Annotated in this window: 109 protein-coding genes, 1 pseudogene and 1 riboswitch (2 of these 111 cut by a window edge); of the genes and pseudogenes, 46 read left to right on the top strand and 64 right to left on the bottom strand. The window is 72.2% G+C overall.

Annotated elements, in window-relative coordinates; translation table 11 throughout:
- Both ACIRG6_RS08395 and ACIRG6_RS08390 read right to left on the bottom strand, forming a co-directional pair.
- Positions 1 to 289, bottom strand: partial view of a hypothetical protein gene (locus tag ACIRG6_RS08395; protein WP_403321603.1) — the beginning only. Its footprint begins 1151 nt before the window's first position; the window shows 289 of its 1440 coding nt (coding positions 1-289); its start codon is at positions 287 to 289; the stop codon falls past the left edge of the window.
- 114 nt (positions 290 to 403) lie between these two features.
- Positions 404 to 793, bottom strand: coding sequence for a VOC family protein (locus ACIRG6_RS08390; protein ID WP_318216948.1), 390 nt, complete (start codon positions 791 to 793; stop codon positions 404 to 406).
- Between the two features lie 154 nt (positions 794 to 947).
- On the opposite strand from ACIRG6_RS08390, the gene ACIRG6_RS08385 reads away from it, so the two are divergent.
- Positions 948 to 1835, top strand: coding sequence for a LysR family transcriptional regulator (locus ACIRG6_RS08385; RefSeq protein WP_364679184.1), 888 nt, complete (start codon positions 948 to 950; stop codon positions 1833 to 1835).
- 15 nt (positions 1836 to 1850) lie between these two features.
- On the opposite strand, the gene ACIRG6_RS08380 is transcribed toward ACIRG6_RS08385, so the two are convergent.
- The 5 genes from ACIRG6_RS08380 to ACIRG6_RS08360 form a co-directional block, all read right to left on the bottom strand.
- Entirely contained in the window at positions 1851 to 2408 is a 558-nt protein-coding gene (locus ACIRG6_RS08380; RefSeq protein ID WP_364679181.1) for a YciI family protein, read from the bottom strand.
- 71 nt (positions 2409 to 2479) lie between these two features.
- Entirely contained in the window at positions 2480 to 3442 is a 963-nt protein-coding gene (locus ACIRG6_RS08375; protein ID WP_364820431.1) for a C45 family peptidase, read from the bottom strand.
- A gap of 72 nt (positions 3443 to 3514) precedes the next feature.
- A complete protein-coding gene (locus ACIRG6_RS08370; RefSeq protein ID WP_364679176.1) occupies positions 3515 to 3952 on the bottom strand; it encodes a hypothetical protein in 438 nt (145 codons plus the stop codon).
- 156 nt (positions 3953 to 4108) lie between these two features.
- Positions 4109 to 5329 (bottom strand): amidohydrolase, encoded by a 1221-nt coding sequence (locus tag ACIRG6_RS08365; protein ID WP_364679173.1) that lies wholly within the window; start codon positions 5327 to 5329, stop codon positions 4109 to 4111.
- Positions 5326 to 6747, bottom strand: a complete 1422-nt coding sequence (locus ACIRG6_RS08360; RefSeq protein WP_364679170.1) for an MFS transporter — start codon at positions 6745 to 6747, stop codon at positions 5326 to 5328. Before ACIRG6_RS08360 ends, ACIRG6_RS08365 begins: the two co-directional genes overlap by 4 nt.
- Before the next feature lie 107 nt (positions 6748 to 6854).
- Between ACIRG6_RS08360 and ACIRG6_RS08355 the strand changes: the two genes are divergently transcribed.
- Entirely contained in the window at positions 6855 to 7877 is a 1023-nt protein-coding gene (locus ACIRG6_RS08355) for an Lrp/AsnC family transcriptional regulator (protein WP_403321597.1), read from the top strand.
- Between the two features lie 107 nt (positions 7878 to 7984).
- Here ACIRG6_RS08355 and ACIRG6_RS08350 read toward each other — a convergent pair whose 3' ends face one another.
- Both ACIRG6_RS08350 and ACIRG6_RS08345 read right to left on the bottom strand, forming a co-directional pair.
- Positions 7985 to 8404, bottom strand: coding sequence for an SRPBCC family protein (locus ACIRG6_RS08350; RefSeq protein WP_364679164.1), 420 nt, complete (start codon positions 8402 to 8404; stop codon positions 7985 to 7987).
- A gap of 59 nt (positions 8405 to 8463) precedes the next feature.
- Positions 8464 to 9474: an aldo/keto reductase gene (locus tag ACIRG6_RS08345; protein ID WP_364679161.1), complete on the bottom strand. Its 1011-nt coding sequence runs from the start codon at positions 9472 to 9474 to the stop codon at positions 8464 to 8466.
- Between the two features lie 261 nt (positions 9475 to 9735).
- On the opposite strand from ACIRG6_RS08345, the gene ACIRG6_RS08340 reads away from it, so the two are divergent.
- A complete protein-coding gene (locus ACIRG6_RS08340) occupies positions 9736 to 10836 on the top strand; it encodes an NAD(+)/NADH kinase (RefSeq protein WP_364679159.1) in 1101 nt (366 codons plus the stop codon).
- 57 nt (positions 10837 to 10893) lie between these two features.
- Here the strand turns inward: ACIRG6_RS08340 and ACIRG6_RS08335 are convergent, their stop codons facing one another.
- Positions 10894 to 11361 (bottom strand): MarR family winged helix-turn-helix transcriptional regulator, encoded by a 468-nt coding sequence (locus ACIRG6_RS08335; RefSeq protein ID WP_189229421.1) that lies wholly within the window; start codon positions 11359 to 11361, stop codon positions 10894 to 10896.
- Between the two features lie 186 nt (positions 11362 to 11547).
- On the opposite strand from ACIRG6_RS08335, the gene ACIRG6_RS08330 reads away from it, so the two are divergent.
- A complete protein-coding gene (locus tag ACIRG6_RS08330) occupies positions 11548 to 12645 on the top strand; it encodes an NAD(P)/FAD-dependent oxidoreductase (RefSeq protein WP_364679155.1) in 1098 nt (365 codons plus the stop codon).
- 301 nt (positions 12646 to 12946) lie between these two features.
- On the opposite strand, the gene ACIRG6_RS08325 is transcribed toward ACIRG6_RS08330, so the two are convergent.
- The 3 genes from ACIRG6_RS08325 to ACIRG6_RS08315 form a co-directional block, all read right to left on the bottom strand.
- Complete coding sequence (locus ACIRG6_RS08325; RefSeq protein WP_364679153.1) at positions 12947 to 13774, bottom strand: aldo/keto reductase; 828 nt, start codon at positions 13772 to 13774, stop codon at positions 12947 to 12949.
- A gap of 100 nt (positions 13775 to 13874) precedes the next feature.
- The gene (locus ACIRG6_RS08320) at positions 13875 to 14303 is read right to left on the bottom strand and encodes a GlcG/HbpS family heme-binding protein (protein WP_350716478.1); all 429 of its coding nucleotides are present in this window, start codon (positions 14301 to 14303) and stop codon (positions 13875 to 13877) included.
- Between the two features lie 41 nt (positions 14304 to 14344).
- On the bottom strand, positions 14345 to 15556 hold the full coding sequence (locus tag ACIRG6_RS08315) for an MFS transporter (protein ID WP_364679150.1): 1212 nt from the start codon (positions 15554 to 15556) through the stop codon (positions 14345 to 14347).
- Between the two features lie 257 nt (positions 15557 to 15813).
- Here ACIRG6_RS08315 and ACIRG6_RS08310 point away from each other — a divergent pair, with 257 nt between their 5' ends.
- Both ACIRG6_RS08310 and ACIRG6_RS08305 read left to right on the top strand, forming a co-directional pair.
- Positions 15814 to 17682 carry an ABC transporter ATP-binding protein gene (locus tag ACIRG6_RS08310; protein WP_364679479.1) on the top strand — a complete coding sequence of 623 codons (1869 nt, stop codon included), beginning with the start codon at positions 15814 to 15816 and terminating at the stop codon, positions 17680 to 17682.
- 202 nt (positions 17683 to 17884) lie between these two features.
- Positions 17885 to 18205, top strand: a complete 321-nt coding sequence (locus tag ACIRG6_RS08305) for a GYD domain-containing protein (protein WP_318216933.1) — start codon at positions 17885 to 17887, stop codon at positions 18203 to 18205.
- Positions 18206 to 18340: 135 nt separating this feature from the next.
- On the opposite strand, the gene ACIRG6_RS08300 is transcribed toward ACIRG6_RS08305, so the two are convergent.
- Positions 18341 to 18478, bottom strand: coding sequence for a hypothetical protein (locus tag ACIRG6_RS08300; protein WP_189229427.1), 138 nt, complete (start codon positions 18476 to 18478; stop codon positions 18341 to 18343).
- 579 nt (positions 18479 to 19057) lie between these two features.
- On the opposite strand from ACIRG6_RS08300, the gene ACIRG6_RS08295 reads away from it, so the two are divergent.
- From ACIRG6_RS08295 to ACIRG6_RS08285, 3 genes are all read left to right on the top strand, one after another.
- Entirely contained in the window at positions 19058 to 19849 is a 792-nt protein-coding gene (locus tag ACIRG6_RS08295; protein ID WP_364679147.1) for a GNAT family N-acetyltransferase, read from the top strand.
- Positions 19846 to 20070, top strand: a complete 225-nt coding sequence (infA, locus tag ACIRG6_RS08290; RefSeq protein ID WP_364679144.1) for a translation initiation factor IF-1 — start codon at positions 19846 to 19848, stop codon at positions 20068 to 20070. Before ACIRG6_RS08295 ends, infA begins: the two co-directional genes overlap by 4 nt.
- Before the next feature lie 68 nt (positions 20071 to 20138).
- Positions 20139 to 20348, top strand: coding sequence for a hypothetical protein (locus ACIRG6_RS08285; protein WP_189229432.1), 210 nt, complete (start codon positions 20139 to 20141; stop codon positions 20346 to 20348).
- Positions 20349 to 20448: 100 nt separating this feature from the next.
- Here the strand turns inward: ACIRG6_RS08285 and ACIRG6_RS08280 are convergent, their stop codons facing one another.
- A complete protein-coding gene (locus tag ACIRG6_RS08280) occupies positions 20449 to 21105 on the bottom strand; it encodes a TetR family transcriptional regulator (RefSeq protein WP_364820419.1) in 657 nt (218 codons plus the stop codon).
- Between the two features lie 162 nt (positions 21106 to 21267).
- Here ACIRG6_RS08280 and ACIRG6_RS08275 point away from each other — a divergent pair, with 162 nt between their 5' ends.
- Together ACIRG6_RS08275 and ACIRG6_RS08270 are read left to right on the top strand one after the other, a co-directional pair.
- Positions 21268 to 22053, top strand: coding sequence for an SDR family NAD(P)-dependent oxidoreductase (locus ACIRG6_RS08275; RefSeq protein ID WP_364820417.1), 786 nt, complete (start codon positions 21268 to 21270; stop codon positions 22051 to 22053).
- Between the two features lie 124 nt (positions 22054 to 22177).
- Positions 22178 to 22636, top strand: coding sequence for a VOC family protein (locus ACIRG6_RS08270; RefSeq protein ID WP_403321588.1), 459 nt, complete (start codon positions 22178 to 22180; stop codon positions 22634 to 22636).
- Positions 22637 to 22692: 56 nt separating this feature from the next.
- Here the strand turns inward: ACIRG6_RS08270 and ACIRG6_RS08265 are convergent, their stop codons facing one another.
- From ACIRG6_RS08265 to ACIRG6_RS08250, 4 genes are all read right to left on the bottom strand, one after another.
- Entirely contained in the window at positions 22693 to 24957 is a 2265-nt protein-coding gene (locus tag ACIRG6_RS08265) for a S9 family peptidase (RefSeq protein WP_403321585.1), read from the bottom strand.
- Positions 24954 to 26735: an N-acetylglutaminylglutamine amidotransferase gene (locus ACIRG6_RS08260; RefSeq protein ID WP_403321582.1), complete on the bottom strand. Its 1782-nt coding sequence runs from the start codon at positions 26733 to 26735 to the stop codon at positions 24954 to 24956. The genes ACIRG6_RS08265 and ACIRG6_RS08260 overlap by 4 nt, the downstream gene beginning before the upstream one ends.
- A 153-nt stretch (positions 26736 to 26888) precedes the next feature.
- Positions 26889 to 28079, bottom strand: a complete 1191-nt coding sequence (locus ACIRG6_RS08255; RefSeq protein ID WP_364678322.1) for a carboxylate-amine ligase — start codon at positions 28077 to 28079, stop codon at positions 26889 to 26891.
- Between the two features lie 205 nt (positions 28080 to 28284).
- Entirely contained in the window at positions 28285 to 28941 is a 657-nt protein-coding gene (locus ACIRG6_RS08250; protein ID WP_364821698.1) for a type III effector protein, read from the bottom strand.
- A gap of 127 nt (positions 28942 to 29068) precedes the next feature.
- On the opposite strand from ACIRG6_RS08250, the gene ACIRG6_RS08245 reads away from it, so the two are divergent.
- From ACIRG6_RS08245 to ACIRG6_RS08235, 3 genes are all read left to right on the top strand, one after another.
- Positions 29069 to 29506 (top strand): Hsp20/alpha crystallin family protein, encoded by a 438-nt coding sequence (locus ACIRG6_RS08245; RefSeq protein WP_350716456.1) that lies wholly within the window; start codon positions 29069 to 29071, stop codon positions 29504 to 29506.
- A 102-nt stretch (positions 29507 to 29608) separates the two neighbouring features.
- Positions 29609 to 30037 carry a DUF2267 domain-containing protein gene (locus ACIRG6_RS08240; RefSeq protein ID WP_318216922.1) on the top strand — a complete coding sequence of 143 codons (429 nt, stop codon included), beginning with the start codon at positions 29609 to 29611 and terminating at the stop codon, positions 30035 to 30037.
- 72 nt (positions 30038 to 30109) lie between these two features.
- Positions 30110 to 30550 (top strand): DUF2267 domain-containing protein, encoded by a 441-nt coding sequence (locus tag ACIRG6_RS08235; protein WP_318216921.1) that lies wholly within the window; start codon positions 30110 to 30112, stop codon positions 30548 to 30550.
- A gap of 401 nt (positions 30551 to 30951) precedes the next feature.
- Here the strand turns inward: ACIRG6_RS08235 and cynR are convergent, their stop codons facing one another.
- The 4 genes from cynR to ACIRG6_RS08215 form a co-directional block, all read right to left on the bottom strand.
- On the bottom strand, positions 30952 to 31890 hold the full coding sequence (cynR, locus tag ACIRG6_RS08230) for a transcriptional regulator CynR (protein ID WP_364678313.1): 939 nt from the start codon (positions 31888 to 31890) through the stop codon (positions 30952 to 30954).
- Positions 31891 to 32012: 122 nt separating this feature from the next.
- Positions 32013 to 32513: a nucleoside deaminase gene (locus ACIRG6_RS08225; RefSeq protein ID WP_403321577.1), complete on the bottom strand. Its 501-nt coding sequence runs from the start codon at positions 32511 to 32513 to the stop codon at positions 32013 to 32015.
- 124 nt (positions 32514 to 32637) lie between these two features.
- A complete protein-coding gene (cynS, locus tag ACIRG6_RS08220; RefSeq protein ID WP_364678309.1) occupies positions 32638 to 33108 on the bottom strand; it encodes a cyanase in 471 nt (156 codons plus the stop codon).
- 88 nt (positions 33109 to 33196) lie between these two features.
- A complete protein-coding gene (locus tag ACIRG6_RS08215) occupies positions 33197 to 33790 on the bottom strand; it encodes a carbonic anhydrase (protein ID WP_364678306.1) in 594 nt (197 codons plus the stop codon).
- 198 nt (positions 33791 to 33988) lie between these two features.
- Between ACIRG6_RS08215 and ACIRG6_RS08210 the strand changes: the two genes are divergently transcribed.
- The 4 genes from ACIRG6_RS08210 to ACIRG6_RS08195 all read left to right on the top strand — a co-directional run bounded on the left by ACIRG6_RS08210 (position 33989) and on the right by ACIRG6_RS08195 (position 38910).
- The gene (locus ACIRG6_RS08210; protein WP_403321574.1) at positions 33989 to 35779 is read left to right on the top strand and encodes an SMI1/KNR4 family protein; all 1791 of its coding nucleotides are present in this window, start codon (positions 33989 to 33991) and stop codon (positions 35777 to 35779) included.
- A 128-nt stretch (positions 35780 to 35907) separates the two neighbouring features.
- Positions 35908 to 36630, top strand: a complete 723-nt coding sequence (locus ACIRG6_RS08205; protein WP_365022586.1) for a VOC family protein — start codon at positions 35908 to 35910, stop codon at positions 36628 to 36630.
- 203 nt (positions 36631 to 36833) lie between these two features.
- A complete protein-coding gene (locus ACIRG6_RS08200; RefSeq protein WP_364821691.1) occupies positions 36834 to 38255 on the top strand; it encodes a purine-cytosine permease family protein in 1422 nt (473 codons plus the stop codon).
- A 106-nt stretch (positions 38256 to 38361) separates the two neighbouring features.
- Entirely contained in the window at positions 38362 to 38910 is a 549-nt protein-coding gene (locus ACIRG6_RS08195) for a MarR family winged helix-turn-helix transcriptional regulator (RefSeq protein WP_350716436.1), read from the top strand.
- Positions 38911 to 38965: 55 nt separating this feature from the next.
- On the opposite strand, the gene ACIRG6_RS08190 is transcribed toward ACIRG6_RS08195, so the two are convergent.
- The 11 genes from ACIRG6_RS08190 to ACIRG6_RS08140 are packed head-to-tail and all read right to left on the bottom strand — an operon-like array spanning position 38966 to position 48974.
- Positions 38966 to 39976: an aromatic ring-hydroxylating oxygenase subunit alpha gene (locus ACIRG6_RS08190; RefSeq protein ID WP_239766845.1), complete on the bottom strand. Its 1011-nt coding sequence runs from the start codon at positions 39974 to 39976 to the stop codon at positions 38966 to 38968.
- Position 39977: 1 nt separating this feature from the next.
- The gene (locus ACIRG6_RS08185; RefSeq protein WP_365022592.1) at positions 39978 to 40205 is read right to left on the bottom strand and encodes a recombinase-like helix-turn-helix domain-containing protein; all 228 of its coding nucleotides are present in this window, start codon (positions 40203 to 40205) and stop codon (positions 39978 to 39980) included.
- A gap of 32 nt (positions 40206 to 40237) precedes the next feature.
- Positions 40238 to 41185 (bottom strand): PDR/VanB family oxidoreductase, encoded by a 948-nt coding sequence (locus ACIRG6_RS08180; RefSeq protein ID WP_365022593.1) that lies wholly within the window; start codon positions 41183 to 41185, stop codon positions 40238 to 40240.
- 12 nt (positions 41186 to 41197) lie between these two features.
- The gene (locus tag ACIRG6_RS08175) at positions 41198 to 42823 is read right to left on the bottom strand and encodes a thiamine pyrophosphate-binding protein (RefSeq protein WP_403321569.1); all 1626 of its coding nucleotides are present in this window, start codon (positions 42821 to 42823) and stop codon (positions 41198 to 41200) included.
- A gap of 9 nt (positions 42824 to 42832) precedes the next feature.
- On the bottom strand, positions 42833 to 43618 hold the full coding sequence (locus ACIRG6_RS08170) for an SDR family oxidoreductase (RefSeq protein WP_364678285.1): 786 nt from the start codon (positions 43616 to 43618) through the stop codon (positions 42833 to 42835).
- A 16-nt stretch (positions 43619 to 43634) separates the two neighbouring features.
- A complete protein-coding gene (locus ACIRG6_RS08165; protein WP_403321566.1) occupies positions 43635 to 44378 on the bottom strand; it encodes an SDR family oxidoreductase in 744 nt (247 codons plus the stop codon).
- Positions 44371 to 44892 (bottom strand): cupin domain-containing protein, encoded by a 522-nt coding sequence (locus ACIRG6_RS08160; protein WP_364678279.1) that lies wholly within the window; start codon positions 44890 to 44892, stop codon positions 44371 to 44373. Before ACIRG6_RS08160 ends, ACIRG6_RS08165 begins: the two co-directional genes overlap by 8 nt.
- 2 nt (positions 44893 to 44894) lie before the next feature.
- Positions 44895 to 45701: an alpha/beta fold hydrolase gene (locus tag ACIRG6_RS08155; protein ID WP_364678276.1), complete on the bottom strand. Its 807-nt coding sequence runs from the start codon at positions 45699 to 45701 to the stop codon at positions 44895 to 44897.
- Positions 45698 to 46507, bottom strand: a complete 810-nt coding sequence (locus ACIRG6_RS08150) for an aspartate dehydrogenase domain-containing protein (RefSeq protein WP_364678274.1) — start codon at positions 46505 to 46507, stop codon at positions 45698 to 45700. The genes ACIRG6_RS08155 and ACIRG6_RS08150 overlap by 4 nt, the downstream gene beginning before the upstream one ends.
- On the bottom strand, positions 46504 to 47469 hold the full coding sequence (locus tag ACIRG6_RS08145) for a VOC family protein (RefSeq protein WP_350716416.1): 966 nt from the start codon (positions 47467 to 47469) through the stop codon (positions 46504 to 46506). Before ACIRG6_RS08145 ends, ACIRG6_RS08150 begins: the two co-directional genes overlap by 4 nt.
- 17 nt (positions 47470 to 47486) lie before the next feature.
- Positions 47487 to 48974 (bottom strand): aldehyde dehydrogenase, encoded by a 1488-nt coding sequence (locus tag ACIRG6_RS08140; RefSeq protein WP_403321562.1) that lies wholly within the window; start codon positions 48972 to 48974, stop codon positions 47487 to 47489.
- 287 nt (positions 48975 to 49261) lie between these two features.
- Here ACIRG6_RS08140 and ACIRG6_RS08135 point away from each other — a divergent pair, with 287 nt between their 5' ends.
- Positions 49262 to 50650, top strand: a complete 1389-nt coding sequence (locus tag ACIRG6_RS08135; protein ID WP_318216902.1) for an MFS transporter — start codon at positions 49262 to 49264, stop codon at positions 50648 to 50650.
- A gap of 15 nt (positions 50651 to 50665) precedes the next feature.
- On the opposite strand, the gene ACIRG6_RS08130 is transcribed toward ACIRG6_RS08135, so the two are convergent.
- Positions 50666 to 51091 carry a VOC family protein gene (locus ACIRG6_RS08130; RefSeq protein ID WP_239766817.1) on the bottom strand — a complete coding sequence of 142 codons (426 nt, stop codon included), beginning with the start codon at positions 51089 to 51091 and terminating at the stop codon, positions 50666 to 50668.
- A gap of 102 nt (positions 51092 to 51193) precedes the next feature.
- Complete coding sequence (locus ACIRG6_RS08125) at positions 51194 to 52162, bottom strand: RICIN domain-containing protein (RefSeq protein WP_403321558.1); 969 nt, start codon at positions 52160 to 52162, stop codon at positions 51194 to 51196.
- A 290-nt stretch (positions 52163 to 52452) separates the two neighbouring features.
- On the opposite strand from ACIRG6_RS08125, the gene ACIRG6_RS08120 reads away from it, so the two are divergent.
- From ACIRG6_RS08120 to ACIRG6_RS08105, 4 genes are all read left to right on the top strand, one after another.
- A complete protein-coding gene (locus ACIRG6_RS08120) occupies positions 52453 to 54066 on the top strand; it encodes a serine/threonine-protein kinase (protein WP_403321555.1) in 1614 nt (537 codons plus the stop codon).
- A 304-nt stretch (positions 54067 to 54370) separates the two neighbouring features.
- Positions 54371 to 55045 (top strand): hypothetical protein, encoded by a 675-nt coding sequence (locus ACIRG6_RS08115; protein WP_403321554.1) that lies wholly within the window; start codon positions 54371 to 54373, stop codon positions 55043 to 55045.
- Between the two features lie 267 nt (positions 55046 to 55312).
- Positions 55313 to 55705, top strand: a complete 393-nt coding sequence (locus tag ACIRG6_RS08110) for a DUF485 domain-containing protein (protein WP_364678259.1) — start codon at positions 55313 to 55315, stop codon at positions 55703 to 55705.
- The gene (locus ACIRG6_RS08105; protein ID WP_364821660.1) at positions 55702 to 57330 is read left to right on the top strand and encodes a sodium/solute symporter; all 1629 of its coding nucleotides are present in this window, start codon (positions 55702 to 55704) and stop codon (positions 57328 to 57330) included. Before ACIRG6_RS08110 ends, ACIRG6_RS08105 begins: the two co-directional genes overlap by 4 nt.
- A 216-nt stretch (positions 57331 to 57546) precedes the next feature.
- On the opposite strand, the gene ACIRG6_RS08100 is transcribed toward ACIRG6_RS08105, so the two are convergent.
- From ACIRG6_RS08100 to ACIRG6_RS08085, 4 genes are all read right to left on the bottom strand, one after another.
- Positions 57547 to 58626, bottom strand: coding sequence for a sensor histidine kinase (locus ACIRG6_RS08100; RefSeq protein WP_350716392.1), 1080 nt, complete (start codon positions 58624 to 58626; stop codon positions 57547 to 57549).
- On the bottom strand, positions 58619 to 59314 hold the full coding sequence (locus tag ACIRG6_RS08095; protein WP_364821657.1) for a response regulator transcription factor: 696 nt from the start codon (positions 59312 to 59314) through the stop codon (positions 58619 to 58621). Before ACIRG6_RS08095 ends, ACIRG6_RS08100 begins: the two co-directional genes overlap by 8 nt.
- A gap of 79 nt (positions 59315 to 59393) precedes the next feature.
- On the bottom strand, positions 59394 to 60098 hold the full coding sequence (locus ACIRG6_RS08090) for a VanZ family protein (RefSeq protein WP_364821654.1): 705 nt from the start codon (positions 60096 to 60098) through the stop codon (positions 59394 to 59396).
- A gap of 117 nt (positions 60099 to 60215) precedes the next feature.
- Entirely contained in the window at positions 60216 to 62660 is a 2445-nt protein-coding gene (locus ACIRG6_RS08085; RefSeq protein WP_403321550.1) for a polysaccharide lyase 8 family protein, read from the bottom strand.
- A 162-nt stretch (positions 62661 to 62822) separates the two neighbouring features.
- Between ACIRG6_RS08085 and ACIRG6_RS08080 the strand changes: the two genes are divergently transcribed.
- Complete coding sequence (locus tag ACIRG6_RS08080) at positions 62823 to 63947, top strand: substrate-binding domain-containing protein (RefSeq protein WP_364678249.1); 1125 nt, start codon at positions 62823 to 62825, stop codon at positions 63945 to 63947.
- A 126-nt stretch (positions 63948 to 64073) separates the two neighbouring features.
- Here ACIRG6_RS08080 and ACIRG6_RS37720 read toward each other — a convergent pair.
- From ACIRG6_RS37720 to ACIRG6_RS08025, 11 genes and pseudogenes are all read right to left on the bottom strand, one after another.
- A pseudogene (locus ACIRG6_RS37720) lies at positions 64074 to 64274 on the bottom strand (DUF7691 family protein); the annotation flags it as partial.
- Between the two features lie 25 nt (positions 64275 to 64299).
- Complete coding sequence (nadE, locus tag ACIRG6_RS08070) at positions 64300 to 65130, bottom strand: ammonia-dependent NAD(+) synthetase (RefSeq protein ID WP_350716387.1); 831 nt, start codon at positions 65128 to 65130, stop codon at positions 64300 to 64302.
- A gap of 87 nt (positions 65131 to 65217) precedes the next feature.
- Entirely contained in the window at positions 65218 to 66528 is a 1311-nt protein-coding gene (locus ACIRG6_RS08065; RefSeq protein WP_403321547.1) for an MFS transporter, read from the bottom strand.
- A 202-nt stretch (positions 66529 to 66730) separates the two neighbouring features.
- Positions 66731 to 67330, bottom strand: coding sequence for an HD domain-containing protein (locus ACIRG6_RS08060; protein WP_364821648.1), 600 nt, complete (start codon positions 67328 to 67330; stop codon positions 66731 to 66733).
- A gap of 58 nt (positions 67331 to 67388) precedes the next feature.
- Positions 67389 to 68027, bottom strand: coding sequence for an HD domain-containing protein (locus ACIRG6_RS08055; protein WP_318216870.1), 639 nt, complete (start codon positions 68025 to 68027; stop codon positions 67389 to 67391).
- Between the two features lie 137 nt (positions 68028 to 68164).
- A complete protein-coding gene (locus tag ACIRG6_RS08050; protein WP_403321545.1) occupies positions 68165 to 69154 on the bottom strand; it encodes a GlxA family transcriptional regulator in 990 nt (329 codons plus the stop codon).
- Positions 69155 to 69352: 198 nt separating this feature from the next.
- Complete coding sequence (locus tag ACIRG6_RS08045; RefSeq protein WP_403321544.1) at positions 69353 to 70201, bottom strand: NAD(P)H-binding protein; 849 nt, start codon at positions 70199 to 70201, stop codon at positions 69353 to 69355.
- A gap of 98 nt (positions 70202 to 70299) precedes the next feature.
- On the bottom strand, positions 70300 to 71301 hold the full coding sequence (locus tag ACIRG6_RS08040) for a GNAT family N-acetyltransferase (RefSeq protein WP_403321542.1): 1002 nt from the start codon (positions 71299 to 71301) through the stop codon (positions 70300 to 70302).
- Positions 71298 to 72551 (bottom strand): MFS transporter, encoded by a 1254-nt coding sequence (locus ACIRG6_RS08035; protein WP_364678225.1) that lies wholly within the window; start codon positions 72549 to 72551, stop codon positions 71298 to 71300. Before ACIRG6_RS08035 ends, ACIRG6_RS08040 begins: the two co-directional genes overlap by 4 nt.
- A complete protein-coding gene (locus ACIRG6_RS08030) occupies positions 72548 to 73798 on the bottom strand; it encodes an ATP-grasp domain-containing protein (RefSeq protein ID WP_365023691.1) in 1251 nt (416 codons plus the stop codon). The genes ACIRG6_RS08035 and ACIRG6_RS08030 overlap by 4 nt, the downstream gene beginning before the upstream one ends.
- Positions 73799 to 73802: 4 nt before the next feature.
- Positions 73803 to 75056 (bottom strand): ATP-grasp domain-containing protein, encoded by a 1254-nt coding sequence (locus ACIRG6_RS08025; protein WP_403321539.1) that lies wholly within the window; start codon positions 75054 to 75056, stop codon positions 73803 to 73805.
- A 216-nt stretch (positions 75057 to 75272) separates the two neighbouring features.
- On the opposite strand from ACIRG6_RS08025, the gene ACIRG6_RS08020 reads away from it, so the two are divergent.
- From ACIRG6_RS08020 to ACIRG6_RS08005, 4 genes are all read left to right on the top strand, one after another.
- Positions 75273 to 76712 carry a coproporphyrinogen-III oxidase family protein gene (locus ACIRG6_RS08020; RefSeq protein ID WP_403321537.1) on the top strand — a complete coding sequence of 480 codons (1440 nt, stop codon included), beginning with the start codon at positions 75273 to 75275 and terminating at the stop codon, positions 76710 to 76712.
- The gene (locus ACIRG6_RS08015) at positions 76709 to 77764 is read left to right on the top strand and encodes a DUF1152 domain-containing protein (RefSeq protein WP_403321535.1); all 1056 of its coding nucleotides are present in this window, start codon (positions 76709 to 76711) and stop codon (positions 77762 to 77764) included. Before ACIRG6_RS08020 ends, ACIRG6_RS08015 begins: the two co-directional genes overlap by 4 nt.
- Before the next feature lie 187 nt (positions 77765 to 77951).
- Positions 77952 to 80228, top strand: a complete 2277-nt coding sequence (locus tag ACIRG6_RS08010; protein WP_403321532.1) for a FlgD immunoglobulin-like domain containing protein — start codon at positions 77952 to 77954, stop codon at positions 80226 to 80228.
- Complete coding sequence (locus ACIRG6_RS08005) at positions 80150 to 80812, top strand: alpha/beta hydrolase fold domain-containing protein (RefSeq protein WP_365023696.1); 663 nt, start codon at positions 80150 to 80152, stop codon at positions 80810 to 80812. Before ACIRG6_RS08010 ends, ACIRG6_RS08005 begins: the two co-directional genes overlap by 79 nt.
- On the opposite strand, the gene ACIRG6_RS08000 is transcribed toward ACIRG6_RS08005, so the two are convergent.
- Together ACIRG6_RS08000 and sigJ are read right to left on the bottom strand one after the other, a co-directional pair.
- Complete coding sequence (locus tag ACIRG6_RS08000) at positions 80697 to 81611, bottom strand: YceI family protein (protein ID WP_350716359.1); 915 nt, start codon at positions 81609 to 81611, stop codon at positions 80697 to 80699. The genes ACIRG6_RS08005 and ACIRG6_RS08000 overlap by 116 nt on opposite strands.
- Positions 81612 to 82056: 445 nt before the next feature.
- Complete coding sequence (gene sigJ, locus ACIRG6_RS07995; RefSeq protein WP_403321529.1) at positions 82057 to 82998, bottom strand: RNA polymerase sigma factor SigJ; 942 nt, start codon at positions 82996 to 82998, stop codon at positions 82057 to 82059.
- A gap of 222 nt (positions 82999 to 83220) precedes the next feature.
- On the opposite strand from sigJ, the gene ACIRG6_RS07990 reads away from it, so the two are divergent.
- Both ACIRG6_RS07990 and ACIRG6_RS07985 read left to right on the top strand, forming a co-directional pair.
- Positions 83221 to 83769 (top strand): YceI family protein, encoded by a 549-nt coding sequence (locus ACIRG6_RS07990; protein WP_364678203.1) that lies wholly within the window; start codon positions 83221 to 83223, stop codon positions 83767 to 83769.
- Between the two features lie 2 nt (positions 83770 to 83771).
- Positions 83772 to 84209: an MFS transporter gene (locus tag ACIRG6_RS07985; protein WP_403321526.1), complete on the top strand. Its 438-nt coding sequence runs from the start codon at positions 83772 to 83774 to the stop codon at positions 84207 to 84209.
- A gap of 490 nt (positions 84210 to 84699) precedes the next feature.
- Here ACIRG6_RS07985 and ACIRG6_RS07980 read toward each other — a convergent pair whose 3' ends face one another.
- A complete protein-coding gene (locus ACIRG6_RS07980; protein ID WP_403321523.1) occupies positions 84700 to 85881 on the bottom strand; it encodes an epoxide hydrolase family protein in 1182 nt (393 codons plus the stop codon).
- A gap of 103 nt (positions 85882 to 85984) precedes the next feature.
- Between ACIRG6_RS07980 and ACIRG6_RS07975 the strand changes: the two genes are divergently transcribed.
- Positions 85985 to 86554, top strand: a complete 570-nt coding sequence (locus tag ACIRG6_RS07975; protein WP_403321521.1) for a CGNR zinc finger domain-containing protein — start codon at positions 85985 to 85987, stop codon at positions 86552 to 86554.
- Between the two features lie 112 nt (positions 86555 to 86666).
- Here the strand turns inward: ACIRG6_RS07975 and ACIRG6_RS07970 are convergent, their stop codons facing one another.
- Genes ACIRG6_RS07970 through ACIRG6_RS07950 form a run of 5 tightly spaced genes read right to left on the bottom strand, consistent with a single transcriptional unit; the run spans position 86667 to position 91078 of the window.
- Entirely contained in the window at positions 86667 to 87239 is a 573-nt protein-coding gene (locus ACIRG6_RS07970; protein WP_365023705.1) for a hypothetical protein, read from the bottom strand.
- Positions 87236 to 88576: a DUF58 domain-containing protein gene (locus ACIRG6_RS07965; RefSeq protein ID WP_403321518.1), complete on the bottom strand. Its 1341-nt coding sequence runs from the start codon at positions 88574 to 88576 to the stop codon at positions 87236 to 87238. The genes ACIRG6_RS07970 and ACIRG6_RS07965 overlap by 4 nt, the downstream gene beginning before the upstream one ends.
- On the bottom strand, positions 88573 to 89571 hold the full coding sequence (locus ACIRG6_RS07960; RefSeq protein ID WP_364821615.1) for an AAA family ATPase: 999 nt from the start codon (positions 89569 to 89571) through the stop codon (positions 88573 to 88575). Before ACIRG6_RS07960 ends, ACIRG6_RS07965 begins: the two co-directional genes overlap by 4 nt.
- A complete protein-coding gene (locus ACIRG6_RS07955; RefSeq protein WP_364678185.1) occupies positions 89568 to 90143 on the bottom strand; it encodes a hypothetical protein in 576 nt (191 codons plus the stop codon). The genes ACIRG6_RS07960 and ACIRG6_RS07955 overlap by 4 nt, the downstream gene beginning before the upstream one ends.
- Complete coding sequence (locus tag ACIRG6_RS07950) at positions 90140 to 91078, bottom strand: DUF4129 domain-containing protein (RefSeq protein WP_403321515.1); 939 nt, start codon at positions 91076 to 91078, stop codon at positions 90140 to 90142. Before ACIRG6_RS07950 ends, ACIRG6_RS07955 begins: the two co-directional genes overlap by 4 nt.
- Positions 91079 to 91293: 215 nt before the next feature.
- On the opposite strand from ACIRG6_RS07950, the gene ACIRG6_RS07945 reads away from it, so the two are divergent.
- From ACIRG6_RS07945 to ACIRG6_RS07930, 4 genes are all read left to right on the top strand, one after another.
- Positions 91294 to 91491, top strand: a complete 198-nt coding sequence (locus ACIRG6_RS07945; protein WP_403321513.1) for a hypothetical protein — start codon at positions 91294 to 91296, stop codon at positions 91489 to 91491.
- 204 nt (positions 91492 to 91695) lie between these two features.
- A complete protein-coding gene (locus tag ACIRG6_RS07940; RefSeq protein WP_364678177.1) occupies positions 91696 to 92271 on the top strand; it encodes a dihydrofolate reductase family protein in 576 nt (191 codons plus the stop codon).
- A gap of 82 nt (positions 92272 to 92353) precedes the next feature.
- Positions 92354 to 93190 (top strand): DUF2182 domain-containing protein, encoded by an 837-nt coding sequence (locus tag ACIRG6_RS07935; protein WP_364678175.1) that lies wholly within the window; start codon positions 92354 to 92356, stop codon positions 93188 to 93190.
- Between the two features lie 113 nt (positions 93191 to 93303).
- Entirely contained in the window at positions 93304 to 93960 is a 657-nt protein-coding gene (locus ACIRG6_RS07930; RefSeq protein ID WP_364678172.1) for a DUF1326 domain-containing protein, read from the top strand.
- Between the two features lie 45 nt (positions 93961 to 94005).
- Here ACIRG6_RS07930 and ACIRG6_RS07925 read toward each other — a convergent pair whose 3' ends face one another.
- A complete protein-coding gene (locus ACIRG6_RS07925) occupies positions 94006 to 94632 on the bottom strand; it encodes a TetR/AcrR family transcriptional regulator (protein ID WP_364678169.1) in 627 nt (208 codons plus the stop codon).
- 141 nt (positions 94633 to 94773) lie between these two features.
- Here ACIRG6_RS07925 and ACIRG6_RS07920 point away from each other — a divergent pair, with 141 nt between their 5' ends.
- Positions 94774 to 96225, top strand: coding sequence for an amidase (locus ACIRG6_RS07920; protein WP_364821607.1), 1452 nt, complete (start codon positions 94774 to 94776; stop codon positions 96223 to 96225).
- Positions 96226 to 96280: 55 nt separating this feature from the next.
- Here ACIRG6_RS07920 and ACIRG6_RS07915 read toward each other — a convergent pair whose 3' ends face one another.
- Positions 96281 to 97498 carry an MFS transporter gene (locus tag ACIRG6_RS07915; protein ID WP_364678164.1) on the bottom strand — a complete coding sequence of 406 codons (1218 nt, stop codon included), beginning with the start codon at positions 97496 to 97498 and terminating at the stop codon, positions 96281 to 96283.
- 68 nt (positions 97499 to 97566) lie between these two features.
- Here ACIRG6_RS07915 and ACIRG6_RS07910 point away from each other — a divergent pair, with 68 nt between their 5' ends.
- The 5 genes from ACIRG6_RS07910 (at position 97567) to ACIRG6_RS07890 (ending at position 102495) form a co-directional block, all read left to right on the top strand.
- Positions 97567 to 98598, top strand: coding sequence for an ArsR/SmtB family transcription factor (locus ACIRG6_RS07910; RefSeq protein WP_364678161.1), 1032 nt, complete (start codon positions 97567 to 97569; stop codon positions 98596 to 98598).
- Between the two features lie 415 nt (positions 98599 to 99013).
- Positions 99014 to 99189: riboswitch (cobalamin riboswitch) on the top strand.
- Positions 99190 to 99244: 55 nt separating this feature from the next.
- Positions 99245 to 100297, top strand: coding sequence for an ABC transporter substrate-binding protein (locus tag ACIRG6_RS07905; RefSeq protein ID WP_364678158.1), 1053 nt, complete (start codon positions 99245 to 99247; stop codon positions 100295 to 100297).
- Positions 100294 to 101307, top strand: a complete 1014-nt coding sequence (locus tag ACIRG6_RS07900; protein WP_403321508.1) for a FecCD family ABC transporter permease — start codon at positions 100294 to 100296, stop codon at positions 101305 to 101307. The genes ACIRG6_RS07905 and ACIRG6_RS07900 overlap by 4 nt, the downstream gene beginning before the upstream one ends.
- Positions 101304 to 102125, top strand: coding sequence for an ABC transporter ATP-binding protein (locus ACIRG6_RS07895; protein ID WP_403321505.1), 822 nt, complete (start codon positions 101304 to 101306; stop codon positions 102123 to 102125). The genes ACIRG6_RS07900 and ACIRG6_RS07895 overlap by 4 nt, the downstream gene beginning before the upstream one ends.
- A complete protein-coding gene (locus ACIRG6_RS07890; RefSeq protein WP_364678149.1) occupies positions 102106 to 102495 on the top strand; it encodes a (2Fe-2S) ferredoxin domain-containing protein in 390 nt (129 codons plus the stop codon). Before ACIRG6_RS07895 ends, ACIRG6_RS07890 begins: the two co-directional genes overlap by 20 nt.
- Positions 102496 to 102525: 30 nt before the next feature.
- On the opposite strand, the gene ACIRG6_RS07885 is transcribed toward ACIRG6_RS07890, so the two are convergent.
- Positions 102526 to 103587: a LacI family DNA-binding transcriptional regulator gene (locus tag ACIRG6_RS07885; protein ID WP_364821599.1), complete on the bottom strand. Its 1062-nt coding sequence runs from the start codon at positions 103585 to 103587 to the stop codon at positions 102526 to 102528.
- 244 nt (positions 103588 to 103831) lie between these two features.
- On the opposite strand from ACIRG6_RS07885, the gene ACIRG6_RS07880 reads away from it, so the two are divergent.
- Positions 103832 to 104398, top strand: a complete 567-nt coding sequence (locus ACIRG6_RS07880) for a hypothetical protein (protein WP_364678144.1) — start codon at positions 103832 to 103834, stop codon at positions 104396 to 104398.
- A gap of 282 nt (positions 104399 to 104680) precedes the next feature.
- Here the strand turns inward: ACIRG6_RS07880 and ACIRG6_RS07875 are convergent, their stop codons facing one another.
- On the bottom strand, positions 104681 to 105133 hold the full coding sequence (locus ACIRG6_RS07875) for a winged helix-turn-helix transcriptional regulator (protein WP_318216834.1): 453 nt from the start codon (positions 105131 to 105133) through the stop codon (positions 104681 to 104683).
- A 94-nt stretch (positions 105134 to 105227) separates the two neighbouring features.
- On the opposite strand from ACIRG6_RS07875, the gene ACIRG6_RS07870 reads away from it, so the two are divergent.
- Positions 105228 to 106502 (top strand): MFS transporter, encoded by a 1275-nt coding sequence (locus ACIRG6_RS07870; protein WP_403321501.1) that lies wholly within the window; start codon positions 105228 to 105230, stop codon positions 106500 to 106502.
- Positions 106503 to 106558: 56 nt separating this feature from the next.
- Here ACIRG6_RS07870 and ACIRG6_RS07865 read toward each other — a convergent pair whose 3' ends face one another.
- Entirely contained in the window at positions 106559 to 107503 is a 945-nt protein-coding gene (locus tag ACIRG6_RS07865) for an NADP-dependent oxidoreductase (RefSeq protein ID WP_403321499.1), read from the bottom strand.
- Positions 107504 to 107582: 79 nt separating this feature from the next.
- On the opposite strand from ACIRG6_RS07865, the gene ACIRG6_RS07860 reads away from it, so the two are divergent.
- From ACIRG6_RS07860 to metX, 3 genes are all read left to right on the top strand, one after another.
- Positions 107583 to 107981 carry a winged helix-turn-helix transcriptional regulator gene (locus tag ACIRG6_RS07860; RefSeq protein ID WP_239766688.1) on the top strand — a complete coding sequence of 133 codons (399 nt, stop codon included), beginning with the start codon at positions 107583 to 107585 and terminating at the stop codon, positions 107979 to 107981.
- A gap of 393 nt (positions 107982 to 108374) precedes the next feature.
- Entirely contained in the window at positions 108375 to 109736 is a 1362-nt protein-coding gene (locus ACIRG6_RS07855) for a bifunctional o-acetylhomoserine/o-acetylserine sulfhydrylase (RefSeq protein ID WP_364678134.1), read from the top strand.
- Positions 109733 to 110404 carry the 5' portion of a homoserine O-acetyltransferase MetX gene (metX, locus tag ACIRG6_RS07850; protein ID WP_364678347.1) on the top strand. The gene runs 474 nt beyond the window's last position, so the window shows 672 of its 1146 coding nt (coding positions 1-672); its start codon is at positions 109733 to 109735; its stop codon lies beyond the right edge, outside the window. The genes ACIRG6_RS07855 and metX overlap by 4 nt, the downstream gene beginning before the upstream one ends.

Below are 110404 nucleotides of genomic sequence, written 5' to 3'. Positions count from 1 at the left end.
GCAGCCGCCCGTCGGGGGCGATCCGGGGCATGTGCCAGCGCAGCAGATCCGGCGCCAGCCGGCGCAGGTCGGCCCGGAGGCGATGGGCGAGGTCGGTGCCGTGGCGGTCGCGCACGGCGCGCAGATCGAGGTCGACGTCGATCCGGGCGGCGGCACAGGCCCCCGCCCAGTCACCGACCGCACGCCGTGCGGTCGCGGTCTCGATCATGGACGGTGGCACGGCGTACTCGCGCACGCGGTGCCACATCAACAGGTGGGCCGGAACACCGTTCGCGGGGTGATGTGCCATCAGCACTCACCCGAGGCGAACGATTCCCCCAATCCGTACGAGGAGAAGTTCATCATCGCGGGCATGCTAACCACGTCGGTGATGATCTGTCACCCGGCTTTCGCCCTGGGGGTCTCAGGCGTTCTGCGGGTACCAGCGCAGTTCCACGGTGTTGCCGTCGGGGTCCTCCACGTAGAGCGAGACGGCGGTGCCCCGGGCACCGAAGCGCTCGCCGGGGCCGTCCAGCACGGTGAACACGCCCGAATCGACGACCTGCTGCCAGTCGAGGGGCTCGACCACCAGACAGATGTGGTCGACGTTGGAGCCCCGCTCGCCGTCGGCGGGTGCCTCGACGAGGTCGATGATCGTGGTGGGGCTCACCCGCACGGACGGGAAGGGCACCTTGCCGTCCCGCCACTCCTCGACCCGTACGGGATCCAGGCCCAGAGGGCCGGTGTAGAAGGCGAGCGAACGCTCGACGTCGGCGACGTTGAGGACGAGGTGGTCGAAGGCGATCACGCGCATGGGTGTCTCCACAGGTGAAGGCGCCCGGGGCGCCGAGGGGGCTAGGAGGGGCCGGTGTCAGTGTCGTCCGGCCCGGGTTCCAGCATGGCCGAGCGGGCATCCAGCGGTCCAACGCATGTTTGTCATCCGATCCATCGTGCTTCACGATCCACGCATGGATCTCCAGCAGATGCGCTACGTCCTCGCGGTCGCGGAGACCGCCAGCTTCACCCGGGCCGCCGAACGGTGTCACATCGTCCAGTCCGCGCTCAGCCACCAAGTCGCCCGGCTGGAGAAGGAACTGGGCGCCCGGCTGTTCGAGCGGACCAGCCGACGGGTGCGGCTGACCGCCGCCGGAGAGGCGTTCCTGCCGGCCGCACGCCAGGCCCTGGAAGCGGCGGAACGGGCCCGGGCGGAGGTGGCGGCGGCCACCGGCGAGATACGGGGCAGGCTCACCGTCGGGTCGATCCCGACGGTCGCCGCCGTCGATCTCCCGGCAGTGCTCCGCGACTACCGCCGGCGCTTTCCCCAGGTGAGGATCAGTCTCCGCGCGGGCTCCAGCGAGCGCCTCGTCGAGCAGGTGCGTGACGGCACACTCGACGCGGCCTTCCTCGGCGTACAGCCGGGATTCCGGCTGGAGGGCGTCCACGACGAGGAACTCGCCCATGGCCGGCATGTCGCCGTGGTCGCCCCGGACCACCCGCTGGCCGCGGAGGACGAGGTGGACCTTCAGCTCCTCGCCGGTGAGGTGTTCGTGGACTTCGCCGAGGGCAGTGCCGCCCGTGCCCAGTCGGACCAGGCGTTCGCGGCCGCCGGCCTGCGCCGCGAGGTCACCTTCGAGGTGTCCGGAGTCGAGCTGATGGTCCGGATGGTCCGCCACGGACTGGGCATCGCCCTGCTGCCCGCGGCGTTCACCACCGAACTGCACGGGCTGCGCTGCGTAGCCATCGCCGACGGGCCGGTACGGGTGGAACGCCTGGTCTGGAGACGCGTCACCCCGTCCCCCGCGGCCTCCGCCTTCCTCTCCCTGCTCGGCGTGGGCGCCGCCAGTCCGCCGTCGTAGAAGGCCGGCCGGCCCTCACGGCTGCGCAGGGCGCCCGCCGAACTGCCAGTTGTGCACCTCGACGCCGGCGTACCGGTCCGGGGTCAGGACGGCGCGAGCCGTCTCCGGGTCCGGTGCCCGGACCAGCACCGCCGTGCCCAGCCAGGTGACGCCGTCGTCGGACAGCAGCGGCCCGTAGGCGATCAACTCGTCCCGGCCGGGCGGCACCTCCAGGTCGGCGGCCCGCCCCGCGCCGAGACCGAGCACCAGGTACCGGTTGCCGCCGGTCCGGCCGCCGGGGAAGTCCCACATGGTGCGCCCCAGCGTGTTGCGCCACCGTCGCAGCAGTACGTCCCGGTAGGCGCCGGCCTGGTAGTTCGGCTCGTCGAAGGCGAACGCGCGGGCAGCGGCGGGGTCGGGCAGGTCGACGATGTGCAGGCTTCCCGTAGGTGTGTCACCGTCGTCGGCGAGGGTCGGACCCCGCGCGATCATCTCCTTCGCGTACCGGTCCATGTAGGACCAGTGTTCTTCGCTCAACGCGTCGCGCAGTGCCGCGGAACCGGGACGGTCGCGGTGGTAGCAGAGGAACTCCATGCCCCAAGGATCTCTGCGAGGAGGTGGCCAGGTCGAGCGGGTTTCGCTGCGGTGGCCCCTCGGCGGCCGTGTCAGGGGCCGTCGTTCCCGTTCGGCAGACCCAGGGCGACGGTGCGGGATCCCGGAGTGAAGCCGGCCAGGGAGAGCTCCCAGTCCTCCTCACCGGGCCAGTGGTACGTCACGCGGCCCTCGGCAGGGCGGTAGTGGGCCGTGTACACCGTGCCCAGCCACTCCTCGTACGCGTACTGGTACAGCGGCGGTCGCAGCATCGCGGCGACGTCGACTCCCGCCGCCCGCACGGCGGCCAGCCGTTCCTGGGTCCGGCTGAATCGCTCCTGCTCGTCCGGAACCGGCAGGTGCTGATGGTTGGCGGCGCAGTTGTCCGGCGTCCCGGTGAGCGGAATGTCGGGTCCCACATGGACCGTCGCCGTGCGGTCCGGGTCGACGAGGGTGACGTTCTGCGGGATCGCGACGGGTATGACGCGCAGCCGCTCCACCGCCTCGCCGACGGTACGGCACGTCTCCAACAGGTAGCGCAGCACGATCGGAAGGGCGAATCCGGGCCCGTGGACGAACCGGCCGCCGAAGGTGAGCGACACCGCGAGACCGGCGTCGTTCATGCCGTCCAGCAGCCCCCACCCTGCTTCCTGCATGCCGACCACCGGCCGCAGGAAGTCGGAGGAGACGATGGTGCCTTCGCAGGCGTCGGGGGCGAAGTCGTAGTTCCTGAGCAGAGTGCCTTCGGCCCCGATCTGGGTGCAGCCGGAGAAGAACGGCCGCACCGCCGCCAGGGTGAGAAACGTCCTGGCCGGAGCCCAGTCGAGCTGGCCGGCGAGCCGGTCCAGTGCCGGGACCAGTTCGGGCATGTGCGTCTCGAACAGCCGCTGGGCCCGGGCGGCACCCTCCGGGGTACGGCCCTCCTCGGTCAGCCAGTCCTCGGCGGCGGCCAGGGCCGGCCGGACGTGCCCGGCCCATGTCCCGTCACTTCCGTCACCGATCTCGACGGCGTGGAACGTCTTCACGTAGTGGGTCATGACGTCGGACTCAAGCCCTTATAGCGCCGTCATGTCAACAAACGCAGGCGGCCGATGGTCGGCGGTACGCGGTCAGGACGGCGCGTCCGACTGCCGGTCGGCCGCCGACGCGTCGGCGCCCCGGCGGCAGGCCGCATCGTGCAGATCGCCGAGCGAGGTCCACCAACGCTCGCAGCAGTCGTGGACGGCGGAGCGGTGGGACGCCGCGGACCGGGTGCACTCCGGCCCGTGCGCGAGCGTGCCCGAAGACCGCCAGAACGCGCAGCACGGTGCCGGGGCGGCGAGTGGTCCCGCCGGGCGAGGCCGGGCGAGCCGCTCGGCCCGCTGTGCCCGGGTGACCCGCCGCTGGTACTCCGCACGGGCATCGGCGGCGCAGCAGGCGAAGACGGCCACGCCGAACAGGCCCGGCAGCGACAGCAAGGGATGGTACGTGGCCGCGTAACCGGCGCACCCGAGAAGCAGGACGGCGACTGCGCTGCACGCGCGGGCGGTGTGCAGGGTCGGCGGCACGAGGACTCCCACTGGTCGGCGACGTTGAAGGCTCGGGATCCCGTATGCCCCGTCGTCACCGCCGTACGTGTCCGGGCTGCCGCACCACAGGACGGGCGCGGGAACCGCGGTCGCGGCTCCCGCGCCGTGCGGCCCGCTGTCAGCCGGGCACCCGGGTCACCCCACCTCCGCCGCCGCCCGGCGACGGGCCACTCCGTCGAGGAAGCGGCCCCGCTGTACGGGGTCGGTGGCCAGATCCACCCCGGCGCGGGCCAGGGCGGCCGCCCCGTCCAGAACGGCGCGGTCGGCACCCGGACCGGTCCCGTAGCGGGTGAAGTCCTCGGTGTGCTGGAGGGCGCCCCCGGTGTCGTATCCGATGCACGGGTGGATCGACGGCACGACGTGGGACACGTTGCCCATGTCGGTGGAGGCCATCGGCTCACCCTGGCGGGCCACCGGATTCCGTCCGAGCGTCCGGGCCGCTTCCTCGTAGGTCGAGGTCAGGAACGGGTCCTGCCGCAGATCGGCGAAGTCGTGACCGTGCGGGACGAGTTCCAGCTCCGCTCCGGTGGCCAGCGCGCCCGCTTCGAGGCAGGCCCGCACCCGGCGCCGGGCGTCCGCGAGATCCCCGGTCGTGCGGGCCCGTATCTCGTAACGCGCACGGGCGAGCTCCGGGATGACGTTGACGGTGTGCCCCGCCTCCAGGACCACGTCGTGGACCAGCGTCCCCGGCGGCAACTGCTGACGCAGCAGGCCGACCGCCGTGTGGGCCAGCGTGACGGCGTCGAGGGCGTTCACACCCTGCCAGGGCGCGACGGCGGCGTGGGCCGGTGCCCCGCGATAGGTCACGTCCCACGCGCCGACGGCGTAGGACGAGGCACCGACCGAGTCCTCCGGTGCGGCGTGCACCATCATCGCCGCGGCGGCGTCGTCGAACACCCCCGCCTCCAGCAGCGTCACCTTCCCGCCGACGTCCTCCTCGGCCGGCGTGCCCACCAGTTTCACCGTGACGCCGATGCTGTCGGCGACCGCTGCCAGACCGAGGGCGGCTCCCACGGCCGCGGCACCGTTGACGTTGTGCCCGCAGGCGTGCCCGATGCCCGGCAGCGCGTCGTACTCGGCGCACAGGCACACCACGAGGTCGCCGGTGCCGTAGGTGGCGACGAGGGCGGTCGGCAGCCCGGCCACTCCCCGCGCCACCCGGAAACCGGCGTCCGTGAGGAGGTCCGCGATCTTGGCGGCCGACCGGTGCTCCCGCAGCGCCGTCTCCGGCTCCGCGTGCAGGCTGTGGCTCAGTCCCACCAGGGCCTCGCCCCAGGAGCGGACGGCGTCCGTGGCGGCGGCGCGGGCATGCTCGCGCGCGGGCGTCCGCGGCTGTTCCGGTCGGGTGTGCGTCATGCCGCCTCCTCCTTGTGCGCGAGGCGCGGTGCGCGTGGAACGGCGGAGGCGGCGGGCCCGCCGCGGAACAGCAGGCCGAGCAGTGCCCCGCCCAGGGCGACGGCCGCGCACGTCCCCCAGGACCAGAGGTAGCCCGCCCCCGCGACACCGCCGCCGGACGCGGGATGCCCGGCGAACAGCGCCGCGATGAGCGCCGCCCCGATCGCCGCTCCCAGGGAGAGCGCCAGTTCGTTGATGCCGACGGACAGGGCCGTCTCCGACTCGTCGACCACCTCGACCGACAGGGTGCGTGTGACGGCCTCGAACATCCCCGTCGCCACGCCCACCAGCAGCGCCCCCACGAGGTACTGCGGCAGGGAACCGTGGAACAGCATCAGGCAGACGAAGCCCGCCGCGCCGACTCCGCCCCCGGCGACGAGGGTCGCCCGGTCGCCGACGAGCCGGGCCAGCCGAGGCGACGCCGTGGACCCGCCGAAGCCCGCGACGACCATTGCCAGGGACACCAGCGAGATGGCCCGCGACCCCAGCCCCATCCCGTAGCCCCCGTCGTCCGGCTCCGAGCCCAGGAAGACCGCGTTCGCGCCGAGGAAGCCGATGGCGCCGAACGCGGCGCAGAAGGTATGGGCGCTGACCACGGCCAGCCGCGGGTTGCGCAGCAGGGACAGGTTGACCAGCGGATGGTCCGCCGTATGTTCGACGCGGATCCACACGACGAGGAGGACCACGGCGGCGGCCCCGGTCAGCAGCGAGGACGCCGAGGCCCATCCCCAGGTGCCGCCCTCCGTCAGTAGCAGGACGAGGGCGCCCAGACCGAGGGTCAGCAGCACCGCGGCCGGGGTGTTGAACCGGCCGGCGCGCGGAGCGGTGCCGGCGGGCAGGACGAACGCCGCGACCAGGGCCATGACCGCGAACGGCACGGCGGTCCACAGGCCCGCCGGCGCGTGCTCCTCGCTCAGCGAGCCGGCGACGAATCCACCGGTGCCGATGGACAGCAGCAGTGCGCCGACGAGCACCGACATGCCGGAGCGGCCGTGCTCCGGGGCCCGGGAGCGGAGGATTCCGGCCAGCAGGGGAAAGAAGCCGACGACGGCGCTCTGCAGCGTCATGCCGAGCGCGAGCGTGGCGGTCGTCGGCCTCAGGGCGATCAGCAGAGATCCCGTGGCCACCATGGCGACGGCGATCCGCAGCAGCCGCCGGTGGCCCCGGATGTCGCCCCAGCGCGACAGCAGCGGGGTCAGCACCGCGAACGCGAGCTGCGACAGCAGATAGAGGTTGCTCTGCCCCACGCCGCCCAGCCCGACGTGGCGGCCCACCACGGGCAGCAGAGGCGTCAGATAGCCCTGGACGACGCCGCTGCAGACCACGATGACCGTCATGGTCGCGAGCAGGCCCCGGTTGCGACCGATGGCACCCGGCACTGTGTCACCCTCTTTCCTTGGCTGGAACACGACATGGTGACTACAGTGCGAGCGCTGGAGGAATCGGCCGCCGACTCGGCGGAAAGCGTGCGGGAGGCCCGGCCGGGATGAAGGAATCGGGCACAGCCACCGAACTGGACCTCGCACTCGTGCACGCGCTCCAGATCCGCCCCCGTGCCACATGGGCCGATCTCGCCCCCTCGCTGGGCGTCGCGGCGGTGACGCTGGCCCGCCGCTGGGAACGGCTCACCGAGCGGGGGCTCGCCTGGCTGTCCGCCGTCCCCGGGCCGGCCTTCTCCCACACCCGGTGCACGGCGTTCGTCCTCGTCGGCTGCCGGCCTGCCGCACGGGAGCGGCTGGCCGACCGGATCGCCGAGCTGAGCGAGGCGGTGACCGTCGAACTCACCACGCCCGGCGGCGCCGACCTGCTGCTGGACGTGCTGGCCCCGGACCTGGCCGCCCTGCACCGCTTCGTGGACGAGCGGCTGGCCCGGCTGCCCGGGGTGACCGGGGTGGAGTGCCTGTTCGCCACGTCGCTGTACACGGAGGGCAGCAGGTGGCGGCTGGGCTCCCTGGACTCGGCCCAGCTCTCCGAGCTCGGCCGGCCGGTGACGGCGGACCGGGGCACCGCACCGTCCGTCGCCGCGCTCGACGACATCGACCGTGAGCTGCTCGGTCTGCTGGCCCTCGACGGGCGAGTGGCACTGGTGGAGCTGGCCCACAGCGCGGGGACGAGCGCCGCGACCGTCCGGCGGCGGCTGGGCCGGCTCACGCGCTCGGGGGTGGTCGCGTTCCGCTGCGACGTGGCTCCGCCCCTCGTGGGGCTGCCCGTCCCGGTGACCTTCCGCTGCCGGGCACCGGCCAAGGACGTCAACGCCCTGCACCGCACGCTGGCCACCCTCCCCGGATGCCGGCTCGTCGCCGCCGTCACCGGAACCGCCAACGTCCTGGCCACCTACTGGCTGCCGGACATCGGAGCCGTCCAGCACCGCGAGACGGTGATGTGCGAACGCCTCCCGTCCCTGGAGATCACCGATCGGGTCATCGGCGTCCGTACCGTCAAACGCATGGGGCACCTGCTGGACGCCGACGGCTGCCGCACGGGAACACGGGCGATCCAGGTCTGGTAGCGCGGTGATCCCCCCGGGGCCGGCCCGGTCGGAGGACGTCCGCAGCCCGGATGCGCGGGGTGCGTATCCGGGCTGTGCGGTGGGGAGCCGAGGGGACGGCCCCGGTGTCAGGCCGCGAGCGTCCTGTGCAGGGCGTCGAGGCCGTCGCGGTAGATGCCGGTGAAAAGGTCGACGACCTCTTCCTCGGTGACGCCCTCGGGGGTGAAGCGTCCGGACCACTGGACCTCGGCGATGTCGTCACGGCCGGGGACCGTGTGGACGCGGATGGTGGAGACGTACCCGGCGACGGGGAACGGCGCCTGGAGGATGGCGTAGCTGTAGTGGCGCTCGGTGTCGTTGAAGGCCACGAGCCGCTCGACGATCACCTCGCCGTCCGGGTTCGTCAGCCGGCGGACCCGGCCGCCCTCGAGCGGGGTGCTGTCGGGGATGTAGGGAAGCCAGTCGGGCAGGGCGTCGAAGCCGCCGATGAGGCTCCAGACCGTGTCGGGCGAGGCGGGCACGGTGCGGCTGACGGAGGTGGAGGCCATGGTGTTTCTCCCGGATGCTGGTGCTGGGGTGGAGCTTTCGGGGTGGGAGGCCGGCGGGGTCAGGCGCCGTCGGGGAGCGGGGCGGCCGGGCTGACCAGACCGGCGGCGCGCAGGTCGGTCCAGAACGCGGCCGGGACGGTCTCGTCGAGGGCGGCGAGGTCCTCGGCGATCCGGCTGGGCCTGGTGGCGCCGGGGACGACCGCCGCCGTGACCGGGTGGGCGAGGGAGAACTGGAGGGCGGCGGCCTTGATGGAGATGCCGTGCTTCTGGGTCAGGGCCTTGAGGCGGGAGACCTTCTGGACGATCTCCGGCGGAGCCTGCTGGTACTCGAAGTGGGCGCCGCCGGCGAGGATGCCGGAGCTGTAGGGGCCGCCGACGACCATGTCGACGTTCTGCCCCTGGGCCAGGGGCAGCAGGCGCTGGAGGGCGTGCTCATGGTCGAGGAGGGTGTACCGGCCGGCGAGCAGGAAGCCGTCGGGCTGCGGCTCGTCGAGGGCGAGGGTCAGTTCGATGGGCTCGGTCTTGTTCACGCCCAGGCCCCAGGCCTTGATGACGCCCTCGTCGCGAAGGCGGGACAGGACGCGGAAGGCTCCGGTGCGGGCCTCCTCGAACTTCTGGATCCACGCGTCGCCGTGGAAGTCCTGTGCGATGTCGTGGACCCAGACGATGTCGAGGCGGTCGACACCGAGGCGCTCGAGGCTGCCCTCGATGGAACGCTCGGTGGCGTCGGCGGTCCACTCGTGGAGGATCCTGTTCGGGTTCCCGTGCTCGAACAGACCGCCCTTCTCCCCGAAGTCGGGGACGTCGGACTCGTGCTCGTCGAGGATGACCCGGCCGACCTTGGTGGACAGGACGTAGGAGTCGCGGGGTTCGGTGGAGAGGACCCGGCCGAGACGTTCCTCGGCGAGGCCGGCGCCGTAGAAGGGGGCGGTGTCGTAGTAGCGGATGCCCTGGTTCCAGGCGGCCTCGACGGTGGCGCGCGCCTCGTCGTCGGGGATCGCGCGGAACATGTTGCCGAGCGGGGCGGTGCCGAAGCCGAGACGGCCGGGAAGGATTCCCTTGAGGGACATGCTGGTGCCTTTTCGATCGGGTTGGCGGCTCCGCTCGCGGACCGCGGCAGTGGATGCGCGGCGGCGTCCCGTCGGAGCCGGGCCTACGGCGCGGTTGAATGCAATGCAAGAGCGCCTTACAGGTGAAGACAATAATTGCAGACGCTGGGTAATGCAAGTGACTGCCGCACGGAGCCCGGTTCGGCGGGCCCGGTCGCCAGGGTGCCGACCGGGGCGCATCCTGGAGGAACCACCTGGCCCCTCGCCCGGGAGGAAAGCACCATGGCGGTCGAGCGTGCCGGTCTTGTCGTCCACAAGGGACGCCCCGAAGCCGTGGAAGCCTCGCGTTCGGTACGGGCCTGGTGCGACGACCACCACGTCCCGTGCGCCGAGATCGACGTGTGGGACGCCGCGGAAGAGCGGCGCAGCGCCCGCGAGGAGATGGAGGCGGCCGGGAACCCGGACCTGATCGTCACCCTGGGCGGTGACGGGACGTTTCTGCGCGGGGCCCGCCTGGCCGCGCCCAACGATTCCCTGCTGCTGGGCATCGACTTCGGCCACGTCGGCTTCCTCACCGAGGTGCCCGCACACGACGTGCTCCAGGCTCTGGACGCCGTCCGCGAATCCCGCGTCACCGTCGAAGCGCGCATGCTGCTCACCATGCGCGCCTCCAGGCCGCTCTCGCTTCCCCGGGAACTCGGTCCGCTGGTGCGGTACGGCCGCAGACCGTCCCTGCCCCCACCGCAGGTGCGTCCCGGATGCGAGGCCGGCGGAGGGTGGGGGGTGGCGCTCGATGTGCTCGGGCTGAACGAGGTCGTCGTGGAGAAGTTCGCCCGGGACGGCCGGGTCGCCGCCGCGGTCTACTTCGCGGGGAGGCTGCTCGCCTGCTACGCCGGCGACGCGTTGCTGGTGGCGACCCCGACGGGCTCGACCGCCTACAGCTTCGCCGCGAGCGGACCCGTGGTCTCGCCCCGCGCGGAAGCCCTGGTCTTCACGCCCGTCGCGGCGCACATGGTCTTCAACCGGTCGGTCCTCGCCGCGCCGGACGAGCCGATCGCCATGCGTCTCCTGCCGCACTCCGGGAGCGCGGCGGTCAGCGTGGACGGCCAGCTCCGCGGCGTACTGGACCCCGGTGACTGGATCGGCGTCTATGCCGCGCCGAGTCCGCTGCGGGCGGTGCGCCTGGGGCCGACCGACTTCTACGGTCGCCTGCGCGAGCGGCTGCGGCTGACCGACGCGCCCGCCACGGCGTCCGACGCCGGTGTGCCCTCGGCCTGGCCGCTGACGGCTCCGCCGCCGCACGACCTGGACCACCTGAACCTGCCGACACTCTCTGAGGGCAGACGTCTGCCCGCCGTCCGGCGCGCCGACGGCGGTGTCTGACCCGCGGTGGTGCGGCGGCGAGGGGGTCGGGCCGGAAGGTGAAGAGCGCGGTCGGGCCTACCGCCGTCCCGCCGGAACGTCCACCGCTTCCACGGCCTCGACCAGCGAGGTCAGCTCGGGGTTCTTGGCGGCTTCGTCGAGCGCTTCCCGCAGGGCGGTGTCGTTGGTCGGCCGGGCTTCTTCCAGGAGTTTCAGGCCGGCTTCGGTGACGTCGGTGTAGATGCCGCGGCGGTCGGTCGGGCACAGGTACCGCGAGAGCAGGTGCCGGTCCTCGAGGCGGGTGACCAGGCGGGTGGTGGCACTCTGGCTGAGGACGACCGCGTCGGCGACCTGCTTCATCTGCAGGTGCCCGCCGTCGCCGTCGTGCTGGCGGCTGAGCACGTCGAGCAGCGAGTACTCCCGCACGCTCAGATCGTGCTTGGACTGCAGGGCGCGCTCGATGTGTGCCTCGATCTTGCCGTGCAGGAGGGAGAGGGCACCCCATCCGCTGGCGAGAGCGGTGAGCGCGGGGTCTGTGGCGGTCATGGGAGCCAGGTCTCCTTCCGAGGTTGGCTGCGCATACAGCATAGGCCATCAAATGAAATATTAGCAAGGGTCAATATAGCGCTCATGCAAGTATCTGCCCCCACTGCGCTGCTTCGCCGGGGGCGGTACCGCCATGATGGTCGGCGGCGGGTGACGGCACGGCAGTCGATCCAGAGGGAGCGGAAGATGCGAGCAGTCGTCGTCGGATGCGGTATCGCCGGTGCGGCGGCCGGCTATGAGCTGGCGCGCGAGGGCGTGGACGTGGTCCTGGTGGACTCGCGGGCACCCGGACGCGCCACATCGGCCGGAGCGGGCATCATCTGCCCGTGGTCGTCCCGGGCCGACGACGAGGAGTGGTACCGGATCGCGGTCGCCGGAGCCGAGCACTATCGCGATCTGCTGGCGGCGCTGGCCGCCGACGGGGAGACCGGCCTCGGCTATCGGCAGGTCGGTGCGCTGCGTCTGGTCGAGGAGGCCGAATCCACCGAGACCTTCCGCCGCGTGGCCGAGCGCGCCGCGCAGTCCCCGTCGGCGGGCGAGGTGGAGCTGGTCGGCGCTCGCCGGGCCCGTGACCTCTTCCCGCCCCTCGCTCACGACGACCCGGCGATCCACATACCGGGAGCGGCGCGCCTGGACGGCCGCTCGGTCCGCGACGCGATGATCCGCGCCGCCGTCCGGCACGGCGCACGGCTGACGGAAGGATCGGCCACGATCGTCGCCGACGGTGCGGTGCGCGGAGTGCGGGTTGCGGACGAGTTCGTCGAGGCGGACGCCGTGGTCGCGGCGGCCGGTGCCTGGTCGCCGCGCCTGCTCGAACCCCTCGGCGTCCGGGTGCGCATCGCACCCCAGCGCGGCCAGATCGTGCATCTGCGGCTGCCGGGAGCGCGGACCGCGGACTGGCCCGTGGTGCTGCCCGGGTCGCACCACTACCTTCTCGCCTTCGACGACTCACGGCTCGTGGTCGGGGCGACGCGCGAGGACGGCGCCGGGTTCGACCACCGGGTGACCGCGGCCGGGCTGGCGGAGGTGCTCGGGGAAGCGCTGTCGGTGGCTCCCGGACTGGCGGACGCCACCCACCTGGAGACCCGCGTCGGGTTCCGCCCCGTGGGCCCCGACATCCGGCCGGTGCTCGGCGCGGTGCCCCAGATCGAGGGGTTGGTCGTGGTCAACGGCCTCGGAGCGTCGGGGCTCACGATCGGTCCCTACGCGGGCTCGATCGCGGCCCGTCTGGTCCGTCGGGCGGACGCGGGGATCGACCTCTCGCCGTACGACCCGCTGCGCTGAACCCGCCTCGCCGGCCGCGGCCACGTCTCAGGCGGCGGCCGCACAGGTCCCGGCCGGTGCGCCGGGGGAGGGGAAGTGGGGCAGCACGGTCTCGGCGAGCTCGTGGGGTTCACGAGCCGGTCCAGGGCGGTAGGGGCGGGGGACACGGCCGGGGTCATCGTTTTCGGGGTGATGCCGGGCACGGGCGACGCGCACACGCCTGGCAACGCGGCTCGCGCGGGCGGGACCTGCCGTCCGCACCCGCGCGAGCCGGAGCAACCCGGAGGGGGCGCCGCGGAGGCGCGCCGCCCGCCCGGGCCGGTCAGTTGAGCTCGTCCGGGTGCGGGCCCGTGCGCAGGTCGCGGTCGAGTCCGGCGATCGCGGTCATCTCGTCGTCGGTGAGGGTGAAGTCGAAGACGTCGAGGTTCTCGCGGATGCGGGCGGGCGTCACCGACTTGGGGATGACGACGTTGCCGAGCTGGAGGTGCCAGCGCAGGACGACCTGCGCGGCCGACTTGCCGTGCCGGGCCGCGATCGTGGTGATCGCCTCGTCCTTGAGGACGGCGCCCTGTGCCAGCGGGCTCCATGCCTCGGTCACGATGCCGAGCCGGGCGTGCGCGGCGCGCAGCTCCCTCTGCTGGAGGCCGGGGTGCAGTTCGACCTGGTTGACCGCCGGGACCAGGTCGGAGCCGGCGATGAGGCGCTCGAGGTGCGCGGGCTGGAAGTTGGACACGCCCGCGGCGCGGATCCGGCCGTCGGCGACGAGCTTCTCGATGGCCTTCCAGGACTCGCGGTACAGGTCACGGGCGGGCGTCGGCCAGTGGATCAGGTACAGGTCGACGTGGTCCAGGCCCAGCTTGTCCAGGCTCGTGTCGAAGGCCTTCAGCGTGGCGTCGTATCCCTGGTCGGCGTTCCACAGCTTCGTGGTGACGAACAGGTCGTCGCGGGCGATCCCGGAGTCCGCGAGGGCGCGCCCGACGCCGGCCTCGTTGCCGTAGATCGCGGCGGTGTCGATGCTGCGGTAGCCGGCCTCCAGGGCGGCGCTCACCGCGGCCGTGGTCTCCGCGTCGGGGACCTGGAAGACACCGAAGCCGAGTTGGGGGATCTCGACGCCGTTGTTGAGGGTGACCGTGGGAACGGTGTGGTTCATGGGGGATTCCTTGCCTTGAACGGGAGTGAGGGGTGGGGTCGGGGTCACGAGGTGACGGCGGCACCGCACCCGGAGGGAAGCCGGTGTGCCGCGGGTGGTGTCAGCCGAGGGCTGTGACGGCGGTGGTGGCGAAGCCGTGGTCCTGGTCGGGGGTGCCGCCGCCGACGCCGATGGCGCCGATGACGCGCCCGTCGCGGTGGAGGGGGAGCCCGCCGGCGATGAAGAGGAGGGGTTGGTCGAGGGCGGTGGGGAGGGTGTGGAAGGGGCCTCCGGGCCGGACGAGGTCGACGAGGTCGGCGGTGGGGGTGTCGAGCTGGAGGGCCGTGTAGGCCTTGCGGGTGCTGGTCTCGCCGGAGATGAGGACGGCGCGGTCGTCACGGCGGAAGGCGAGGAGGTGGCCGCCGGCGTCGAGAACGGACACGCTGACCGGGACTGCGGCGGCTTCGGCGGCGCCGCGGGCGGCGGCGACGAGGCTCTCGGCCTCTGCGGTGGTCAGCGGGGTGAGGGCCGTGGCCGTGGTGGTGCTCATGAGGGGTCCTTCGGACGTACGGGGGTGTGGTGCGGGGCCGCTCAGTGCCCGGCGGGCACCGCGGCGTGTTCGGCCGCCGTCGGCCCGGTCACGACGCGGCCCGCGGCCCGGGTGCGGCGGTCGAGGTAGGCGGCGACGAAGGCGAGGAGCAGGGCGGTGCCGGACAGGATCGCGCCGATCCAGTTGGGGGAGGTGTAGCCCAGTCCGGCGGCGATGACGAGGCCGCCGAGCCAGGCGGCGAGGGCGTTGCCGAGGTTGAAGGCGCCGATGTTGGCGGCCGAGGCCAGGGTCGGGGCGGCCGAGGCCTGGTCGAGCACCCACTTCTGCAGCGGCGGCACGGTCGCGAAGCCCAGCGCGCCGATCAGCGAGAGGGTGATCGCGGCCGGCACCTTGTGGTGCGCCGTCGCGGTGAACAGGAGCAGGGCGAGGCTCAGGCCCGCCAGGGCGGTGAAGAGCATCGGCATCAGCCTGCGGTCCGCGAACCGGCCGCCGAGCAGGTTGCCGAGGAACATGCCGATCCCGAACAGGACGAGCAGCCAGGTCACAGCGCCCTCGGTGTAGCCGGCGACCTCCGTCATCATCGGGGTGATGTAGGTGATCGCGGCGAACACACCGCCGTAGCCGAGGACCGTCATCGCCATGGCGAGCCAGACCTGGACGTTCTTGAAGGCCGCGAACTCGTTCCGCACGCTCACCGATTCGGAACGGCCCGTATCGGGCACCAGCTTCGCGACGCCGAGGAATCCGACGACGCCGAGCGCGGCGACGATCAGGAACGTGACGCGCCAGCCGGCGGCCTGGCCGATCGAGGTGCCGCCGGGGACGCCGACGACGTTGGCCACGGTCAGGCCCATGAACATCAGGGAGATGGCCGAGGCCTTCTTCTCGGGCGCCACGAGGTCGGCGGCGACCACGGAGCCGATGCCGAAGAACGCGCCGTGCGCGAGAGAGGCCACGATCCTGCCCACGAGCATGAGACCGAAGGTGGGGGCCAGGGCCGAGAGGGCGTTGCCGACGACGAACAGTGCCATCAGGAACATCAGCATCTTCTTGCGGGACACCTTGGTGCCCAGCACGGTCAGCAGCGGCGCACCGATGACGACGCCGAGGGCATAGCCGGAGACCAGCCAGCCGGCGGTCGGGATGGTGACGCCGAAGTCGCCCGCGACCTGGGGCAGGACGCCCATGATCACGAATTCGGTGGTGCCGATCCCGAAGGCCCCGATGGTCAGAGCCAGGAGTGCTAGAGGCATGGGAGCTGTCTTCCAGGTGATTGCGTGAGGCGCTTACGATCGAAGACAATAATTGCAAGCGCCGTATAGATGCAAGCGCACTATGAATCGGATCGGATGTGCCCTCGCCTGCAACCGTGGATGGGGTCGACGGAGGGGGTCGTCTGCCGGTCGCCCTGAGTGCCGGGGTGTCCGGTTCTCGCCAGTCCGCGGTAAATGCCTGGACTGAGAACCTCGCTCGACGGGAGACTTCCGACCTCCGAACCTCCGGGAGCGTGATGGGAACAACGGACACGCGAGCGCCGACGCCGGGCAGGAGCGCGGTCGTTCTGGCGCTGCGCCGCTACGGCCGGGAACTGCTGCGCCTGCGACAGCTGGCGCTGCCCGCGCTGCTGCTGCCGGCCGTGGGCAACATCGGCATCCGCTACGTCGCCCCACTGCTGATCGCCAAACTGGCAGGTCAGGCCGCCGACGACAGCGGCCTCACCCTCACCTCGGCGCTGCCGTACGTGCTGGGTTTCGGCGTGACCTTGCTGCTCGCCGAGGCCGTGTGGCGGGTCGGCCAGCACTGCCTGAACCGTGTGGACGCCCTCGGCATGGAACACCTGTACGTGGAGGGCATGGACGAACTCCTCGCCAAGGACGCGGCGTTCTTCCACGACAACTTCGCCGGCTCCCTGACCAAACGGGTGCTGAGCTTCGGCAAGCGCTTCGAGGACTTCGTCGACACGGTGACGTACCGGATCGTCGGCAGTCTCGTGCCCCTGGTGTTCGGTGCCGTGGTGCTCTGGAGCTACGAACCGATGCTCGTCGTCGGCCTGCTGGTGATGATCGCGCTGACCGTGCTCACCGCGACGCCGCTGATCCGTCGCAGGCAACGGCTCGTCAACGACCGTGAGGCGGCGATCGCCCGGGTCTCCGGCCACGTCGCCGACAGCCTCACGAACATGGAGACCATCCGGGCCTTCGCGGCCGAGCGGCGGGAGGCCGACGAACACCGCAGCCGGGTCGCGGACTCCCGGCGCCTGACGCTGAGGTCCTGGGACTACGGCAATCTGCGCGTCGACACCCTGATCGCCCCCATGTCCGTGCTGACCAACGTGCTGGGTCTCCTGGTCGCCATCGCCTTCGGTGGCCCGGGTCAGGGAGTGGAGGAGGTCGTCGTCGCCTTCACCTACTACTCCAACGCGACGCAGATCATGTTCGAGTTCAACCAGATCTACCGGCGTCTGGAGAGCTCGATGACCGAGGCCGCGCAGTTCACGGAGCTGCTGCTGGATCCCCCCACCGTGCTCGACCCGGCAGCACCCGAACCGCTCCGGCCGCGGGACACCGGCATCCGCTTCGAGGCGGTGACCTTCGCCCACGCGGGTGCCAAGCCCATCTTCCAGGGACTCGACCTGGACGTTCCCGCGGGCGCACGGATCGGTCTGGTCGGCAGGTCCGGCGGCGGCAAGACCACGCTCACGCGCCTCCTGCTGCGGATGTCGGACATCGACGGCGGACGCATTCTGATCGGTGGTCAGGACATCAGCCGACTGCGCCAGAGCGACCTGCGCTCACTGATCGCCTACGTCCCGCAGGAACCCGCCATGTTCCACCGCAGCCTGCGCGACAACATCGCCTTCGCCCGGCCCGGCGCCACCGACGACGAGATCCGCGCGGCGGCCGCGGCCGCGCACGTCACGGAGTTCGCCGGCCAACTCCCCGACGGTTTCGCCACCCTGGTGGGGGAGCGGGGAGTCAAACTCTCCGGCGGGCAACGCCAGCGCGTCGCCCTGGCCAGGGCCATCCTGCGCGACGCCCCGGTCCTGCTGCTCGACGAGGCGACCAGCGCCCTGGACTCCGAGAGCGAGCTCCTCGTCCAGGACGCCCTGTGGCGGCTGATGGACGGACGGACGGCCCTCGTGGTCGCCCACAGGCTGAGCACCGTCGCGGGCATGGACCGTCTCGTCGTCCTCGACCACGGAAGCGTCGTCGAACAGGGCACCCACGGGGAGCTGCTCGCGGGGAACGGTGCCTACGCCAAGCTGTGGCAGCACCAGTCGGGCGGCTTCCTCGGCGAGAGCACCGAGCCGGCCCTCGGGCCGGTCCCGGGAGCCGCTCCCGGCGGGCTGCCCGGACCGGCCGAACCGGCGCCCACGTGACCGAGTCGGCCCGGCCCCTGCCTGGTCGGCCGCCTGGCCGGAGCGCCGCGGCCGGCAGGCCGGCGGATTCGCGTCGCTCGCGCCTCCGCCGCCCGGGTGGGCAGCTCCCAACGGGTGAATCCGGCCTTTCGGCGACCGGTGGCCGACGGGACAGCGGGAAGGTCACCTGTACACCGACACCCGATGGTCACGGAGCGCCCCCATGCCGAAGTTCCTCATCCAGGCCACCTACACGTCCGAGGGCTCGAAGGGCCTTCTCCAGGAGGGCGCGAGCGGCCGGCGCGCCGCCGTCGACCAGGTCGTCACCAGCCTCGGCGGGACGGTCGAGGCCATGTACTTCGCCTTCGGGGAGACCGACACCGTGCTCATCGTCGACTTCCCCGACGCGGTCTCCATGGCCGCCGTCAGTCTCGCCGTCAAGGCCGGCGGTGGCGTGCAGACCCGAGCCACGCCGCTCCTCACCGTCGACGAGGTCGACGAGGCCGCCCGTCGGCAGGTCAGCTTCCGCGCCCCCGGCGCGTGAAGTCACGTCACCGCCCGGACCCGCTCCGTCCCTGCACGGCGCACGGCGTTCGAGCCGTCCGCACAGCGGGGCCCTTTCCGGTATCGCTTCCGTCCGGGACCCCACTGCTCGGCCACCCGTCGGCTTCCCGGGCCATCACACCCAGGGGCGGACGGACCCGTACAGGTCGATGCCGGCCTGCACGGTGCGCAGCGTCCAGTACACGGCCGTCATCCCGGCCGCCACGACGACACAGCCCTTACGGAACCTGTACCACCCCTTCCACTGGCGCATCGCGTACCTCCGCTTCGTGCGTACTGGCGTGGGGCCAGGACCCGGTCCGCACTCTCGGGACCGCGGTGCTCGAGAGGCGTAGGCCGATGCCGTGGGCGGCGCCGCACGGACACGAGAAGTACACAATTCGAGGGCTGGGCACCGCGCTTCACCGGGAGCAGGCCCGGCCAGTCGCCTTCTGCACGGTCGAAGACCGACGGGGCCTCGGCGCACCTGTGACATGCACGATGCGGGTCTCACCTGAGGATCTGCTGATCCGGGGTAGGCGTCGCTGCTCTTTACTGCCTCAGATGATCCTGCTGTGCCCCATGCCGCGCTCAGTTTGCCGGGGTGTGTCGTCGATCAAGCCCCCGGACGGCCGCGTCCCGGCCGGGCCGCTGTAAGAGCTGACAGAAAATCGTTCGAGCGAGGCCGTGTCCCGCTGCTACTTTGGTGACGGACCGTGAAGCCGTCGTAGGGAGGTGAGCCCCGTGAACGCAGTTACCCGTGGGTGCTCCCTCAACCCGTCACGGTCCGGCGGCTGACGTTCGGTGTCGCCAGGAGCGCCTGAGATCGAGGCACTTCTGGAGGGAGACTCCGATGGACACGAAGCCTTTCACATCCGGCCCGAGCGACAACGCGGTGGTGATCACGCGTGTCGCGGACGGGCAATGGCATGCCCTGGATGACGACCTGGTGGTCGGCCGGGGACACGCGGGTCACCGGCCCGACGGACGCTTGTTCGTCAGCATCGACGCCTGGCACGAAACCGTCTTCGACCGGCTTGCCGAGGCGATGTCGGCACAATTGCCGGCGCCGCTGTACACCGTGGTCGACGAGGCCGACGCCGAGCTGACGGCCGGCTGGCAGCGGGCCGGGTTCACGATCGGGCGCCGCGAGTGGGAGTACGTCGTGCCGACCGACCCGCGGGTCACGGGGCTCGAGGCGGTCCTGCCGCCTTCGGGCGTGACGATCGTGCCGGCCGGTCAGGCGGACGAGCGTCTGCTGCGGGCGCTGGACCGCGCGATCCGGGACGAGGTCGAGGCGACTGTCGGATGGCAGTCGATGCCCGCGGAGGTGACGCGCCGGCCCGAGGGCGACACCGTCGTCGACCCGTCGAAGTACGCCGTGGCCGCGACATCGGACCGCTACCTGGGGCTGATCCGGGTGGTGATCCCGATCCGCCCGCGCATCGGGCTGCTCGCGGTCCGGGCCGGCGAGCGGCGCCGCGGCATCGCGCGGGCGCTGACGGCCCATGCGCTGGGGACGCTGCACCGCTCCGGGTTCGGCTCGGCCTGGACCGAAGTCCACGAGTCGAACGAAGCGGCCGCGGCGCTGTTCAAGGGCATCGGTGCCCGGCCGATGAGCAGCAACCTGGAGCTGGTGCGATGAAGAAGAACAAGAACGTCGTCGAAGTCGAGGGCAAGGTCGTCGAGTGCCTGCGCAGCGCCATGTTCACCGTGGAGCTCGAGAACGGCCACCAGGTGCTCGCCCACATCAGCGGGAAGATCCGCAAGAACTACATCAAGATCATGCTGGAGGACCGGGTGCTGGTGGAGATCCCGCCGTACGACCTGACACGCGGCCGGATCGTGTTCCGGTACCGGAACTGACGCGTGTCCAGGGGCGCCGGCCGAGCGGACGGGCTGCGGTGATGCCCGAACGGGTGGACCATGGAGTCATGACCAGGCGTCTTGTGGTGGTCGGGCGGCCGTCGCCGAGCGGCGGTCGCAGGGTCCGTGCGGACGGGGAGATCCTGGGGCTCGCGTACGACCTGCGGGACGTCGAGGAGTTCCTCCGCCGGGTCGGCCTGGAGGACATCGACGTGGTGACCTCGGACCTGATCGAGTGGCGCGGCGGCGGCCCGGCGGTGTGGACGGTCCGCACGTGAGGCGCCGACGACGGTGATCGGCTCACCCCCTGGCCGGCGGTCATGCCGATCGTGATCACCACCCGCCCGGGGCCGACAGCGGCGCGTCGAGCGTCCCGCGTCAGGACCTGACGGTCAGCAGACGCAGGCCACCGGTCAGTTCCCGCAGGCATCGCACCACGTACTCCGCCGGGGAGACCGCTTCGGCAGCCTCCGTGTCCGTCAGAGCCCAGGTCTCCAGTGCCACACGGATCGCGTCGGTCGCCGCGGCGGCGACCAGCCGCACCTCCAGGGGGTCCGGATCCGGCCCCGCCAGGCGGGTGACGATCGGCAGCAGCTGCTCCTCCGACTCCTGATTCACCCGGTACCAGACAGCTCGCAGTGCGGGGTCGTTCCGGGCCGCCCGCAGCAGCCCGCGGGTCCAGCGCAGGCCTTCGTCGTCCGTCGCAGAACCCGGGGGGGACAAGGACGCGACCGCCGCGGACTCCAGGGCCTGTGCCAGAGCCACCTGCGAACCGGACTCGGCGAGCAGGGCCCGCCAGTAGTCCCCACCGGACGACAGCAGCGGCCCGACCGCGTCCTGCTTGCTGCGGAAGTACCGGTAGAACGTGCGCAGGGCGACGCCTGCCCGGTCCGCGATCTCTTCCGCCGTCGTGCCGTCGGGCCCTTTCTCGGTGAACAGCTCTGCCGCGGCACGGGCGATGTCCAGCTGCGTCGCCGCCTTGCGGCGCTCGGTCAGCGAGGTCGAGGCGGAGCGGGACGGCCGGGACTGGTTCATGGGTGAAGCGTACGCGGCCACAACCCCCGCAGGCACGTCACGCCGCCGTGTCAAAACGTGCCACCAAGGCGTACTGTGGACATCGCCCGGAAAAGCCGCGGCATCACACGCACCGCACGTGCACCACTTCATGCGCGGCGCACGCAGCAGAGGGAGAACCCCATGAACCGCTTTCAAGGACGTCGCGCGCTGATCACCGGCGGCGGCTCGGGCATCGGTCAGGCCACCGTGCTGCGCCTCCTGGCCGAGGGCGGCGAGGTGGTGGCCGCGGACGTGAGCGAGAAGGGGCTGAAGGACACGTACGCCAAGGCGGGCACCGACGCCGAGCGGCTGACCACACTGCCCCTGGACATCTCCGACGAGGCGGCCGTACGCACGGGTGTCGCCTCCGCCCTCGCCGCCCTCGGCGGCCTCGACGTCCTGGTCAACGCGGCCGGCATCCTGCGTTCCTCGCACACCCACGCCACGTCCCTCGCCGACTTCACGCGCGTCATCTCGGTCAACCTGACCGGCACGTTCCTGATGATCCGCGAGGCGATCCCGGCGCTCCTGGACGGCAACGCCCCGGCCGTCGTCAACTTCAGCTCGACCTCGGCGATGTTCGCGCACCCGTACATGGCGGCCTACGCGGCGAGCAAGGGCGGCATCCAGTCCATGACCCATGCGCTGGCGGCCGAGTACGGCAAGCAGGGCATCCGGTTCACCGCCGTGCAGCCCGGCTCCATATCCTCCGGCATGACGGACGGTTCGGGCGAGAGCAGGCAGAGCCAGGGCCCCGGCCTGCCCGAGGACACCGACTGGAGCCTGTTCGCCAAGCTGGCTCCCGCGCTCGGGGACGGATTCGCCGGGCCGGAGGCCGTGGCCGGCGTCGTCGCCATGCTGGCCTCCGAGGACGGCGCGTTCATCACCGGTACCGAGATACGCATCGACGGCGGCACCCACTTCTGAGCGATCGCACGCGTCGCGGGCCGTCCCCCCTTCGTCGGCCGACACCGGTGTCCCGTGCCTAGGGACGGCGAAACGGGTCACTCGGCCGGAACGACGTAGGGGGGCCGCCCGGAAGGACGCCGCGATGACGACACGGGACAACCTGCCCGCACCCGAACAAGGGCTGATCCTCACCCACTTCCTCACCGTCCGCGATGTCGCCGTCTCGCGGCGCTACTACGCCGAGATCCTCGGTGGGGAAGTCGTCCTCGAAGAGAACCCGGCCATCGTCAAGGTCGCCAACAGCTGGATCATCATGAACCCGGGCGGCGGCCCGACTCCCGACAAACCCGGTGTCACCCTGGAGCCGCCGTCCACCGAGGACACGGTCTCCAGCTTCCTCAACGTCCGCGTGGCCGACATCGCCGCCTTCCACGCCGCCGCCATCGCCAAGGGCGCCCGGTTCCTCACCGAGCCCCTCGACAGGAAGGCGGAGCTGCGCTGCTACCTGCGGGACCCGGACGGCTACCTCATCGAGGTCGGCCAGGCCACGGGAATGCTGAACGGCATCTTCGCCGACCCACCGGCGGGCACCACGCGCTAGCACGCGCGGTACCGGTCACTGACCGGACGTCACGACGGGTGCGGCACGGCGCGTACTCAGCCGCGCAGGTACCGCTGCAGCCAGTCCGCTGCCGTGCGGCGGAACAGCCGACGGTTGTCCGCGCGCAGAAAATCGTGCCCCTCGTCGCGCAGGGTGAGCAGTTCGGCGACATGGCCGCGTTCGCGCGCGGCCCTGACGAACTGCTCCGACTCACCCGGCGGGACGTTGGTGTCGTGTTCCCCGTGCACGGCGAGCACGGGAACGCGCAGCGCGTCGATCCGGCTCATGGGCGAGAGCGAGCGCAGCAGTTCGCGGTCGCGGTCGGGATGGCCGTACTTGTGGGCCGCGGACTGCGCGATCCAGGGTTCGGTGCCCTCGAAGAACGTCGCGAAGTCCGACATGCCGCAGACCGCCACCCCGGTACGGAACAGATCGGGGTGCCGGACGAGCGACGCGAAGGTGAGGTAGCCGCCGTACGAACGGCCCATGACGGCCAGCCGTGACGGATCGGCCGGTCCGGCCAGTACGGCGTGGGCGGCGCAGTCCGCGATGTCGTCGAGCGCGGCGAACCGGCCCGCCCCCAGGTCGGCGTCGACGAACGACCTCCCGTGGCCGGAGGAACCGCGGACGTCGGGCGCGAAGACGTCGATCCCTCGCCCCAGGATCTCGTGGTAGAGCGGGTTGAAGACGGGACGTTCCTGCTCCTCCGGACCACCGTGCAGGTGGATCACGCAGGGTGCCGGCTGCGCCGGGCCGCGACCCGGCGCACGGTAGTACCAGCCGCTCAGGCTCAGCCCGTCCCGCGCGGTCAGGCTCAGCGGAACCGGTCGCACGGGCGGGCGGCCCGGGGGAACGGCATCCTCGTCCTTGGACGACCACGGGGTGCGCAGCAGGGACACGCCCTCGGCCAGCCGCCACACGCCGGGGCGGCGCTGTGAGCCCGACAGGGCCAGCGTCAGTCTCCCCGGGCCCATCGGCACGATCCGGGTGACGACTTCGTGCGGCAGGGGCACGGGATGCGGGGGCCCGATGACGGCCCCGGCCGTACCGGACGGGAACGTGTCGACGATCTCCACCTCGCTCGCGCCGAGCATGTTCCAGGTGAGCACGGCGGTGCGGCCGTCCTGGGCGAACTGCAGCAGTTCGAGGTCGCTGCCCTCGCGTTCGGCAGCGACGGACCACCCCCGCGGGCCGCCCCGGTCGTCGAGGCCGGCGGCGATCAGCGCGGCGAACTCCCGGTCGGCGTCGCTTCGCAGCCAGACGGTGTCCGCCCGGGGGGAGAACCTGCCGATCCATGGATCGCCGTCGGCCACCGGAACGACGTAGGTGGTGGCGAGGTCGGCGGTACGGACGACCACCGCCTCACGCCGTCCGCGCGGACCGCGGCGCACCAGGGCGAGCCGGCCGTCGGGGCTCAGGTCGCACACGCGCAGGGTCGCCGCATCCGTCTCGGTGGCGAGCAGCACCGGCGCGGCGGACCCGTCGGGGTCGATCAGGTAGGCGGACAGTCCGTCACCGAAGCCGGAGGTCACGGGCATCCGGCCGGACGCCGTCGCCCCGGCCCGGACGGGGGGAGCCGCCCACCCCGACTCGTCGCCGGTGACCGCTGTCGTGCCGAGAAGTACGGCTTCGCCCTCCCGGCCGGACCAGCCCACGGCCGGCAGGCGGCCGACGTGCCCGCCGGCTTCGTCCCGCAGGTCGGCCGAGTCCTGGGCGCCGGGCGCGACGGCCGGGACGGCCACCGTGACGGCGACGGCCGACCCGTCGTGGGCCCAGCAGCCCAGGTAGGCCGAGGTGCCGGGTTCCGCTCCCGCCAGGATGCGGCGGCCGGAACCGTCGGGACGGACACACAGCACCCGCAGGTGCTCGCCGCCGCCGGGAGCCGTGGTGTAGGCGATCCAGCGGCCGTCGGGCGACCAGGACACCTCCCGGACGGGGTCCGGCCCGGAGTCGAGCAGCCGCACCTCGTCGCCGTCGACGGGTCCGGTCCACAGCTGGGGCACACCCCCGCGGTCGCAGATGAACGCCACCCGCGTGCCGGCCGGGTCCGCCGAGGGGTACCAGCAGCCGTGCGCGGTGAGCCGTGTCGTGGCGTCACGGGGCCCGGAGGCGTCGGGCAGCGCGACCCGGGCGGGGGCGGCGTGGGCGGAACCGCGGTCGCCCGCGTCCCGTCCCGCCGCGTCGGTGCCGTGTGGCGGCTGGGGGGCGCCGTCCTGTACCGCCCGGGACGCGGCGCCCGGCGCCGGCCGGGCCGCGGCGGTCCACCCGGCAGACTCCGCGCCGATGCCGTCGCCGCCGTACGGGGCGCGCCCGCGGGTCATATCCCGTGCGTCTGAAGCCATATTTCCAACAGGGCCACTTGCCACAGGGCGTTGGCACCGCGCTTCGTGCGGTGAGCGTCGGGAGCCGCCAGGAGTTCGGCGAGGTACGACTCCTGGAACAGCCCGCGCCGCTTCGCCTCCGGGGCCGCCAGGGCTTCGCGGACCCGGTCCAGGACGGGCCCGGCCATATGAGTGATCGCCGGGACCGGGAAGTACCCCTTCGGGCGGTCCACCACGTCCTGCGGCAGCAGTTTGCGGGCCGCCTCCTTCAGGACCCCCTTGCCGCCGTCGGCCAGTTTGAGCTCCGGCGGGCAGGCCGCGGCCAGCTCCACCAGCTCGTGGTCCAGGAAGGGCACCCGGGCCTCCAGGCCCCAGTCCATGGTCATGTTGTCGACCCGTTTCACCGGGTCGTCCACGAGCATGACGTGGGTGTCCAGCCGCAGAGCCGCGTCCAGCGCGGTCTCCGCGCCCGGCACGGCCATGTGTTCCCGTACGAAACGCCCGGAGACGTCGTCCGCCGGAAGCATGTCCGGCTGCAGGATCCGGGCGAGATCGGCGTGCGACCGGTCGAAGTACGTTTCGGCGTACCGGTCGGGTTCGTCCTCACGGGCGACGGAGGCCAGGTCCGGGTACCAGTGGTAGCCGGCGAACACCTCGTCCGCCCCCTGCCCGCTCTGGACGACCTTCACGTCCTTCGCCACCTGCTCGGACAGCAGATGGAACGCGACCACGTCATGGCTGATCATCGGTTCGCTCATCGCCGCGACCGCCCCGTCCAGGGCCGTCGACACCCGCTCGGAGGGGACCATCAGCCGATGGTGATCGGTGGCGAACTCGGCGGCGACCAGATCGGAGTACCGGAACTCGTTCCCCTCGGCGCCGCCCTCCGACTCGAAGCCCACGCTGAACGTCGCCAGGTGCCGCTGGCCCTCGTCGGAGAGCAGGGCCACGATCAGACTGGAGTCAAGACCGCCCGACAGCAGCACACCCACGGGCACGTCGGCGACCATCCTGCGGCGTACGGCGGTGCGCAGCGCCTCGAGGACCGCGTCGCGCCATTCGCTCGGACTCATGTCCCGGTACTCGGGGCGGCGGGTGTACGACGGCTGCCAGTAGCGGTGGTCCCGCTGCCTGCCGTCCGCTTCGACCACGCGCACGGTGGCGGGAGGGAGCTTGCGCACGCCGGCCAGTACGGTACGGGGCGCCGCCACGGTGGCGTGCCAGCTCAGGTACTGGTGGACGGCCGCCGGATCCAGCGAGGTGTCGACCTCGCCGCCCGCGAGCAGGGCCGGAAGCGACGAGGCGAACCGCAGCCGCCCGGGCGCCTGCGCCACGTACAGCGGCTTGATGCCGAGCCGGTCACGGCCCAGGACCAGCCGTCCGGTGCGGTGTTCGACGACCGCGAAGGCGAACATGCCGTGGAAGCGGTCGACGCAGGAGGTGCCCCACTGCCGGTACGCCGCGAGGACGACCTCGGTGTCGGAGGTCGACCGGAACCGGTGACCGAGGCCCAGCAACTCCTCGCGCAGGTCCTGGTAGTTGTAGATACAGCCGTTGAAGACGCCGGTCACCTCCTGCTCGGCGTCCGTCATCGGCTGTGCCCCCTGGTCGGACAGGTCGATGATCTTCAGTCGCTGATGGGCCAGCGCCACCGCGCCCTGCGACCAGAGCCCGTGACCGTCGGGTCCCCGGGGAGCCAGGCGGTCGCTCATGCGCCGCACGGCCGCGAGATCGGGCCGCCTGCCGTCGAAGCGTATTTCCCCGCTGAGGCCGCACATCACGCACCACCTCCCCACTGCTCGTCGGCGGTCCGCGTCCATGGCCTCTGCTCGGTCGCGACCGTCGGAACCTGGGCCAGGCTGGTCGACATGTGTCCGTGTCTCCTTTTCGGTGTGGTGGCGTCGGGAGTCCGTCGCTGCGGTGTGTCCGTGTCAGCGGCCGGGTGTCCTGGCCGGCCGGGCGCGGGGAGCATCGGCGCCCATCCGGCCGGGCGATATGTGCCCGGCCAGGCGCTGAGCGGGCCGGCGGCCGCCTCGGCCGCCGCCCCGGGTCTCGGCGATCAGCAGGTCCGTGCAGGCCAGAAGGACGTCCGTCTCGGCGACGCGGCGCATGCGGCGGGCAGCGCTGCCGTCCGCCAGAGCCTGCTCCGCGAGCGACCGAACGGTCCCCCAGTCGCCGTTCGCCGTGAGCACCGGGCGCAGCTTGTTCAGCAGGCCGTGGACGACATGGGCCGCGGACGCCTCGTGGCCCGTGTCCGGATCGACCAGGCTCCCTTCGAGGCCGGACCGGGCCGCCCGCCAGGTGGCGGCACGCAGCCACTCGTGCCGGCCCCGGCAGCGGGGAGCGGCCGGGCTCTCCAGCCGCTGACGCGCTTCGGTCACCAGGGCCCGGAAGAGTCCCGCGACCAGCACGACCGTCTCCGCACGCGGGCAGGAGTCGCAGATGCGCAGTTCGAGGGTCTGCTGATGGTCCGAGGGACGGATGTCGTAATAGATCATCCCCGGGTCGCTGATCACGCCCGAGTCGACGAGGCTGCGCACGGCGGCGTCGTACGCGGCGGCGTCGACGAAGCAGCCGATGGGCCCCGCGGTGGGCCACCGCTGCCACAGCATCGTGCGCCAGCTCGCGTAACCGGTGTCGGCGCCCACCCAGAACGGGGAACTCGCGGAGACGGCGAGCAGCACGGGCAGCCACGGTGACACCTCGCACATGACCCGTACCGCGATGTCGCGGTCGGGGACGTCGACGTGCACCTGTGCTCCGCAGATCAACTGCTCGTCGGCGACCATCCGGTACTCGTCGGCCATGCGGCGGTAGCGGACTCCGGCGGTGGGAGGCGTGTCCCCGGGGCGGCCCAGGGGGACCGTGCCCGCGGCCACCACGGCCAGCCCATGAGCGGAGGCCGCCGTGTCCAGGGTCCGTCTGGTGCGGGTCAAGTCGTCGTACAGGCCGTCCAGGGATGTGTGCACCGCGCTGTTGGTCTCCACGGCCGCCTGCTGCAACTCGGTCGTGAAGGTCTGTTCGGGGAGCCCTTTCAGTACCGCGTCGGCCCGTGCCGCCAGCAGGCCCGTCTCCACCTGCACGAGATGGAACTCCTCTTCCACGCCGATGCGAACGGTCACGACGCCTCCTCGTGACGACCGACACCTGGCCGCCGCCGTCGGGAAGGGACCCGGCCGGAGCCGAAAGGCGGCCAGCTGTGCCACTCGGAGTTCCCACTCGCGTCGCTTATAGACGTTCGCGCTCGTCCCCGGAGCTTCCGGAGACCCGGGGCACGCGGGTCGACGGCGAGGAACCGCTCGCGGGCCACGGTCGCGGGAGTCGCCTCTAATCCGCAGGAGACCGGCGTTCGCCGTTCTCCGCTTCGCGGAGCCGGTCCGTGTGACGTGTGAGCGTGTCGATGCGCCCGACCAGCTCCGAGTGGTCGTCCGCCAGATGGTCGCGGGCGCCGGCCAGGGGGCCGATGAGGCCGGCGGCGTCGTCGTGGCCCAGGGCCCGTACGAGGGGGGTGCGGGCCTCGGCCGGGAGACCGGTGAGGGCGGCGACCTGGCCGGCGAGCTGACGCAGGTCGGCGGCGTTGCCACGGGCCCAGGCGGAGACGGCGCGGTCGGCGGCGCGGCGGTCCCGCGTGGCCTGCACGCGCTGCTCGCCGGTGGTGCCGGGGGCTCCGGGACGCAGGCGCAGGTAGCGGCGTTCGGCGGCCTGCCGGCTGGCGACGCCGAGGGGCTGGGCGAGGTCGGCCCAGCTGGCCCCCGCCTCACGCGCCGTTTCGATCAGTCCCGTCTCCCAGCCCGCGAGCTGGGTGCGCAGCTCACGCAGAAGCAGCAGCGCGGCGAGCGCCTGGTCGGAGCTGACCTCGGCGGGCTGCTCTGCGGACCGCGGTGCCTGGGCGCTGCGCACGGCCTCCTCGATCGCCGCCAGTGCTGCCTCGGCGGCGAGGAAGGAGGCGGGTCCGGAAGCGTCTTCCCGGGGGTCCCCGGCCATGGTCACCTCCGCTCGGTCATGTCACCCGTTGGATGACGATCTCACTTGTCATCGTTCCGATGACATGCTACAAGAAATACAGGAACCAGCACATGAGCGGATCTGCTCGAACTGGAGGTGTTACCCGATGCTGATGCGCACCGACCCCTTCCGTGAGTTCGACCGGCTCACCCAGCAGCTGCTCGGCAACACGTCCGGCACCTGGTCGCGTCCGACGGCGATGCCCATGGACGCCTACCGTGAGGGTGACGCGTACGTCATCGCGCTCGATCTGCCCGGTGTCGACCCGGACGCGATCGACATCGACGTCGAACGGAACATGCTGACCGTCCGGGCCGAACGCCGTCCCGTCACCAAGGGCGACGACGTTCAGATGGAGCTCTCGGAACGCCCCCTGGGCGTCTTCTCCCGCCAGGTGATGCTGGCGGACACCCTCGACACCGAGCACATCAGTGCGGACTACGAGGCGGGCGTGCTCACTCTGCGCATCCCGATCGCCGAGCGGGCCAAGCCGCGCAAGATCTCCATCGGCGGCGGCGCGGAGCGCAAGGAGATCTCCGGCTGAGGCAGAGCCGCACCCCCGGCGGTGGAGGACGGACGGCTTCCCCCGCGCCGTCCGTCCTCCGCCCGCGCGTCCGCACGGACTGCCCGGCGGAAGGAGAACCCGATGGCCATGCAGTGGAACGTGTTCCTCGACCAGGTGCAGGAGCGCGGTGAGTACCCGACCCGCGTCGAGGCGGAGCGAGCCGCGCGCACCGTGCTGGGGCTTCTGGGCGCACACCTGGTGGGCGAGGTGCGCGCCGAACTGGCCGCCAGGCTCCCGGAGACCTTCGCCCTGATCCTCCTCAACCCGCTCCAGGCCGCCGAACCCCTGTCCGCCGACCGGTTCGTACGCGCCACCGCGGCATGGATCGAGGGGGCCACGGAACAGACCGCGGCCTGGGACGTCGGCGCCGTGCTCAGCGTGGCCGCCGACGCGGCGGGCGAGGAGCTGACCCGCCGGGTGCTGCTGCAACTCCCGCCCGGATACGACCTGCTCTTCGGCCGGCCGCAGGACGCGACGGCCCCGAGCCCGGCCCGCACCTCCGGTGACTGACGCCCCGGATCCGCCGGTCACCGGCCGACTTCGTCAGACAACCCCATGAGCAAGGAAGGCACGCTTTCACCGATGCAGCTCAAGACGGCCCCCGCGGCGAACTCCACCGAACCGGCCATGTCGTTCGTCCAGATGATCGAACAGGTCCGTTACAACGGTGCGTACGCCACCCGCCAGAGAGCCGAGGAAGTCGTCTCCGCCGTACTGGCCGCCCTCGGCCGCCGCATCACCGGTGAGGAACGCGTCGAGCTGGCGGCACGCCTTCCCCGTGAAGCGGCAGGGATCTTCGCCGCGCAGATCCCCGAAACCGAAGCGATGACGGGCTGGACCTTCGTCAGGGACCTCGCCACCCGCACCGGGGGCACCTTGGCGACCACCCGCTGGGACGTCGGCTCCGTCCTGGGCGTCGTCGCCCGCCTCGCCGGCCCGGACCTGCTCGACCGCATCCTCGCCCAGCTCCCGTCCGGCTACGCGATCCTCTTCGGCCGCGCGGAGCTCACACAGGCTGCCTGACGGACCGTCAACACTAAGATCTCGGGCGGCGCTTCGGGTCGGGTCGTTTGCCCGCCCGCGGGAGTACGACAGTCCCCGGTCGGCGAACAGTGACCGTGAGGCCGCCCGTGGGAGGCCCCCGCGCCCTTCCCCGCGCAATCGACGGGGAAGTCGGATGGGCTGGACGTGGATGCTCGGGGGAGAGGGAGGATCAGCCGGTCCCGGTCTCGCTCCCGTTCTCGGCCTGGGGCTCGTCGCCCGACGCCGCGTGACGCAGTTCGACTGCGGCAGCCGCTGGGCAGGACGGTCCCGCCGAGCGGCACTTCCCCGTCGCCGTGGTCCTCGGGCACGGGCTGTTCGCCGTGGTGACCGTGGTGCTCGTCCCGCTGACCGCCCTGGGGGTCGGTGGCAGCGCACGCCGATCAGAGCGTCGGTGACGGTGACCGCTGTCCGCCCGTGTCCGACCGGTATCCGCGTTGTCCCACCACGTCGTCGATGAGTCGGGTGAAGGCGCGCACGGCCGCGCTGCGGTAGGCGTGGGCCCTGCTGAGGAGGGTGACCTCGCGCGGGGGCAGGGCGGGGCGGAGCGGCACGGGACGCAGATGGGGGTGGTCGTGGGTGACGGCGTCGGGGAGGACGGTGGCGAGCGGAGTGCGCTGGACGATCTCGATGAGGGCCTGAATGGAATTGGCCTCCATGGCGATGCGGGGGGTGACCTGATGCGCCGTGAAGTACGCGTCGATGTGACCGCGTGTGGCGAAGTCACCGCTGAGCAGGACCAGCTCCCTGTCCGTCAGCTCCTGCAGGTCCAACGGTTCCTGGGGGCGGGGAGCACGGGGATCGGCGCGGACGACGAGGCCGAGGTTCTCGGTGTACAGGCCGGTGGCCTCGATTCCCTGCTGGTGTGCGCCGGCGAAGGCGATCCCGAGGTCGATGTCGTCGGCGAGCAGGGCGGCTTCGATGCTGTCCTGGGTGGTCTCCCGGACGGTGAGGGTGATGCCGGGGTGACGGTCATGGAGTTCCGCCGCGAGGGGGCCGACGAGGTAGGCGGTGAAGGAGGGGGTGGCCGCGAGCCTCAGGTGGCCGCGGGAGAGGTCCTCGACGTCCTGGAGGGCGCGTTCCCCCGCGGCCAGGTCACGCAGTGCCCGTCGGGCGTGCTGGACATAGGTCTGGCCGGCGTCGGTGAGCCGCACACTGCGCCCGCTACGGTCCAGCAACTGCACGCCGAGGGTCCGCTCCATCTGTCTGACCTGCTGCGACAGGGTCGGCTGGGAGATGTACAGCTCCTCCGCAGCCCGGGTGAAGCTGCCCTGGTCGGCGACGGCGAGCAGGTAGCGCAGGTGACGCAGTTCGACGGACACGGCGCAAATATACGGGCGCGGGCGGCCGGCCGGCGGCACGCCGACGGGCCTGTGCGGCGAGGTCCGGCGGGCGTCCGGCCTGGCCCGCGCCGTACGCACGGTCGTGCTCGGCGTTACGGGATTCAGCCGGCGGTGGGAGCGCCGGCGACGCGTCGCTCACCGCCGTTGCGGTCCTGCCAGAGCCGGTACACCTCCACCGCGGATTCCCGGGGCTCGTACCGCATGGGAAGCCGCCGCTCGTCCCAGTTCTTGGCGAACTCGTCGTAGAACGTGTCGAGTTCGAAGTACTTGCGGTCGTCCACGTAGTGCGGTTCGTAGGCGTCCCGGGTGGTCAGGAAGACGACCTCGTCGGGCGAGCAGTAGTACAGCGCGCCCAGGCACATCGGGCAGGGCTGCGCGAGCACGTAGATCGTGGTGCCGACGAGGTGTTCGGTGCCGAGCTCGGTGCAGGCCTCACGGATGGCGAGGATCTCGGCGTGCGCGGTCGGGTCGTTGGTCTGGGCGACCCGGTTCGGGCTCTCGGCGAGGATCTCGCCGTCCTTGACGATGATGGTCGCGAAGGGGCGGCCGCCCTCGGTGACATTGCGGCGCGCGAGGTCGATGGTGCGTTGTACGAAGTCCATGTCAACTCTTCTCTGCTGGTGAAGCGGGGCGGGACAGGGACGGCCCGTGGCCCGCCCGGGGAGCCGTTCCCGATCGGGCGGGACCGGGAACGGCAGGAGTGGAATCAGAACCGCATCGGCGGCATCAGAAGGGCTTGAGCGGCAGGTACTTGCCGTCCAGCGTGATCACGGCCCGCTCGCCGCCCTCGGGGTCGGCGACCTTCTTGACGTCCAGCTTGAAGTTGATCGCCGAAATGATGCCGTCGCCGAACTCCTCGTGCACCAGGGCCTTCAGCGTGGTGCCGTAGACCTGGAGCATCTCGTAGAAGCGGTAGACGGTCGGGTCGGTGGGGATGCCGCCGGGAATGGAACCGCGCGTGGGGATCGTCTGCAGGAGCAGCACCGCGTCCTCGTCCAGGCCCAGCAGCTCGCCGACCGCACGGGCGGCCGCCTCCGGCAGGGCGTGCTGGCCGAGAACGGCCGCGGTGGTGAACGCCGCGGACAGGCCGGAGGCGTCGGCGATCTGCTGCCAGGTGAGGTTCTTTCGGGTCTTGGCCTCGACGGCTGCCGCGGCCACGGCCTGGCGGGCGGCGGGGTCGAACTGGGCGTGCGTCATGGTGTTCTCCTTCACGTACGGAAGTAAGGGGGGATGTGTGTGTCCCTGTCCCTCGGCCGGGACAGGGGGAGGGCCGGGCAGCCGAGTGTCAGGCCGCGTCCGCGCCGCTGTGGCTGCCGGCGCCGAGTACCTCGACGCCTCCGGTCGCGATGTCGAAGACCCAGCCGTGCAGGCGGACGGAGTCCTCGGCCAGGGCCTTGGCCACGGAGGGGTGGGTGGCCAGGTTCGTCAGCTGGGCCAGCACGTTCGCGCGCACCAGGCTCGGGACGTCACCCGGCGTGGTCACACGGGACCGGGAGGTGTCGGCGTGCCGCAACCACTGGGCGACCGCGGGCACCGGGCCGAGGTCCTGCCGCTCGGCCAGTGCGGTCATGGCGCCGCAGGCCGAGTGTCCGCACACGACGATGTCCGAGACACCGAGTACCGCGACCGCGTACTCGACGCTCGCGGTCACCGCCTCGGCCTGCGGGCCGTAGGCAGGGACCAGGTTTCCGGCCGTCCGGATCACGAACAGCTCACCCGGCTCGCTGTCCGTGATCAGTTCCGGAACCACGCGGGCGTCGGAACAGCCGATGAACAACGTGTGCGGCGCATGGGCTCCGGCCAGGTGCGCGAACAGGTCCGCCTTGCGCGGGTGGACGTTTCGCTGGAAACGCTGGACGCCCTCGGCGAGGTCACGCATGAGTCACTCCCTTCGATGGGTGGTGCCGACCTCCCGTGGCCGACACGAACCACCATGCGTGACGTGGACCTATAGAGTCCAAGATGCAGCAGCGATACAACCTATTGATGACACCAATACTGAGTGGATGCGGTCCGGTGCGGCTCGGTCGGTCATCGGCTGACGGGCGGTGTCAGTGGCCGCTCCTAAGGTGATCGAATGATGTCGACCACTTCCCCGGCCGAACCGCTGCCGACCGTAGAAGACGCCTGGGCGCGCATCGGCGCCTGGCTCTCGGAGCACGCCCCGCTGAGCCGGGCACGATTGCGGCCACCCGCGTCGTCCGCGGAGATAGGCGATGCCGAGCGGCGGCTCGGGGTGACGTTCCACCCGGAGCTCGTGGCGTCGCTCCGCTGCCACGACGGCGTCGAACTGGTGGAGGGAGCACCGGAGTTCGCGCTCAACGGCCCGTTCGCCGGCGTGGCCGACATCGTGCGGAACACTCTGTTCCTGCGGTCCGTCGGTGAGGACGTCGAGGACGCGTACGACGACGAGGACGATGCCGAGCTCAACGCCTACTGGCGTCACGAGTGGCTGCTGATCACCCATGGCGTCGCCTGGGACGCCCAGGACGGCCTGTTCCTCACGTGCCGCGCGGGTGACGACTACGGGCGCGTGGGTGACTACTTCAACGAGGACGCCCCCTCGTTCAGTGACTGGACCTCGCTGCGTGCGGCGGTGTCGGCGTTCGCCGATGCCCTGGAGGGGCGGTTGCCCATCGGGGGCCGGGTTCCGCTGGCCGTCGACGGCAGACTGATCTGGGAGGAGGCCACGCGCACCGTCAAGGCCCGGCCCACCTCGCTGCTCGAGCTTGCCGCGCACACGCCCGAGCCCGCACCGGAGCCCGTGCGCCCGCAGCCGGAGGCGCCGAGCAGCGGGGCATACATCACGATCGGTTTCGCGCGGCCCCGGGCACCTCGACCCCGCCAACCGGACCTTGTCTTCGCCGAGGGCATGAGCGCGGAGCAACTCCTGCTGCGTGCCGGTGTGGTGGGGCGGGAGTCCGTCCGGGAGCGCACCCACGCGCAGGCCCGGCGGTCGGCGGCGAGTCTCTGGGCGGCGTCCCGGCCGTTGGTGCGCGCGGGGCGCTGCGGGGACTGGGGTTTCCTGATGCAGACCGCGGGTGCCGATCAGCTGACCCGCCCGGAGGTGCTGCGCAGGCTGGCCCGGGACACCCGGGTGGTGGCTCTGACCAAGCACGGCCCGGAAGTGCGTCTCACCGTGTACGACAACGGCCTTCCCCACGCCCAGGGCGCCCAGGACCGCCTCGTGTCGTCCCCGCGCGAGGACTACGTACGGCTCCCGGACGGCACGGAGGCACAGTCGGTCGGCGTCGACCCGTGGCCGGGGTCGACCACCGCGTACGGGGACTTCCTCGCCGGTCTGCCGAGCGCGTTCGGTATCGACTTCGACCTTGCGCGTGCGCTCGACGAGCCACTGATCAGCGGCCTCGTGCTACCGGTCCTGGAGGACTTCCCCGAGTGGTCGTGCCGTCCCGTCTCGGAGACAAGGGACTTCGACTTGGGCGCGTTGGTCGAGCGCACTCCCGCGCCCCGGTTGCGTGCGGCGATGGCCGCGCAGTTGCGCAGACTGGCCGCGGAGACAGGGCTTGACGCCTTCACCGAAGTGACGCGGACCCTGGCGGCCGTCGACCGCGGCGAGACCCCCGAACTCACTGAGGACGGAGCACTGGACCTGCGTATGCGCGCGCTCGCGGCCGAGGCCGCGGCAGCCCGGCCCGCACTGGAACCGTCCTGGCGCCGGGACCGGGACGCGCCGGAACTGCCCACCACGCGGGAGGACTTCGAGGCCTGGCAGCTCCGCGCCGACGCGGCGGACACGCTGCGCCGCTTCCTCCAGCTGCCGCTGCCGATCGCCGCGGCGTCCGTCCTGCACCGCAGACTCAGCGAGGACTGGCGCAGCGAGCTGGCCCGGGACCTGACGGCGTGACAGGGGCGGAGTGCGGCCAGACGCCGCGCGACGGAAACTCGGATGCGGGTGCCGCACGGCCACCCTAGGCTGCGCCCGCGGGGAAGAGGCCCCGTGTGGGCCGTCGGTGGATCGGAGATGCACGGGGTATGACCAGTCAACTGTCAGCGATCTGTTTCCGTGCACCCCGCCCCTCGGCCCTGGCGCGGTTCTGGTCCGGCGTCCTGGGCTGGGAGCCGGCCGGCGGACCGGACGGCGACGTCGCGATCCTGCCCCCTGATCCCGCAGGGTTCCGCATCCGATTCCTGCCGGGCCAGGAGCCGAAGACCGGCCAGAACCGGGCGCACTTCGACCTGACGAGCACCTCCCCGGAGGATCAGCGCCAGACGGTGGCCAGGGCGCTGGAACTGGGCGGGAGCCACATCGACGTGGGCCAACGCCCCGAAGAAGGACATGTGGTGCTCGCCGACCCGGACGGCAACGAGTTCTGTGTCATCGAGGCGGGCAACAAGTTCCTCGCCGGCACCGGTTTCGTCGGAGCGCTGGCCTGCGACGGTACACAGGAGGTCGGCTACTTCTGGAGCGAGGCACTGCGGTGGCCGCTGGTCTGGGACCAGGACCAGGAGACCGCGATCCAGTCGCCGAGCGGCGGTACGAAGATCACGTGGGGTGGTCCTCCCGTGGCGCCGAAGACGGGCACGAACAGGCTGTGCTTCGAGCTGACGCTCCCCGCCGACGGCGACCGGGAGGCGGAGACCGCCCGCCTGGTTTCGCTCGGCGCGACACGCACCGACACCGGCGAGGACGACAGCGGCCGGGTGCTGCTGCTCGACCCCGACGGCAACGAGTTCTTCCTGCGGACGTCCCGCTGAGTGGCACCTGTGCGGGCGCCGTGTGCGAGGTGATGGCCCTCCCACAGGATGCTGTTTACATGTAGTTGACCTCAGGGTGTTGCAATCCCTTCAGTGGCCGACCATGCTGCATAACTATATGCAGCGCGGTCGGGGGTGCCTGGTTCCCGCTGCCGGAAAAGCTCCGCCGGCCTCTGGCCGTCGCCCCGCAGAACGGAGTAACCATGGCCGCCCTGGTCGAACGGCATTCCATCGACGTCGTCCCGGACGAGGAGCGGCACGGGACGGCCTTCTCGCAGTTCACCCTGTGGTTGGGTGCCAACCTCCAGATCACGACCGTGGTCACCGGCGGCCTCGCGGTGGTGTTCGGCGGCGACGTGGTCTGGTCGCTGGTCGGACTGCTGCTGGGCAACCTCCTCGGCGGGGGCGTCATGGCCCTGCACTCGGCCCAGGGCCCACGGCTTGGACTGCCGCAGATGATCTCCTCCAGGGCGCAGTTCGGCGTCCGCGGCGCCGTCGTGCCCCTCCTGCTGGTCGTCGTGATGTACATCGGCTTCTTCGCCAGCGGCTCGGTGCTCGCCGGTCAGGCGGTCGGCAAGCTGACCCACCTCGGCACCGTGCCCGGCATCATCGTCTTCGCCCTGGTCACCGCGTTCATGGCCACCGTGGGGTACCGCATGGTGCATGCCTTGGGGCGGGTCGCCAGCGTGGTGTGCGCACTGGCCTTCGTGTACCTGGGCGTCCGGCTGCTCCAGCGGATCGACCTGGGAGAGGTCGTGCACCAGCACACCTTCACCCTGCCCATGTTCCTGCTGGCGATGTCGCTGTCCGCCTCCTGGCAGCTGGCCTTCGGCCCCTATGTCGCCGACTACTCGAGGTACCTGCCCCGCACCACACCCTCCCGCACGACCTTCTGGTGGACCCTGTCCGGCACGGTGCTGGGCGCCCAGTGGTCGATGAGCTTCGGCGTGCTCGCGGCGGCGTCCGCGGGCACGGCCTTCGTGGACGACCAGGTGGGCTATGTCGTCGGGCTCGGCGGCACCGGGCTCATCGCGTCGTTCCTGTACTTCGTGATCGCGCTGGGCAAGCTGACGATCAACGTGCTCAACACCTACGGCGGCTTCATGTCCATCGTGACCAGCGTCAGCGGCTTCCGGGGACAGCGCGCCGTCTCACAGCGCGGCCGGATGCTCTACATAGCCGCCATCATGGTGGCCGGAACCCTGCTGGCCCTGGCCGGACGGAACTCGTTCCTGGACTCCTTCGCCGACTTCCTCCTCTTCCTGCTGGCCTTCTTCACGCCGTGGTCGGCGATCAACCTCGTCGACTACTACCTGATCTCCCGCGAGCGGTACGACCTGCCCGCGCTCAGCGACCGCGACGGCCGCTACGGCGGCTGGCGCCTGCCCGCGCTGTCCGTCTACGGCATCGGCCTCGCGGCGCAACTGCCCTTCCTGTCCACGAGCTTCTACACCGGCCCCCTGGTCACCACGCTGGGCGGCGCCGACATCTCCTGGATCGTCGGCCTCGTCGTCCCGGCCGGCCTCTACTGGCTCGTCGGCCGACGGCAGCCCGGCACGGCCCGGCCCACCCCGGGCCCGGCGTCCCGCGTGGGCGAGCCCGAGAGCGCCGGCGACGTGCGGTGAGGACGCCCATGCCGTCCGCCGGGTGATCCGGTGCCGTGTGCTGGATATTTCAGGGCTAAGATTTCTGAAGAGTCCCGCGACGGCTGGTGACATGGGGAGGCGCGGCATGGCGGTGAAGAGGGCGGCCCAGCGGGACGCCGTGGCGGCGATCATCGAGGACTGGGCCCGGGAGCGGCCCGAACTGGACACGTCTCCCCTCGAAGTGCTGGCCAGGCTGCACCGCACCTTCCTTCGCTACAACACCGAACTGGCCGCCGGCGTAGAGCGGCACGGACTGGCCGTGGCCGGCTTCGACGTGCTCACCGCGCTGCGCCGGGCCGGCAAGCCCTACCGGCTGACCGCGGGACAGCTCGCCGACTCGGGCCTGATCTCGTCGGCGGGTGTCACCCTGCGGATCGACAGGCTGGAGAAGGACGGCCTCATCGTCCGTGAACGCGATGCGGGGGACCGCCGGGTCGTCTACTCGCGGCTCACCGACGCCGGCCTGGCCAAGGTCGACGAGGTGTTCGCCGAGCACCTGGACAACGAACGTCGGATGCTGAGGGACCTGTCCCCGGCCGAGCGGCGCCAACTGGCCCGGCTGCTGTCCAAGCTGGAGCGCTCCATCGTCGACTCGGGCGAGACGGAGACGGAGGCGGGGGACGGCGGGAGCTGAACTCCCGGCGCCGTCCCCCGCCTCCGCGGGCCCGCCCGGTCCAGGACCCGTCCGGTCAGCCGGCGGCCTGCGCCTCGGCCTGCTGCCGGTACAGCCGGCGCAGACGTACGACGCCCAGGTCGTGCTGGTAGAGGTTCTCGAACCCGTCGGCATCGGCCGGCATCGCCTCCAGCATCACCCGGTCCTGCTCCAGGACTTCCCAGTGCCGCTTCTCGATGAGCGTCCGGTACAGGAACCGCCAGGTGTCCCGCTGCCAGCCGGACACCCTGCGGTAGCGCCAGAAGAAGACACCGGTACGTCCGGCGTCCACCGGGCAGGCCATGCCCACGATCCCGAACGGACCGCCGGGGCCCGCGGACGGCGGATACGGGATGGACAGGTCGACCCAGTCGACCCCGGTCCGGCACAGCTCGACCCAGTCGAAGTTGACGCCACGCTGGTCGGTCTTCTCGAAGAAGTAGCCGCGGTCGGTCTCGCGGATGCGGAACTTGGCCTGAGTGTCACCGTCGTACATCGTGTGCGACTCGTGGTGCAGGAACGCGCCGTGCATCGGGTCCATCAGGTTCTCCACGGCGAAGCGCCACGGCACGTTCCACTCGGCGTAGCACAGGATGGCCGCGATGTCCGGGTCCGTGAGCGGCTCGGGGAGGGTGAGGGGCGCGGGCTCGGGATGCCGCTCGTCGCCGAAGTAGGCCAGGATCGCGCCGGCCACCTCGCGCACGGGCAGGGAGGTGACCAGCTTCTTGCCCTCCAGGTTGCAGCCGGGCAGCCCGGGCACGGAGGCGACGGTGCCGTCGCCCCGCACCTCGACCCCGTGGTACCAGCAGGCCACCCGGTCGCCGAGGTGTTTGCCGAGGGAGAGCGGGGCGCCGCGGTGGGGACAGCGGTCGGCGAGCAGGGAGAGCGTGCCGTCGGCGGTGCGGAACAGCAGCCAGTCCTCGCCCAGCGCGGTGACCCTGCGCATGCCGCCGGGCTCGACGAAGTGCGAGGGCACGACCGGGTGCCACTGGTTGCGCAGCCCGTGGGCGTAGACGTGGTCGGCGGTGACGTCGGTGGTGAGGCTCATCTCAGGCTCCCAGGCGGTGCATCTCGGTACGGAAGGTCTCCTCGGTCCAGGGCGCGCCGTCGGGGGTGCGCACCTGGCGGGCGTTGAGTCCGGCGACGACGTCGGCGAGGTCGTGGCCGTCCTGGGTGAAGATCTCTTCGAGGGTGCGCGCGAGCTTCGTCTCGTACGAGCTGGGTTCGTGGGTGCGGGACTGGTGGGGGTCGAGGTAGGGCCAGGCACCGGCGGTCATCAGGGTCTCCGGAGGGACGTCGGGACAGGGGCTTACAGGTCGAGGACGAGCCGGTCGGAGGCGCAGCGCGAGACGCAGATCATCATCGTCTCGCCCGTGCTGTGCTCGGCCTCGGAGAGCAGGAAGTCGCGGTGGTCGGGGGCCCCGGCGAGGACCCGGGTCTCGCAGGTGCCGCAGATGCCGTCGCGGCAGGACGAGGGGACGGACAGACCCGCCGCCTCGACCGCCTCGAGGACGGAGGTGTCCGCGCCCACCGAGACCGTCAGGCCGGACCGGCGGCACTCCACCTCGAAGGCCGAGTCGTCGCCGGACCGCTCCACCGCCGGAGCGGCGAACCGTTCCAGCCGCAACCGGCCCTCCGGGCACGCCTCCTGCACGGCGGCGAGCAGCGGTTCCGGCCCGCAGGCGTACACGAGGGCGTCGGGCGCCAGGCCGGCGAGGGCCGAGGCCAGGTCGATGTGCCCCAGTTCATCCTGCGGGACGAGCGTGACCTCGCCGCCGGTGAGCCGGGCCAGTTCGTTGCCGAAGGCCATGGAGGCGCGTGACCGTCCGCCGTGCACCAGGCGGTACGGGATCCCGTCGCGGTCCGCCTGGCGGGCCATGGCGAGGATCGGGGTGATGCCGATCCCGCCGGCGATGAACACGTAGGACCCGGCGGGCTCCAGCGCGAAGTGGTTGCGCGGGCCGGCTGCCTCCACCGTCTGGCCGGGGCGCAGTTTCGTGTGGACGTGGCGCGAACCGCCGCGCGAGGCGGGCTCGTCCAGGACGGCGATCCGGTAGGAGTCGGAGTCGGCCGGGTCGCCGCACAGCGAGTACTGACGGATCGGGCCGCCGACGCGCAGGTCCAGGTGGGCGCCGGGGGACCAGGCGGGCAGGGGCTTGCCGGCCGGGTCGGCGAGCTCGACGGACAGCACGCCGTCCGCCTCCCAGGTCATGCGGCGCACGAGGAGTGCGAGCCGCCGCTCTTCGGTGTCGCTCATCGGTGGGCCTCCCTACGCGGTGGGGATCGTGACGGGCGGGGTGAAGGGGGTCTTCATCGGGCCGAGCGCCGCGAGGTCCACCTCGACGAGGGTCGGCCCGTCGGCGGCGAGAGCCTCCCGGATCACCCCGTCGGCGTCGGCTTCCGCGGCGATCCGCGCGTACGGCAGCCCGCAGGCGGCGGAGAGCCCCGCGAAGTCGGGGGTGTGCAGGTCGACGCCGGAGCGGCGGCCGCTGTAGCGGTCCTGCGTGTTGCGCAGGACGCCGTAACCCCCGTCGTTGAAGACCAGCAGGAGGAGCCGGGGCCGCTCCTGGGCGAGGGTGAGCAGTTCGCCGAGATGGACGGCGAGGCCGCCGTCCCCGGCGATGACCACCGTCGGCTCGTCGGGACGGGCGAGCGCTGCGCCGATGCCCATGCCGAGGCCCTGGCCGATGCCGCCGCCGCGCGGGAAGACGTTGGCGCGCGGGTCGTGCAGCGGCAGCAGCCGGTTGCCCCAGGTGGAGGAGGGGATCGTCACGTCGCGGGCGACGACCGCGCCGCGCGGCAGGGCGGCGGCCAGCGCGTCGCAGACGGCCGCCTGCGGGCCGATGCCGTCGCGCAGGGCCGTCCGGACCTCGTCGCGCACGGCACCGACGTGGGCGGTCCAGTCGGTGTCGGCGGGTGCGGCGGCCCCGGTCAGGGACGGCAGGACGCGGGCGGCGTCGCCGCGCAGGGCGTGCCGGACGGGGTAGACCCGGCCGAGCGCGGCGCCGTCGACGTCGATCTGGACGTGCGCGCCGGGGAGCCTCAGTTCGTAGTCGGCCGTCTCGTTGGACCGGAAGTGGGTGCCGACCGTGACCAGGGCGTCCGCGTCGGCGAGCAGGGACCGCACGGCCGGCGTGGTGGCGAAGTTGCCGACGACCTGCGGGTGGTCCTCGGGGACCGAGCCGCGCCCCGAGTTGGAGGTGATCAGGCCGGCGCCGGTCGTCTCCAGCAGGGCGAGCAGTTCCCGCCGGGCCCGGTTCGCGCCGCCGCCCGCCCAGATCAGCGGGCGCCGGGCGGTGGCCAGCAGAGCCTGCGCACCGGCCAGTTCGGCGGGGTCCGGGGCGGGAATCCCGGCGGTGGCCGTCGTTCCCGGGGTGTCCTGCTGGGCCGCGTACTGGAGGTCGACCGGCCACTCCACGCTGGCCGGTCCGCCGGGCACGGCCAGCGCCGCGGCGGCGGCCTCGCGGAGCAGGCGCCCCGCGCTCCCGGCGTCCGGCACCGTCGCCGCGTACGCGGACACGGCGGCCAGCATGCCGAGCTGGTCCCTGGTCTCGTGGATGAAGCCGCGTCCACCGCCCAGATAGCGGCTTTCGATCTGCCCGGTGACGTGCAGCACGGACGTTCCCGAGGCGAGCGCCTCCACCAGGGAGCCGGCCGCGTTGCCGGCGCCCGTGCCGGTGGAGGTGAGCGCGCAGCCGAGGCCGCCGCGGGCCCGGCCGTAGCCGTCGGCGGCGTTCACGGCGGTCGCCTCGTGCCGCACGGGCACGAAGCGCAGCTCCCGGTCGACGGCCTCGACGAGCGGCAGGTTGTGCACGGACACGATGCCGAAGACCGTGTCGATGCCGAGTTCCTTCAGGACGGCGACCAGCAGGTCGCCCCCGTTGCGGTATGTCATGCGTGCCTCTCAGAGGATGCCGCGGCCGACCCCGCCGCAGACGTCGATGGCGGTTCCGGTGATGTACGAAGCGCGCGGCGACAGCAGCGTCACGACGGCGAAGGCGACCTCCTCGGCCCGGCCCAGCCGGCCGAGCGCCACGCCCCGGTCGGCGGCGAGCCTCGCCTGCCACTCCTCGTAGTCCAGGCCGGAGTCCGCGGCGGCGTGTCGCCGGGTCCACTGACCGGTGTCGATCAGACCCAGGCAGACCGAGTTGACCCGGATGCCCTCGGCGGCGAGGTCGACGGCGAGCGACTTGGAGAGGTTGAGGATGCCGGCGCGTGCCGCGCTGGTGGTGATCAGGCGGGGCTCGGGCTGCTTGGCGAGGACCGCGTTGACGTTGACGACACTCGCCGCGTCCGAGTCCCGCAGGTGCTTGCGCGCGGCCTGGAGCGGATGGAGGACGCCCGCGAACTTCAGCTCCAGTTCGTCGCGCCAGTCCTCTCCCGTGGTGTCGTCCAGCCGCTTCATGCGGGACTGGCCCGCGTTGTTCACCAGCCCGTCGATGCGGCCGAAGCGCTCGGCCGCCCGGTCCACGAAGCCGTGCACGGCGTCCGCGTCGCGTACGTCGCACGCGGAGGTCAGCAGCCGGTCCCCGCCGTCCAGGCGGGCCGCGGCGTCGGCGAGGCGGCCGGCGTCCCGGCCGCAGGTGGCCACGTTGGCCCCTTCGGCGAGCAGTGCGCGGACCGTGGCCAGGCCGACGCCCGAGCTGCCGCCGGTGACCAGGACGGTCCGGTCGGCGAGACCGAGATCCATGAATCGCTCCTGTGTGTCAGTGCATGGTGAAGCCGCCGTTGACGGCGATCACCTGGCCGGTGAGGTAGCGGGATTCCTCGCTCAGCAGGAAGGAGACGAGACCGACGAGGTCGTCGGGCTGCTGCGGGCGGGAGATCGCGCGGTGGGTGGCGTACAGCGCGTGGCGTCCGGCGGGGACGGACTCGGTGGCCTCGCACTCGGTGAGGCCCGGGGCGACCGCGTTGACGGTGATGCCGTGCTCCCCGAGTTCGCGGGCCATGCCCCGGGTCAGGGCGACGACCGCGCCCTTGGAGGCGATGTAGTGGGCCAGGCGCGGGGAGCCGTACAGGGCCGCGTCGGAGGCGATGTTCACGATGCGTCCCGGCCGGGCGAGCAGCGGATGCAGGGCCTTGGCGACCAGCCAGGGGCCGCGGGCGTTGACGGCCATCAGCCGGTCCCAGACCTCGACGTCGATGTCCTGGAACTCCTTGCCGCCCACGCCGTTGGCCAGGGCCGCGTTGTTGACCAGGCCCCACACCGGGCCGTGCGGAGCCACGGCCTCGGCGAGCCGGGCGACCGACACGGGGTCCGCCACGTCGCAGGGGACGTAACGGGCGTCGCCGCCCTCGGCGCGAATGGCGGCGGCGGTGCGCTCGCCCCACTCCTCGTTCAGTTCGGCGACGACGACGCGGTGCCCGTCGGCGCCGGCCCGGCGGGCCATGGCCTCCCCCAGGCCACGGCCCGCCCCGGTCACGACGACCGTCCTCGCGGCGTCAGTCACGGGTGACGCCGTACAGCGGCGAGTACTCCGGGTAGGTCGGCACCTGCGGCTTCCGCGTGCCGATGATCACGCAGAACAGCGCGTCGGTGTCGCCCTCGTTCTTCAGCGAGCGGGTCACGCCGGCCGGCACCACGATCATGTCGCGGTAGCCGAGCGTGCGGTACTCGACCTCGTCCGGGCCCCGGTGGATGCCCACGCGGACCTGCCCCTCCAGGACGAAGAACGCCTCCTCCACGTCGTGGTGGGTGTGGGCCGGGCCCTCCGCGCCCGGCGGGAGCAGCATGTTGGAGAAGGTGAAGCCGCCGGAGGGGATGATCCGCCGGTCGTCGTCGTGGTTGCCGGTGGCACCGGAGCCGACGTAGCGGATCTGCGCCCGCCGGTACTGCGGGCCGGCCTTCTCCTGGAAGGAGAGGGTGCCCCAGTCGGGCTCGCGCGAGTCCTTGCTCGCGATCAGGGAGTCGGTGTACGTGCCGAGGTCGCCGCCGTTGTCGTACTCGGTGGTCTCGAGGGGCATGGTCAGTCCTCCATGAGGTGGTGGGTGCGCTGGTTGGTGACGATGTGCAGGTGGGACAGGACCCAGGCGTTGAAGCGCTCGGGCTGTTCCTGGTGGGCGAGATGACCGGCGTCCTTGACGATCACGTACGCCGTCTTGTGGAGGCCCCCGGCCAGCGCCTGGGCGGCGTCCGGTCCGGTGACCCGGTCCTGGTCGCCGCACAGCACGAGGGCCGGGGCGGTGACGCGCGCCAGGTCGGCGCGCAGGTCGGCGGTGGCCATCGACTCGGCGGCGTGGGCGTAGCCGGGCAGCCGTACGGCGGCCGCCATGATGCCGACGACGCGGCGGACGAGGCCGGCGGGCGCGTCGGGGGAGACCAGCCGGGGGCCGCGCCGCTCGGCGAACTCCCGTGCGCCCAGCCGCTCCAGCTCGGGCACGCGGGCCCGCATCGCGGCCGCCTTCTCCGGGTCCGTACCGGAGCCGGCACTGGAGTCCGCGACGATCAGGGAGGTGACCAGGCGCGGGTGGCGCAGGGCGAGCCGGAGGGCGACGACCCCGCCCCAGGACACGCCCAGGACGTGGGCCGGGCCGCCCCGCCGCCGGATGACCTCGGCGGCGGCGTCGGCGAAGCCGTCCAGGTCCAGGGGCCCGTCCGGGTCGGACGAGCGGCCGTATCCGGGGGCGTCCCAGGCGACGACACGGAACTCGCCGGACAGCGCGGCCAGTTGCGGCGCGAAGGAGGCGGACGACGAGCCGATGCCGTGCAGGCACAGGAGCAGGGGCCCGTCGGTGCCCGCTTCCTCGAGGTGGACCTCGGCGGGGGCGGTCACAGGATCTGCCCCGGGCGTCCGGCGATCGCGCCGAGGGAGCGCAGGACCGCGTACGGGACGACCGCGCTGGTCGCCGGGGTGTCGGCGTCGGGGGTGTGGGACGCCTCGAAGCGGTAGGCGCCGTGCGGGCCGGAGGCTTCGATCACGTGCCGGGTGCGGACCGCCGCCGGGTCGGCGACGACGCGGACCCGGACGGCGTCCAGGTCGCCGACGGCGAGGGCGACGGAGGCCGCCACGTTCGTCGACCGGGGGAACTTCACGGGTATTTCGCGCGCGGTACCCCTCATCACCTCGACCGGCCCGGTGGCGGTGCGCAGCCGGTTCAGCAACTCCTCGTCCATCCAGGGCTGTTCGAGTGTGCCCGGCAGTTTCGTGGTCGTCAGCGTGACCTCGTCCAGGGGGCCGAGCGCCCGCACGGCCTGGAGCAGGTCGAGGCCGCCGACCGCGCCGCCGGTGAAGTACACCCGGCCCGGCCCCGCGCCGAGGAGCCGCTTGGCGAGGTCCTCGTCGGTGAGGGCGCCGGTGGAGGCGACCAGCAGGTCCGTGCCCGCGGTGAGCACGCGCTCGCCCCACTCGCGGACGACGCCCTGCCCGGCGGCCTCGACGATCAGGTCGCAGCGGGCGATCGCCGTCTCGAAGGGCACCTGGTCTGCCGGGGCGGCCTCGCCCAGGGGCCGGTTGTCGACCACGCAGTGCAGTGCCGCTCCGGGCACCTCGCCCGCGGCGAGGGCGGTGCCGACGACCCGGCCGATCGCGCCCCAGCCCACCAGGCCGACCTTCAGGGGCTCGGTGACGGTGCCGCTCATGCGGGGGCTCCTTCGGGGACGGAGGGTTCGGCGTCGACGGGAGGCAGGACGGGGCTGCCGTCCGGGGTGCCGGCCATGTGGGCGCGGATCAGCCGGGAGGGCGGGCCCGCGGTGCCCCACAGGTCGGACAGCTCCGGGACACGCCGCCACACCTTGCAGATCCAGCGGTCCTCGACGACCTGCGCGACCTCGGAGGTGTACTCGCAGACCAGGCCGGCCGGGTCGGTGAAGTAGGAGAAGGTGTTGTTGCCGGGGCCGTGCCGCCCGGGCCCCCACTGGGGCGTGACGCCGTGGTGACGCAGCCGGCCGATGCCCCGCATGAAGTGGTCGACGGAGCTCATCTCGTAGGCGACGTGGTTGAGGGAGACCCAGGGCGCCTGGTTGAAGGCCACGCAGTGGTGGTCGCTGTTGCAGCGCAGGAACGCCATCTGGTGCTCGGACCAGTCCGAGACGCGCATGCCGAGGACCTCGCGGTAGAAGGCGACGGAGGCGTCGATGTCGGTGGTGTTGAGCACGACGTGTGTCACGCCGACGGGCACGGCGCCGTCCTGCCCGCGGGGCGGGACGGCCCAGGTGTCGGCGGACAGTTCGATCAGCCTGCCCTCGTGGTCGTGGAAGCGCAGTCCGTATCCGCCGCCGACCTGGTCGAGCGGACCGGGCCCGGCCGCCGGGCGGATGCCGCGGCGTTCCAGGCGCCGCGCGGCCTCGTCGATCTCCGCCGGGGTGGCCACGGCGAACGCGAGCCTGCCGAGGCCGGTCCGCTCGGACCGGGTGAGCTGGAGGGCGTGGTGTTCCGGGCCGGTGCCGCGCAGCCAGCTCGTGCTGTGCCCGGCCTCGACGACCTCCAGCCCCCACGCCTCCTCGTAGAAGTCGGTGGCGGTGGTGAAGTCGCGGGTGAGCAGTTCGACGGAGCGCAGGGCGCGCAGCCGGGCGATGGGGGGTTCGTGCGGATCAGGGGACATGTTCTTCTCCGGGAGTGTCAGCCGGCCCAGGGCAGGGGAGCGGTGGCGGTTCCCCAGTACAGGGACTTCTGGCGCTGGTAGGCGCGGATGCCGTCACGGCCCTTCTCACGGCCGAGGCCGCTCGCCTTCATGCCGCCGAAGGGGGTGGCGATGCTGAACTGCTTGTACGTGTTGATCCAGACGGTGCCCGCGTCGACGCGGCGGGCGATCCGCCAGGCGGCGCGGTGGTCGCGGGTCCAGATGCCGCAGGCGAGGCCGTAGACCGACTCGTTGGCCTGGCGGACCAGGTCCTCCTCGTCGTCGAAAGGCAGCGCGACCAGGACCGGGCCGAAGATCTCCTCCTGGCAGGTGCGCGCGTCGCCCGGCAGCCCGTCGAGCACGGTCGGCAGGTAGTAGGCGCCGTCCGCGTACGCGGGGCCGTCCGGCGCGCCACCGCCGCACAGCACCCGGGCGCCCTCCTCGCGGGCGAGGTCCACGTAGCCGGCGACGTGGTCGCGGTGCGTGGGGTGGACCAGCGGGGCGACCTGGGTGTCCGGGTCCGTGCCGGGGCCGACGCGCAGTTTCCGTACCCGGGCGACGAGTTCGCCGACGAAGTCGTCGTACAGCGGACGCGCCACGAACAGCCGCGAGCCGGCGATGCAGGACTGGCCGCTGGAGGAGAAGACGCCGAACATCACGCCGGCCAGGGCCTGTTCGACGTCCGCGTCGGCCAGCACGACGGTCGGTGACTTGCCGCCGAGCTCCAGCGACACGGGCATCAGCTTCTCGGCGGCGGCCCGGGCCAGGGAGCGGCCGGTGGCGGTGCCGCCCGTGAAGGCGACCTTGCCGACGTGCGGGTCCCGGACGATCGCGTCGCCGACCACCCGGCCTGGTCCGGGCAGCACCGACAGCAGGGCCGGGGGCAGGTCGCTCTCCTCCAGCGCCGCCGCGACGATCCGTCCCAGGGCCAGCGACACCAGCGGGGTCCACTCGGCCGGCTTCAGCAGCACCGCGTTGCCCGCGGCCAGCGCCGGGGCGAGCTTCTGGGCGTCGCTGGCGACCGGGGAGTTCCAGGGGTTGATCGCGCCGACCACCCCGATCGGCTCGTGCACGCTCATCGTCACGTACGCGCCGCGGGACGGGGTGAGCGCGTCCTCGGCGGTCTCCAGGGCGGCGGCCGTGTACCGGAAGGTGGCGGCCGCGCTCGCCACCAGCGCGCGGGTCTCGGTCAGTGCCTTGCCGGTGTCCGCGGTCTGGAGGGCGGCCAGGTGCTCGGCGTCCTCCTCGATCAGCGCGGCGACGCGGTGCAGAAGACGGGCCCGCTGGTGCGGCAGCAGATCGCGCCAGCGGGGATCGGCGGCGGCCAGCGCACCGGCCCGTGCCGCCTCGGCGACCTCGTCGGCGGTCACGGCGTGCACCGTGGCGAGGGGCAGGCCCGTGGCCGGGTCGGACGTCAGCGTGGCGGCGCCCGAGCCGCGCCGCCACCGGCCCGCAACGAGCGCTTCGTCCGGGGGAGTTCGGAGCATACGGGGGCCTCCTGCACGAGGGTTCAGGGGAGCTGCCTGAGCGGGCACTTGGGTAAGTGCTAGAAATCTAAGGGCTTAAATATCTCGGCCGCAAGAGGTGCCGCGGAACAGATCGCTCGTTAATTCGCTGCTTCAGGCCTTGACGCGGTCCCGTTCGCCAGGGATACAACTTAAGCGCTTAGAAGCTTGGCGCTCACCTGACGTCCCGTCGGCCCGCTGCCCCGCTCTTCTACGCCGCTGCTCCCGCGCTTGCCGTCCCCTGCCCCTGCGACCAGCGGAGTCCACGCATGACGACCGAAGCAGTACCCGACAGCACGTTCCGAGCCTCCATAGCCGCCCGCTTCGAGCGGCTCCCCCTGTCCCGCTGGCACGTCACCGTGCGGCTCGTGGTCGGTGCCGTCACCTTCTTCGAGGCGTTCGACCAGCTCCTGATCGCCTACGCCCTGCCCGAGCTGCGCGGCGAGTGGCACCTGTCCACCTCCGCCGCCACGCTGCTGCTCACCGTCGGCTCGATCGGCATGCTGGTCGGCGCCCTGCTCTCGGGGCGCATCGCCGACCGGATCGGCCGCGTCCGGGTGATCGCCCTGTGCGTGGCCCTGTCCAGCGTCGCCAACCTGGCGCTCGCCCTCGCCCCCTCGCCGGAGGCGTTCATGGCGCTGCGGTTCGTGCAGGGCCTGGCGATCGGCGGGGAGGTGCCGGTGGCCGCCACCTTCATCGCCGAGATCACCCGCAGCCACCGACGCGGCCGCTTCGTCCTCCTGTACGAGCTGGTCTTCCCGGCCGGCCTGACCGTGGGCGCCCTGGCGGCGGCCTGGCTGGTGCCCGTGCTCGGCTGGCGGTGGATGTACGGGCTCGCGGCACTGCCCGGAGTCCTCGCCTACGTGGTGCACCGCGTGGTGCCCGAATCCCCGCGCTGGCTCGCCGACCGCGGCAGGACCGAGGAGGCCGCCGCGGTCATGACGCGGATCGAGACGGCCGTGGAGCGGGCGACGCGCACACCGCTGCCTCCCGTCGCCTCGCCGCTTCCCGAAGCCGGGGCCACCGGCAAGGCGGGTTCCGCCGGCGGACTGCGCGGCCTGTTCACCGGCCGCTACCGGCGCCGCACCCTGGTCGTCGGCGTCCTGTGGTTCACCGGGTACTTCGTCAACTACGGCATCACCTCCTGGCTGCCGACCATCTACCAGAACCGCTACGACCTCGCCCTGTCCGACGCCCTGCTGTACTCCACGGTCACGTCCTGCGCGGGACTGCTGGGCTGCCTCCTGGCGGCCCTCACCGTCGACCGGGCCGGCCGCCGCCGGGTGATCACCGGCTGTCTGGGCGGCTCGGCCGCGGTCCTGCTCGTCCTCGCCCGGCTCGGCGCGGACACCGCGGTGCAGGTCCTGGTCTGGACGTCGCTGGCCGCCGTGTTCTTCTTCGGCTCCAACATCTGCCTCTACCTCTACACGCCGGAACTCTTCCCGACCCGCATGCGGGCCCTGGGCAGCAGCGTGGGCGGGGCACTTAACCGCCTCGGCGTGATCCTCGGCCCGATCGTCGTCGGCGCGGTCTACGCCGGCGGAAGCATCGGCACGGTCTTCCTCACCCTGGCCGCCGTGTCCCTGACGGGCGCCGTCGTCGCGGGCGCCTGCGCGGAGGAGACGGCCGGGCGGCGACTGGAGGAGGTGTCGCCGTAGCGGGGCGACCCGGACTCAGACGACCGGCTCGCCGATGCCGAGCAGGTTCCCCTCACTGTCGCGGAACCAGGCGCCGCGCTCACCCCGGGCGCCCTTGCTCGGGTAGTTCCCCTCGATCTCGGCGATCCCGTCCCTGGTCCGGAACCCGGGCGCGTCGACCTCCTCGAACACCACGCCGCGCCGCTGGAGTTCCGACACGACGGTCTCGATGTCGTCGACCTCGAAGGCCATCTGGGTGAACGTGCCGGGCGAGGAGCCCGCCGAGCGGAACAGTACGAAATCCGCGCCCGCGCACCGGTACAGCAACCCACCGGGCCGTTCGTCGACGGGCCGCAGGCCGAGCCGCTCGGCATAGAAGCGCCGCGCCCGGTCCAGGTCCTGGGCGGGAAGCCTGGTCGCCACGCGGGCCCGGGCCAGAAGATTCTTGTCGTCCGTGTCCATGGTCCCACTGTGCCGTGAGGGAGCGCCGCGGAGCGGGAGGCGGCCCGGAGTCGTCGGCGGCGCCGTCGGCGAGGACGGTGGCCCGGGACGGTTCGGCAGGTGTCAGTCCGCCCGGACCAGGAACCGCTGATCGGCCTCGCCGGTGCAGCGTTCCTCGATCGCCTCCGCGCCCTCGGTGGTGAGGTCGTCGGCGATGCCGATGCACCGGCTCCCGGTGACCGGACGGATCCGCACACCCTCGGCGTCGTCGTCGGGGCCGGCCTCCAGGCGGAAGAGGGTCGCGTGGGTGCAGTCGTTGCGGGGTTCGAGCATGCCCTTCACCGGGCCGGAACCCATCACCGTCAGGCACCCCTTCCCTTCCTCCGGATGGTGCCACTGGATGTGGTACAGACCCTCGCCGACCGGCTCGAGATACGTGCGCGGCACCGTGCTCCGCGCGCAGGGGAGCTGGACGGCGAGGGCGCTGGCATAGGCGCCCTTGCGGTCCCGTCCGTCGGTCAGGCAGAGGTCGGGCGTGCGGGCGGGCCGGAGGGTGACCCAGCCGTCGGTGGCGGCCCCCGAAGCGGTGCCCGACCCGTCGGAGCCGTGGGGGAGCAGCCCCCAGGCGGCCACGGCGAGGAGCGGGAGCGTGAGCGCGGCGACGAGCGCGACCGTGCGTCCCCTGCTCCGGCGAGGCCGCGGAGCCGTGGGTTCCGCGGCCTGCGGCGGGGCCTCGTCCGTGCCGTTGCCGTTGCCGTTGCCGTCGCCGGCGTCCGGCCCGGGGCCCGGCGTCGTCGCGGGCCCGGTGGCGACGTCGGCGGCGATCCGGTCCCGCGCGTCCAGCCACGCGCCGACCCGCCGGCCGTCCCCGCAGGCGCGGACGAACGCGGCCAGCAGATCGGGCCGTGGCAGGTTCGTCCGTCTGAGGATGTCGGCCAGCGTGCTGCGCGCCAGCACGTCACCGTTCCGGGCGGCCTGCTCCTCCAGTTCGCGAAACGTCCGTCCGGAAAGCGCCTTGAGCCGCCGCATCGACGCGACGAACTCCGCCGCGTCCTTCGCTTCGTACGGCGACAACTCCCCCAGGTTCCCCATGAAGGTCATCTTGCTGTGACGGCGGCAGGAGGGGCAATGGGCTGTTCGGCCACGCAAGCCTGTCCGGGACACGATGCGGACAGGCCCCTGACCAGCCCGGACAGTCCTCCTCTGTCCGGGACAGCCGTGGACCGTTGCCCCGGCCCGAGGGTGGACGGCAGTCTTTGTGACGCCCGAGGCCCGTGGGAGCGGGCCGCACCGGCCACCGACCGCATGAACAGGGGGACGGGGGGCCGCTGGTGGGGCGGACGAGGTCCGCCCCACCAGCGGGCGCACGCCGGCCCGCCGCCATGCCGACGAGCTCTGACCTGACCCGGGTTGACGTCCACCTCGGGGAGGCGCAGGTGCAGGGTGAGTGGACCGGGACGGTGGCCGCGGTGCCGTCCGGCGGCCGGATCGGGCCGTACACCGTACTGGCCGAGCTGGCCAGCGGCGGCATGGGACGGGTCTACCTGGCCCGCTCGCCCGGTGGCCGCACCGTGGCCGTCAAGACCCTGCTCGCCGCGGAGGGCCAGAGCCCCGCCGAGGCCGACCGGCGCCGCTTCGTCCGTGAGGTGGCCCTGGCCCGCAGGGTGCGCGGGGCGTACACCGCCGGCGTCGTGGACGCGGACCCCGAGGCGCCGTCGCCCTGGATGGCCACGGAGTACGTCCCCGCACCCTCGCTGCGCGAACTCGTCGACTCCTGCGGCCCGTTGCCGGCCGATTCGCTGTACTGGGTGGCGGCGGGCATGGTCGAGGCGCTGATCAGCATCCATACGGCGGGTCTGGTGCACCGCGACGTCAAGCCGTCCAACGTCCTGCTGCCGGAGGACGGCCCGCGCCTGATCGACTTCGGCATCTCGCAGGCCACGGACCTCACCCGCACCAAGGCGGCCCTGGGGACGATCCCGTTCGCCGCGCCCGAACAGGCGCGGGGCGAGCCGACCACCGTGGCCTCGGACGTCTTCTCGCTCGGCGCGACCCTGTTCCACCTGGCCACCGGTCGCAGCCCCTATCGCGGCATGGGGGAGGGCACCGCCTTCGAGCAGCTGGTCCGTGCGGCCGAGGGTGACCTCGACCTGTCCGGCCTGCCCGCCGCCCTCGACCCGCTGATCCGCCCCTGCCTGGCGCTGGACCCCGAGCAACGCCCGTTTCCCGCAGCCCTGTTGACGTCCTGCGGCGAGGCTCTCGCCCGGCGCCCGGGGGCCCAGGGTGCGGCGGACTGGCTGCCGGCCGCGTGGGCGGACGCCATCGAGCGGCACCGGCGGCGCCGCATCGAGGAGGCGGACGCGGCACGCCTGAGATTCGACCCGGAGGCGGCCACCGAGCGCACCCCGCCGGCCCTGGCACCGCCCGCCACCCGCCGTATGCCCACCGCTCCCCGTCATGCCCGGACGACACTCGTCGTCAGGATCGTGGCGGCCGTGCTGCTGGCGGGGGCCGTGGCCGGCTACTTCGTCCTGCGGTCCGCCGCCGGCGACGACGGCGGCGACACGGCGGTGGCTGCTCCGGCGCAGGCGTTGCGGCTCGCCCTGGTCCAGCAGAGCGAACAGGGCGCGTGCTCGGAGGCGCTGCCGCCGCCCACCTTCGTCTCGATGGACGGCAGGACGTGCTACTCGGTGTCGACCCGGGCTGAGGACCGGATGAGCGTCCGCAAGCTGCGGGAGGTCGGCTACGACCAGCAGGACGGGAGGTGGAAGATCCTGATGACCTTCGACGACACGGACGCGCGCCGGTTCGCCCACCTCACGGCGCGGGCGGCGGAACGGCAGTCACCGCGCAACCAGATCGCCATCCTGCTCGGTGACCGCCTGCTCAGCGCTCCCGCGGTGGCCGAGAGCGTCGCGGGGGGCTCCGTGGAGATCGCGGGCAGCTTCACGCGGGACGAGGCGCGGGAACTGGCCAAGGAACTCGGCGGCCGATGAGCCCGCCCGCCCGCCTCACGCGATGAGGCAGGTGTAGTCGCCGCTCTGCCCGATGCCGCTACGGCTGGTCCGAGGGAGCAGGGCCGGGCCCGGTCGCCCGGCGGCGCCGGTGGCCGGGGGCCGACCGGCGTCGTCGGGGCGGGGCTCGCTCGCCGGAACGCCCGGGTGTTGCGCCTCCCGAGCCGCGCCCGGCCCTGCTCACCGGGAGGCATGTCCGAAAGTCACCCCCCGCGGGGATGCTCCCTGCCGCCACGGGTATGTCTCGTCCACGCGCATGTGCGGAGGGTTGGGGGGAGCTGGCCCGATGACATGGTGCCGTCCGGGGACCGGTGGACAGGAGTCGAGGAGGGCCCGGCGGCGGCAGGCGGTGCGCCTGCTGAGGGCCCAGGGCAAGTACGGACCCGAGCTGCGGGAGGTGCTGCCCGCGCTGACCGGAACGGTGCTCACGGCGTGCGGGGCGTTGGCCGGTCTCGTGGTGGCCTACCGCTTGACCGGCCCGGCAGCGCCCGTGGCCGCGCTCGCCCTCGCGGCGGTCGTCGTGCCGGTGGTCGTCGGGCGCCGTCGGCCCCTGTCCCGGCGCCGCCGCGGGTACTACACGCCGGAGGAGATCGCGGAGTTGGACGTCGACGGCCTCGCACTGGCCGTGTGCCGCATGCTCCGCCGGGACGGCTGGACCGTACGGCGGGCGGCCGATGACGGTGTCCGCCCACGCGTACAGGCCCGCCACGACCGGGGGCACCGGCTTGAGGTGGCGTTCCGCCCCGTCGCCGAGCCGCTGCCGGACGAGGACCCGCCGCTCGCCCCGGCACCCCGCGGCGACCGCCCGCCACGGCTCCGGCTGGTCGTGCACCGCGGCACGTTCACCCGCCGCGACGTCCGGTGGGCGCGGGCGAGTGAGGACATCCGTCTGATGGACGGCACCCTGCTGAGACGATGGGCGTACGGAACCCCCCTGCACCGGCTGATCGACCTCCGCTGAGCCGTAGACGTACACCCGAGCACATGTACGACGAACTGGGGAGCGACCGTGCCCGGAAGAGGTCTCCCCCGGCACCCCGCGACACCGCCGGCACAGCGGCACCACGGGTAACGACCGAGGACGGCGGCGGCACGGGCCGCCACGGCGGAGTTCGACGGAAACCACTGCCCGCGTGCCGATACCCCGCATAGCGTGCGGGGACCCGAACCGACCCCCACCCTCGTGCGGTCCGTGCACGTCGGGCCCCGGCCGCCCCAGGAGTTCGTGATGTCCTACGACAGCGCCGAGTCACACCCCTTACGACAGCAGAACGGACGGGCCCCCTCAGCCGCCTCGCACCTGCCGGTGCCCGCCGGCTACCACCGCGCGCTGCGGATCCTGCGCCGCGCCTGCCGATGGCAGCGCAGGGTGGCCACGTTCGCTGCCCTCGGGTACTTCGCCGTCTTCCTGACACTCACCGTCGAGGCCCCCTCCCTGATGTCGCGCCCCGTCCTCGGCGGTCTGCCCACGGGCCTGCTGCTCGCCCTGGTGCAGGTTCCGGTCACCTGGGTGGCCGTGGTCCTCTTCGAATACACGGCGCGACGGTACGTCGACCCCCTGGCCCGTAGAGTCAGCCGGTACGAAGGCCCGGACGGCGGCGACGGGAAGCCGCGGGGATGACGGACCTCGGCGGCTCCGCGCAGTCCTGGTCCCTCGTCGCCTTCTGCAGTGTCGTCACCGTCACGCTGCTGCTGTGCGTGGTGACCGGCCCCGACCGCGACGACCTGGAGGAGTTCTACACCGGCTACCGTTCGCTGTCCCCGATGCGCAACGGCCTGGCCGTCGCCGGCGACTACATCTCCGCGGCGACGGTGCTCACCATCGGCGGTGTCATCGCGCTGTGCGGTTACGACGGTGTCGTGCTGGCCCTCAGCACCCTGCTGTCCTTGCTCCTGCTGATGGTCCTGCTCGCCGAGCCCCTGCACAACACGGGCCGCTTCACCATGGGCGACGCCCTGGGCCGGCGCATGGCGGGGCGGGCCGTCCGCGTCACCGCCTGCGCGGTGACCGTGCTCTCGCTGGTGCCCATGATGATCGTGCAACTGGCGGGCGTGGGGCAGCTGCTGGCGTTCATCCTCGGCTTCTCCGGCAGCGTCCTGAAGACGGGATGCATCGTCGGGGCCGGAACGCTGATGATCAGTTACGCGGCCCTGGGCGGGATGAAGGGCACCGCGCTGATCCAGATCCTCAAGACGGTGATCCTCCTGGGCTCCGGGCTCGTGGTCGCCGTGCTCATGCTGCACGCCTTCGGCTGGCACCCCGGGACGATGGTCGACACGGCCGCGCGGCGCAGCGGGGCCGGTGAGGCGTTCCTGCGGTACGGACTGCAGTTCGCGGACGGACCGCACCCGGGCCCCGACATGATCAGCACCCAGGTCGCCATCGTGCTGGGCGGCGCCTGCCTGCCGCACGTCACCATGCGCATGTACACCGCGGGCAGCGCCCGGCAGGTGCGGCGCACCATGTCCTGGGCGGTGTCGGCGGTCGCCCTGTTCATGCTGGTGATCACCGTCATCGGCATCGGCGCCACGGCGCTCGTCGGCCGGCAGCAGATCACCGCGGCCGACCCGCGCGGCAGCACCGCCTATCTGCTGGGCGCCCGGGCCGCGTTCGGCCCCGAGGTGTCCCGCACGGAGAGCCTGCTGTTCAGCACGGTCACGACGGCGATCTTCCTGACCCTCCTCGCGTCGGTGGCCGGTATGACGCTCGCCTGCGCCAACTCGCTGGCGCACGACGTCGCGGCCTCCCGCCGCAAGGGCATGGCGCCGCCGCGCGAGATGACCCTGGCACGCGTCTCGGCGCTGATCGTCGGCGTACCGGTGGTGCTGCTGGCGGCGCTCGCCCAGCACCGCAGCCTGCAGCCCCTCGCGACGCTGTCCTTCTGCATGGGCGCCTCGGCCATCGCCCCGGCCCTGGTCTACTCGCTGTTCTGGCGCCGTTTCAGCCGCGCCGGTCTGCTGTGCACCCTGATCGGCGGTTCGGTCACCGTGCTGGTGCTCATGTCGGGCACCCGGCTGGTCTCCGGTTCGCCGACCTCGGCTTTCCCGGAGGCCGACTTCAACTGGTTCCCGTTCACGACGACCGCCCTGGTGTCGGTGCCGCTGGGCTTCGCGTTCGGCTGGCTGGGCACCGTCCTGGGCGGACGCCGGGGCGCACAGCGCGAACGCGTCCGGTACGCGGCCGTCGAGCAGCGCATCCTCGCCGGACCACCGCGACGCCGGCCGGCATGGAGCCCGGACGACTAGACGGCACGGTGGCCGGTGGCGACGTCCGCGCTCAGCGCGTGTGGGTCGGACGGCCGGTGGCGGCGATGATCTCGCCGACCGTGCAGCCGGAATCCGCGTCGGAGACCAGGGGCACGCGACGCGATCCACCCGCTCGTGCGACTTGCGGCGCCGCCCGCGGGCGGCGCTCACCATCGACTGCGGGGACCGCGGACCCTCGAACGGCCTGGAGGCCGCCTACGGCAGGCCGGGGATCCGCACTGTGACAAGGAGCCCGCCGGCGGGGCGGGGGACGAGGTCGAGGGTCCCGCCGTGGGCGCGGACGATGCTGTGCACGAGGGCGAGCCCGAGGCCGGCGCCGGCGTGCTCGTCGGCGCGTACACGGTCCGTGCCGCGCCGGAAGGGTTCGACGAGGGTCGGCACCAGGTCCGGCGGGAGCGGAGGACCCGTGTTCTCGACCCGCACCACGCTCACGTCGCCCTCCGCCGCGGTGTCGACCGTCACGGTGCCGCCGGCGGGGAGGTTGTGCACGACCGCGTTCTGGACGAGGTTCGTCACCATGCGCAGCAGGAGCTCTGCGGAGCCGCTGGTCCGGGTCGGTCCGCCGGTCACGTCGAGCGTGATCCCGCGCTGCTCGGCGAGGGGCAGCAGGGTTTCGGCGGCCTCTTCGGCGACGAGGGACAGGTCGACGCTCTCGCGGGTGAAGTTCCCGCGGTCGCTGCGGCTGAGCAGCAGCAGGGCCTCGGTGAGGTCGATCGCCCGCGTATTGACAGCGTGCAGGCGTTCGACGAGTTCGCCCCGGTCGCGTGCGGGGTCCTTGCGGGCGACGTCGAGCAGCGCCCGCGAGATGGCCAGCGGGGTGCGCAGTTCGTGGGAGGCGTTCGCGGCGAACCTCTGCTGCTCGGCGACATGGGACTCGAGCTGTTCGAGCATCGAGTCGAACGCGTCGGAGAGTTCACGGAACTCGTCCTGGCGGCCCGTCATGCGGATCCGGTGCGACAGCGACCCGCTCCCGGCCATCCGTGCCGCGTCCGTGATCTGCGTGAGCGGGGCGAGCATCCGGCCGGCGAGGATCCATCCCCCGACGAGACCGAACACGAGCAGGAAGGCCATCGCCGCGGCCGCGGCGGGGGCGAAGGTGTGCACGAGGAGGTAGCGGTTGGGCGAGATGCCGAGAAGGCCCTGCGAATTGTCGGGTACGTACCGCAGCAGGAACACCCACACCACGGCCAGCAGGAGAGCACCGGCGACGGCGAGGAAACCGGCGTAGCTGAGGGCGAGTTTCAGCCGGACGCTGAGCCCTGGGCGTCTAGGCATGCGCACTGCCGGGGCGGGTGGCGTCGGGGCCGGTGTCGATGCGGTAGCCGACACCCGGCACCGTGGCGATGATCCACGGTTCGCCGAGCCGTTTGCGCAAGGCGGAGACGGTGATGCGGACGGCGTTGGTGAAGGGGTCGGCGTTCTCGTCCCAGGCCCGCTCCAGCAGCTCTTCGGTGCTGACGACCCCGCCCTCGGCGGCGACGAGGACCTCGAGCACGGCGAACTGCTTGCGGGTGAGCGCGACATAGCGTCCGTCGCGGAAGACCTCCCGGCGGAAGGGGTCGACGCGCAGGCCCGCGATCTCGCGGACCGGGGGCCGGGCGTACGCGCGTCTGCGGTCGAGCGCCCGCAGCCGCAGGACGAGCTCCCGCAGTTCGAACGGCTTGGTGAGGTAGTCGTCGGCGCCGAGCTCGAACCCGGACGCCTTGTCGTCGATCCGGTCGGCGGCGGTCAGCATGAGGATCGGGATGCCGCTGCCGGACGCCACGATGCGCCGGGCGACCTCGTCGCCGGAGGGACCGGGGATGTCGCGGTCGAGGACCGCGAGGTCGTAGGAGTGGACACTGAGCATTTCCAGGGCGGAGTCGCCGTCGCCGGCGATGTCGGCGGCGATCGCCTCCAGCCGGAGACCGTCGCGGACGGCCTCCGCCAGATAGGGCTCGTCCTCCACGATCAGTACGCGCATGTCCGAAGCCTAAGCACCATACATATCGCCGACGTATGCGTAGACGTGCGCGACGACGTGTGCGCAGCGGACACGCGACTCAGCCCGCCGGTGCCGGGGCGGGGCGAGACCGGTCCGCCGGCGCCTGGGCCGTGGCGCGCCACCAGCGGCGCGACGCCAGCCCGGCCAGCACGCAGCCCGCGGCGTTGACCAGGACGTCGTCCACGGACGACACCCGGTCGAGGCTCAGGACGTACTGCGCGGTCTCGACCAGGGCCGAGCAGCCCGCCCCGAGCGCCAGGATCCGCGGCACGGACGCCAGGGCCGCGCACCGGATCGGGGCGAAGAACCCCAGCGACGCGAAGACCAGCAGGTTGCCGACGATCCCGAGGGTCCCCATCGTGACCAGGTCCCGCAGCGGTACCAGGCTCACCCGGGCGGGCACGACGCCCGCCCCGCCGCCCGGCATCATGGTCAGCCACAGGAAGGGCACCGTCCCATGGACCATGCCCACCTCGGCCAGCGACATCCGCCACGCCGACGCGACGCCCGCGGCACGCCGCCGGCGCGCCAGAGCCCACGCCACCAGCACGGCCAACGGCAGCGCGACCAACGTCATGAGCACCACACCGTTGAACGTGTCGAAGCAGCCGTGCCACCGCCCGGCCATGCACCTCGGAGCGGACATCATGAGCGGCCGCCGCATGACGAACGCGGCGCTCGCCAGGCCGAGGACCGCCAGGCCGAGGAGCACGATCCTGCGCGTGCGACGGAACGGTGCTGAGAGCGATGCGTGGTGATTCACGCCCCCTATGGGAGCCGGAGCGCTGTCGCGGTGGCGTATGCGATTTTCGATACGCCCGCGATACAACACCTTCCCGAACCCGGCCCCCCAGCGGCGCCGAAGAGCGCCGCACCGTCGTCACGCCGTCCGCACGGTGACCTTCTGGGTGGCGCCCGCCTCGGCGGTGAGGTCGCCGAAGGTGAGGGTGAGGTCGCGGCCGGGCACGGCCCGCTCGACCGTGCCGGGCCGCGAGAGGACGGAGGTCACCGGGTGCCGCCAGGTCACGGTGAGCGTGGCCAGGGTGCGGGTCGGGTCGGAGACGCAGACGACGGCGGTGCCGTCGCGCCGCTGCCGGACCAGCACCGAGCAGGGGGCGTCGGCGGTCAGGTCGCCGACCGTCCCGGCGGCCCAGAAGTTGACGGCGGTGAACCCGAGGGAGGGTACGCGGACGCCCTGAGCCCGGGGCGAGTTCGCGAGTGTCCTGAGCAGGCCCCGCGCGCCGGCGGCCCGTGCCGCGGTACGGGCGGCACTGGCACCGGGCAGCATGACGTAGGCGTAGGTGCCGTCCACCGGATCGGTGCCGTGGTCGACGTACAGGGTGAGGTAGCGGTCGGTGCAGGGGGCCGTGGAGGAACCGGTCCTGATGTCGCTCCACCGGCCGGTGCGCTCCTCGCGCAGGGCCGTGACCCGACCGCCGGCCGGGAAGACGTAGCCGCCGTGGCCGGCGATGTGCGCCCATCCCGGGTCGGTCAGCGTCTCGCTCCAGCCCGGTGTCCCGGGCCGGAGCCGGCCGTCCACGGTCAGGGCGTGGGTGCCGGTGGCGCCGAGACGCCGGTTGTCGATCACGGTGTTGACGGCCTCGCCGTCCGACGCGGTGACGCCGGCGCCCAGACAGACGATCCCCTCGTCCAGGAAGAACCAGGACTTGCGTGCCACCAGCGTCGAGGCGATGCCCTTCAGGTGCTGGCCCACCGCCGCGTACGTGCCGTCGGTCGTGCCGCCGACCCACTTCACCGCGGGCCGTTCGGCGCCCCACTGGCCGCCCTGACCGTCGGCGAGCCTCTTCTGCGAGGCGGTGATGCCGGGCAGGCGGTAGGGGTCGACGGTGGCCCAGAAGGTCTGCGAGTACTGTTCGTTGGCGTAGTCGTCACCCCACCAGGACAGCCAGCCGGCGCCGGTGTGGAACCCGCGCAGGTTCTCTCCGTTGCCCCACTCGTAGTGCGCGATGCGGTCGGACGCCATGGACAGACAGGCGGCCCACCCCCGGCGGCGGTGCACCGCCCGGTCCTGGGACGGGAAGAGGCGGTGCTCGACCGGCTCGGGCAGGGGCTTGACGGAGGAGTCGTCCATGACGCTCTGCAGCTGGGCGAGTTTGTAGACGCCGAGCATCGGGTCGGTGTGCGGCGGGCTGAAGTAGGCCCGCTGGATCCAGCCCTTGGCCAGGGCGCGCCAGCGCGCGTTCTGCTCGCTGCTCGCGGCCCGGCCCAGGGCGACGATCGAGGCGATGACCGAGTGGCCGCGCAGATGGTCGTCGTTGGCGCCGGCGGCGTCACCGGGCGGCAGCCCCCGGGAGACGGCGCGTCCGGAGACGGCGTCCATGCACAGGCCGTTGTACAAGAAGGGAGCCCACGCCCGGTCCACGGCGTCGAAGTAGTTCTCCCGGGCCGGGTCGGTGATCTCCCACGGAGAACCCGCGAGCAGCGCGAACAGCAGGCTGAGGCCCGTGAACAGGTCCGCGCCGTACGAGCCGGCGTAGGGCACCCAGGTGTGCTGGACGAAGGAGCCGTCCCGGTAGAGACCGTCCCCGGTCGTCACGTAGGGGAAGACCGGGGAGAGGGCGTCGGCCGCGACGGTGAGCCGGTCCGCGTCCTCGCCGACCAGACCGCTCAGCGCGATGGTGCGGCACAGGTCCACGCGGTTGGCGCCGGTGGAGGTGCCCGTGTACGACGCCACGGCGCTGTCCGGCACGAAGTCGCGGACGGCCTCGGTGATCGCGGCGATCAGGTCGGCGTCCAGGTGGTCGTAGAGGATGATCGCCGCGTCCAGAAGCGCCTGCGGGCCGCCGATCTGCCAGTTGTACCAGTTGCCGTAGCGGGCCTGGCCTGCGTGGTACACCTCGGTGACCACATGCCGTATCCCGGTCACGACGTCCCGCGCGAGAGCGTCGTCGCCGGTCAGACCGGTGCCGGGTTGGGCGTAGGCCTCGGCCATGGAACGCAGGCGCTGGAGGGTCAGCTGGATCTGCGCGGAGTAGGCGTACGACTCGGTGTCCGTGTCGGGCTCCGGGTCCCGCCAGACCATGCCCGGCCACAGGGAGCCCGGCGCGGGCCGCATCGCGGTCCGCCAGGCGGCTGCACTCGCGCCCAACTGCGCGAGTTTGGAGGCGAACGGCTCCGCGGTGGGGCTGAATCCCGAGCCCAGGATCAGTCCCCGCCAGGTTGTCCTGAGCTTCTCGAACTCGGCGGAGGCGGCGTACGCGGCGCCGGGCGGGACCGCCAGGGAGGCGGCTCCGGCCAGGCCCAGCGCGGCAGCGGCACCACCCGTCGCCTTGACGAATACGCGGCGGGACCAGGGTGTCGGCATGGTGTCTCCAAGGACGCGGGGGAGGGGCGTGGGGCGTGGAGGGCGAGTGAGGGGTTTCTAGCACGATGTGAGCAAGACGCTCAATACGTAAGACTCGAAAGAATCAATCGTTGGAGTACGGTGGAACGCGCACCAGCCGGGGGATCACCAGGAGGACGACGGATGCGGTCGCATGTCAATCAGCGCCATGAACGGGTGCTGGAGATCGTGCGCAGGCGAGGCGGTCTGCGCGTCACGGAACTGGCGCGGGAGTTGGGCGTCTCCGCCGTCACCGTGCGCCGCGATGTCGAGGCGCTGGCCGAACAGGGCCGGCTGACCAGGCTGCACGGTTCGGTCTCGTGGCCCGCAGCGTCAGGAAGCGGTCCGCTTGCCGCGTCGTCCGGAACGCCCGCCGCGGCGGCCGGCACCGAGGACGCCGAACCGCCGGAGACCACCGGACCGGTCCTGGGCATGGTCGTGCCCAGCATGGAGCACTACTTCGCCGAGCTGGTGCGAGGCGCCCAGGACGCCGTGGCGACGCGGGGCGGCCGGCTGGTGCTCGGGATCGCGCACTGGCGCTCCGAGGAGGACACCGCGCAGATCGGGCGGATGCTCGACGGCGGTGTGGACGGCCTGCTGATCCAGCCCAGTTGGGAGCGCGGGGTACCCAGCTTCGAGCAGGAGGAACAGTTGCTGGCGCTGAGGATCCCGGCCGTCCTGGTGGACCGGCGCGTCCCCCTCGGGGGGCGGCTGGCCGGGCTGGACAGCGCGCGCTCCGACCATGTGCTCGGCGGCGCCGCGGCCGTCCACCACCTCGCCGGGCTCGGACACGAGCGGATCGCCCTGCTGGCCCAGGACAACCCGACATCTCCGCAGGTCAGGGAGGGTTACGAAGCCGCTGTGGCGGCACGCGGCCTGTCCGTGCTGCCGCCCGTAGCCGTCGACCCGGACGATCCGGCGGCCCTGGAGGCCGCCGCTCGGGCGCTGTACCGGTCGGTGACGGACGACGGGGTCACGGCCGCGATCGTCCACAACGACCAGACCGCGATCGGCGTGGTGCAACGGCTGCGCGCACGGGGACTGTCCATCCCGGCCGACGTGTCGCTGGTGGCGTACGAGGACGAGATGGCGGCACTGGCCGACGTACCGCTGACCGCGGTGGCGCCGCCCCGGCAGGCCGTGGGGGAGACCGCCGTGGAGATGATGCTCTCCCGGCTCGGTGCGGGCCCGGGCGCGTCGGCTCCGAGCCGGCACGTCTCGCTCGTGCCGCGGCTCACGGTGCGCGCGTCCTGCGCCTCGCCGCGCTGAGCGGGGCGACCCGCACGACGGAACGATGAGCGATCGTTTTGATCGAAATGATCGTTTGGCAGTGAGGCTGAAGAAGAGCGTGTCCTGGGTGTACCAGTCGATCTTCTTCGTGGCGTACTCCCACTCCTCGTGCTCGAACTCCAGCTTCTCCGCCAGTTCCTGGACGTCGTACCGGAAGTCCTGGGGCAGCCGGTCCAGGACGGCACGGTACGCGTCGGCGGCGGGCTTGGTCCTCGCCAGCGGCAGATGGCCGAGATGACCGTCATAGTGCCAAGCGGCACTGACACCCGGGGGGCCCTGCGGGTCCGCCGTCCGCCGGGTGGGCACCGGGCGGACGGCGGCACCGGTTGTCTCAGGGCGCGATGGGCAGTTGGCGCTTGTGCTCGGTGAGGTGGTAGCGCGCGACGATCTTCTCGAAGACCGCCTCGTCCACCGGCTTGCCCTCCAGGAAGTCGTCGATGTCGTCGTAGGTGACTCCGAGGGCGTCCTCGTCGGCCTTGCCCGGGTCGAGGGTCTCCAGGTCGGCCGTCGGCGTCTTCCACACCAGCTCGGCGGGGGCGCCCAGCGCGTCGGCGACGGCACGCACCCGGCGCTTGGTCAGGCCGGTCAGCGGGACCAGGTCGGCGGCGCCGTCGCCGAACTTCGTGAAGAACCCGGAGACGGCCTCGGCGGCGTGGTCGGTGCCGACGACCAGACCGTCGTGCGCCCCCGCCACCGCGTACTGGGCGATCATGCGCTGCCGGGCCTTGATGTTGCCGAGGACGAAGTCCTGGTGGTGCTCGTCGCGGAAGGCGACGTCGGCGACGACCGCGGCCGCCAGTGCGGCGTCGCTCGCGGGCTTGATGTCGACGGTCAGCACGTGGTCGGGCTGGATGAAGGAGAGCGCGAGCTGGGCGTCGTGCTCATCGGCCTGGGCCCCGTAGGGCAGGCGCATCGCGTAGAAGCGTGCTTCGTGACCCGCGGCGCGGGCCCGCTCGACGGCGAGCTGGCACAGGCGGCCGGCGGCCGTGGAGTCGACGCCGCCGCTGATGCCGAGCACGAGGGACCGCAGGCCGGTGGAGGTCAGCCGCTCGGCGAGGAAGCCCACTCGGCGTTCGATCTCCCGCTCGGCGTCGAAGTTCTCTGCCACCTGGAGTTCCCGGGCGATTTCCTGCTGCTGGGCGATGGACGCCGGCTCGCTCACGTCTGCTCCTGATCTGGTTCGCGGTGTGCTGCCGTAACCAGCCTACCCAGACGCCTTCACCAGGACGGGAACCGCGTCGGGCACGGGTCACTCCGAGCGTGGCAGCGTCATGAGCCGCCCCGGTGCCGGAAGCTCACGTCCCAGGCGCCCGAGCGGGGAGAGAGCCATCACCACCGGGGACAGCGTCATGCCCGCGGCCGTCACCAGCAGACTTGTGCGCAGCCCCCACTCCTCGGCGAGGAAACCGCCGAGCAGAGAACCCGGCGGGGCCGCCCCCATGCCGGCGAACGTGACGGTGGCGGCCACGCGGCCCTGCATCCCGTCCGGAGTGACGGCCTGCCGGACGGCCATGACCGTGACGTTCACCAACTGGCCGCCGCACCCGAACACGAAGCCGACCGCGAGAAGCGCGGTGACCGTCAGCACCGACGAGCCGTGCAACGCGGGCACACACAGGAACGCGCCGTCACCGATCGCCGCCGCACACACGAGCACCAGGCCATGACCGAACCGGCTCGGCAGGCGTGCGGCCAGCACCGAGCCCAGCAGCGCACCCGGTCCCGCAGCCGCCAGTGCCAGCCCTACGACGGTGCCCGACAGGTGCAGTTCCCGCGGCAGGAAGAGGAGATGGACGGTCATCACGGCCGCGAAGGAGAACTGGAAGACGGCCGAGGCCAGGCACAGGCTCCGCAGCGCGGAGTCACGGGCGACGAACCGCAGGCCCTCATGAATCCGCCGCCAGACCCGTGGCGGGTGTTCCGGACCCTCCGGGACCGACTCGGCTCGGCGGATCCGCCGGATCGACAGGAAGGACAGCGCGAAGAACAGCGCGCTGAAGGCGGCGGCGATCGGCGCCGACAGCAGCGACACCAACGCACCCCCGAGAGCGGGACCCCCGATCTGCGCCGCGGAACGGCTGCCCTCCAGCGCGCTGTTGCCCTGCACGAGCCGGTCGCGTTCCACCAGCCGTACGAGGGACGTCTGGTACGCCACGTCGAAGAACACGGACAGGGTTCCGACGGCGAAGGCGAGTGCGAGCAGGCCGGGCAGGCCCAGCAGACCGAGGAGGCCGGCCGCTGCGGCCGCGCCCAGTGCCAGAGTCCGGCCGGCGTCGGTGAGCACCATCGTCGTGCGGGTCCGCCACCTGTCCACGCAGGCGCCGGCGAAGAGCGAGAGCAGCAGGACCGGCGCCTGCCCCACCGCGCGAAGGACACCCAGCTGACCGGCACTGGCTTCGAAGGTCAGGACCGCGAAGAGCGGCAGGACCACCAGGCTTGCGTGTTCACCGAGTTGGGAGGCTGTCTGGCCCGTCCAGAGCCTGCGGAAGTCGGCGTCCCGCCACAGGCTGGACGGAACAGGCCGACCGGAATCGGCTGCGGTGGAGGAAGCGGACGTCACGGGAATCCCTTGGGTTGCCGGCAACGAGGCCCGCCGCCGAGCACACGAAAGGCGCACCGGCGGTTCGGACGGGGGAAGGCTCGCTGTGCCGCGGCATCAAGGGCAGCACGCGATGACAGGCCGGTCACGGCCTACGACGTCAACGCGCGCTCGGGAAACCGACCATGTCTCGACTCCTCCTGGGTGACTTCCTGCCCGAACCCTAGCCGTGGGCGGCCCGACGCGAAAGAACGCCCAGCGCGGGTCCGGGGTCGCCGAACTCCGCACGCAGGGCCTGGAAGGCCGTGACCTTCTCCTCACCGAAGCGGCGCACCTGGGAGGCGTACTCGTCGGCCGTCAGGAACGCCGTGGGCCGGGACTTGCTGTGGAACTTGTCCGCGTACATGACCAGCCGCTCCTCGTCCGTCACCGCCAGGTAGTCGGCGACGGGCAGGGGAAGGCCCTGCTTCAGGACGTCCTCCTTCGTGACCCCCACTCCGGTGTGGTGGGAGCAGAAGCGGCGCAGCGTCTCCGGGAAGCCCTCGTTCTCCAGGATCTCGTGGCCGAGCAGCCCGTGCCGGATGTAGTTGCCGTGGTCCAGCCGCCCCTCGTCCCCGTAGAGGCGGTAGACGCCGATGTCGTGCAACAGGCAGCCCGCGCGGACCAGTTCGGCGTCGAGATGGCCGAGGTGCGGCGCGGCGAGCAGCTGTTCGGCGATGCCCCAGACGATCTCGCAGTGGGTGTGCACGAGGTCGAACGTCTCGGCGGTCGGCGCGTACTTCGCGTGCAGCGCACGGATCTCTTCGGTTCCCGGAATCCTCACCGGGGGAGCGTAACAACGGTCGTCCGGGAGGCCGGGGGCCGGTCGCCGTGCCGGCCGGTCACTCGGGCCAGGCGGAGTTCTCGATGACGTCGACGAAGTCGGTCCGCCGGAATCCGGGGACGAAGTGTTCCAGGACGTCCGCGTTCACCGTGCCGAAGGTGGTGTCGGGGCGGTGCCGGAAGCCGTCGGTGAACGCCTGGAGGATCTGCCGCTTGAAGTCCGGCCGGGGGTGCGCGGCGGTGACCTCGTCGATCTGTGCCTGCGTGACGTGGGCCAGGTGGAGGCCGAGCACATCGGTCTCGACGCCCGCGGTGGTCGCCGCGATCTCCGGTGCCATCCTGTACGGCACCTCGGGCGTGGTGTGCAGGGCGACGGCCGTCCAGACCGTGTCCGCGTCGCTCTCGGAGAGACCGTGGGTCAGCAGGAAGGCCCGGGCCTGGTCGGCGCCGTCCATCTCGAAGCGCTGGTCGTCGCTGCGGTAGGGCGGCACGAGGCCGGTGTCGTGGAACAGCGCCGCCACGTACAGCAGCTCCGGGTCGGGCCGCAGGCCGAGTGCCGCGGCCCGGAGGCTGCCGAAGAGGTACACCCGGCGGGAGTGGTGGAAGATCAGCGGCGGCGTGGTGTCGCGGATGAGTTCCGTCGCGTCCTGCGCGAGCTTGCTGTCGGGGATCTCGATTCCGGCGATCTTCTCGGTCATGGCTGCCTTCCCTGGGGACGGTGGTGCGGGACCTACGGATGCAGGACCTGACCTCAGCTTGCGTCGGACGGGGCCGTCGCGTCCGCTGCGGGACGGCCGAGAAGCCCTCGAAAACGGCCATGGTCCGCGCTGCCGGCTCACCCTCCGGTGGTGCGGGTGCCGGGGGCCGGTGTGGTGGTGGCGAAGCGGCGCCGGTACCGGGTGGGGGACAGGCCCAGGTGGCGGGCGAACGCCCGGCGCAGGCTCTCGTAGCTGGGAAAGCCCGACAGCGAGGCGGCCTCCGTGGCGTTGTGCCCGGCGTCGAGCAGGGCCTTGGCCATGTCGAAACGGATCAGCTCCACGTACTTCATGGGCGTGGTGTCCAGCTCGGCGCGGAACATTCGGGTCAGGTGCCGTGGGCTGACCCGCACGCGGGCGGCGAGTGCCGCCAGGCCGTGGTCGGCCGTCGGATCGGCCTGGACGGCCTCCTGGACCAGCCGCAGCACGGGTGCGCGGGGAGCCGGGCCCTGGAGCGAGGCCGAGAACTGGGACTGCCCGCCGGCCCGCTGCATGTACACCACCAGTGAGCGGGCAACCTGCCTGGGCAGGTCCGGACCGTGGTCCTCCTCCACCAGGGCGAGGGCGAGGTCGATGCCCGCGGTGACACCGGCCGAGGTGTAGGTGGTGCCGTCCTTGACGAAGATCGCGTCGGGCTCCACGCGCGTCGACGGACAACGGCGTGCCAGCGAGGTCGTGTGCTGCCAGTGTGTGGTCGCCCGCTTGCCGTCCAGCAGGCCCGCGGCGCCCAGGACGAAGGCACCGGTGCAGACCGAGGCGACCCGCCCGGCCCTGTCCGCGAGCACCTTCGCCGCCGTACTGAGGCCGGGATCCACGGGCGGGCCGGGCAGCAGGTCACCGCCCACCACGAGCAGCGTGTCGTAGACCGCGGCGGCGCCGGCGTCCACGTCCACCGGGACGCGCATGCCGATGGAAGAACGCACCGGCACCCCTCCGGCCGAGACGATCTCCAGCCGGTAGCTCGCGCCGAACCGATTGGCCTCGCTGAACACCTCCGCGGGCCCCGACAGATCGAGCATCTTCATGCCGTCGAACACCAGAATGCCGACGCTGTGCGGTCCGGATGCCATTGCCTCTCCCTCCCAGCCCGCCGGCACACCACGGCCGGGGTGAACCGGTGATGCGACCCTGTACGGGCACAGTTGATCACGCGGGCCGCGGCGCACCGGCGCGGTACCTCAGTCGTCGAGGAGCCGCCGTGCCGTGAGGGCGGGTGCCGCCGCGGATCACGCCGTCGACGGGCGGCGGGCGACTCCTCGCCGGGCGGTCTACCGGAAGTCGGCCACGTGGTCCGCGGCCCACCGGGCGAAGGTGCGGGCGGGGGTGCCGGTGACGTCCTCGACGGTGGTCGTGATCTCGGGTTCCGTGCCGACCGCCGCGGCGAACGCCCCCAGCATCACGTCCAGGAACGCGGCCGGCATGTGGGGATAAAGCCGCGCCGCCTCGCTGTGCGGCATCTCGGTGAACCGCAGGGACCGGCCGAGGGCCGCGCCGATGATCCGGATCTGCTCGGCCGTGGTCACCGCCTCCGGTCCGGTGAGGCGGTACACACGGCCGTGGTGTCCGTCCTCCAGCAGGGCGCGGGCGGCCACGGCGGCGATGTCCCCCTCGTGGATCGGGGCCATGGCCGCGTCGCCGTACGGGCCGCGCACGTCGTCGCCCGCGCGGATCTGCGGTGCGTACGCCAGGACGTTGACGGCGAAGGAATTGGGCCGCAGCAGAGTCCACTCGGCCGCGCCGGCCCGTACCGCACGCTCGGCCGTGTGGTGGTACGCGGCGATGGCGTTCCGGCGGGCCGTGGCCTCGTCGGTGATGGCTCCCGAGGAGAGCAGCACCACGCGCGTCACTCCGGCCCGGGTCGCCGCCGCCATGAGGTCCTCGGCGGCGTCCCCGACGCCGCCCGGATTGAGGAACAGTGTCGTGGCCCCGGCGAAGAGCCGTTCCCACGCGCCCGGTCCGGCCGGCCGGGAGAAGTCCGCGCGAACCGGTTCCACGCCGTCGGGCAGTCCGGCTCGGGAGGGGTCCCGGGTGAGCCCCCGAACGGCCCGGCCCTCAGCGGCGAGCTGCGTCACCAACGCACGTCCGACGTTCCCCGTGGCACCCACGACGACAATCACGCGATCTCCCATGTGCTCGGCTGCCCGGACGGGCAGGCCCCGGGTCCCTACGCTGCAACCTCGAGCACACTGCAGGTCAAGTGCCGTCCCCCGGCCCGCTACCGGTCCACCAGCGCCCACAGGCCGGACACCGTGGCGCCGCGCCGGCGCTTGGCCTCGATGGTCGTCATGCCCGCGTGCAGGGCGGTCGTGCCGTGGGCGTAGGCGTCTTCGACGGGCAGGTAGTACATGAGGTTGAAGTACAGGTGCGGCGCCGGATGCCGCCGGTCGACGGCGACCGCGCGGATCCACGTCGTCGATCCGTAGTGGTAGTACAGGCAGAACCCGGCCATCCGTGGCCCGTCGTAGGCGGTCACCACACGCGCCTCGTTGCCCATCGCCGCGGCCTGCCGCGCCAGGAGCCCGGTCATCGCGTCGACACCGTCCCCGTCGTGCCCGTGATCCTGCTGGTGGCCGGCGAGCAGAGCCCCGGCCTCCTTCAGGCAGTCCGCGAGCGCCTGGTGGCGTACGTCCAGGCCGGCCGCGGCGAAGGCACGGCGCTCACGGCGTATGCCGGCACGGCGCTGCGAGGGCAGGGAGGTGATGTAGTCGTCGACACCTGCGCCGGGCAACGGGATGAGGGCGTCGTCCTCCAGGTGGAGGGGGCGTCCGGGGTAGAGAGGGGCGAGCTGTGTGGCGGCGGGTGCGGTGAGGTACGGCCACCAGTGTGTGGTGCCGTGCCGGTCGGCGAAGTGGCGTGCGGCGTCTCGCAGCAGGAGGAGGCAGCCGTCCCGCTCCCCGGCCCCGAGGCCGCGGGCGGTGAGCGGGGTGTTGTGGTAGCCGCGCCGTGCTCCGGCGATCACGCGTGGCCGCACAGGCGCGGGCAGCGCCGTGCCGGGCCGGTAGTAGTCGTTCGGCTCGTCCCGGATCAGATAGAGGGGCGTGGCGGCGACCAGAGTGCCTGAGCGGTCCCGGACGAGCGCGTACGCGCACAGGGCGGTGGGGTCGTCTTCTTCACCGGCGAGCCACCGGTGGGAGAGGTAGAGGCCGGCCGGCCGGGCGAGGTGCTCCCATTCGGCGGCGGGGACGGCGTGGACGGAATCGACGAAACTCGTGATCAACGGGGTTTCCTCCGGCGATGGCGGTTGGGGGCCTTCAGAGCCGGCGCGGCGAAGACGGCGATCAGGCACGCGGCGGCTTCCATGCCCCACGGCAGGAGCGGTCCGGCCTCCAGCAGCAGGGTGAACACGGCGGGAGCGGCGACCATGCCGACGGCCCACGAGAACTGGTACAGCCCTTGTGTGAAGCCCCCCGCGGCCCCGGGGGTGAGGCTCACGGACAGCTCGCTCAACGCCGGTCCGAGGAGGATCTCCGCGACGCTGAACAGCACCATCGCACCCATGAGGGCCACCCAGGCGGTGAAGGCGAGGCGGGGCAGTGCGGGCAGGGCGAAGGCCCCCATCCCCACTGTCATGATCAGGTATCCGGCCGCCACGGCGCGGCGGGGCACCTTCGGCGCCATGTGCGCGGTGACGACGGTCGACAGCCCCGAGACGATGACGGTGTTGACGACGAACAGCACGCTCGCCGCCGACGCGGGAAGCCCCAGGGAGCGGGTGGTGTAGACGGCGACCAGCACGGCGAGCATCGCCTGGGCGAGGACGTAGGGGATGTTCACGGCCACCAGGAGCAGGTAGCGGCGCGTGTCGTCCGCCCGCGTCACCACCGCGTTCGGCGGCGCGCCCTCCGCCGGCGGGGGAGTGGTGGCGACGGCGGCGAAGCAGAGGGCGGCCAGCAGGTAGGTCGCGGCGTCGACCGCGATCAGCCACCGCAGTGAGCCCTGCCCGAACATCGTCAGCGCCCCCGCCGCTGCGGCGGCCCCCGCGGCGAGGCCGATGTTGCGCAGCGAGCCGGTGAACGCGAACCACGACCGGCGATCCCCGGGTTCGGTGACGTGCGTGATCAGGGTGCGCTGCGCGGTGAAGTACATGTTGATCCCCGCCTGCACCAGCACGTACACGCCGGCGACGTGCCACAGCTCGGCCGCGACGAGGAACAGGGCGAACCCGGCGGCGGCGACGACGTTCGCCCACACCACGACCGGCTTCGGCCCCACCCGGTCCATGAGGCGCCCGGCGAGGAACGTGACCGGCAGGGCGATCGCCTGCCCCACCGTCGTCGCCACCCCCACCTGCGCCAGCGGCAGACCTCGTACGTCGGTGAAGTACAGCAGCCCCAGCGGCAGGAGCATGCCGTTGCCGACGGAGTCGATCAGGTTGCCGGTGATGAACAGGCCGTGCCCCCGCAGCACGGGAACGCCGAGGCGGTCCGCGGTACGGGGACGGCGACCGGCCTGCGCGGACACGCTCACGGGCACAGCAGGGAGCCGATCTTGCCCATGACGTCGGCGGTGGGGAAACCGGTCGTCTCGTGCAGCTCCGTCAGGGCCTTCACCGTTCTGTCCTCGTCGCCTTCGGCGAGGGTGAACGCGACGATGTCGCCGCGGGAGGCACCGTCGATGACCAGATCATGCGCGGTGACCACCGCGACCCGCTGCCGCAGCTCGGCCACCACCGCCGCGGGGATGCGGTCCTCGGCGAGGAACTCGACGGCCCACCCCGCCCGTTGCGCCATGCCGCCGGTGAAGGGCAGACCGCGGGCCATGCGGGCGAGGGACGTGAAGGTGTTCGTGCCCGACGCGGCGCACGACAGGGTGGTGGCGCCGCCGATACGCGGGTTGATCTCCAGGATCACGAACTGGCCGCGGGTGTAGACCATGTCGACGTTGACCGACCCGCACACCCCCAGGTCCCCGCACAGGGTGACCAGGGTGCGGGCCACTTCGGCGAACGCGGCGTCCGCTTCCTCGCGGGGCCCGCACCAGCGCAGGTCGGCGAAGGTGAACACCGGCTCCGCCCCGGCGCGCCCGGTCCAGCACAGCGGCAGCACCCGGTAGGAGCCGGGCCGTCCCACGATGTCCACGCTGCACAGGTCGCCCTCGACGACCTGTTCCACCACCGCCGACACCTCCGGCGGAGACGCGAGATAGGCGTCCAGGTCGGCGGCACCGTGGAGGGTGCGGATGCCCATGCTGGTCGAGTCCCACACGGGCTTCGACATCAGCGGATAGCCGATCCGTTCGGCCCGCACGCGCAGGGCGTCCCGGTAGCCGGGCACCGGCAGGCCCCGCCCCGCCAGCAGATCGGAGTCGGTCCGGAACCCGTCCGGCACCTTCAGCCCGGCCTGCTCGCAGAGCCGCTTGGTCTCCCACTTGTCCACCAGCAGCATCGTCGCCGCGAGCGGAGTCATGACCGTCGGAATGCCCTCGGCGTCCAGGAACGCCTTGGCCGCGGCATCACGCAGCGCGTTCTCGCAGGGCAGTGAGATCGACACCGCGGCATCCGCTCCCCAGGCGGCGACCGCATCGGCGAGCTCCCGGGGCGTCACCGTCCGGTCCAGCCGTTCCCGGTACCCGGGGAAGTCGTCGGCACCGGCGGCGCCGCCGGTGTGGAAGAGCCCGGCCTCGATCCCGTCGGCGGCGAGCCCGCGTACGGCTTGCTGGATGTAGGGGTCGGCGCGCCGGATGCCGACCGACCGTAAGAACGCGATCTTCCGCACCTGTTCAGCTCACTTCCACTCGGGACCGGGCGGCCACCCGGCCGGCCAGCCTGCCTGCTTGATCAACCGTTTCCGCGCGGGCCACCACGTGCCCGACGCGGCAGCTCGAATCCGCCGGCTCCGGCACCGTGTCGCCGGGCCGCAGGTGCACCTCGCTGTGCGTACCGGGCAGCTCGGGGATGGACACCTCCCGCAGCACCCCGCCGCGCCGGGGCAGCAGGAACCGGATCGTCGCCGCGTCCGCGCGGGAGGCGACCGTGTCGGGGACCCGTCCGAGCACCGCCTGGAGACAGGCCACGGCTTCACTCACGCCCGTCGCGGCCTCGACGATCTCGCACAGGTTGTCGCCCGGGAGGCGGGCGCCGGTCTCGATCACGTACGGAGTCCTGGCGCCCGGGGGGATCTTCACCTCCGTGTGCGCGATCCCGTTGCGCACACCGACGGCGAGTGCCGCCCGCGCCGCGACGTGCTGCACCGCCCTGGCGAGCGGCGGGGCCAGACCGGAGGGGCAGGTGTGCCCGGTCTCGATCCGGTACCGGCCCTCGGTGGTGTCCTTCCTGACCACCGGCAGGGGGTAGGCCACTCCGTCGGCGACCACCGTGTCGCACGAGTACTCCTCACCGGGGACGTACTCCTGCACCAGGGCCCGTGTGTCGAGCTCCAGGCCGTGCGGGTGGGCGTGGGTGTATTGCTGGGCCGCGGCGACCGCTTGGGTCAGCCGATCCGGGGTGTCCACCACGGACACGCCCCACGAGCCGCCCTGCTCCGCGGGCTTCACCACCAAGGGCCATCCCAGCTCGCCCGACCGCGTCACCCGGTGCGCCTCGGCCGCATCGTGCACGACCGTCCAGCGGGGGGCCGGGATACCGGCGGCGGCGAACGCCTCGCCCATCAGGATCTTGTTCCGGGCCGCGCCCGCGAGCAGCGGATCGTTGCCGGGCAGACCGACCCGCTGGGCGAGCAGGGCGGCGAGGGGGGTGAACAGTTCGAAGCAGGCGGCGATGCCCGAGACGGCGTGACGCCGGCAGAAGCCCTCCATGTCGCGCAGGGCCCTCGGGGTGTCCGCGAGATCCGTCGCGCACACCCCCGCGAGGGCCGACCGCAGCCACACCGGATAGCCGTCGTGGATGTCCTTGTGCGTGGCCGCGTACAACCGCAGGCCCAGCCGCTCGGCGGCCTCGACGAGGAAGCGCCCCGCGTTGCCCATCGGCTCGATCACCAGCACTGCCGGCCCGCGCGGGCCCCCACCGATCGTCATGCGACCAGCAAAGCCGCAGGACACGGCGGGCGACTATGGGCCTGACCGACGAAAACAACTCCGCGCAAGCAGTGGGCGTTTGGAGCAACGACCAGCCAACTCGCCGGTAACGGCCGGGCATTTGGTGCACACGCCCCATGGAGCGGCGCGAGCACTCCGTGGTCGGATCACCACGTCAGGTAACCCGCATCCGCCGTCCGAACGGAGATCACCACCGTGACCAGCCTGCACCAGCAGCTCTCCGACCACATCGACCAGGGCGTCATCCCGCCCTACCAGTACTCGTACCCGCCCCGCTCCACCTACCGAACCCTCCCGCAGGGCACGTGGTCCGTCCACGACGTGTGGGCCAGGGACCTCGCCAACTACCAGGTCCCCGAACTCAACCTCTACCTGCACGTCCCCTTCTGCGACCGCAAGTGCGGCTTCTGCAACCTCTACACGATCATCAGTACCGACGAGGACGTCTTCGACGCCTACACCGACGCCCTCTGTACCCAGATCCGCGATCACGCCGAGATCATCCAGGCCCGTCGCCTGCGCACCGTCTACATCGGCGGCGGCACCCCCGCCCTGCTCAAGCCCCGCCACTTCGAGCAGATCTTCACCACCATCGGCGCCGTCTACCCCAACTGGCGCTCCACCGTCGAAGAAGTCGCCGTCGAGGCCACCCCGTCCTCCATCGCCGACGAACCCGACGAGTTCAAGGCCCTCATCGACATGGGGCTCACCCGGGCCAACGTCGGCATCCAGTCCCTCGTCCCCCGAGAGATCCGCGAAGCCGGCCGCGGCGGCGAGGACGAAGACGTCATCCGCCGCGCCGTCCACACCGCACACGAACTCGGCCTGGCCGACCTGTCCACCGACCTGATCATGGGCTTCGCCGGACAGACCCCCGAGACCTGGCGCCACAGCGTGGACGAACTGGCCCGGCTCCGGCCCACCACCATCAGCACGTACTTCCTCACCGTGCGGCCGGACGCCTGGTTCTCCAAGACCGGCGCCTACCAGTACATGTGGCAGCCCGAGCTGTACGACCGCTACGACTACGCCCGCGAGGTCTTCCTCAAGCACGGCTACGTCCAGGAGGGCTCCGTCCGCTACAAGAGGCCCGGCCGAGGTGGCTACGCCCAGAAGGTACTCACCTTCCACGGCGTCCCCCTGCTCGGTCTCGGCGTGGGCGCGCGCTCCTACACCAGCGTGCTCGACTACATGAGCGGCAGCGTCAAGCCCTCGACCGCCGAGGTCGCCGATTACATCAAGAAGGCGAAGAGCCACGAACTCGCCCCTGTCACCGGCTTCGAGCTGACCGGCGAGGAGATCGTCCGCAAGCGCCTCGTGCTCGACACGTTCGACCTCGACCTCACGGAACTCGACCGCTTCGGCTACCAGGAGCACGCCGCCGAGTTCGAACCCATCCTCGACGCGGCCGAGTCAAACGGGCTCGTCCACCGCATCGGCCGCCGCGTCCAGCTCACTCCCAAGGGCTTCAAGTACCGCGACATCCTCTCCTGGATGTTCTACTCCGAGCCCGTCAAGGCACTCGACCGCGAGTACTACGAGAACCTCCACGCCGCCAACCGGCGCGCCCGGAACAACATGGGCGCGACTCCCTTACGCATCACCGGCATCGACCTGCGCGAGCGGGTCGCATGACCGACCTGTACATCGCGGCGGGCGGAGGAGGCGATCCCATCGGCGCCCTCGTCGCCGCCCGTACCGTCACCGTCGACCCGGCCCCGCCTCTGATCGCCACGTACGCCTGGGAACGGCCCGAAGTCGACCCCACCTCCAGGCCCCTCGGGCAACGGGACTTCACCGGGCTCGCCCGCGAAGCCGGCGGCGTGGCATTCACCCCCGCCGCCCGTGCCCGTCCTCCGGCCGGATCCACCATGCCGGGCCTGGCCAGGGACCTGCCCGTCCGGCTGCTGCTCCTCGACCCCGCCCAGGGTCTCTTCGCCCTGGCGCGACAGATCGAAGCCATGGCCGAAGCCGCCGGCGGCCGGATCCGCGTCATCGACATCGGCGGCGACATCCTCACCCACGGCGACGAGCCCACCCTGCGCAGCCCGTTCGGAGACGCCTGCACCCTCGCCGCCTGCCACCTCACCGGCATTCCCACCACCGTCTACGTCGCCGGCCCGGGCCTCGACGGAGAGGTCGGCGAACAGCTCCTCCTCGAACGCCTCACCGGCCGCCACCCTCTCACCCCGAGCCGGAGCGCGGCCTCGGCGGCCGGCCCCGCACTGGCCTGGCACCCTTCCGAGGCCTCCGCACTGTGGGCTGCCGCCATCCACGGCGCTCGCGGCTCCGTCCGCACCGTCCACCGGACCATCCGGCTCACCCCTGTCTCACCGCGGCTGTACCACCTGCCGCTGCGGGAAGCCCTCGACCACAACCCGGTCGCACGAGCCCTGCTGGACGAGCGCCCGGCAACCCTGGACGCGGCAGCCGACCTCTCCCACCGGCTCACCGGCATGCACGGGCTGGCCCCGGAACGCGACCACGCGTCCCGTGCGGACCCACCCGCCGGCAGCACCGCCTTCCTCGACCAGGACGAGGCGATGAAGACACTCCGCGAAGCGGCCGACGGAGCCGACCACGTCACCCTCCGGTACGCCGCCCGCACCCTCGACCTTCCCTGGACGGACATCCCGTCCCTGCGAGAGGTCCTCGGAAGCGACACCCCGCTGCTCCGGCTCACCTGAACCACCCGCCAGGGGGACCGGCGCACGGTGTGCCGGTCCCTCGTCGGCGCGTCGCCTCCCCGGCCGCTGTGACACTCCTGCGACACGAGCGGCACACGCTACGCACACAACTCCCTCGCATCGGCGTACTGTTGACCGAGTTCACACCCAGAACGGGTGTTGACGGTTTTACAAGAGGGGGGTTCAGGTGTCCCATCACCTGCGCACGAACAGTCACGCCCGGCGCGTCCGGCGTACCACCACGGCGGCGGCCGTCGCGGCCGTCCTCGCCGCGGGGCTGGCGACCGCACTGCCGGGCACGGCTCACGCGGCGGAGACGAGCGAGATCCTCGTACCCGCGCCCGACGCCTACGGCGAGGGGACGGAGACGGTCCTGGCGACCGGCGCCCAGGGCGTGCTGCACCGCGAGGGCGACAGTTACCTCTGGACGACGACCTACAACAGCACCACCAAGCCAGTCCCGGAGCTCGACGGCGTCCCGCAGGACGCCATCGTGCGCGGTCACGACGGGTTCAACCGCGTCGTCTACACCAGGCCGCGCGAGGACGGCGGCACGGACGTCGTGCGGATCGGCATCGAGGACCCGGCCAACACCAGCACCATCAAGGTGCCCGCCGGATACCTCAACCCGCGCGTCGGCAACGGCTGGGTGCTGGCCACCGTCGACCGGGGAGACGGCACCTACCAGTTGCGCGTCGCGCGCGGCGGCGACCCGGCGAGCGACCCCGTGGTACAGCTGCCCGCCGGAGCCACCACCGGGGCCGAGCCGATGCTCCTCGGCGCCTTCGACAACCAGCTGCTCATCGGCTACCGCACCGCCGACGGCACCCAGGGCTACGGCACCCTCACCGCGTACAACGGCAGGGTCGTCCCGCTGCCCGTGACCGGCGAGGCGAGCAGCTTCCGGATCACGCAGACCACCGTCAGCTGGTTCTCCCGCGAAGGAACCCCGGGCGTGCGGGTCATGCCCCGGGGCAGCACCGCCGCCCCGCGGATCGTGCCACTCGCCACGCAGGCGCCCGACAGCCGGGTCACCTCCTTCGTGGTGGGCGACAACGTCCTCTGGTACGAGGGCGACGGCGGCCCACTGCACCTCACCCCGTTCGCCGGAGCGGAGACCGAGCGGACGCTGCTCAGCGACGTGGAGCAGGCGTTCCTGCGCGCCGAGGGCACCGGCTCGCTGGTCACGCTCGGCAAGGACGCCGACGGCAAGCGCGCCGTGCACCACTTCAGCGTCGACGGCTCGGGGCTCGTCTTCGACCTGCCCCTGCGACAGGTGCCCCGGGTCAAGACGGCGGACGGTGCGATCACGGCGCTGAGCCTCGACCGGGGGAGACTGCGGTACGCCACCTCCCTCACCGGCACCCGGACGCTGCACGGCAAGAACATCGGCACCGGTCTCGACCCGGCGGACGGCGCCGCGCTCGCCGACTTCCCGGGCCTCGAGGCCGGCCGCTTCGCGGACGGCACCGACGAGGGCCTGGCCCGGCTGACCGCCGATCCGGCCACGGGCACCGACCTGCTGGTGACGGGAGACGACCCGGAGCACCCGGCTGACAGCTTCCCGCTGCCGGGTACGGGCGGCCGCATCCTGGACGCGGCACCGGAGTTCGTGCTCTACGAGGCGGGCGGACGGCAGTACGTCGTCGACACGGCCCGCGACCTCGTGGTCCGCGAACAGCCGGCGCAGGCCGCCGCACTCGATCAGAAGAGGCTGTTCAAGCCGGCGCTCAACCAGCCCGGCAAGGTCAAGGAGATCAACGTGCGCTCCGGCGAGCTGATCAGAACCGTCGACCTCGGCTCCTCCTGCGTGCCCGACGAACTCCAGTACAGTGGCTCCCTGTTGTACTGGAGCTGCGCCTCGAAGGACGCGGCGGGCGTACGCGACCTGACGACCGGGCACACCTACCCCGCCCCGGTGACCGGCGTCCTGCTGGGCGACCGCTTCACGGCCCACCGCGACACGTCCGGCGCGCTGCGTCTGACGGCCCTGCGGGCGGACGGCGGTACGGCCGACCTGGGCACCGTCACCGGGCTGAAGCAGCCCGCGGTAGGCGACGGACGCGGCTCCACCTGGACCGTCGACGCGGGCGCCGGCAAGCTGGTCTGGGTCGACGCGGACGACACCGCGCACGTCACCGCGCCGCAGCACGAGGTCTCCGCGCTGCGCGTCGCCCGCACCGCCGCTCCGCGGACGTCGGCCGGCGCGTGGGCCGCCGCGTGGTGGCTCTCCAAGCCCGCGGCCTCCTGGCAGGTGACACTCACCCGCCGCGCCACCGGCGAGGTCGTCCGTACCTGGACGGGCGAAGGCACCCTCAGCACGGTCCGGGTCACCTGGGACGGCACGTCCGAGTCGGGCACCCCGGTGGCGACTGGAGGCTACGCGTGGCGGCTGACCGCCACGCCGGCGGACGGCACGGGCGCGGACGCGACGGCCTCGGGCGTCGTGAAGGTCACCGACTGAGCCCAGCGCCGGACGGACGCCAGGCCCCTTCCCCGAGACCGCCTGGGGGAAGGGGCCTGGTCGTCAACGAAGCCGTCCTCGACGACCGGCAGCAGACCCGGTCGGCGCGGAACGTCACCGAGCCGCCCTGGAACAACCGCGCCGTACGCGCCACGGCGTCGGGGCGCTGCCTCGGCTCACAGCCCGCCGCGGAGTACGCAGCGCCGGCCCGCGCCGAAGACCTGTCGGGTCTGCCGCCGGCCTGCATCGCCCGCGCGGAGTTCGCCCCGAACCGCGACGAGGACATCGACGACGCGCTGCGCCTGCTCCAGGCGGACGGGTCGGTCGAGCTGCACCAGTGGCCCGGCACCTTCCACGGGTCGCCGGCGATCCAGTCGGCCGAGGTCTCCCAGCGCCGACTCGCCGAGAGGGGCGCCGCCCTGCGCCGTGGTGGTCTCGCCCGGCGAGGCCGGCGAGGCCGCCGGTCGCCTACTCCGGGGGCGTGGGGGTGTCGTGGGTGCGGTACATCGCCTGCACGTCCAGCTCCAGTTGGACGGTCGGCCCGACGACCGCGATGCCACGGGCCAGCATGGAACGCCAGTTGAGGGTGAAGTCCTCCCGGTGCAGTTCCGCCTTGGCGAGCGCCGCGCAGCGCAGTTCCTGGTCGTAGCCGCCGTTCACCGTCCCGAGGTAGGTCGTGTCGAGGCCGACGGAACGGCTGGTGCCGTGCATGGTGAGCGTGCCGTGCAGCGTCCACTTGGAGCCGCCGCGGTAGGCGAACCGGGTGCTGGTGAAGTCGATGTACGGGTAGTGCTCGACGTCCAGGAAGTCCGCGGAACGCAGGTGGTTGTCCCGGGTGTTGTTGCCCGTGGTGAGACTGGAGGCGTCGATGCGTACCGAGACATGGGAGTCGGCCATGTTCGGTGCGACGCGGATACCGCCCTCGAAGCGGGTGAAGCGGCCGTGGACGTGCGCCATGCCCACGTGCTTGGCGATGAAGCGGATCGCGGTGTGCGGAGGATCGAACAGCCAGGTCCCGGCAGTCGGCAGTTCCAGCTGACGGGCGGACTCCAGCGCGACACGCACGGGGGGCAGCGCCACTCCGGCGGTGATGTCGATGCTCTCCCGGGCCGGTGACAGACCCTCGGCCACCGTCATCACGCTGTAGGAGCCGGCCGGCAGCGTGGCCATGAACCAGCCGTTCGGGTCCGTGGTCCCGTGGGTCGCGACGCGGTGGCTGTCCAGGGCGGTCACCGTGACCTCGGCTCCGCCCATGGGCTGGCCCATGGGGTCGACGACCTCGAAACCGAATCCCCCCGCCCCGGGCGGCAGAGGGACCGAGAGGCTCGATGGGGCACCGGACGCGCCGCGGGAACGCCGGCGTCGGAGCAGCCCGAGGGCCATGGAGTTCACCTTTCGTCACATGTGTCACCGTCGCGGCCCGCTGGACCTCTTTCGTTCGCGGTCGTCAAGAACCTCCCGGAACGGGTGCAGAGGCGCGGGGCGCCGGTTCGTTAACGATCATAAAGCCGTGGACGAATGGAGGATCACTCAGGGTATTGAGCTGCGAGAAACCATCTCCTGGCCGATTATGCGGCGCACATCAGCACATCAACGAGGTAGATCGCCACCTTCGGCCCGATGGTTTGCAGTGGTGTTGTGGCGAAGAACACGGAGTGCGGAGCCGATCCTGTTCGACGAGTCGCACCCCATGAGCGTGGTCCCCCGGGTTCGGGGTCACTTCCGGGGTGCTCGCCGCCCTCGCCGCCCTCGCCGCCGCGCGACGAACGAGGCGCGGCGACGGAGAGGGGGAGCCCCGTGGCACCGGTGCCGACCGGGAGCGGCGACATCACGTAGCCGCGCCCCTCCAGGGGCGGAGCTTCTCGGGGTTCCGCACCCCCCAGATGCGGGTGATCCGGTCACCGCTGACGTCGAACGCCATCACCGCCACAGTGACGTCGTCCAGTTGAAGCACCACACCGGGCTGACCGTTGACCGTGCGCTCCAGGAGCGCCAGGCCGGGTGCCCTGTCGGCGAGGTCGACGAGGTAGCGCGCGACCTGCTCGCCGCCTTCGACCGGCTGGAGCGCGGCGTTGACGAGGCCACCGCCGTCGGCGATCGCCGTGACGCCGGGGTCGAGGAGCCCGACGAGGGCTTCGATGTCCTTGGCGGCCCATGCCTGCTTGAAGTCCCGGACCACCTCGGCGCGCTGGGCGGCCGGAGTCGCGGGTGCCTGTGACGCGCGGAGGCGGCGGCGGGCCGAGGAAGCCAACTGGCGGCACGCCGCGGGAGTGCGGCCGACGATCTCGGCGACTTCGGCGAAGGGGTAGCGGAAGACGTCATGGAGGACGAACGCGACGCGTTCGGCCGGGGTCATCGACTCGAGCACGACGAGGAAGGCCATGGTGACCGACTCGTCGAGCGTGACACGGTCGGCCGGGTCGGCCGTCCGCCCGGCCGGACGCCCGTCGGCCCACACGGTGGAATCGGGCAGCGGTTCCGGGATCCATTCGCCCACATAGCGCTCTCGCCGCGCCCGTGCCGAGCCGAGCTGATCGAGACAGATACGGCCGGCGACCTTCGTCAGCCAGCCGCCGGGGGAGTCGACGGCCTCCCGCGCCTGCGGGGACAGGGCGTACCAGCGGGCGTACGTCTCCTGTACGACGTCCTCGGCGTCGGCGAGGGACCCGAGGAGCCGGTAGGCGAGATTGATCAGCTGACGCCGCTCACTCATGATCACGCTCAGGCCCGGATCGAGCGGACCGTCTCCCGGCTCGGACTGGTTCTCCATGGTGGCGTCGCTCCCTCGGCCGTTGCTTCCTTCTCCCGTACGACGAGACAGCCCTCCGGAATGTGAGGTGCGCACGTCGCCTCACATTCCGCGGGGCTGCCTCGTCGTACTGCTGGGACGAACCCGCTCCCACGTACACCTGTTCCGCCCAGGGGGTGGAACGGCCCGGCGACCAGCGCCGCCGTTCCGTCCGCCGAGGCACACACCTTCAGGAGAGCCAGCATGCCGACCCCCATCAGCCTCAGCGAGCTGACCGGCGACTACGACCTCGACACCGCCCGCAGCCGCATCGGGTTCGTCGCCCGGCACACGATGGCCACCAGGGTGCGCGGGCAGTTCGACGAGTTCGAGGGCGGGGCGTACCTGGACGGCGATCACCCGTCCGCATCCAGCGTACGGATCACGCTGCGGGCGAAGAGCATCCGGACCGGCAACCCGCAGCGCGACGACCTGCTGCGCGGCAAGTTCCTGGACGTGGACGACCACCCTGCCATCGCCTTCACCTCGACCGAGGTGACCCAGGTCGACCGGACCCACTACAGGGTCACCGGATCCCTGGCCATGCGCGGGGTGGCCAAACCGGTCACCCTGGACGTCGAGTTGACCAGCGGCGCGAGCGACCCCCAGGGCAACGCGCGGGTCGGCTTCCAGGGCAGCGTCACGATCAACCGCAATGACTGGGGCGTGAACTGGAACGCCGGGACCGCTGCCCTGGTGAGCCCGAAGGTGGTTCTGGAGCTCGAGGTCACCGCGATCCGGCGACGGTCCTGACCATGTGTCCTGACCGTGTCGTGGGCACGGTCGTCGGCAGGTCCGGGATCGCCTCCGGCATCGTGCCGCTGGTCCTGGTCGGCTTCGGCCTGGGCGCCCTGGCCGGCTCACTGGTCGGAGGGCGCCTCGGCGACCACCGCCCGCACACGGTCACCATCGCCGCCGCCGCCGGAGCCGCCCTCCTGCTGCTGGCGATCTCCCTGCTGGCCGGCTACGCCGTGCCCACCATCATGCTGGTCACCCTGCTCGGCTTCTTCGGTCTGGGCGCCAACCCGGTGCTGATGGCCCTGGCCGTCCGCTTCGCGATGCAGGCACCCGTGCTGGCCTCCGCGCTGACCGTCTCCGCGTTCAACCTCGGTACCGCCATCGGCTCCTGGATCGCGGCCTCACCCTCGACTCCTCGCTCGGGACCACCGGCCCCGCCATCGTCGGCACCGTGATCGCCGCCCTCACCCTGATCCCCACCGTCACCCTCGCGCTCCTCCAGCGCCGCCGCCCGGCAGCAGCCGTTGCCTAGGCCACCGCGGACAGCGCACACCCCGGCAGCAGGCGGCGTGGCCATCGCGGTGGCCGGAGACAAGACCATCCACGAACTGACCACCCATCTGCTGCCGCATCCGCCCGCGCGGGTTGTCGGCGTCGCAGTTGCGGGCCCTTGCCCTCATCGTCCGGGGTGGCGGCGGACCACCCCGCGGGCTTGGGGGGTTGAGCTTGTACCCCCCCACAAACCCGACCTGCCACGCCCGGCGCGGAAGCGGTTCCCTGGAACCGCGCCTCGGTACGACACCACCGACCGTCGCGCCTTTCTCCCCACCGATCGAACATGAGGTTCACTCCATGGAACGTCGCCAAGCAACTCGTCGAAGATCTCCTCGCTCGTCGCCTCGCACGGTGCGAATCCGTTCAGACACATTCCTGGTCACCCCGCCTTCACGTCTCCGCGCGATCGGCGGCCAGCACCGCCGCGAGGCCCTCTTGCAGATCCCTGACGAAGTAGGCGGGGACCTCCAGGGACGGGAAATGGCCTCCGGTCTCGGGTGCGTTCCATCGGACGATCCGCCGGTAGCGCTCCTGTGCCCAGGGGCGCGGGGTCTTCTCGATGTCGCGGGGATACATGCTGACGGCTGACGGGACGTCGACCCGCAGTTCGGGGTCCAGCGAGTTGTGGCTTTCGTAGTAGATACGGGCCGCTGACGCGCCGGTCCGCGTCAGCCAGTACAGGGTGACGTCGTCGAGGATGCGGTCCCGGGAAATCGTCTCGAACGGGCTGTCCTCGGTGTCCGACCACTCGGCGAACTTGTCGAGGATCCAGGCAAGAAGCCCGACCGGCGAGTCGACGAGCGAGTAGCCGATGGTCTGCGGTCGGCTCGCCTGCTGCTTCGCGTACGCCGCGCGGTGGAGCCAGAAATCGCGGGTCTCCTCGGCCCACTTCCGCTCGAGCGTCGTCAGCCCGTCCGTCGACAACCCGGGCGGTGCCTCCGCGAAGAGTGTGTGGATGCCGAGAACGTGCTCCGGGAACCTGCCGCCGAGAACCGTGGTGATGTTGCCACCCCAGTCGCCGCCGTGGGCCGCGAACCTGTCGTAGCCGAGCCGTCCCATCAGTTCCACCCAGGCAGCCGCGATCCTTTCGGTTCCCCACCCGGTGGCGACCGGCTTGTCGCTGTAACCGAAGCCCGGCAGCGACGGGACCACGACGTGGAACGCCGGCGCGTCCGCGGTCTTCGGATCGGCCAGCTCTTCCACCACGTCGATGAACTCGACGATGCTGCCCGGCCAGCCGTGGGTCAGGAGCAGCGGAGTGGCATCCGAGCGCGCGGACCGGCAGTGCAGGAAATGGATCCCCAGGCCGTCGACGGTCGTCCGGAACTGGCCGACGCGGTTGAGGCGCTCCTCGAACGCCCGCCAGTCGTACTCGGTGCGCCAGTAGTCCACGAGATCGACGAGGTCGGCGAGAGGGACGCCCTGCTCCCATCGGCGGGCGCCGGGCGCGGCGCCGTGGACGGTCTCGGCCTCCGGCAGCCGCGCCGCAGCCAGCCGCGCGCGCAAGTCGTCGAGGTCGGCGTCGCCGGCGTGGGCTTCGAAGGGGCGCACGTCGCTGCTCGGGCGGTTCATGAGACCTCCTGGCCGTCGCGGAGCCGGCTACGACCTATCGTGAACCGGCTAAGACGGTTCTAGCAATTCACCCGGCCGCGCCGCAACCGCCTAAGGTGGTTCCATGCGTGCTGAGTTCCCTGACTTCCGTCTCGGCAAGGTGCTGGCGACCAGCTTCACGGCGACTCTGACGGAGCGCTGTGGTGAACCTGTCGAGCGCATTCCCGTGCCGCACCGGCTCGTCGACTGGCTGGCGGTGAACTGCCTCGCCGTGGACTCCTGCACTCCCGCCCAGCTCGACCTCGCCCGGGAACTGAGGGAGGCGATCCACGCCGCCGCGACAGCCGCCGCGCTCCAGGACGCTCTCCCCGCGTCCGCCGTCCAGGTCATCAACGACTGCAGCGCACGGGGTCGGGCCGCGGCTGTCCTGACGCCCGAAGGCAAGCGGCGATGGCGGCTCAGCCCGGATTCCCGCGTCGAAGACGCCCTCAGCGTGATCGCCGCCGACGCGATCGGCATCCTCTCGGGCGAACGAGACGGAAAACTGGCCCTGTGCGCGTCGCCGACCTGCCGAGCCGCCTTCTTCGACACCAGCCAGAGCCGCACCCGTAAATGGTGCGAGATGAACACATGCGGGAATCGTCAGAAGAAGGCGCGCTTCAACCGGCGCAAGGACTCCGGACAAGAGGACTGATCGTCACCTGACCGCACGCGCCGGGGTGGGCCGGGGACGCCGGCCGGGAGCTCTTCGACTCGCCCCCGGTGACGACGCGCGGGGACGTTCGCGCGCGCCCGACGGGCGTCGCCTACCTCCCGCCCCGCCATCGGGCGCCCATCACTCCGGCACCGACCAGGGCCACACCCGCGACAACCCCGGCCGCAAACACCCGCCCCATGCCGAACCCCGCCCCGGTCACCGAAGCCGCCGCAGCGGTCAGCACCACCCCGGCTCCCGCACAGGCCGCGAGCGTCTCTCCCCACACCCGCGCAGCCCCGCGCCCCCACCTCCACGGCCACGTCTCGCTCGCCACCAGGTACGCGACCAACAGCCCTGCCACCCCGGCCCTCTCCCACCAGCTCGGATCCCCGTTCGCCGCGACCACCACCACGCCGCACGCCAGCGCAGTCGTCCGGTGCCGCACCAGAGCGTGCGGGAGGCGCACCGACTCCAGCGACGGCCGCCGGTCCACCGCCGGCGCCGCCCACACCGCGAGGGCGACCGCGCAGCCGAACAGCACCGCCTGCCGCCCCCCGCCCATCGTCGCCCACGGCCGCCACGCCACCACGACGGCCGCCACCGCGAGCACCCGCACCGGCAAGGTCCCGAGCCAGTACCCCGCGTACTCCCGAAGGCCCACTCGCGCATCGAGCACCGTCATCGGCCCCGCCCCCGGCTCTCGATCCGCCCCGACAGCAACGGCGCCAACGCCAGATCCAACGACTCGCCCACCACGTGCCGCAGCACCGGCACCCCGCTGTCCCGCAGCGCGAACCGCATCGCGTCCCGGTCCGCGTGCCACAGCCGCAGCCCCAACTCGCCCGCCATGTCACCGGGTTCGACCCGCGGGTCCCCGCTCGGGATCTCCACGACGACCGGCCGGCGTCCCCGCCCCTGAAGATCCCGCAGCACCTTCAGCACCCGTGCGTCGCTCAACGGAGTGAACACGTACACGAGCGCCCCTTCCGGCAGCGCGGGCGGCGGCACCCGCTCCAGTCCGGGTCCGTCGAACCGCCGGTCCTTGCGGACGTCGAGGACGCTCTCGACGATGCGGTAGAACGCCGCGTCCCCGGTCCCCGGCGTCAGCCATCGCGTGGTGCCCCCGGTCGAGACGACCCCCACCCGGTCATGGGTGCGCAGATAGGCCCGGGCCAGTCCGGCCGCGGCGCGTACGGTCTCGTCCAGGGACGACACCCCGGTCACCGGGTCGACGACGTCCCCGAACGCGTCGAGCAGCATCACCGTGTCGGCGGCCCGCTCGGCCGCGAACCGGTGCAGCTGCACGGCCCCGCGCCGCGTCGTCGACGGCCAGTGGATCCGCCGCTGCCGCTCCCCGGGCACCCACGGTCCCACCCCGACGACCTCGACACCCTCTCCGGCCTGCAACGAGGCATGCTCACCCAGCCGCTGCGGCAGCCGCGCCGGGATCGGCGTGAACCGGGCCTGCGTGGCGAGCGGGAACACGGACACCTCGGCCGCCTCGACCCGCACGGTACGGCGCACGGTGCCCCCGGCGTCGTACACGTCGAGGTCCACCGGACCGAGCGACCAGCGCCCCCAGCGCAGCGCGGTGTGACGCAGCGTCACCGAGGACGGGCCGACCGCGACTTCGTCCAGCCGCAGGCCCGGACCGAGCGTGACACCGGGGTCGAGACGGACGGCACCGCCGTCGTGGGCCACCGAGACACGGACGGTGACGGTGTCGCCCTCGAAGCAGCGCCTCGGTTCGACGGTCAGCGACGTCTCGATACGACGGGCGTACGCGCGCGGCAGCGCGAGCGCGAGCAGCACCAGCGGCGCCGCCGCGAGCGCGAGCAGCCACGCCCGGCCCGTGAGCAGCGCGGCGGACATCGCGACGAGGGCGACGGTCAGCAGGCGCAGCGTCCGCTCGCCCGGGCGCGGCCCGCCGGGCGGCGTGCGCGGCGGCTGCGTCGGCGAGGTACGCCCCTCCAGGGCGCGGACCACCGCGGCACTCGGCCGCGGCGCGGGCACGGTCACGACGACACGGCGGCCGTACGCCGCGTGGACGGTGTGCCGACGCTGTCGACGATCTCGCGCAGCACGTCGTCCGTGGACACCTCGCGCACCCACAACTCGGGCCGCAGGGACACCCGGTGGGCCAGCGCGGGCACCGCGAGGTGCTTGATGTCCTCCGGGACGACATAGTCCCGGCCGTCCAGCACGGCGCGGGCGCGTGCCAGCTGGACCAGGGCGAGTCCACCGCGCGGCGAGGCGCCGATGCCGATCTGCGGGTGGTCGCGGGTCGCGCCGACCAGCGCGACGGCGTACTCCAGCAGGTCGTCGTCGATCTCCACGCGCTCCACGACGGCCCGCCACGCCAGGACGTCGTCCGGTCCCGCGAGTGTGTCGAGCACGGCCTCCGGCGTGGCCCGGTCGATCCGGGCCCGCAGCATCGCCAACTCCTCCCGGGCGGCCAGATACCCCATCCGTACGCGCAGCTGGAACCGGTCGAGCTGCGCCTCGGGAAGGGAGTAAGTGCCTTCGTACTCCACCGGGTTGGCGGTCGCGATCACCAGGAACGGATCGGCGAGCGGCCGGGTCTCGCCGTCCACGGTCACCTGCGACTCGGCCATCGCCTCGAGCAGCGCGGCCTGTGTCTTGGGCGGCGTCCGGTTGATCTCGTCGGCGAGCAGGAGGTGCGTGAACACGGGGCCCGGACGGAACACCATCTCGCCGGTGCGCTGGTCGTACAGCGGCGCCCCGGTGACGTCCGACGGCAGCAGGTCGGGCGTGAACTGGATGCGACGGAAGTCCAGGCCGAGCGTCGTGGCGAAGGACCGCGCGAGGAGCGTCTTGCCGAGCCCCGGCAGATCCTCGACGAGAACGTGCCCGCCGGCCAGCACGGCCAGCATCACGTGTTCGAGCGCGTCCGGCTTGCCGACGACGGCGCGGCCGATCTCGCGCAGTACGGCACCGGCCTGCTCGCCGACCTGCCCGGCGGTGCGCGGCTGAGGCGTGGAGGGACTCGTCACGTCGCATCTTCCTTACGCATACGGGGGGTACGAGTGCGGGGTGCGCCGAGTGCTTCGAGCCGGTCGACGAGGCGGCGCAGCACGTCGACGGGAACGTCACCGTCGGGTCCGGTCCGGGGCGGCTCGGGTCCCAGCCACGGCCACAGTTCCGGCCCGATCAGCTCGGCGGCGCGCTCCGGCTGCTGCTCGAGCGAGACATGGTGGTGCTCGGCGAGCGCGGCGGCGTACAGGCGGCGCAGGTCGGGCCGGAGCACCGCGCGGTAGTAGAGGGCGCCGTCGGGCCCCGTGGCGGTGTGGATGTTCCGTCGCCATTCGCCCATGCCCGGCGCCCGCGTCCCCAACAGCCGTACCTCGTCCCGACGTCCGGGATCGAAGGCGCCCGCCCCGGCGACGTACCGGGCGACCACCAGCGCAGCGACGACGAGCACGGCCACGACGGCACCGGCCGCCTCGGGTCCGTCGAGCAGCAGGACGAGCAGGACACCGGATCCGGCGACCGCCCCGCCGAGCAGCCCGAGCCGGCGCAGCGGGAGCAGGCCCGGCTCCGGAGTCCGGTCGGCGGTCCGGTTCACCACGCGGTCTCCCGGTCCTGGAGCAGCGAGGCGATGTCTTCCAGGGCCTCGGCGGCGGCCTCGCGGTGCGGGGCGCCCATCGGGTGGGAGGAGTAGCGGGCCTCGCGGAACAGCGCGGTGAGACGAGGCGCCGCCGGGCTCGGGGCGAGGCCCGCGGCGGCGGCGCGGGTGAGCAGGTCGGCGGGGCTGTCGGAGGCGTGCCGCTGCACGCCGGACGCGACGAGGGCGTCCTCCATCGCGGCGTAGCAGGCGATGACGGCCGCCCGGGCGTCACCGGCGTCGGCCAGAGCGCGCCGGCCCGAGCGCACGGCGGACAGGAGCAGACGCGCGTCGTCTTCCTCCGTGGGACCCCCCGAAGGGCTGGGGCGCGGCGGCACCGTCAGCCCGAACCGTCGCAGCCGCCGCACGACGGCCACCGTGACGACCACGACGACGAGTACGGCCAGCAGACCGAGCAGGAGGTACAGCGGCAGGGACAAGGCGTCCCCCGAGCCCTTGTCGGGCGTCGACCTGTCGCGGGCCGGCGGCAAGGAGGGGGGCGTCACGGGGGAGGGCCGGACGTCCAGCGGTGTGGGCGGTGTGCTGTCGTGCGTGAACCGGTGCAGGACCAGGGCCAGGACGCCGATGACGACCGGTCCGGCGAGCAGCAGCGGCACGGCGGCCTCGCGCAGGCGCTCCTCGCCCGGCGGCAACGCGGTACGGTCGGCGCCGATCCGGGGGCGAAGGCGCTCGGCGACGCGCACGACCCCCACCGTCCAGGCGACGGACAGCCCGATCGCGACGATGCCCCAGTGGCCGAGCGGCCCCTTGCCGGAGTGCAGCAGCCCCTCGCCGGGCCGCAGCACGAGCGCGGCGACGGCCAGCGCCCCGACGACCCCGGCGGCGACGACCGCTCCGGGCATCGCCCGGCGCCCCTCCCGCTCCCCGTGCTCCATGCATTCCCCCGCTGAAGCCTGCCCCCGAACGTCAGTTCACCGTATCCTGGCACATCCCGACCGCCCCACCCAGGACACGGCTCGGCCGGGGCTCCTGGCAGGTGGTGGGGCGTTGTGCCGCCGGTGAGCGCCTGTGCGCCCCGCAAGCCCACTGCCGAACACCGGCCGCGCGCCGCACGGTCGTACGCATGGGGGCTACCGGGCAAGGGGAGTGCGTGGGCCGCGGGGACGGCAGCGGATGCCCGTACGGGGCAGTACTGACGGTCGACACGGGTGTGGAGTACCGCTGTGACGACTGCCGGCACCACTGGGAGCTGGACGAGACGGAGCCGGACCGGCGGGCGCGGGAGGACGATGCGCTGACCCGGCCCCTCGGTGACCCCGGCGAGGCAGGCCACGGCACCGCGGCGTAGTCGCCGGTCTTCCGGGCGTGCTGGTCACCCTGGCAGCGGTGTGTCGGCCACTGACCACGTGCCGTGCGGGTGATCGTGGCTGCCTGCAGTGGGAAGAGCGATGAGTTTCCGAAGAGTGCCGGGTCTATGGGTGTGACGGTCGCCGAAGCACGCCCGAAGACGATCGCCCGCCCCCACCGGTCTCCCGCACTCGAGGAGCACGACATGACCGCGACCTACACCTTCGACGTCTTCTCCAGCCTCGACGGCTACGGCGCCGCCGGCGCCGACTGGACCGGCTACTGGGGCAAGCAGGGCCCCGAACTGCTCGACCACCGCCTTGCCCTGTACGACTCGCACCAGCGGATGGTGTTCGGGGCCAACACCTATCGGCTGTTCGCGCGGATGCTGGCCGAGAGCACCGAAGAGTCCGACGTGCGTGATCCCTGGGTCACCCGGATGAGGAGCCTGCCGGCGACCGTGATCTCGACGACCCTGGCAGGACCCCTCGACTGGCCGGACGCGACCGTCGTGAGCGGTGACGCCGTCGACGTCGTCGCCCGGCTCAAGAAGGAGTCCGACGTACCGTTGCGCTCGCACGGCAGCCTGTCGATGAACCGGGCACTGATGGCCGCCGGCCTGGTCGACCGCTTGCAGGTGACGCTCTACCCCGTCATCACCGGTCGGAGCGGGCTGGACCCGGTCTTCCAGGATGCGGCCGACTTCGACCTGGAGCTGATCGAGCACCGGACCCTGGACGGCCACATCCAAGAGCTCACCTACCGGCCCACCCTTCACTGACGGAGTTCACCCGTACCGGAGCGGAGTCGCGGTGCGACGGGAAGGGTGCTGTGCTGGGAGGGGTACGCAGGGGAGTTCACTGATGGGTCGTCTCCGGGCTTCCGTCCTCGTCTCCGCCCGGTCGCCCGCACCGACCGGAGCGCGAGGGGGGCTGCTGCCGACGCGGGATCTCGCGGTCGCGTGGTCGCTGGTCGTCCTGATCGCCGCGCCCGCCTGGATACTCACCGTCGGGCAGGCCCGGGACATGGGGGTCGAGCCCGGCACGATGGGGATGGCACTGCCGCTGTTCCTGTTGCTCTGGGTGACGATGATGGCGGCCATGATGCTGCCGTCCATGGCGCCGGTGGCCCTCACCTGGGCACGGGGGATCGGACGGCGCTCGTCCGGGTGGGGCCGGGCGGGGCGCACGCTGGAGTTCGTGGGCGGATACCTGCTGGTGTGGACGGCGTTCGGGCTGGTCGCCTATGGGGCACTGGCCTTCACCGGAGACCTGGTGGACGATCATCCGGCTGCGGGGCGCTGGATCGGATCGGTGGCCTTCCTGCTGGCGGGCCTCTACCAGCTCGGGCCCCTCAAGAACGTCTGTCTGCGGCACTGCCGCGACCCCATGAGTCAACTGGTGCGCTACGCCGGGTTCCGGCAGCCGGCCCGCGATCTACGGGTGGGTGTTCACCACGGCGGCTACTGCGTCGGCTGCTGCGCCGGGCTGATGGTCGTCCTCGTGCCCCTCGGCGTGATGAACGTGGCGGCGATGGCCGGGCTGGCGGTGGTGATCTTCGTGGAGAAGCTCTGGTCACGGGGGCCGCTGCTCGCCGGAGCGGTGGGCGTCGTCCTCCTCGTCCTCGCCGTGCTGGCGCCGTTCCAGGACTGGCTGCTGCCGGGACTGCAGGAATCGGCTCCTTCGATGGACGGCATGTGAACACGTGCGGCACGCTGGAAGGAGAGGCCGTCTCGCGATCCGCGTGCGGGCCCGGGACGTGCGGTCTCGCCACTTGGCAGGAGCTCCCTCGGACTCGACGGGAGGCAAACGAGATGACGGAACAGGTCACCACCGGGACGCGCTGGCATCTGGCCGGCGACTGGTTCGACGTGTGCAATTGCGCCGTACCGTGCCCGTGCACGTTCGCTCAGCCCCCGACCTACGGTGACTGCGAAGGTGTGCTGGTCTGGCACATCCGCGAGGGCAACTACGGCGACGTACGGCTCGACGATCTCAACGTCCTGATGCTGGGCGTCTTCACGGGCAACATGTGGGCCGGCGAGCACAGTGACGCGTACGCCGCGGTCTTCCTCGACGAGCGCGCCGACGAGCGGCAGCGCGGCGCGCTCGGGACGGTCTTCGGAGGCGAGGCGGGCGGCTGGCCGGCGCGGTTCGGTGAGATGCTCCGGCCCGAGATACGCGGCATGGACACCGCGCCGATCCGCGTGGAGATCGACGAGGACCTGGCCACCTGGCGCGCCGAGATTCCGGGGCGGGTCACGGCCACCGCCGAGGCGCTCACCGGCCCGACGACTCCGGAAGGCGCCCGCGTCCAGGTCCACAACGCCCCGGGCGCCGAGGTCGGGCCGGGCCAGGTCGCCACCTGGGGCCGGGCCACCACCGACCGCGCGGACGCGTTCGGCTTCTCCTGGGAACACTCGGGAAAGTCGAGCAAGTACTTCCCGTTCGACTGGACGGGACCCGACTGAGAGCGGAGCCGAGAACAGCGCGGGGCAAGCAGGGTTCCGAGACCGTCAGTCGGTGTTCGCGCCGGATGGGCCGAGGGGGGAACGGCAGCGATCCACGATTCCCTCGACGATTCTCATCAGACGGTCCCCCGCCTGATCGATGCTTCCGTTCTGCGTGCTGACCTGCGCGCCTTCGAGTACGAAGGTGATCTCGGCTGCCGCCTGCTCGGGGTCGGGCAGCCCGGCCTCGGCGCACATGCCGACCAGCCTGCGGGTCTGGCGGGCCTTGTGCCCCTCGATCACTTGCCGTGCGGGATGGGAGCGGTCGGGCAGTTCGGCGAGGGAGTTGATGAACGGGCAGCCTCGGTGCGAGACGGCCGGCAGCCCCTCGGCGATGAAGCGGGCCAAGCCCAGGATCTGCTCCCTGGGCTGACCGGGGTATGCGGTCCGGACCCGGTCGAAGGCCGCCTGGTAGTCGGCGGAGACGATCCGCATCCACTCCGCGACCAGCGCGTCTTTGCTTTCGAAGTGCCGGTAGACCGCCATCTTGGTCGTCTCGGCCCGCTCGGCGATCGCCTGGACGCTCACCCGCCGGATCCCCTCGCTCTGGAAGAGCTCTTCCGCCGCGTCGAGGATGCGCTCCCGAGGGGGCAGTTTCGCCACCCTGCTCGGCCTTCCGGCGGTCGATGCCATGACTGCTCCGTGACGTCGGGTCGGGTGCGGGGCCCCAGGCTCCATTGCCCCTACGGTACCAGCCCGTCCCGTGCGATACCGTTGAGTATCATCCGGTACTCAAGGGTATCTTTCGTCGTTGCGCTGGGAGTGGGAGTGGGAATGAGAGTTTCCGAGTACGTGGACTTCGACGCGGTCGGGCTCGCGGAGCTGGTGGCCAAAGGTGAGGTGAGCCCCGCCGAACTGCAAGCGGCCGCGCGTGAGGCCGCGCAGGTGGTCAACCCGCGGATCAACGCCATCGTGGAGACCTGGCCGGCCGACGACGAGCCAAGCCCCGGCAGCACACCGCTGGCCGGAGTCCCTTTCCTGATCAAGGACATCGGAGTCTCCATGGCCGGGCGGCGCACCGAACTGGGCAGCCGCCTCGCGGCCGGCAACGTCGCGCGCGCCGACTCCTCCCTGATGCTGCGCTTCCGTCGCGCCGGCCTCGTGACGTTCGGGCGTACCGCGACACCGGAGATGGCCTACAGCATCACGACGGAACCAGTCCTGTACGGCCCGACCCGCAACCCGTGGGACCTGGAGCGGAGTGCGGGCGGATCGAGCGGGGGCGCGGCCGCGGCCGTCGCTGCCGGGGTCGTTCCCCTCGCGCACGGCACCGACGCCGCCGGCTCGCTCCGCATCCCCGCCGCCTGCAACGGCCTCTTCGGACTGAAGCCCACCCGTGGCCGGGTCTCCATGGGTCCCGACTTCGACGAGCTCTTCAACGGCCTGGCCGTGCACGGCAGCGTCAGCCGCACGGTACGCGACAGCGCGGCGCTGCTCGACCAGATCCGCGGCCCCGAACCGGGCGACCCCTACTTCGCTCAGCAGCCGTCCCGGCCGTACGCGGAGGAAGTCGCCCGCCATCCGGGCTCCTTGCGGATCGGTGTCCTCACCCGGGCATGGGGCGGACGCCGCACCACCACACCGGTGTCCGACGCGCTCTCGCGCACCGTGCGGCTGCTCGAATCCCTCGGCCACCGGGTGGAGGAGGTCACGGTCGACCTCGGGGTCGGCTGGGAGGAGTTCGTGCTCGCCCACGCCCGCCTGTTCACGGCGAACCTGGCGGCCTCGGTCGACGAGCTGGCCGACGCCTTCGACCGGCCCGTCGACTCCTCGACCCTCGAACCGGTGACCCTCGCCGGCTACCACTACGGGCAGCGGGTCGGCGGCGCCGAGTTCGTCACCGCTCTCACGATCCGCAACCGGGTGGCCCGGAGCCTGGCACGGTACTTCGATGTCCACGACATGCTGCTCACTCCGACCTTGCCGGAGCTTCCCGTGTCCTTGGGTACCTGTGCCGACGGCGCAGAGGCGCTGGACGGGCTCGGCTGGATGCGTCGCGTCCTCGACCGCTCGCCGTTCACCATGCCGTTCAACACAGCGGGCACGCCCGCCATGTCCGTGCCCCTGACGGCCGACGCAGGGACGGGGCTCCCGATCGGCATGCAGTTCGCCGCCGGATACGGCCGCGAAGGCCGTCTCTACCGCCTCGCCGGGCAACTCGAACAGGCGAGCCCGTGGTCGGGCCGGACCCCCATGGTGTGGGCAGGGGACCACGCGGGCCACTGACCAGGGCGCTCGCAGCGCCTTCGTCCGGCCGGGCAAGACCCTGTGAAGTCGGAACCTACTCTGTCGGGGTCTCCGACAGGACGCCCGGACGTGTATCGGCGACGGCCGGCCGTCGTTCCTCGTGCCGGCCCAGCGCCGCGAGGGCCAGGGTCACGGTGACGGATGCGGCCGCCATCAGCGTCATCGCCGCGGCCGGTGACGTGAGTTGGGCCAGGGTGCCCGCGAGGACGGCGCCGACGCCCTGCAGCGCCGTCATGCCGGTGGCGTGCAGGCCGAGAGCCTGGCCCGCAAGGTCGTCCGGGGTGAGCTTCATCAGGCGTTCCTGCAGGACCAGGCTCGCGGCGAAGCCGACGGAGGCGACGGTGACCGCCACGGCCGACAGCGCCACTCCCGGCCGCAGGACGAAGAACAAGTAAGGGACGGCCAGCAGCAGGCGCAAGGGGGTCGCGAGACGGCGGCGCACCGTGGCCGGCACCAGACGGCCCACCGCCATGTCCCCCACGAACATGCCGAGCGCCCCGAACGCGTACAGCGTGCCGGCGGCTTCGGGGGCGTAGGAGACGTAGAGCGAATCGCCGCCGACGATCAGGCCGTTGGGAACCCACAGACCGAGGTACGTCAGACGACGGGAGCGTGAGGACCACAGGAAGGCGTTGGTGCGCCAGGTCGCCGAGACGGACGGGCGGCCCGAGGAGCGTGGCGGCCGGGCCGTGAGACCCAGGTGGGTGACGAGCGCCGACACGACGTACACCGCCGCCGCGAGCAGCAGGCAGGCACGGGGGGACAGGAGCACCAGCAGAGCGCCGCCCGTCGCGAAACCGGCCATCTGCATCAGGCCCCAGAGCATGTTGTACACCGAACGACCGAGGACATAGCCGTCCTTGGACAGGATCTCGTTCATCAGCCCCCCACGCACCCCACCGCCCAGCGACGCGACCAGGCCCTGCAGCAGTACGACGGCGAAGACCGCCCGGACGGGCAGACCGGGCAACGCCAGCACCGCCGTACCGGCCGCGAAGGCGAGACCGAGACCGGACAGGACCGCCCGTGGGGGCAGGCGGTCGGCGCCCGAGAGCAGGAACACACCCCCCAGCAACTGCGCGAGCTGCGGCCCGAACATGCTCACCGCCGACAGGAACGGGGAGCCGGTGGCCCGGAACACCAGCGTGCCGAGGGCCAGGCCGCCGATCGTCTGGGCCGCGGCGAAGGCGGCGAAGGAAAGCAGGAACGGAGTGAACTCCGGGGTGCGGAACAGGGAGCGGTAGCTGCGCATGCGTCGAAGTCTCGGATCGGCCGGGGCGGCGTGTGTACTGTTTCGCCGACACGCGAAAGGTCGTACGTATGGGCTTGTGGCAGATCGGCACCGACACCCTCGCCCGCAGCCGGTTCGTGCTCTCGCCGTTCGCCGAGACGTTCGCGAGCCTGAAACTGCTGCACGCGGGGACCGGTGCCCACCAGGGCGAGGAGGCCTGGCTGCACACGCACCTGCCCGGTTACCGCGCGCGCCTCGCCGCCGACCCGGTGGCCGCCCCGCTCGTGCGGGCGGCACTCGGCACCTCCTGGATCGCCGACTTCTTCTGCCCCACCTCGTGCATCGGCGAGAGCTTCGAGGAGACCGTGACCCGGGTGCGGGCGACCCCGGCCCGGCAGGCCCGGGCCGACCTCGGAGTGTCTCTCGGCGGCCCGCTCCCCGCCGTGCTGGAGCGGGACGACCTGCCCGAGCGGGCGACCGTGCTCCTGACGTACGTCTGGGACGAGACCGTACGGCCGTACTGGGAGCGCCGGCGGCGCATCCTGGAGGCCGACATGGTCGCCCGCATGGCGCAGGTGAGCCAGGGCGGCTGGGCGGCCGTGCTGGACTCGCTGAAGCCGGGGGCGCGGTGGATCGGGGAGAGCCGCCTCCAGGTCAACCCGAACGCCCGTCCGCCACGGGAGATCGCCGCGGGGGCCGACCTGCTGTTCATGCCGGTCACGCCGAGGACCAGTTGGGTGTCGTGGGAGGGGCAGGAACGGTACGCCGTCGTCTACCCGTGTCTCGGCGTGCTGGCCGACGACCACGACCGCCGGCCGGTACCGGCCGCCCTCGGGGCGCTCATGGGTACCGCGCGGGCGGGACTGCTGGTGCTGCTCGGGACTCCCATGAGTACGACCCAGCTGGTCGCCGTCACCGGGAGGGGCCTGGGATCGGTGGGCGGGCATCTGCGGGTGCTGCTGGAGGCGGGCCTGGTGCAGCGGCGAAGGTCCGGGCGGTCGGTGCTGTACGTCCGTACGGCGGCCGGGGAGGTGCTGGTGAAGGCATCGGGGGCGGGCACCGACGAAGGCGGGGAGCCGGAACAGCGAAAGGCCGGGAGCCCGCCCGTACGAACGCCGTGAGGCTGGACCGAGGAGTTCCGTCCCTCGACCGGACGCTCACGCGCCGCAGCGTGAGCTCCTGCTCGGACCCGCACCTCCGGTGTCGTGCTGCCCCGGACGACCAGCCGGGGCGGGATCGTCAGGTCGGAGTCGGGCACGTCGTTCTCCGGGGCGGGCAGCTTCGTCGCCGCGCGCTTCGTCCCGGGAGGGGCCGGGGGCGGCGCCTCCGACATGGCCAGCCCCCGGTGGTGTGCGCGATCCGTGGCCGTCCGGGCAGGCCGGGGCAGACGCCGGGCGAGGGTTCGACGACGGGGCGGTGATCCAGGGAGCGTCGACGAGCTCGTCGACTGCACCGAGTCGCGGGCGGCGAACATGCGGTTCTTCGGTACCCCTTTCACGCCGTGACCGATCGCACGGTCCGGCCCGACGGCGGACTTGATAGCCTCATCGGGCCAGTCGAGCCACACCCGAGGCCAGGGAATCCGGTGCGAATCCGGAACTGACGCGCAGCGGTGAGGGGGACGGGCGGGGCACTACGCCACTGGGAGACCGGGAAGGCGCCCCGACCGGACGAACCCGAGTCCGAAGACCTGCTGGCACCTCCGCACCCCGGCGTGGAGGAACGTCCGTAGGCCAGGCTCCGCGTACGAGCCCCGACCCCAAAGGCATGCCCGTGCTCCGCAGCCCCGCCCTTCACCGCACTCCGGCCCTTCTCCTCTCGTCCGCCCTGCTGCTCACCGCCTGCGGCTCCTCCGGCGACGACGACGCGAAGCCGGAGAGGACCTCTGCCGCCGGCTACCCGGTCACCCTCGACAACTGCGGCCACAAGGTCACCCTGAAGTCGGCCCCGAAGCGGGCCGTATCCCTCAACCAGGGCACCACCGAGATCCTGCTCTCCCTCGGCCTCGCCGACCGCATGGCCGGTACGGCCACCTGGACCGACCCGGTGATGAAGGGCCTGGAGAAGGCGAACGCGACCGTGCCCCGGCTCGCCGACAACAACCCCTCCTTCGAGAAGGTCCTGGACGCCGAACCCGACCTCGTCACCGCCTCGTTCGTGTCCACCCTCGGCAAGGGCGGGGTCGCCACCCGCGACCAGTTCGAGAAGCTCGGCGTGCCCACCTACGTATCCCCGTCCGACTGCTCGGCGGGCAAGGACAACGACAGCGGCGGCGACGGATCGCGCAGCGAGCCGCTCACCCTGGAAACCGTCTACGGCGAGATACGCGACCTGGCCCGCGTGTTCGGCGTCGAGGAGCGCGGCGAGAAGCTCGTCGCGGACCTGCGGCAGCGGGTGAGCACGGCCACCGCGGGACTGGGCGCCTCGGACGTCTCCCTCATGTACTGGTTCGCCAACTCCCAGTCGCCCTACCTGGCCGGCTGCTGCGGCGCGCCCGGCGCCATCACCCGCGCGGTCGGCGCGAAGAACGCCTTCGCCGACACCCATGACGAATGGCCCCAGATCAACTGGGAGACCGTCGCCGACCGCGACCCCGACGTCATCGTGATCGGCGACCTGACCCGAAAGCAGCAGACCGCCGAGACGGCCGAGGCGAAGATCCGCTTCCTGGAGACCGACCCCGCCACCCGCAATCTCACCGCGGTGAGGAAGAAGCGGTACGTCCTGCTCAGCGGGCAGGCGATGAATCCGTCCGTCCGGACGATCGAGGGGATCGAGAAGGTCGCGGCCGGGCTGCGCGACTTCGGGCTCGCCAAGTGAGCACCCGCAGCCTGCTGCTGACCGGCGGCGGCCTGGCGGCGCTGATCGCGTCGATCGCCGTGGCCGTGACGATCGGACCGGCCGACATCTCCACCGGCGACGTGTGGGCCGCCGTCGCGGCCCATCTCGGCCTCGGTGAGAGCACCTTGGCGCCGCTGCGGGACGGAATCGTGTGGAACCTGCGGATGCCGCGCACCCTGCTCGCCGCCGTATGCGGGGCCGGACTCGCGGTGTGCGGCACGGTCATGCAGTCGCTGCTGCGCAACCCGCTCGCCGACCCCTTCGTCCTCGGGGTCTCCTCGGGCGCGTCCACGGGAGCGGTCGCCGTGGTCGTGCTGGGCGTCGGCGGGGGAGCGGTGTCCCTGTCGGCAGGCGCCTTCCTCGGGGCCCTGCTCTCCTTCGGCCTGGTGCTGCTGCTCAGCCACACCCTCGGCGGCAGCACCGACTGGGTCGTGCTGTCCGGGGTGGCGGCCATGCAGCTGTTCTCCGCGCTGACCTCGTTCATCGTCCTCACCTCGGCGGACGCGGAGACGACCCGAGGCGTGCTCTTCTGGCTGCTCGGCTCGCTCACCGGTGCCGACTGGGGACAGGTACTGCTCTGCGCCGTCGCCCTGGCCGTGGTCCTCGTCATCTGCCTCGGGTACGCCCGTACGCTCGACGCGTTCGCCTTCGGCGACGAGGCCGCCGCCGGACTCGGGGTCCAGGTCGCCCGCACCCGCCTGGTCCTTCTCTCCCTGACCGCGCTCCTCACCGCCGCCCTGGTCAGCTGCGCCGGCGCGATCGGCTTCGTCGGCCTCGTCCTCCCGCACGCCACCCGTGCCCTCACCGGCTCCGGGCACGCCCGCCTGCTCCCGGTGACGGCGTTGACCGGAGCCGTCTTCCTGGTCTGGGTGGACACCGTCGCCCGCACCGTTCTCGACCCCCAGGAGGTTCCCGTGGGCGTGGTGACGTCCCTCATCGGCGTGCCGGCGTTCGTGGCCGTCCTCTACCGCGGACGGAGAAGGGCATGAGCAGCCTGCACGCGGACCGCGTCGTACGGCGCACCGGCGACAAGGTCGTCGTCGACGGCGTCACCCTCACCCTGCGCCCCGGCGAGACCGTCGGCTTGCTCGGCCCCAACGGCTCGGGCAAGACGACGCTGTTGAGGCTGCTGTCCGGGCTCCTGGCGCCCAGTGCCGGAGTCGTGACCCTGGACGGGCGCCCGCTCACCGAGGTCGGCCGCCGATCCGCCGCCCGCCGGATCGCCACCGTCGAGCAGCACGCCCACACCCAGACCGAACTGACCATCCGGGACGTCGTCGCCCTCGGCCGCATCCCACACCGCCGAGCCTGGACCCCGCCGACGGCGGCGGACGCGGAAGCCGTCACCCAGGCCCTGCTGCGCACCGGACTGACCGACCGGGCCGGTCAGTCCTGGCACAGCCTCTCCGGCGGCGAACGCCAGCGGACCCAGATCGCTCGTGCCCTCGCCCAGGAACCCCGTGAACTCCTCCTCGACGAACCCACCAACCACCTCGACATCCAGCACCAGCTCGACCTCCTGGAACTGATCGCGAGCCTGCCCGTCACCACCGTGATCGCCCTGCACGATCTCAACCTCGCCGCGATGTACTGCGACCGTGTCCTCGTCCTCCGCGACGGCCGCGCGGTCACCGAGGGCACCCCGGCCGAGGTCCTCACACCCACCCTCATCGCCCAGGTCTACGGCGTCCACGCCGAGGTCACCCACGACCCCGGCCACCCTGTGATCCGCTTCCTGCGCCCGGCCGCCCGGGAAGAATCTCCCCGGAAAGGGGGTGGGACGAGCGATGCCTCGACAGCGCCCTGAAGCGGCTGACACGGACCGCACCGCCGCCGGACCGGCACCGTGCCGCGTCGTCGTCTGCCGGGACTGCTGCTGCGGCACTTCGAAAGTCACCGGTGTGGATCACGACCGGCAACTCGCGCGCCTCGCCGAGGAGGTGCCCGTCCGCGTCTCCGACTGCCTCGACGTGTGCGAACACGCCAACGTGATCGTCGTCCAGCCCTCCGCCGCGGCCCGCGCCGCAGGGGCCCGCCCCGTCTGGCTCGGCCTCGTCAACGACCCCGGCGCCACGGAGGACATCGCCGCCTGGGTCCGGGCCGGCGGTCCCGGCACCGCCCCCTGCCCCGACATCCTCGACCTCTACGTCTTCACGCCACCCCGCAGAGCACGCTGAGTGCGGAAAGCCGATCCGGTCACGTGGTGGTCAGCCGGGTGCTTGCCGCCCACGGGCAGCGTGCGGTGGTACGGCCACACCCGTGGACTCCCGCACCACGAGACGGGGCGTGAGGGTCTCGGACTGGATGTCCTGCCCCGCGATGCGGCGTATCAGCAGGTCGACGGCCCGGCGACCCTGCTCGGCCACGGGGGAGTGAACGCTGGTGAGCGGCACGGGAAGTTCCGCCGCCAGGGGCGTGTCGTTGTAGCCGGCCAGTGCGAGGTCGCGCCCGAGTCGCAGTCCGAGGTCACGGGCGGCGCCCGCGGCTCCGATGGCCGCGAAGTCGTTCACGGCGAAGAGGGCGGTCGGCCGGTCCTGTGACGTGGTGAGCAGGTGGAACGCGGCGCGGCGTCCGCCGGCCGTGTCGAAGGCCGAGTGCACGACACGCTGTGCCGGCAGCGGCACGCCCGCCTCCCGGTAGTACTCGACGAACCCCTGGGCCCGGTCCGCTCCGGTGCTGGCGAAGGGTTCTCCGGCGATGACGCCGACGCGGGTGTGCCCCAGATTCAGCAGATGCTCGGCGACCAGCCGGCCCCCCAGCCGGTCGTCACAGGTGACGGAGGTGTGCCCGGCATCGGTGCGGCGGTTGACGAGGACGAAGGGGGTGGTCCGCAGGGCGGGCAGGGTGAGGGCGGCGCCGTCCAGGTGCGCATCGCCGATGATCACACCGTCGACACGGCGGGCCAGCACCATGGCGATCCGCTCCTGTTGGAGGGCAGGATCGTCGTGCGTGTTCGTGACGAACGCCGACAGGCCGTGCGCCGACGCGGCCTCCTCGGCGCCTTCGTAGATCGTGGCCATCACGATCTCGGACAGTCGCGGCACGAGGACACCGATGAGGTTGCTCCGGCGGGTGCGCAGACCTGTCGCCAACGGGTTCGGCCGGTAGCCGAGTTGGTCCGCGAGCTCCCGGATGCGGCGGGCGGTGTCGCCCGACGCCGCGCGGGTGCTGTCGTTGTGCGACCCGTTGAGCACCCGCGAGACGGTCGACACGTGCAATCCGAGTCGCTCGGCGATGCCCTGGAGCGTCACTGGACCTTCGGCCGCCATGACCGCACCCCGCCCTTCGTCCACTGTCCCGCCCGTGCTTGCGGTGGCACCCATTGTCGCGTACGCCGACGAGGCGAGGCCCGCCGCGGTGCCGGAGCCGGCGCGTGCCGGGCAGCGAGGGCTGAGCGGGTTTCCCCAAACGTTTGGCGCAAACGTTTGGGCACGTGCATACTGACGCCGGACGGGCACCTCAACTCTCATGGCCGACAGCTCAGTTGGGTCGGCTGGTCGACTAAGGGGCGAAATGGAACGGGTGGATTTCCCCGATCAGGTGATCGCGGCGTTCCGGGAAGCGGCCCGGGGCACCGGCTGGGGCGAGGCGTGCTACAGCGTCGGGGGGCGAATGCGCGGTGGCTCCTGGTTCGCCCTGATCGCATCCTTGCTCTTCGCGGTTGTCATCGGTGGCCTGACGACCTGGTTGCTGGTCTTCCTGTGGCCCGAGGTCCCGTTCCAGGGCGTCATGGCGTTGTCGTTCGGTTACCTCATGACCCTTCTGACGCTGTGGCTCGCCTGGGCGTACCGGCCCGGCGCCCGCCACCCGGCGACCTGGGTCGTCGTCTGGGAGGAAGGGCTGGCGTGGCTTTCGGAGGGCGGCGCACCGGTGGTCCTGGCCTGGAACGAGATCGCGGGAGCCTGGCACACCGTGACGTCGGTGCGGGACCAGTACGGCAAGGAGTTCCGACGGGACCACAGGCTGGAGGTCCAGCCCGCGGCGGACCCCGCCCTCCGCGGCCGGCTCCGGCTCGATCCCGGCTTCCCCTGTGTGGCGGAGATAGCCGCGTTCGTCACGGCGCGGGTGTACGCGCCCTGAGAGGCGTCAGGCCGCGGCGAAGGCCTGACGTGGCGCTCCCCCTGCCGGTCATGAGCACGTCGGCCGCCCGGACCCGGTGGAGGCGAATGAGGATGTCGTAGGCCCGCCCGAGGGCGAGGGCGAGGGCGGGCAGGGAGGCGGGGGTGAAGGTGGAGCCGGCGTCGTACGTCGGCCGGGCGCGGCCGAGCCAGGTGCGTGCCGCGGCGGGCGCGGTCCGCAGCCCCCACCAGGAGGGAGAAGCCGAGGCCCGAGTGGGTGGCCGCGCCGAGTCTCCGGCTCGGATCACCGGGTGGTGACCTTCTGGACGGTGGTGTCATCGGGGCTCAACCGGCGTCCGTCGGCGGACAGTACCTCCAGGGGGCGCAGGCGCTGTTCCTGGCGGCGGTCGACCAACTGTGAGTGCGGTTCGCCGGGTGCGAAGAAGTTCTGTTCGCCCCATTGACGCAGCGCCACGATGACGGGGAAGAGTGCCTTGCCCTTCGGGGTCAGCGTGTATTCGCGGTAGGCGCTGCCGTCCGAGGCGGGGACGGATTCGAGGATCCCGCCGGCGACCAGGGTGCGCAGACGCGCGGTGAGGATGTTCTTCGCCACGCCGAGGCTGCGCTGGAACTCCCCGAAGCGCCGGCTTCCGTCGAAGGCGTCCCGCACGATCAGCAGGGACCACCAGTCGCCGATCGCGTCCACCGACCGGGCGACGGGACATTCGCTGTCGTCGAAGCGTGTTCTGCTCACCATGGCGTCCCTCAATCTCACGATGGTTGCAACATGCTACCAGCTCGGTTACCGTCACTTCTGGTAGCAAGATGCAACCAGATGTGCGGAGAGGCGGATGCTGATGCCCGACAGCGGTGAGGCTGTGACACCACGGACCGCAGTCCGAAGCGAGAAAGGCTCCGCCTTCGTCCTGTCCCGTGGCGTCGTTCTCCTGTTCGCCATCGCCTGTGGCGCCGCGGTGGCCAACGTCTACTTCTCTCAGCCGCTCCTGGTGACCATGGGCCACGACCTGGCCATGAGCCCGGCACTCGTCGGCAGCGTGGTCACCCTCACGCATGTCGGATACGGGTTGGGACTCTTCCTTCTCGTGCCGCTCGGCGACGTGGCCGACCGCAGACGGCTCATCGTGGCCCAACTGCTGCTCCTGGTGGCGGCGCTGGCCGTGGTGGCCACCGCCCGCACGGCGGCGATCCTGCTCGCGGGCATGGCAGCGGTGGGGCTCCTCGCGGTCGTCACGCAGACGCTCGTGGCCTTCGCGGCATCACTGGCCCCGCCCGCCGAGCGCGGACGGGTCGTCGGCCTGGTCACCGGCGGCGTGGTCATCGGCATCCTGCTCGCCCGCACCGCTTCCGGACTCCTGGCCGACATGGCGGGCTGGCGCTCCGTCTACCTCGCGTCAGCGTCGCTCACCGCTCTGCTCGCCCTGGTCCTGCACCGAGTGCTGCCGCGCCACGGTGACGCTCAGCCGACAACTCTGCGCTACGGACAGCTCCTGCGCTCCACGATCACCCTGTTCGCGCGGGAACGGCTACTGCGGCTCAGAGCCCTGTTCGGTCTGCTGATCTTCGCCGCCTTCAGCACCCTGTGGAGCAGCATCGCGCTGCCGCTGAGCGCGGCCCCGTACTTCCTGTCCCACGGCGCGATCGGCATGCTGGGGCTGATCGGTGTCGCCGGCGCTCTGGCCGCGACCGTGGCGGGCCGCCTGAACGACCGTGGACTCTCCCGGAGGACCACCGGCATCGCCCTGGCACTGCTCGTCGCCTCGTGGCTGCCCCTGTCCTTCACCCGCAGCTCGCTCTGGGCCCTGATCGTGGGAGTGATCCTTCTCGACCTCGCCGTGCAGGCGGTCCATGTCACCAACCAGACCCTGATCTACACGCTGCACCCGGACGCGGGCAGCCGGCTGATCGGCGGATACATGGTCTTCTACTCGATCGGCAGCGCCACCGGTGCCATCGCCGCGACCTCCCTGTACACCCTGGCCGGCTGGGCCGCCGTATGCGCACTGGGTGCCACGTTCAGCTGCCTCGGACTGGTCCTGTGGGCGTTCACCCGGCACGGCGTCCCGGACCGATCGGACCGTCCGGCTCCCCGCTCGGCAGAGGGGTGAGCTCCGCCTCGACAGAGCCCGGTCCGTGGCCGGCGGTCCCTCGACGCCGGGGCGCGTCAGGGAACCAGCACCAGACGCCCGCGCATCCCGCCCGCCGCGAGCCGGTCGTGTGCCTCGGCGGCGCGCTCGAGAGGCAGGGTATCGGCGACCCGCAGCGTCAGGCCCATGGCGGCGAGCTCGGCCAGCGCGGCCCCGTCGGCGCTGATCCACTGCTGGTGGACCCGGATGCCGCGCAAGGGGAGCGGGGCCGAGCCGCCGACCACCGTGGCGAAGGCGCCTTTGGTGCGGACGGCGGCCAGGGCACGGATGCCGTGCCCCGCGGTGTCGAGCGCGCCGTCGGCGCCGCCCGGTACCAGGCGGCGGACATCGGACGCGAGGTCGGACGCGTCGCGGCCGACGACCCACTCGGCGCCGAGGCCGCGGACGAACTCCTCGTCCGCGGAACCCGCTTGGGCGACGACGCGCAGACCGCGCCGTACCGCCAGCTCGACCGCGAAGCCGCCGACCGCCCCGGCGGCTCCGGTCACCAGCACGGTGTCGCCCGCCACGAGACCGAGCAGGTCGAGCGCCTGGAGCGCGGTGAGGCCGTTCAGCGGCAGCGTCGCCGCGGCCGCGGCAGTGGCGTCGGGCGGTGCCGGGGCGACCGCCGTGGCGTCCAGGACGAGGTACTCGGCGTAGGCGCCCAGGGACACGTCGAGCAGGTCGCGCAGCCCGATCACCCGCTGCCCCGGCACGAACGCCGTCACCCCCGCGCCGAGTCGGTCCACCACGCCCGCGACGTCCCATCCGATGCCTGTGCACTCGCGCGCGGCCATCAGCCCGGCCTCGACGAGCGCGCCGGAACGGGTGACCAGATCAACGGGATTGACGGTCGCCGCCTCCACACGGATCCGTACCTGCCCGGAACCGGGCTCCGGCAGAGGCACCATCACCGTCTCGAGTACCTCAGGCCCGCCGTAACCGCGGGCCACCACCGCCCGCATCTTCTCTTCAGCGCTCATGTCGCCCACCGTAGGAAGCGCTACTCTCCATCGGGAAGTACGCACTTCACGGTGCGTACGGCACCGAGAGGAGTGCGTCATGCCCACCCGCACGGCCGCCCAGCGACGGGCCGAGGCCGGCGTCGCCTACGACGCCTACCTCGCCGAATGCCCCGCCCGTCAACTGCTCGACCGCATCTCCGACAAGTGGGTGAGCCTCGCCGTCAACGCGCTCGCGGACGGGCCGCAGCGGTACACCGAACTGCAGCGCCGGCTGGCGAGCGTGAGCCAGAAGATGCTCACGCAGACGCTGCGTCATCTGGAACGCGACGGGCTCGTGTCGCGGACCGTGACCCCCTCCGTCCCAGTCCGCGTCGAGTACGCGCTCACTCCGCTCGGCCGCTCGCTGCTGCCGGTCATGCGCGCGATCAAGGACTGGGCCGAGGAGCACATGGACGAGGTACGCGCCGCCCGCGTCACCTACGACACACCGGACTGACGGCCCAGGACGGGCGGTCCGCAGCGATGTGTCCGTCGGAGGGTGACGGGGCGACGGCCGCTGTATTGCGGCCGTGTGTCAGGATCCGCGTCGCTGCCCGCTGTGCTGGTGCTGCGGCGCCCGCATGTGCTTCCCTGGCCTCATGACCGTGCTCGTGACCCGCCGCCACGTCGACTACGTGCGTGTCACCACCACGGGTTGTACCGCTCAGAGCTGACGTCTCGCTCGAGCCTCCGGCCCGCCTCTCCTCCGCGCCGCACCGACCGCTGCCCCGTCCGGGCGCGGTGTTCGGTCACGCGCTTCATCCCCCGCGCCGTCGGCGCGCCGCGATGCCCTTACGCGGTGCGCACCCGCGCGTTCACGTACCCGCCCTCCGTGCAAGGGAGCAGCACCATGAGCCAGCCGATCGACTCCGTCACCGCCGGTCACACGCCCGACGTGGAGCCCACCGGGCCCGACACATCCGCCTGGTCCTTCGAGACCAAGCAGATCCACGCCGGTGCCGCACCGGACCCGGTGACCGGCGCCCGGGCGACGCCGATCTACCAGACGTCGTCGTTCGTGTTCCGGGACACGCAGCACGCCGCGGACCTGTTCTCGCTCGCCGAGCCCGGCAACATCTACACCCGCATCCACAACCCCACCCAGGACGTCTTCGAGCAGCGCATCGCCGCGCTGGAAGGCGGTGTCGCGGCGGTGGCGCTGGCGTCCGGGCAGGCGGCGCAGACGCTGGCGCTCCTCACGCTGGCCGGCTCCGGTGACCACATCGTCTCCAGCGCCTCCCTGTACGGCGGCACGTACAACCTGTTCCGCCACACGCTGCCCAAGTTCGGCATCGAGGTGACCTTCGTCGACGACCCGGACGACGTGGAGGCCTGGCGGGCGGCGATCCGGCCCGGCACCAAGGCCCTGTTCGCCGAGACGCTGGGCAACCCGCGGGGCAACGTGCTCGACGTCCGGGCCGTGGCGGACGTCGCGCACGAAGCCGGCGTCCCGCTGATCGTGGACAACACCGTGCCCACGCCGTATCTGCTGCGGCCCATCGAGCACGGCGCCGACATCGTCGTCCACTCGGCGACCAAGTTCCTCGGCGGCCACGGCACCACCATCGGGGGCGTCGTCGTCGACGGCGGGACCTTCGACTTCGGTGCCCATACCGAGCGCTTCCCCGACTTCACCGAGCCCGACCCCAGCTACCACGGCCTGCGGTACTGGCCCGCGCTGGGCCCCGGCGCCTTCGCCGTCAAGCTGCGGGTCCAGTTGCTGCGCGACCTCGGCCCCGCCCTCTCTCCGCACTCCGCGTTCCTGCTGCTCCAGGGCGTGGAGACGCTCAGCCTGCGCATCGAGCGGCACTCCGCGAACGCCCAGGCCCTGGCGGAATGGCTGGAGCAGCGCGACGAGGTCGCCGCCGTCCACTACCCGGGCCTGCCGTCCAACCGCTGGTACGAAGCCGGTCGGCGCTATCTGCCGCGCGGCGGGGGTGCCGTTCTCGCCTTCGAACTGCGTGACGGTGTCGAGGCCGGCAAGCGATTCGTGGACGCCGTCGAACTGTTCAGCCACCTCGCGAACATCGGTGACGTCCGCAGCCTCATCATCCATCCGGCGTCCACCACCCACAGCCAGCTGGACGAACGGCAGCTGGAGGCCACCGGTGCCTCGCCCGGCCTGGTGCGGCTCTCGGTGGGCATTGAGAACCTCGCCGACCTGAAGGCCGACCTGGAGGCCGGGTTCCGGGCCGCGAAGGGCGCGTCCTGAACACCGTACTGACGCCTTCGCAGGTCCCTCTCCCGCCGGCCTCCGGGGCCTGGCGGGAGGGGGACCCGCCCGGGCGTCGCCAGTGGTACGAGCACGAGACGCCGCTCCGCCTGGAGGCAGGCGGCGAACTGCCCGCCGTGCGGCTGGCCTTCGAGACCTGGGGACAGCTCGCACCGGAGCGCTCCAACGCCGTGCTGGTCCTGCACGCCCTCACCGGTGACAGCCACGTGAGCGGTCCCGCCGGGCCCGGACATCCGACTCCCGGGTGGTGGGACGGGCTCGTCGGACCCGGACGGGCACTCGACACGGACCGCTGGTTCGTCGTCGCCCCCAATGTCCTCGGCGGCTGCCAGGGCAGCACGGGCCCGGCCTCCCGCCGTCCCGACCGACGCCACTGGGGCGGCGACTTCCCGTTCCTGACACAGCGCGACCAGGTCGCCGCCGAGGCCGGTCTGGCGGACGCGCTGGGCATCGACCGCTGGGCCCTGGTGGTGGGCGGCTCGATGGGCGGCATGCGGGCGCTGGAGTGGGCCGTGGCGCATCCCGGACGGGCGGGCGCGCTGCTGCTGCTCGCCACGACGGCCGCCGCGAGCGCCGAGCAGATCGCGTGGGCCGACATCCAGCTGCGTGCCATCCGCTCCGACCCGCACTGGTGCGGAGGGCACTAC

The organism is Streptomyces flaveolus (assembly GCF_044765825.1).
In the GTDB taxonomy this organism is placed as follows: Bacteria; Actinomycetota; Actinomycetes; order Streptomycetales; family Streptomycetaceae; genus Streptomyces; species Streptomyces flaveolus.
Note: the sequence above shows the minus strand (reverse complement) of the source record. Positions and strands in the feature narration are given on the sequence as shown.

Excerpts from the sequence above, each read along its gene's own strand:
- ACIRG6_RS08190 (WP_239766845.1), bottom strand. The coding sequence starts at position 39,976 with ATGAGCCTCACCACCGACGTCACCGCCGACCACGTCTACGCCCACGGG.
- ACIRG6_RS08080 (WP_364678249.1), top strand. The coding sequence starts at position 62,823 with ATGCGGTCGCATGTCAATCAGCGCCATGAACGGGTGCTGGAGATCGTG.
- ACIRG6_RS07930 (WP_364678172.1), top strand. The coding sequence starts at position 93,304 with ATGACGGAACAGGTCACCACCGGGACGCGCTGGCATCTGGCCGGCGAC.
- ACIRG6_RS07865 (WP_403321499.1), bottom strand. The coding sequence starts at position 107,503 with ATGAGCGCTGAAGAGAAGATGCGGGCGGTGGTGGCCCGCGGTTACGGC.
- ACIRG6_RS08115 (WP_403321554.1), top strand. The coding sequence starts at position 54,371 with ATGACATGGTGCCGTCCGGGGACCGGTGGACAGGAGTCGAGGAGGGCC.
- ACIRG6_RS08215 (WP_364678306.1), bottom strand. The coding sequence starts at position 33,790 with ATGCGTGACCTCGCCGAGGGCGTCCAGCGTTTCCAGCGAAACGTCCAC.
- ACIRG6_RS08305 (WP_318216933.1), top strand. The coding sequence starts at position 17,885 with ATGCCGAAGTTCCTCATCCAGGCCACCTACACGTCCGAGGGCTCGAAG.
- cynS (WP_364678309.1), bottom strand. The coding sequence starts at position 33,108 with ATGACGCACGCCCAGTTCGACCCCGCCGCCCGCCAGGCCGTGGCCGCG.
- ACIRG6_RS08120 (WP_403321555.1), top strand. The coding sequence starts at position 52,453 with ATGCCGACGAGCTCTGACCTGACCCGGGTTGACGTCCACCTCGGGGAG.
- ACIRG6_RS07890 (WP_364678149.1), top strand. The coding sequence starts at position 102,106 with ATGCCTCGACAGCGCCCTGAAGCGGCTGACACGGACCGCACCGCCGCC.
- ACIRG6_RS08225 (WP_403321577.1), bottom strand. The coding sequence starts at position 32,513 with ATGGACTTCGTACAACGCACCATCGACCTCGCGCGCCGCAATGTCACC.
- ACIRG6_RS08015 (WP_403321535.1), top strand. The coding sequence starts at position 76,709 with ATGACCGACCTGTACATCGCGGCGGGCGGAGGAGGCGATCCCATCGGC.
- ACIRG6_RS08270 (WP_403321588.1), top strand. The coding sequence starts at position 22,178 with ATGACGACACGGGACAACCTGCCCGCACCCGAACAAGGGCTGATCCTC.
- ACIRG6_RS08235 (WP_318216921.1), top strand. The coding sequence starts at position 30,110 with ATGCAGCTCAAGACGGCCCCCGCGGCGAACTCCACCGAACCGGCCATG.
- ACIRG6_RS08355 (WP_403321597.1), top strand. The coding sequence starts at position 6,855 with ATGAAGGAATCGGGCACAGCCACCGAACTGGACCTCGCACTCGTGCAC.
- ACIRG6_RS08170 (WP_364678285.1), bottom strand. The coding sequence starts at position 43,618 with ATGGATCTCGGTCTCGCCGACCGGACCGTCCTGGTCACCGGCGGCAGC.
- ACIRG6_RS08085 (WP_403321550.1), bottom strand. The coding sequence starts at position 62,660 with ATGCCGACACCCTGGTCCCGCCGCGTATTCGTCAAGGCGACGGGTGGT.
- ACIRG6_RS08280 (WP_364820419.1), bottom strand. The coding sequence starts at position 21,105 with ATGAACCAGTCCCGGCCGTCCCGCTCCGCCTCGACCTCGCTGACCGAG.
- ACIRG6_RS08250 (WP_364821698.1), bottom strand. The coding sequence starts at position 28,941 with ATGGCCGGGGACCCCCGGGAAGACGCTTCCGGACCCGCCTCCTTCCTC.
- ACIRG6_RS08095 (WP_364821657.1), bottom strand. The coding sequence starts at position 59,314 with ATGCGCGTACTGATCGTGGAGGACGAGCCCTATCTGGCGGAGGCCGTC.
- ACIRG6_RS07895 (WP_403321505.1), top strand. The coding sequence starts at position 101,304 with ATGAGCAGCCTGCACGCGGACCGCGTCGTACGGCGCACCGGCGACAAG.
- ACIRG6_RS07935 (WP_364678175.1), top strand. The coding sequence starts at position 92,354 with ATGGGTCGTCTCCGGGCTTCCGTCCTCGTCTCCGCCCGGTCGCCCGCA.
- ACIRG6_RS08160 (WP_364678279.1), bottom strand. The coding sequence starts at position 44,892 with ATGCCCCTCGAGACCACCGAGTACGACAACGGCGGCGACCTCGGCACG.
- ACIRG6_RS08105 (WP_364821660.1), top strand. The coding sequence starts at position 55,702 with ATGACGGACCTCGGCGGCTCCGCGCAGTCCTGGTCCCTCGTCGCCTTC.
- ACIRG6_RS07905 (WP_364678158.1), top strand. The coding sequence starts at position 99,245 with ATGCCCGTGCTCCGCAGCCCCGCCCTTCACCGCACTCCGGCCCTTCTC.
- ACIRG6_RS08350 (WP_364679164.1), bottom strand. The coding sequence starts at position 8,404 with ATGGCCTCCACCTCCGTCAGCCGCACCGTGCCCGCCTCGCCCGACACG.
- ACIRG6_RS08245 (WP_350716456.1), top strand. The coding sequence starts at position 29,069 with ATGCTGATGCGCACCGACCCCTTCCGTGAGTTCGACCGGCTCACCCAG.
- ACIRG6_RS08295 (WP_364679147.1), top strand. The coding sequence starts at position 19,058 with ATGGACACGAAGCCTTTCACATCCGGCCCGAGCGACAACGCGGTGGTG.
- ACIRG6_RS08365 (WP_364679173.1), bottom strand. The coding sequence starts at position 5,329 with ATGACGCACACCCGACCGGAACAGCCGCGGACGCCCGCGCGCGAGCAT.
- ACIRG6_RS08315 (WP_364679150.1), bottom strand. The coding sequence starts at position 15,556 with ATGCCTCTAGCACTCCTGGCTCTGACCATCGGGGCCTTCGGGATCGGC.
- infA (WP_364679144.1), top strand. The coding sequence starts at position 19,846 with ATGAAGAAGAACAAGAACGTCGTCGAAGTCGAGGGCAAGGTCGTCGAG.
- ACIRG6_RS08340 (WP_364679159.1), top strand. The coding sequence starts at position 9,736 with ATGGCGGTCGAGCGTGCCGGTCTTGTCGTCCACAAGGGACGCCCCGAA.
- ACIRG6_RS08175 (WP_403321569.1), bottom strand. The coding sequence starts at position 42,823 with ATGACATACCGCAACGGGGGCGACCTGCTGGTCGCCGTCCTGAAGGAA.
- ACIRG6_RS08320 (WP_350716478.1), bottom strand. The coding sequence starts at position 14,303 with ATGAGCACCACCACGGCCACGGCCCTCACCCCGCTGACCACCGCAGAG.
- ACIRG6_RS08310 (WP_364679479.1), top strand. The coding sequence starts at position 15,814 with ATGGGAACAACGGACACGCGAGCGCCGACGCCGGGCAGGAGCGCGGTC.
- ACIRG6_RS08130 (WP_239766817.1), bottom strand. The coding sequence starts at position 51,091 with ATGGACACGGACGACAAGAATCTTCTGGCCCGGGCCCGCGTGGCGACC.
- ACIRG6_RS08285 (WP_189229432.1), top strand. The coding sequence starts at position 20,139 with ATGACCAGGCGTCTTGTGGTGGTCGGGCGGCCGTCGCCGAGCGGCGGT.
- ACIRG6_RS07920 (WP_364821607.1), top strand. The coding sequence starts at position 94,774 with ATGAGAGTTTCCGAGTACGTGGACTTCGACGCGGTCGGGCTCGCGGAG.
- ACIRG6_RS08055 (WP_318216870.1), bottom strand. The coding sequence starts at position 68,027 with ATGACCGAGAAGATCGCCGGAATCGAGATCCCCGACAGCAAGCTCGCG.
- ACIRG6_RS08110 (WP_364678259.1), top strand. The coding sequence starts at position 55,313 with ATGTCCTACGACAGCGCCGAGTCACACCCCTTACGACAGCAGAACGGA.
- ACIRG6_RS08000 (WP_350716359.1), bottom strand. The coding sequence starts at position 81,611 with ATGGCCCTCGGGCTGCTCCGACGCCGGCGTTCCCGCGGCGCGTCCGGT.
- ACIRG6_RS08325 (WP_364679153.1), bottom strand. The coding sequence starts at position 13,774 with ATGAACCACACCGTTCCCACGGTCACCCTCAACAACGGCGTCGAGATC.
- ACIRG6_RS07875 (WP_318216834.1), bottom strand. The coding sequence starts at position 105,133 with ATGGTGAGCAGAACACGCTTCGACGACAGCGAATGTCCCGTCGCCCGG.
- ACIRG6_RS07990 (WP_364678203.1), top strand. The coding sequence starts at position 83,221 with ATGCCGACCCCCATCAGCCTCAGCGAGCTGACCGGCGACTACGACCTC.
- sigJ (WP_403321529.1), bottom strand. The coding sequence starts at position 82,998 with ATGGAGAACCAGTCCGAGCCGGGAGACGGTCCGCTCGATCCGGGCCTG.
- ACIRG6_RS07855 (WP_364678134.1), top strand. The coding sequence starts at position 108,375 with ATGAGCCAGCCGATCGACTCCGTCACCGCCGGTCACACGCCCGACGTG.
- ACIRG6_RS08380 (WP_364679181.1), bottom strand. The coding sequence starts at position 2,408 with ATGGAGTTCCTCTGCTACCACCGCGACCGTCCCGGTTCCGCGGCACTG.
- ACIRG6_RS08345 (WP_364679161.1), bottom strand. The coding sequence starts at position 9,474 with ATGTCCCTCAAGGGAATCCTTCCCGGCCGTCTCGGCTTCGGCACCGCC.
- ACIRG6_RS07885 (WP_364821599.1), bottom strand. The coding sequence starts at position 103,587 with ATGGCGGCCGAAGGTCCAGTGACGCTCCAGGGCATCGCCGAGCGACTC.
- ACIRG6_RS07910 (WP_364678161.1), top strand. The coding sequence starts at position 97,567 with ATGGGCTTGTGGCAGATCGGCACCGACACCCTCGCCCGCAGCCGGTTC.
- ACIRG6_RS07940 (WP_364678177.1), top strand. The coding sequence starts at position 91,696 with ATGACCGCGACCTACACCTTCGACGTCTTCTCCAGCCTCGACGGCTAC.
- ACIRG6_RS08210 (WP_403321574.1), top strand. The coding sequence starts at position 33,989 with ATGATGTCGACCACTTCCCCGGCCGAACCGCTGCCGACCGTAGAAGAC.
- ACIRG6_RS08125 (WP_403321558.1), bottom strand. The coding sequence starts at position 52,162 with ATGGGGAACCTGGGGGAGTTGTCGCCGTACGAAGCGAAGGACGCGGCG.
- ACIRG6_RS07975 (WP_403321521.1), top strand. The coding sequence starts at position 85,985 with ATGCGTGCTGAGTTCCCTGACTTCCGTCTCGGCAAGGTGCTGGCGACC.
- ACIRG6_RS07880 (WP_364678144.1), top strand. The coding sequence starts at position 103,832 with ATGGAACGGGTGGATTTCCCCGATCAGGTGATCGCGGCGTTCCGGGAA.
- ACIRG6_RS08265 (WP_403321585.1), bottom strand. The coding sequence starts at position 24,957 with ATGACCCGCGGGCGCGCCCCGTACGGCGGCGACGGCATCGGCGCGGAG.
- ACIRG6_RS07970 (WP_365023705.1), bottom strand. The coding sequence starts at position 87,239 with ATGACGGTGCTCGATGCGCGAGTGGGCCTTCGGGAGTACGCGGGGTAC.
- ACIRG6_RS07915 (WP_364678164.1), bottom strand. The coding sequence starts at position 97,498 with ATGCGCAGCTACCGCTCCCTGTTCCGCACCCCGGAGTTCACTCCGTTC.
- ACIRG6_RS07860 (WP_239766688.1), top strand. The coding sequence starts at position 107,583 with ATGCCCACCCGCACGGCCGCCCAGCGACGGGCCGAGGCCGGCGTCGCC.
- ACIRG6_RS07950 (WP_403321515.1), bottom strand. The coding sequence starts at position 91,078 with ATGGAGCACGGGGAGCGGGAGGGGCGCCGGGCGATGCCCGGAGCGGTC.
- ACIRG6_RS07980 (WP_403321523.1), bottom strand. The coding sequence starts at position 85,881 with ATGAACCGCCCGAGCAGCGACGTGCGCCCCTTCGAAGCCCACGCCGGC.
- ACIRG6_RS08025 (WP_403321539.1), bottom strand. The coding sequence starts at position 75,056 with ATGACGATCGGTGGGGGCCCGCGCGGGCCGGCAGTGCTGGTGATCGAG.
- ACIRG6_RS08390 (WP_318216948.1), bottom strand. The coding sequence starts at position 793 with ATGCGCGTGATCGCCTTCGACCACCTCGTCCTCAACGTCGCCGACGTC.
- ACIRG6_RS08135 (WP_318216902.1), top strand. The coding sequence starts at position 49,262 with ATGACGACCGAAGCAGTACCCGACAGCACGTTCCGAGCCTCCATAGCC.
- ACIRG6_RS08300 (WP_189229427.1), bottom strand. The coding sequence starts at position 18,478 with ATGCGCCAGTGGAAGGGGTGGTACAGGTTCCGTAAGGGCTGTGTCGTC.
- ACIRG6_RS07870 (WP_403321501.1), top strand. The coding sequence starts at position 105,228 with ATGCTGATGCCCGACAGCGGTGAGGCTGTGACACCACGGACCGCAGTC.
- ACIRG6_RS08260 (WP_403321582.1), bottom strand. The coding sequence starts at position 26,735 with ATGTGCGGCCTCAGCGGGGAAATACGCTTCGACGGCAGGCGGCCCGAT.
- ACIRG6_RS08185 (WP_365022592.1), bottom strand. The coding sequence starts at position 40,205 with ATGACCGCCGGTGCCTGGCCCTACCTCGACCCCCACCAGTCCCGCACC.
- ACIRG6_RS08150 (WP_364678274.1), bottom strand. The coding sequence starts at position 46,507 with ATGAGCGGCACCGTCACCGAGCCCCTGAAGGTCGGCCTGGTGGGCTGG.
- ACIRG6_RS08335 (WP_189229421.1), bottom strand. The coding sequence starts at position 11,361 with ATGACCGCCACAGACCCCGCGCTCACCGCTCTCGCCAGCGGATGGGGT.
- ACIRG6_RS08275 (WP_364820417.1), top strand. The coding sequence starts at position 21,268 with ATGAACCGCTTTCAAGGACGTCGCGCGCTGATCACCGGCGGCGGCTCG.
- ACIRG6_RS08180 (WP_365022593.1), bottom strand. The coding sequence starts at position 41,185 with ATGAGCGACACCGAAGAGCGGCGGCTCGCACTCCTCGTGCGCCGCATG.
- ACIRG6_RS08385 (WP_364679184.1), top strand. The coding sequence starts at position 948 with ATGGATCTCCAGCAGATGCGCTACGTCCTCGCGGTCGCGGAGACCGCC.
- ACIRG6_RS08205 (WP_365022586.1), top strand. The coding sequence starts at position 35,908 with ATGACCAGTCAACTGTCAGCGATCTGTTTCCGTGCACCCCGCCCCTCG.
- ACIRG6_RS08140 (WP_403321562.1), bottom strand. The coding sequence starts at position 48,974 with ATGCTCCGAACTCCCCCGGACGAAGCGCTCGTTGCGGGCCGGTGGCGG.
- ACIRG6_RS08200 (WP_364821691.1), top strand. The coding sequence starts at position 36,834 with ATGGCCGCCCTGGTCGAACGGCATTCCATCGACGTCGTCCCGGACGAG.
- ACIRG6_RS08330 (WP_364679155.1), top strand. The coding sequence starts at position 11,548 with ATGCGAGCAGTCGTCGTCGGATGCGGTATCGCCGGTGCGGCGGCCGGC.
- ACIRG6_RS08195 (WP_350716436.1), top strand. The coding sequence starts at position 38,362 with ATGGCGGTGAAGAGGGCGGCCCAGCGGGACGCCGTGGCGGCGATCATC.
- ACIRG6_RS07985 (WP_403321526.1), top strand. The coding sequence starts at position 83,772 with ATGTGTCCTGACCGTGTCGTGGGCACGGTCGTCGGCAGGTCCGGGATC.
- ACIRG6_RS08240 (WP_318216922.1), top strand. The coding sequence starts at position 29,609 with ATGGCCATGCAGTGGAACGTGTTCCTCGACCAGGTGCAGGAGCGCGGT.
- ACIRG6_RS08375 (WP_364820431.1), bottom strand. The coding sequence starts at position 3,442 with ATGACCCACTACGTGAAGACGTTCCACGCCGTCGAGATCGGTGACGGA.
- ACIRG6_RS08050 (WP_403321545.1), bottom strand. The coding sequence starts at position 69,154 with ATGGCATCCGGACCGCACAGCGTCGGCATTCTGGTGTTCGACGGCATG.
- ACIRG6_RS08145 (WP_350716416.1), bottom strand. The coding sequence starts at position 47,469 with ATGTCCCCTGATCCGCACGAACCCCCCATCGCCCGGCTGCGCGCCCTG.
- ACIRG6_RS08100 (WP_350716392.1), bottom strand. The coding sequence starts at position 58,626 with ATGCCTAGACGCCCAGGGCTCAGCGTCCGGCTGAAACTCGCCCTCAGC.
- ACIRG6_RS07925 (WP_364678169.1), bottom strand. The coding sequence starts at position 94,632 with ATGGCATCGACCGCCGGAAGGCCGAGCAGGGTGGCGAAACTGCCCCCT.